Source organism: Micromonospora sp. NPDC005173 (assembly GCF_040608515.1).
GTDB lineage: Bacteria > Actinomycetota > Actinomycetes > Mycobacteriales > Micromonosporaceae > Micromonospora.
In genome coordinates, this window is the sequence record NZ_JBEXIK010000006.1 from 115,049 (window position 1) to 230,391 (window position 115,343).

At 69.8% G+C, this 115,343-nt stretch carries 84 protein-coding genes (1 of these 84 cut by a window edge); 47 read left to right on the forward strand and 37 right to left on the reverse strand.

Annotated elements, in window-relative coordinates:
- Positions 1-4,708 carry the 5' portion of a carboxyl transferase domain-containing protein gene (locus tag ABZV00_RS10475; protein WP_355604014.1) on the reverse strand. The gene continues 752 nt to the left of window position 1, outside the view, so only the first 4,708 of its 5,460 coding nucleotides appear in the window; its start codon is at positions 4,706-4,708; its stop codon lies off the left edge, out of view.
- Positions 4,709-4,917: 209 nt separating this feature from the next.
- Positions 4,918-5,898, reverse strand: coding sequence for a WYL domain-containing protein (locus ABZV00_RS10480; RefSeq protein ID WP_355604017.1), 981 nt, complete (start codon positions 5,896-5,898; stop codon positions 4,918-4,920).
- Between the two features lie 180 nt (positions 5,899-6,078).
- Here ABZV00_RS10480 and ABZV00_RS10485 point away from each other — a divergent pair, with 180 nt between their 5' ends.
- Positions 6,079-7,245: a winged helix DNA-binding domain-containing protein gene (locus ABZV00_RS10485; RefSeq protein WP_355604019.1), complete on the forward strand. Its 1,167-nt coding sequence runs from the start codon at positions 6,079-6,081 to the stop codon at positions 7,243-7,245.
- On the forward strand, positions 7,242-7,871 hold the full coding sequence (locus ABZV00_RS10490) for a TIGR03086 family metal-binding protein (protein ID WP_355604022.1): 630 nt from the start codon (positions 7,242-7,244) through the stop codon (positions 7,869-7,871). The genes ABZV00_RS10485 and ABZV00_RS10490 overlap by 4 nt, the downstream gene beginning before the upstream one ends.
- A 17-nt stretch (positions 7,872-7,888) precedes the next feature.
- On the opposite strand, the gene ABZV00_RS10495 is transcribed toward ABZV00_RS10490, so the two are convergent.
- Complete coding sequence (locus ABZV00_RS10495; RefSeq protein WP_355604024.1) at positions 7,889-8,443, reverse strand: hypothetical protein; 555 nt, start codon at positions 8,441-8,443, stop codon at positions 7,889-7,891.
- A 67-nt stretch (positions 8,444-8,510) separates the two neighbouring features.
- Here ABZV00_RS10495 and ABZV00_RS10500 point away from each other — a divergent pair, with 67 nt between their 5' ends.
- On the forward strand, positions 8,511-8,669 hold the full coding sequence (locus tag ABZV00_RS10500; protein ID WP_355604027.1) for a hypothetical protein: 159 nt from the start codon (positions 8,511-8,513) through the stop codon (positions 8,667-8,669).
- Positions 8,670-8,711: 42 nt separating this feature from the next.
- Here the strand turns inward: ABZV00_RS10500 and ABZV00_RS10505 are convergent, their stop codons facing one another.
- Positions 8,712-8,912, reverse strand: coding sequence for a hypothetical protein (locus ABZV00_RS10505; protein WP_355604030.1), 201 nt, complete (start codon positions 8,910-8,912; stop codon positions 8,712-8,714).
- A gap of 109 nt (positions 8,913-9,021) precedes the next feature.
- Positions 9,022-10,134 (reverse strand): RNA-guided endonuclease TnpB family protein, encoded by a 1,113-nt coding sequence (locus ABZV00_RS10510; RefSeq protein ID WP_355604033.1) that lies wholly within the window; start codon positions 10,132-10,134, stop codon positions 9,022-9,024.
- Positions 10,135-10,654: 520 nt separating this feature from the next.
- On the opposite strand from ABZV00_RS10510, the gene ABZV00_RS10515 reads away from it, so the two are divergent.
- Complete coding sequence (locus ABZV00_RS10515; RefSeq protein WP_355604036.1) at positions 10,655-11,455, forward strand: TIGR02452 family protein; 801 nt, start codon at positions 10,655-10,657, stop codon at positions 11,453-11,455.
- Between the two features lie 89 nt (positions 11,456-11,544).
- Positions 11,545-11,952: a hypothetical protein gene (locus tag ABZV00_RS10520; protein ID WP_328417974.1), complete on the forward strand. Its 408-nt coding sequence runs from the start codon at positions 11,545-11,547 to the stop codon at positions 11,950-11,952.
- Positions 11,953-11,978: 26 nt separating this feature from the next.
- Here the strand turns inward: ABZV00_RS10520 and ABZV00_RS10525 are convergent, their stop codons facing one another.
- The 4 genes from ABZV00_RS10525 to ABZV00_RS10540 all read right to left on the reverse strand — a co-directional run bounded on the left by ABZV00_RS10525 (position 11,979) and on the right by ABZV00_RS10540 (position 13,787).
- A complete protein-coding gene (locus tag ABZV00_RS10525) occupies positions 11,979-12,359 on the reverse strand; it encodes a YccF domain-containing protein (protein ID WP_328426699.1) in 381 nt (126 codons plus the stop codon).
- Between the two features lie 95 nt (positions 12,360-12,454).
- Entirely contained in the window at positions 12,455-12,763 is a 309-nt protein-coding gene (locus tag ABZV00_RS10530) for a BON domain-containing protein (protein WP_355604038.1), read from the reverse strand.
- A 17-nt stretch (positions 12,764-12,780) separates the two neighbouring features.
- Positions 12,781-13,404, reverse strand: a complete 624-nt coding sequence (locus tag ABZV00_RS10535; protein ID WP_355604041.1) for an STAS domain-containing protein — start codon at positions 13,402-13,404, stop codon at positions 12,781-12,783.
- A complete protein-coding gene (locus tag ABZV00_RS10540; protein ID WP_355604044.1) occupies positions 13,401-13,787 on the reverse strand; it encodes an STAS domain-containing protein in 387 nt (128 codons plus the stop codon). Before ABZV00_RS10540 ends, ABZV00_RS10535 begins: the two co-directional genes overlap by 4 nt.
- Before the next feature lie 152 nt (positions 13,788-13,939).
- On the opposite strand from ABZV00_RS10540, the gene ABZV00_RS10545 reads away from it, so the two are divergent.
- From ABZV00_RS10545 to ABZV00_RS10580, 8 genes are all read left to right on the forward strand, one after another.
- Positions 13,940-14,626, forward strand: coding sequence for a response regulator transcription factor (locus ABZV00_RS10545; protein ID WP_328417970.1), 687 nt, complete (start codon positions 13,940-13,942; stop codon positions 14,624-14,626).
- Positions 14,623-15,978 carry a HAMP domain-containing sensor histidine kinase gene (locus ABZV00_RS10550; protein WP_355604047.1) on the forward strand — a complete coding sequence of 452 codons (1,356 nt, stop codon included), beginning with the start codon at positions 14,623-14,625 and terminating at the stop codon, positions 15,976-15,978. Before ABZV00_RS10545 ends, ABZV00_RS10550 begins: the two co-directional genes overlap by 4 nt.
- Positions 15,975-16,538, forward strand: coding sequence for a GerMN domain-containing protein (locus tag ABZV00_RS10555; protein WP_355604049.1), 564 nt, complete (start codon positions 15,975-15,977; stop codon positions 16,536-16,538). Before ABZV00_RS10550 ends, ABZV00_RS10555 begins: the two co-directional genes overlap by 4 nt.
- 155 nt (positions 16,539-16,693) lie before the next feature.
- Entirely contained in the window at positions 16,694-17,128 is a 435-nt protein-coding gene (locus tag ABZV00_RS10560) for a YbaB/EbfC family nucleoid-associated protein (RefSeq protein WP_328417965.1), read from the forward strand.
- The gene (locus ABZV00_RS10565) at positions 17,125-17,454 is read left to right on the forward strand and encodes a type VII secretion target (protein WP_355604053.1); all 330 of its coding nucleotides are present in this window, start codon (positions 17,125-17,127) and stop codon (positions 17,452-17,454) included. The genes ABZV00_RS10560 and ABZV00_RS10565 overlap by 4 nt, the downstream gene beginning before the upstream one ends.
- 10 nt (positions 17,455-17,464) lie before the next feature.
- Positions 17,465-18,166, forward strand: coding sequence for a hypothetical protein (locus tag ABZV00_RS10570; RefSeq protein WP_328417963.1), 702 nt, complete (start codon positions 17,465-17,467; stop codon positions 18,164-18,166).
- A gap of 7 nt (positions 18,167-18,173) precedes the next feature.
- Positions 18,174-18,953, forward strand: a complete 780-nt coding sequence (locus ABZV00_RS10575) for an EndoU domain-containing protein (protein WP_355604056.1) — start codon at positions 18,174-18,176, stop codon at positions 18,951-18,953.
- A complete protein-coding gene (locus tag ABZV00_RS10580; RefSeq protein WP_355604059.1) occupies positions 18,950-19,552 on the forward strand; it encodes a hypothetical protein in 603 nt (200 codons plus the stop codon). The genes ABZV00_RS10575 and ABZV00_RS10580 overlap by 4 nt, the downstream gene beginning before the upstream one ends.
- 112 nt (positions 19,553-19,664) lie before the next feature.
- Here ABZV00_RS10580 and ABZV00_RS10585 read toward each other — a convergent pair whose 3' ends face one another.
- The 3 genes from ABZV00_RS10585 to ABZV00_RS10595 form a co-directional block, all read right to left on the reverse strand.
- Positions 19,665-21,581: a glycerophosphodiester phosphodiesterase family protein gene (locus ABZV00_RS10585; RefSeq protein ID WP_355604061.1), complete on the reverse strand. Its 1,917-nt coding sequence runs from the start codon at positions 21,579-21,581 to the stop codon at positions 19,665-19,667.
- Between the two features lie 193 nt (positions 21,582-21,774).
- The gene (locus ABZV00_RS10590) at positions 21,775-22,323 is read right to left on the reverse strand and encodes a DUF1062 domain-containing protein (protein ID WP_355604064.1); all 549 of its coding nucleotides are present in this window, start codon (positions 22,321-22,323) and stop codon (positions 21,775-21,777) included.
- Positions 22,324-22,596: 273 nt separating this feature from the next.
- The gene (locus tag ABZV00_RS10595; RefSeq protein WP_355604067.1) at positions 22,597-23,703 is read right to left on the reverse strand and encodes an ROK family transcriptional regulator; all 1,107 of its coding nucleotides are present in this window, start codon (positions 23,701-23,703) and stop codon (positions 22,597-22,599) included.
- A gap of 42 nt (positions 23,704-23,745) precedes the next feature.
- Here ABZV00_RS10595 and ABZV00_RS10600 point away from each other — a divergent pair, with 42 nt between their 5' ends.
- Together ABZV00_RS10600 and ABZV00_RS10605 are read left to right on the forward strand one after the other, a co-directional pair.
- Complete coding sequence (locus ABZV00_RS10600) at positions 23,746-24,978, forward strand: MFS transporter (RefSeq protein WP_355604070.1); 1,233 nt, start codon at positions 23,746-23,748, stop codon at positions 24,976-24,978.
- 58 nt (positions 24,979-25,036) lie between these two features.
- Positions 25,037-25,816 carry an ABC transporter permease gene (locus tag ABZV00_RS10605; protein WP_355604073.1) on the forward strand — a complete coding sequence of 260 codons (780 nt, stop codon included), beginning with the start codon at positions 25,037-25,039 and terminating at the stop codon, positions 25,814-25,816.
- Positions 25,817-25,839: 23 nt separating this feature from the next.
- On the opposite strand, the gene katG is transcribed toward ABZV00_RS10605, so the two are convergent.
- Positions 25,840-28,023 carry a catalase/peroxidase HPI gene (katG, locus tag ABZV00_RS10610; protein WP_355604075.1) on the reverse strand — a complete coding sequence of 728 codons (2,184 nt, stop codon included), beginning with the start codon at positions 28,021-28,023 and terminating at the stop codon, positions 25,840-25,842.
- 396 nt (positions 28,024-28,419) lie between these two features.
- Between katG and ABZV00_RS10615 the strand changes: the two genes are divergently transcribed.
- From ABZV00_RS10615 to ABZV00_RS10625, 3 genes are all read left to right on the forward strand, one after another.
- Positions 28,420-32,361, forward strand: coding sequence for a ThuA domain-containing protein (locus ABZV00_RS10615; protein ID WP_355604077.1), 3,942 nt, complete (start codon positions 28,420-28,422; stop codon positions 32,359-32,361).
- Positions 32,362-32,614: 253 nt separating this feature from the next.
- Positions 32,615-32,962, forward strand: coding sequence for a PadR family transcriptional regulator (locus ABZV00_RS10620; protein WP_355604080.1), 348 nt, complete (start codon positions 32,615-32,617; stop codon positions 32,960-32,962).
- Positions 32,959-34,032 carry a hypothetical protein gene (locus ABZV00_RS10625; protein ID WP_355604083.1) on the forward strand — a complete coding sequence of 358 codons (1,074 nt, stop codon included), beginning with the start codon at positions 32,959-32,961 and terminating at the stop codon, positions 34,030-34,032. The genes ABZV00_RS10620 and ABZV00_RS10625 overlap by 4 nt, the downstream gene beginning before the upstream one ends.
- Positions 34,033-34,078: 46 nt before the next feature.
- Here the strand turns inward: ABZV00_RS10625 and ABZV00_RS10630 are convergent, their stop codons facing one another.
- Complete coding sequence (locus ABZV00_RS10630) at positions 34,079-34,543, reverse strand: septum formation initiator (protein WP_355604085.1); 465 nt, start codon at positions 34,541-34,543, stop codon at positions 34,079-34,081.
- 102 nt (positions 34,544-34,645) lie between these two features.
- On the opposite strand from ABZV00_RS10630, the gene ABZV00_RS10635 reads away from it, so the two are divergent.
- The 3 genes from ABZV00_RS10635 (at position 34,646) to ABZV00_RS10645 (ending at position 37,277) form a co-directional block, all read left to right on the forward strand.
- Positions 34,646-35,341: a response regulator transcription factor gene (locus ABZV00_RS10635; RefSeq protein ID WP_355604088.1), complete on the forward strand. Its 696-nt coding sequence runs from the start codon at positions 34,646-34,648 to the stop codon at positions 35,339-35,341.
- Positions 35,338-36,669, forward strand: a complete 1,332-nt coding sequence (locus tag ABZV00_RS10640; protein ID WP_355604090.1) for a HAMP domain-containing sensor histidine kinase — start codon at positions 35,338-35,340, stop codon at positions 36,667-36,669. The genes ABZV00_RS10635 and ABZV00_RS10640 overlap by 4 nt, the downstream gene beginning before the upstream one ends.
- Before the next feature lie 74 nt (positions 36,670-36,743).
- On the forward strand, positions 36,744-37,277 hold the full coding sequence (locus ABZV00_RS10645) for a PepSY domain-containing protein (protein WP_355604093.1): 534 nt from the start codon (positions 36,744-36,746) through the stop codon (positions 37,275-37,277).
- A 61-nt stretch (positions 37,278-37,338) separates the two neighbouring features.
- On the opposite strand, the gene ABZV00_RS10650 is transcribed toward ABZV00_RS10645, so the two are convergent.
- Complete coding sequence (locus tag ABZV00_RS10650) at positions 37,339-39,234, reverse strand: ABC transporter ATP-binding protein (RefSeq protein WP_355604096.1); 1,896 nt, start codon at positions 39,232-39,234, stop codon at positions 37,339-37,341.
- A 98-nt stretch (positions 39,235-39,332) separates the two neighbouring features.
- On the opposite strand from ABZV00_RS10650, the gene ABZV00_RS10655 reads away from it, so the two are divergent.
- Together ABZV00_RS10655 and ABZV00_RS10660 are read left to right on the forward strand one after the other, a co-directional pair.
- Positions 39,333-39,884, forward strand: a complete 552-nt coding sequence (locus ABZV00_RS10655) for a DUF5872 domain-containing protein (RefSeq protein WP_355604099.1) — start codon at positions 39,333-39,335, stop codon at positions 39,882-39,884.
- 121 nt (positions 39,885-40,005) lie between these two features.
- The gene (locus ABZV00_RS10660) at positions 40,006-40,602 is read left to right on the forward strand and encodes a hypothetical protein (RefSeq protein WP_355604102.1); all 597 of its coding nucleotides are present in this window, start codon (positions 40,006-40,008) and stop codon (positions 40,600-40,602) included.
- 45 nt (positions 40,603-40,647) lie between these two features.
- Here the strand turns inward: ABZV00_RS10660 and ABZV00_RS10665 are convergent, their stop codons facing one another.
- The 5 genes from ABZV00_RS10665 to ABZV00_RS10685 form a co-directional block, all read right to left on the reverse strand.
- Positions 40,648-40,968 carry a DapH/DapD/GlmU-related protein gene (locus ABZV00_RS10665; protein ID WP_355604104.1) on the reverse strand — a complete coding sequence of 107 codons (321 nt, stop codon included), beginning with the start codon at positions 40,966-40,968 and terminating at the stop codon, positions 40,648-40,650.
- A gap of 109 nt (positions 40,969-41,077) precedes the next feature.
- Entirely contained in the window at positions 41,078-42,190 is a 1,113-nt protein-coding gene (locus ABZV00_RS10670; protein ID WP_355604107.1) for an RNA-guided endonuclease TnpB family protein, read from the reverse strand.
- Positions 42,191-42,200: 10 nt separating this feature from the next.
- Positions 42,201-42,530 (reverse strand): hypothetical protein, encoded by a 330-nt coding sequence (locus tag ABZV00_RS10675; RefSeq protein WP_355604110.1) that lies wholly within the window; start codon positions 42,528-42,530, stop codon positions 42,201-42,203.
- A gap of 81 nt (positions 42,531-42,611) precedes the next feature.
- Positions 42,612-43,598 (reverse strand): LysR family transcriptional regulator, encoded by a 987-nt coding sequence (locus ABZV00_RS10680; protein ID WP_355604113.1) that lies wholly within the window; start codon positions 43,596-43,598, stop codon positions 42,612-42,614.
- 157 nt (positions 43,599-43,755) lie between these two features.
- A complete protein-coding gene (locus tag ABZV00_RS10685) occupies positions 43,756-44,109 on the reverse strand; it encodes a VOC family protein (protein WP_355604116.1) in 354 nt (117 codons plus the stop codon).
- Between the two features lie 129 nt (positions 44,110-44,238).
- Here ABZV00_RS10685 and ABZV00_RS10690 point away from each other — a divergent pair, with 129 nt between their 5' ends.
- Entirely contained in the window at positions 44,239-44,487 is a 249-nt protein-coding gene (locus ABZV00_RS10690; RefSeq protein WP_355604119.1) for a hypothetical protein, read from the forward strand.
- 73 nt (positions 44,488-44,560) lie between these two features.
- Here the strand turns inward: ABZV00_RS10690 and ABZV00_RS10695 are convergent, their stop codons facing one another.
- Positions 44,561-45,391 (reverse strand): PIG-L family deacetylase, encoded by an 831-nt coding sequence (locus ABZV00_RS10695; protein WP_355604122.1) that lies wholly within the window; start codon positions 45,389-45,391, stop codon positions 44,561-44,563.
- A gap of 245 nt (positions 45,392-45,636) precedes the next feature.
- On the opposite strand from ABZV00_RS10695, the gene ABZV00_RS10700 reads away from it, so the two are divergent.
- A complete protein-coding gene (locus ABZV00_RS10700; RefSeq protein WP_355604125.1) occupies positions 45,637-46,659 on the forward strand; it encodes a LacI family DNA-binding transcriptional regulator in 1,023 nt (340 codons plus the stop codon).
- 34 nt (positions 46,660-46,693) lie between these two features.
- On the opposite strand, the gene ABZV00_RS10705 is transcribed toward ABZV00_RS10700, so the two are convergent.
- A complete protein-coding gene (locus ABZV00_RS10705; protein WP_355604128.1) occupies positions 46,694-47,401 on the reverse strand; it encodes an ElyC/SanA/YdcF family protein in 708 nt (235 codons plus the stop codon).
- A gap of 163 nt (positions 47,402-47,564) precedes the next feature.
- On the opposite strand from ABZV00_RS10705, the gene ABZV00_RS10710 reads away from it, so the two are divergent.
- Both ABZV00_RS10710 and ABZV00_RS10715 read left to right on the forward strand, forming a co-directional pair.
- Positions 47,565-47,750, forward strand: coding sequence for a hypothetical protein (locus ABZV00_RS10710; protein WP_328417910.1), 186 nt, complete (start codon positions 47,565-47,567; stop codon positions 47,748-47,750).
- A 259-nt stretch (positions 47,751-48,009) separates the two neighbouring features.
- A complete protein-coding gene (locus tag ABZV00_RS10715; protein WP_355604131.1) occupies positions 48,010-50,070 on the forward strand; it encodes a cellulose binding domain-containing protein in 2,061 nt (686 codons plus the stop codon).
- 605 nt (positions 50,071-50,675) lie between these two features.
- Here the strand turns inward: ABZV00_RS10715 and ABZV00_RS10720 are convergent.
- Positions 50,676-53,408 carry a M14 family zinc carboxypeptidase gene (locus ABZV00_RS10720; RefSeq protein WP_355604134.1) on the reverse strand — a complete coding sequence of 911 codons (2,733 nt, stop codon included), beginning with the start codon at positions 53,406-53,408 and terminating at the stop codon, positions 50,676-50,678.
- Between the two features lie 256 nt (positions 53,409-53,664).
- Here ABZV00_RS10720 and ABZV00_RS10725 point away from each other — a divergent pair, with 256 nt between their 5' ends.
- Positions 53,665-54,060, forward strand: coding sequence for a hypothetical protein (locus tag ABZV00_RS10725; protein ID WP_355604137.1), 396 nt, complete (start codon positions 53,665-53,667; stop codon positions 54,058-54,060).
- An 83-nt stretch (positions 54,061-54,143) separates the two neighbouring features.
- Here the strand turns inward: ABZV00_RS10725 and ABZV00_RS10730 are convergent, their stop codons facing one another.
- Positions 54,144-55,484: a glycoside hydrolase family 18 protein gene (locus ABZV00_RS10730; RefSeq protein ID WP_355604140.1), complete on the reverse strand. Its 1,341-nt coding sequence runs from the start codon at positions 55,482-55,484 to the stop codon at positions 54,144-54,146.
- A gap of 144 nt (positions 55,485-55,628) precedes the next feature.
- On the opposite strand from ABZV00_RS10730, the gene ABZV00_RS10735 reads away from it, so the two are divergent.
- Positions 55,629-56,513 (forward strand): bile acid:sodium symporter family protein, encoded by an 885-nt coding sequence (locus ABZV00_RS10735; RefSeq protein ID WP_355604143.1) that lies wholly within the window; start codon positions 55,629-55,631, stop codon positions 56,511-56,513.
- Between the two features lie 50 nt (positions 56,514-56,563).
- On the opposite strand, the gene ABZV00_RS10740 is transcribed toward ABZV00_RS10735, so the two are convergent.
- Positions 56,564-56,983 carry a PPOX class F420-dependent oxidoreductase gene (locus ABZV00_RS10740; RefSeq protein ID WP_355604145.1) on the reverse strand — a complete coding sequence of 140 codons (420 nt, stop codon included), beginning with the start codon at positions 56,981-56,983 and terminating at the stop codon, positions 56,564-56,566.
- Between the two features lie 1,065 nt (positions 56,984-58,048).
- Between ABZV00_RS10740 and ABZV00_RS10745 the strand changes: the two genes are divergently transcribed.
- Both ABZV00_RS10745 and ABZV00_RS10750 read left to right on the forward strand, forming a co-directional pair.
- Entirely contained in the window at positions 58,049-62,701 is a 4,653-nt protein-coding gene (locus ABZV00_RS10745) for a RecQ family ATP-dependent DNA helicase (RefSeq protein ID WP_355604147.1), read from the forward strand.
- A 1-nt stretch (position 62,702) separates the two neighbouring features.
- The gene (locus ABZV00_RS10750) at positions 62,703-69,296 is read left to right on the forward strand and encodes an SNF2-related protein (protein WP_355604255.1); all 6,594 of its coding nucleotides are present in this window, start codon (positions 62,703-62,705) and stop codon (positions 69,294-69,296) included.
- 40 nt (positions 69,297-69,336) lie between these two features.
- Here the strand turns inward: ABZV00_RS10750 and ABZV00_RS10755 are convergent, their stop codons facing one another.
- The 8 genes from ABZV00_RS10755 to ABZV00_RS10790 form a co-directional block, all read right to left on the reverse strand.
- The gene (locus ABZV00_RS10755) at positions 69,337-69,735 is read right to left on the reverse strand and encodes a DUF4190 domain-containing protein (protein ID WP_355604150.1); all 399 of its coding nucleotides are present in this window, start codon (positions 69,733-69,735) and stop codon (positions 69,337-69,339) included.
- Positions 69,736-69,765: 30 nt separating this feature from the next.
- Complete coding sequence (locus tag ABZV00_RS10760; protein WP_355604151.1) at positions 69,766-70,155, reverse strand: hypothetical protein; 390 nt, start codon at positions 70,153-70,155, stop codon at positions 69,766-69,768.
- Entirely contained in the window at positions 70,152-72,605 is a 2,454-nt protein-coding gene (locus ABZV00_RS10765) for an AAA family ATPase (protein WP_355604154.1), read from the reverse strand. The genes ABZV00_RS10760 and ABZV00_RS10765 overlap by 4 nt, the downstream gene beginning before the upstream one ends.
- Positions 72,606-72,697: 92 nt before the next feature.
- Complete coding sequence (locus tag ABZV00_RS10770) at positions 72,698-73,516, reverse strand: hypothetical protein (RefSeq protein ID WP_355604155.1); 819 nt, start codon at positions 73,514-73,516, stop codon at positions 72,698-72,700.
- Positions 73,517-73,543: 27 nt separating this feature from the next.
- The gene (locus tag ABZV00_RS10775) at positions 73,544-74,221 is read right to left on the reverse strand and encodes a hypothetical protein (RefSeq protein WP_355604158.1); all 678 of its coding nucleotides are present in this window, start codon (positions 74,219-74,221) and stop codon (positions 73,544-73,546) included.
- A 67-nt stretch (positions 74,222-74,288) separates the two neighbouring features.
- The gene (locus ABZV00_RS10780) at positions 74,289-74,744 is read right to left on the reverse strand and encodes a hypothetical protein (protein WP_355604161.1); all 456 of its coding nucleotides are present in this window, start codon (positions 74,742-74,744) and stop codon (positions 74,289-74,291) included.
- 124 nt (positions 74,745-74,868) lie between these two features.
- A complete protein-coding gene (locus tag ABZV00_RS10785; protein WP_355604163.1) occupies positions 74,869-75,402 on the reverse strand; it encodes a DUF4352 domain-containing protein in 534 nt (177 codons plus the stop codon).
- A 315-nt stretch (positions 75,403-75,717) separates the two neighbouring features.
- Complete coding sequence (locus ABZV00_RS10790) at positions 75,718-75,885, reverse strand: hypothetical protein (protein WP_355604166.1); 168 nt, start codon at positions 75,883-75,885, stop codon at positions 75,718-75,720.
- A 324-nt stretch (positions 75,886-76,209) separates the two neighbouring features.
- On the opposite strand from ABZV00_RS10790, the gene ABZV00_RS10795 reads away from it, so the two are divergent.
- Positions 76,210-77,958: a tetratricopeptide repeat protein gene (locus ABZV00_RS10795; RefSeq protein ID WP_355604167.1), complete on the forward strand. Its 1,749-nt coding sequence runs from the start codon at positions 76,210-76,212 to the stop codon at positions 77,956-77,958.
- 499 nt (positions 77,959-78,457) lie between these two features.
- Here the strand turns inward: ABZV00_RS10795 and ABZV00_RS10800 are convergent, their stop codons facing one another.
- Positions 78,458-80,716 carry a UvrD-helicase domain-containing protein gene (locus tag ABZV00_RS10800; RefSeq protein WP_355604168.1) on the reverse strand — a complete coding sequence of 753 codons (2,259 nt, stop codon included), beginning with the start codon at positions 80,714-80,716 and terminating at the stop codon, positions 78,458-78,460.
- 329 nt (positions 80,717-81,045) lie between these two features.
- Between ABZV00_RS10800 and ABZV00_RS10805 the strand changes: the two genes are divergently transcribed.
- The 13 genes from ABZV00_RS10805 (at position 81,046) to ABZV00_RS10865 (ending at position 112,164) form a co-directional block, all read left to right on the forward strand.
- Complete coding sequence (locus ABZV00_RS10805; RefSeq protein ID WP_355604170.1) at positions 81,046-82,986, forward strand: N-6 DNA methylase; 1,941 nt, start codon at positions 81,046-81,048, stop codon at positions 82,984-82,986.
- 350 nt (positions 82,987-83,336) lie between these two features.
- On the forward strand, positions 83,337-86,489 hold the full coding sequence (gene drmD, locus ABZV00_RS10810) for a DISARM system SNF2-like helicase DrmD (protein WP_355604172.1): 3,153 nt from the start codon (positions 83,337-83,339) through the stop codon (positions 86,487-86,489).
- Complete coding sequence (locus ABZV00_RS10815; protein WP_355604175.1) at positions 86,486-90,496, forward strand: type IIL restriction-modification enzyme MmeI; 4,011 nt, start codon at positions 86,486-86,488, stop codon at positions 90,494-90,496. Before drmD ends, ABZV00_RS10815 begins: the two co-directional genes overlap by 4 nt.
- Positions 90,496-94,335 carry a DISARM system helicase DrmA gene (drmA, locus tag ABZV00_RS10820; RefSeq protein WP_355604177.1) on the forward strand — a complete coding sequence of 1,280 codons (3,840 nt, stop codon included), beginning with the start codon at positions 90,496-90,498 and terminating at the stop codon, positions 94,333-94,335. The genes ABZV00_RS10815 and drmA overlap by 1 nt, the downstream gene beginning before the upstream one ends.
- Positions 94,335-96,230, forward strand: a complete 1,896-nt coding sequence (locus tag ABZV00_RS10825; RefSeq protein ID WP_355604180.1) for a DUF1998 domain-containing protein — start codon at positions 94,335-94,337, stop codon at positions 96,228-96,230. Before drmA ends, ABZV00_RS10825 begins: the two co-directional genes overlap by 1 nt.
- Positions 96,227-97,015 carry a DISARM system phospholipase D-like protein DrmC gene (gene drmC / locus ABZV00_RS10830; protein ID WP_355604183.1) on the forward strand — a complete coding sequence of 263 codons (789 nt, stop codon included), beginning with the start codon at positions 96,227-96,229 and terminating at the stop codon, positions 97,013-97,015. Before ABZV00_RS10825 ends, drmC begins: the two co-directional genes overlap by 4 nt.
- Complete coding sequence (locus ABZV00_RS10835; protein ID WP_355604186.1) at positions 97,012-98,988, forward strand: N-6 DNA methylase; 1,977 nt, start codon at positions 97,012-97,014, stop codon at positions 98,986-98,988. Before drmC ends, ABZV00_RS10835 begins: the two co-directional genes overlap by 4 nt.
- Positions 98,989-99,021: 33 nt before the next feature.
- Complete coding sequence (locus ABZV00_RS10840; protein WP_355604189.1) at positions 99,022-100,602, forward strand: serine/threonine-protein kinase; 1,581 nt, start codon at positions 99,022-99,024, stop codon at positions 100,600-100,602.
- A 69-nt stretch (positions 100,603-100,671) separates the two neighbouring features.
- Positions 100,672-104,397: an AAA family ATPase gene (locus tag ABZV00_RS10845; protein ID WP_355604192.1), complete on the forward strand. Its 3,726-nt coding sequence runs from the start codon at positions 100,672-100,674 to the stop codon at positions 104,395-104,397.
- 35 nt (positions 104,398-104,432) lie between these two features.
- Positions 104,433-105,716 (forward strand): VWA domain-containing protein, encoded by a 1,284-nt coding sequence (locus tag ABZV00_RS10850; RefSeq protein ID WP_355604195.1) that lies wholly within the window; start codon positions 104,433-104,435, stop codon positions 105,714-105,716.
- Between the two features lie 189 nt (positions 105,717-105,905).
- The gene (locus ABZV00_RS10855) at positions 105,906-108,056 is read left to right on the forward strand and encodes a UvrD-helicase domain-containing protein (protein WP_355604197.1); all 2,151 of its coding nucleotides are present in this window, start codon (positions 105,906-105,908) and stop codon (positions 108,054-108,056) included.
- Positions 108,057-108,250: 194 nt separating this feature from the next.
- Positions 108,251-110,395, forward strand: a complete 2,145-nt coding sequence (locus tag ABZV00_RS10860) for a GTPase (protein ID WP_355604199.1) — start codon at positions 108,251-108,253, stop codon at positions 110,393-110,395.
- On the forward strand, positions 110,392-112,164 hold the full coding sequence (locus ABZV00_RS10865) for a GTPase (protein WP_355604202.1): 1,773 nt from the start codon (positions 110,392-110,394) through the stop codon (positions 112,162-112,164). Before ABZV00_RS10860 ends, ABZV00_RS10865 begins: the two co-directional genes overlap by 4 nt.
- A gap of 360 nt (positions 112,165-112,524) precedes the next feature.
- Here the strand turns inward: ABZV00_RS10865 and ABZV00_RS10870 are convergent, their stop codons facing one another.
- Positions 112,525-112,758 carry a hypothetical protein gene (locus ABZV00_RS10870; protein ID WP_355604205.1) on the reverse strand — a complete coding sequence of 78 codons (234 nt, stop codon included), beginning with the start codon at positions 112,756-112,758 and terminating at the stop codon, positions 112,525-112,527.
- A gap of 89 nt (positions 112,759-112,847) precedes the next feature.
- Here ABZV00_RS10870 and ABZV00_RS10875 point away from each other — a divergent pair, with 89 nt between their 5' ends.
- Positions 112,848-113,759, forward strand: coding sequence for a 3'-5' exonuclease (locus tag ABZV00_RS10875; RefSeq protein WP_355604208.1), 912 nt, complete (start codon positions 112,848-112,850; stop codon positions 113,757-113,759).
- Between the two features lie 81 nt (positions 113,760-113,840).
- Here the strand turns inward: ABZV00_RS10875 and ABZV00_RS10880 are convergent, their stop codons facing one another.
- Positions 113,841-114,338 (reverse strand): hypothetical protein, encoded by a 498-nt coding sequence (locus ABZV00_RS10880; protein WP_355604211.1) that lies wholly within the window; start codon positions 114,336-114,338, stop codon positions 113,841-113,843.
- Positions 114,339-114,444: 106 nt separating this feature from the next.
- Here ABZV00_RS10880 and ABZV00_RS10885 point away from each other — a divergent pair, with 106 nt between their 5' ends.
- On the forward strand, positions 114,445-114,597 hold the full coding sequence (locus tag ABZV00_RS10885) for a hypothetical protein (protein WP_355604214.1): 153 nt from the start codon (positions 114,445-114,447) through the stop codon (positions 114,595-114,597).
- A 291-nt stretch (positions 114,598-114,888) separates the two neighbouring features.
- Here the strand turns inward: ABZV00_RS10885 and ABZV00_RS10890 are convergent, their stop codons facing one another.
- Positions 114,889-115,305: a winged helix-turn-helix domain-containing protein gene (locus ABZV00_RS10890; RefSeq protein WP_355604217.1), complete on the reverse strand. Its 417-nt coding sequence runs from the start codon at positions 115,303-115,305 to the stop codon at positions 114,889-114,891.
- Positions 115,306-115,343 lie beyond the last annotated feature (38 nt).

Sequence of the window (115,343 nt, forward strand, 5' to 3'; positions counted from 1 at the left end):
GTTCCAACACCGGGTGGTCCTGGTCGGAGAGCGCCCGCATCACCGTCCGGATGTCGAAGGGCTTCTTGCGGTCCGGGTTGGCCGCCGCGGAGAAGATCTCCCCGACGGTGCTGAAGGTGCTGCCAGCCAGGGTGTGCGGGAAGGCGGAGATGTCGCGGTCCACGGGGTCCGTGCTGGGCGCCCGCCGCGGCGCGTCCTCGCCGGGCGCGACGTACGAGTGGTCGTAGTGCGACATCACCACGTCCCGCGCGGCGGTCAGGTTCGGCGCCCAGTACTGCGCCTGCCCGTTCGGCCCCATCACCCGGTCGTAGCCGCCGATGCCGAAGTTGTCCTCGGCGGACACACCACCGGAGAAGTCGAGCGACTGCTTGCCGGTGAGGACCATCGCCGAGTCCGGCGTCATCACCAGGATGCCCTTGGTGTGCATGAGCATCGTCGCCTCGGCGTTCCAGTACGGCTGCGCGCCGACGTTGATGCCCGCGACCACAATGTTGATCTCACCGCCGGCCTGGGTGAACTCGACGATCCGCTTGAGCGCCGCGGCCACCCAGTCCATGTTCTCCGTGCCCGAGGTCATGGAGATCCGTGCCCCGGCAGACAGCGCCCACCACTCCAGCGGCACCCGCATCTGCTCCGCCAGGTCCAGCGCGGCGATCACGCGGCGGCACTCCGGCTCGGACAGTGCGCCCAGCGACTTCGTCGGGTCACCCAGCAGCACGACCCGGCTGACACCCTGCGGATGCCGCGTGGTCGGCGTGGTGACCACGCCGGCGACGATCGCGGCGCGGTTGCGCCCCTTCGGCCGCTGCACCGGCACCAGCGCGTGGTCGTCGTCGAGGTCGTGCTCCACGAAGTCGCCGAGCAGCCCGGTCAGCTCGTACGGGTACACCGTGTTGCGGCTGCTCGCCCGCAGCACCTTCAGCCGGTAGTCGTCGAGCGGCTCGACCGGCTCGACCGGCGGCTCGCCGACGGTCAACTCGGCGCCGCCGGTGGCCCCGAAGGAGATCCGTACGGCGATCTTGGTCAGCTCGCCGGTCCGGCGGTCGCGCTGCCGCGCGATGAAGAGGATCTCCTCCAGCCCGGCGCCCGCGGTCGTCGGGCGCACCCGCCCGGCGATCATCTCCATCTCCTCGCGGGTGAGCTCGCTCGGCGGCCAGACGTAGACCACGATCCGGTTGGTGTTGAACCGCGTCTTCGACGGTCGCCGCGACTGGGCGCGGCGGATCGAGTCGAGGCACGCGGCGATGGCAGCCTCGGTCGTCGGCAGCGCGACCAGCCGGCCGTCCTGCTCGCGCAGCTCGGTCAGGTCACGCACCTGCGCGAACGCGACGAGGCGCTCGTCGGACGGGTTCTCCCGGGCCACGCACTGGAAGAGGTAGACCTCCTCGTCCGACGACGGCAGCCGGGTCAGGTCGAACTTGTGCAGCCGCTCCAACTGCATCCGCTGCGCGATGTACGGGTGCAGGCCGCGGATCAACCGATCCTCGGTCGTCCCCGAGTCGGACGGGCGGAAGGTGAAGTGGTGGTGCATCACGGCGCCGCCGCGACCCGCGACGGTGGCGGTGAGCCGGCGGACCTGGGGCGGCAGCGGGTGCGCGGTGATGACCTCGAGCAGCGCGGCCGCCATCGCGTCGAAGTCCTCCGGCTGGTTCTCCCAGCCGAGGTAGATGTCGGCGTCGACGGCATCCTCCTCGCTCGCCAGCCCGGCGAGCCCGCGTAGCGCGCCACCCAGCGCGTCGAAGCTCACCGCGGCGGACACCACGCTCGAGTCCGCGCGCTCGGCGACCACGAACGTGCAGTCCGAGACCCCGCGGGTGCGCACGCTGGTGAGCGTCTTGTTGCCGTAGTACCGCCGGGTCAGCACCTCCAACATGACCGCGTTGTCGAGGTGGTCGCGGACGAGCCGCTGGCCGAGCAGCCGTACCAGTGGCTCGGTGCTGCGGACCATCTTCGCGACGCGTTCGGTGCGGTCCGCCGCGTCCGGGTGCGCGTCCAGGTGACGCAGGTGCCCGCGGACCTCGGCGTAGACGCGGGCGCGGTTGCGGCGCAGCAGCGGCTGGGCGAACCAGGCGAACACCACACCACGGGCGAGGTCGGCGACCGCGGGGAAGCGGACCTGCGTCGCGGCCACCAGCCGCTCCAGGGCGAGGCCGGCCGGCTCGCGCAGCGTCTCGTCCGGCGGGGACTCCCGCAGCCACGCGCGCAGCAACGTCGCGACGACCGTGGCATCGGCGGACGCGCGTTGCTGGGCGAGGAAGATCCGGAACACGGCGGCTTCGAGTGCGGGGGAGCGCTCCAGGTCGGTGACGCCGTAGTGTCCGAGCGCCTTGCCGAGCCTGGCCTGGAACGAACTCGGCAGGCCGGCACGCTCGATGTCGAGGCTCTGCAGGTAGGTGTGGAAGTACTCGCGGGCGCTGTAGACGTGGCCGTCGCCGTCCTCGCCCGTCGGGCGGTTGCGGCTCAGCTCGGTGAGGTCGGCGAACACGGTGACCAGGTTGAGTTCCGCGGCCAGCGGCCGGTGGCCTTCCTCGGTGGCCGCCCGCCGCGCGGTGAGGTAGTCGTCGAGCACCCGCCGGTCGTCGTGCGGATCGACGTCGAAGCCGAGCAGCAGGCCGCGCAGGTCCTCCTGGCCGCGTCGGCTGCGCAGGTACGCCGCAATCTCCTCGGTGGCGGCGGGCAGGTCCAGCTCCACGGAGGCGGCGGCCGGATCGTCCACGGTCTCGGCGGCCTCGTCGGCGAGCGGCTCCAACCGCAGCAGCGGCGCACCTGCCTCCACCTGGCTGCCCACCGAGACGGCGCACTCCTTCAGCCGGGCCTTGAACGGCGCCCGCAGCACCGTCTCCATCTTCATGGCTTCCAGCACCAGCACCGGCGCGCCCGCCTCGACCTCGGCGCCGACCTCCAGCGGAGTGGCGACGACCAGCGCGGGCATGGGGGAGCGGACGACGCCGCCCTCGTCGCGGCTGACCCGGTGCGTCACGCCGTCAACCTCGACCAAGTGGGTCGGCCCGTACGTGCCGGTGAGCAGGCGGTACCGCATGCCGTTGACGACGATCTGGCCGGTGTGCCGGTCGAAGCGGTCGAGCTCGACGTCAGCGGTGCGCACCGCGCCGGCCGCTTCGATGCCGACGCGGAACCGGTGCGCGCCGACCCGCGCCACGCGCATGCGGTAGCCGACGCCGCGCAGCTTGAGGTCCAGAGGCCGGCCGCTCTTGTGCTGCACCTGCGGGCGCCCGCCGGACGCCGTTGACAGCAGCCGCTGCCGCTCGACGCGCTCCTCCTCCTCGTACGTCTCGATGGCGGCGGCCGCCAGCGCGACCGCGGAGTGCCGGTGCGCCACGAGCCGGCCTTCGCCACGGACGCGGTCGATCCAGCCGGTGTCCGCGCTGGCGTCGATCACCTCGGGCTGGTCGAGCAGGTCGAGCACGAAGCTCTTGTTCGTCGCACCGCCCTCGATGATCACCGTGGTGTTCGCCATCGCGCGGCGCAGCCTGCCGAGCGCCTCGTCGCGATCACGGCCGTACGCGATGATCTTCGCGATCATCGAGTCGAAGTCGGCCGGGATGGTGTCACCCTCGCTGACACCGGTGTCGACCCGGATGCCCGGGCCGGCGGGCAGGTCCAGCCGGGCGATACGGCCCGGTGACGGCGCGAAGTCGCGGTCGGGGTCCTCGGCGTTCAGCCGGGCCTCGATGGCGTGCCCGCGCTCCGCCGGCGGCGCGCCGTCGAGCCGACCGCCCGAGGCGACGTGCAGTTGCGCCTTGACCAGGTCGAACCCGGTGGTCAACTCGGTGATCGGGTGCTCGACCTGCAGGCGGGTGTTGACCTCGAGGAACGCGAACAGCTGGTCGCCGGGGTGGTAGAGGAACTCGACGGTGGCCGCACCGCGGTAACCGACCGCCACGGCCAACCGTTCGGCCGACGTCTTGAGCTCGGCCGCCTGCGCCGGGCTCAGCACCGGCGATGCCGACTCCTCGATGACCTTCTGGTTGCGTCGCTGCACCGAGCAGTCGCGGACACCGAGCGCCCAGGCGGTGCCCTGCCCGTCGGCGATCACCTGGACCTCGACGTGCCGGGCACCGGTGACCAGGCGCTCCAGGAACACGATGCCGCTGCCGAACGCCCGCGCCGCCTCCTGGCTGGTGCGGTCGTACGCGTCGGTGAGCTCGGCCTCGTTCCTGACCACGCGGATGCCGCGCCCGCCACCGCCCGCGGTCGCCTTCAGCATCAGCGGGTAGCCGATCTCGGCCGCCGCCGTCCGAGCGGCATCCAGGGTCTCGACGGCACCGCGGCTCCACGGCGCGACCGGTACGCCGACCTCCTCGGCGATCAGCTTCGAGCCGATCTTGTCGCCGAGCTGGCGCATGGCCTCCGCGCTCGGACCGACGAACGTGACGCCGATCTTCTCGCACAGCTCCGCGAACGCCGGGTCCTCGGCGACGAAACCCCAGCCGACCCACGCCGCGTCGGCGCCGGTCTCGGTCAGGGCGCGCTCCAGCGCCACCAGATTGAGGTACGGGCGGGCGGACGCCGGACCGAGGTCGTAGGCGATGTCCGCCTCACGCACGAAGGTGGCGGTGCGGTCGACGTCGGTGTACAGGGCGACGGTCTCGATCGGGATGCCGGTTTCCGCAGCCAACTCTCGGACCGCGTGGATGAGCCGCATCGCGGCCTCACCACGGTTGACGATGGCGACACGGTTGAACACCCGAATGACCCCTTTGGTAGATCCATGATCAGCGCACCGCGAGACGACGGCCCCCGGCAGTAAGCACCCTTCCCCCTCCCGGCGGGCAGCGCCATGGTGCAATCACCGAACCAATCGCCCCTCAGTTGTAGGAAACCACCAAAAGTTTTTGGTCGTCGGGTGCCCGGCGGCCCAGACCGTGGTCGAGGGTGGGGGCGGAGGTCGGTGGGTCAGTCGGCTGCGGCGTCGGCGTACCGGCGGGCCAGGTGCGCGAAGGCGTCCTTGAGCTCGGTCGGCCCGACGACCTCGATGTCGGCGTCGAACCTGCCGATGCTGGCGGCCAGGCCGGGCCACGACCACGAGCCCAGGACGAGCCGGCAACGGTCCGGGCCGAGGGCCTCGACGAGCCCGTCGCTGGTGTAGCGGGACACGTCCTCGGCGGGGAGGTCGAGGATCACCTCCCCGCGGCAGGGCCAGCCGCCAGAGCCCTGGAACCTGCTGACGACGAAGGCGGCCACCTCCCCTCCGGGCAGTTCACGCGGGTTGAAGCGGGGGCCCGTCGGGGTGCGCGGCGTGATCCGGTCAGCGCGGAAGGTGCGCCAGTCGTCGCGGTCGAGATCCCAGGCGATGAGGTACCAGCGCCCGCCCCAGGTGACGACGTGGTGAGGCTCCACCCGGCGCGGGGGAGTGTCGGCGCGGTCGTCGCCGGCTCCAACCGGGGAAGCGGGGGCGTAGTCGAAGCGCAGCACTTCGCGGGCTTGGACGGCGGCGCTGAGCGCCACGAGTACGCCGGTGTCGGCGCGGGGGTTCGACCGGATCCCGGGCCGCTCGACGGCGGTGACCTGGAGCGTGTCGATGCGGCGGCGCAGCCGTGCGGGCATGACCTGCCGGACGGTGCTCAGCGCGCGCACCGCGGCTTCCTCGATGCCGGCGCCGGCGGTGGTGGCGATCTGGAGTGCGACGGCGAGGGCGACGGCCTGCTCGTCGTCGAACAGCAGCGGCGGCAGTGCCGTACCTGCGTCGAGCCGATACCCCCCGTCGGGGCCCTTGGTGGCGTGGATGGGATAGCCGAGCTCGCGCAGGCGATCGACATCGCGGCGCACGGTGCGCGGGCTGACGGCCAGCCGCTCGGCCAGCAACGCCCCGGGCCAGTCCCGACGGGCCTGGAGCAGCGAGAGCAGCGAGAGCAGTCGCGCTGAGGTCTTCGGCATGAGCCCGATGTTGCCATGAGAAGCGGTCACACCCTGTCCGCTTCACCTGCGAGTGTTACGTCAACCCGACCGGGAGACGCACGCCCGGCCACGCGATCGATCGCCAACGACCAGCGATGAGGAAACGAGTATGTTCACTACGCCGCCGATCGGCCGGCCAGTTCGCCGCGACCTGACCCGATGACCGTTCTCGGCACCCGGGCGCTCAACCGCGCGACACTCGCCCGGCAGTTCCTGCTCGATCGCGCGGACCTACCGGTCCTCGACGCCGTCGCACACCTCGGCGGCCTGCAGGCGCAGGAACCGCAGGAACCGTTCGTCGGGCTCTGGTCGCGGCTGCGCGCGTTCGACCCGGCGGTGCTCTCGGACCTGCTGACCCAGCGACGCGTGGTGCGGACACACCTCATGCGCCGTACCGTCCACCTCCTCACCGCCGACGACACCGTGGCCTGGCGGGCGCGTCACGACGCCATGCTCCGCCAACGGGTGCTCGGGGCATACCGCGCCGAGCTCGACGGTGTGGACCTCGACGAGCTCGCCGCGGCAGCCCAGGCGGTGATGGCCGACGACGAGCCACGCTCGATGACCGAGATCGCGCGGGCGCTCGCCGAACGCTGGCCGACGCCGGGACCGCGGGCGCTGGGCGAAATGGTGGTCGCCGCCCTCGTCCCGATGGTGCAACTGCCGCCGCGCGGACTGTGGCGCACCCGGGCAGGAGTACGCAACGTCCCGCTCTCCTCCTGGCTGGGCCGGGAAATCGACCCGCCGGCCGCCGAGGGCTCCGACCCGGTCGGCCAGATGCTGGTACGGCGCTACCTGGCCGCGTTCGGCCCCGCAGCCACGGCCGACCTGCGCGCCTGGTGCGGCCTCGCCGGACTGCCGACCGCGGTGGCCGCGATGCGCGAGGAGTTGGTCACCTTCCGTGACGAGCGTGGCCGCCAGTTGATCGACCTCCCCGACGCGCCGCGTCCCGACCCCGACACACCCGCCCCGGTACGGTTCCTGCCGGCATTCGACAACGCGATACTCGGCTACCACGACCGCAGCCGGATCGTCGACGACGCCCACCGCGGCCTGTCGGTCGCCGGCGAACGCGCCGTGCTGGTCGACGGCCGGGTCGCCGCGACCTGGAGCGTCGAGGCCAGCACGGTGATCGTCACTCCGCTGGGCCGCCTCTCCCGCGCCGACCGCACCGAGGTCGCCGAGCAGGGTCGGGCGCTGGCGTCGTTCCTGTCGGACCAGGAGAGCAGCCAGGCACGGGTGGCCCCGCCTCCCGGCGATGCGGCAACTTTGTCGGTCCCCTCGGCTAGCGTGCCGGGCAATCAACCGGACGGAGCAACTGGATGAGCGACCTCAACACCTCCCCAGACCTTGAGCCCGCGTCCCGCGCGTTGACCTCGGTGCTGCTCGGGGTGACCGACCATCAGCTCACCCTCCCTACCCCGTGTGCGGGATGGGTCGTGGGCGACCTGCTCGACCACCTCGTCGGGCTCACCATCGCGTTCCGGATCGCTGCAGAGAAGGCGCCCGACGCCGCACCGGGCGGCCCGGGCAATCCCACCGTGGCCAACCTCGACCCCGAGTGGCGCACGATTCTGCCCGCACAGCTCGATCACCTGGTCGCCGCGTGGCGCGTACCGAGCGCCTGGACGGGCGACACCGCTGCCGGCGGGGTCGTGCTGCCGGCGCAGATCATGGGCGTCGTCGCGCTGAACGAGGTGATGATTCACGCCTGGGATCTCGCACGAGCGACCGGTCAGACGTACGACGTCGACCCGCAGACCGTCGAGTGGGTCCACGGTCTGGTGTCGCAACAAGGGAGCAGCGAGGGCACCCCGGGCCTCTTCGGGCCGTCGATCACCCTGCCAGTCGAGGCCGCGCTGCTCGATCGGGTCATCGGCCTCACCGGCCGCGACCCGGCCTGGACCTCCCCTTCGGCGATCGGAGACGCACGAGGCGGACCAGGTGCCTGAGGGCACCGGGCCGGCGCCTATTCGCGCGTGAGCCCGGGCGGGAGGGCGTCTTCGTCCGGCCCGACCGGGCGGGCGCTGACCAGCGGGTTCCGGTGCAGGGCGGTGATCAAGGCGGTGCTCCCGCCGATGTCGGTCCAGGCGTCATCCCAGAGAGCGGAGACGAGCCAGGAGTGATCCGCGGGGAAGAACAGATCGGGCAGCGGTCCGTCGCCGCGCATGTGCCCGGTCCGCCAGGTGAGAGCTTGTTCGGGGCCGGCTTCGACGAGCACGTACGGCCAGCCCGCGTAGAGGGACACCGTCGGAGCAAAAGGGAAGACGATGTCGTGGGCACCGGTGTCGAGGTAGCCCAGCCACCAGGGCTGCGCTGGGGTGTCCCGGGTCAGCTCGTCGACCACGGCCCGTTCGTGGGCTTCGACGCTGACGCCGTCGGGCGGGTAGAACGTGGCGTAGGCGCGGAACACCGGCGGGATCGCTGTGGTGATCGAGAGGCCGTGGGTGGTCTGGCCAGCGAGCCAGGCGACGTCGTCGGCCGTGCCGATCCGCCAGCTCCGCCCATCTCTGGTGACGTCCATATGCTCAGTCAAGCGTGTCCAGCAAAGCGGGAGACTCCACGTACGGAACGGCCTGTCCGCCCGCGAATTGTTCAGCAATCTGGTCGCCGACGGGTCGATGACCGCGCTCGGGGTGACGGACCCGCGTCGCTGGGGCACTGAGGGCTGGCCCGAGGAAGCCTTACCGTACGTCGCGTATGGCCTGGTCGCTGCCGCGACGCTGGAGCGGCTGGACCGGGGTAGCTGACCCGGCCCGGCGGGCTGTGTGGGCGGCCGATTCGGGCCGTGCTCAGCGGCCGTCGACCGCGGAGGCAATCTTGGCCGGGGCGTTCAGGGGTGGAAGCTGATTCTCGCTCAGTCCGTACCGCTGAGCGAGGTACGCGGGGTCCTGCCAGGTGACCAGCGAGCCCGGCTGGCCGTCGTCCCGCACCATGAGTCGCATTGGCAGGTCGATGGCGATCTCGGGACGGGCCTGCTTGACATCCTCCACCGCCCTGAAGGGCGGGGATTCCCTCGGTCACCCGGGAGGGTTCCTGTTTCACCGGGCCGCGCCTTCACCGCTTGCGCGGGTCGGGTCTTACCGTCCCTCCACAGGCGTTTCACCTCTCCGCCAGCCCGGCGGCGAGAATGTTGCACGCGGCGTTGACGTCCCGGTCGTGCACGGCATCACAGCCGGGACACGTCCAGACACGAACGCCAAGAGTCATCGCGGTGTTGATCCGCCCGCACGCCGAACAGGTCTTCGTGCTCGGATGCCAGCGGTCGATGGCGATAACGGTCCGCCCGTACCAGGCGGCCTTGTACTCGATCATGCTGCGCAGCTGTGTCCACGCCGCGTCGGAAATGGCGCGGGCCAGACTGTGGTTGCGCAGCATGGTGCGCACACTGAGATCCTCGATCACGACCGTTTGGTTCTCGCGGACGAGTCGAGTCGACAGCTTGTGCAGGTGATCGCGGCGCCTGTCGGCGATGCGGGCGTGAATGCCGGCCACCGCGAGCCGGGCTTTGGCCCGGTTCTTGGTGTCCTTGCCCTTACGGGACAGGTCGCGCTGCGCCTTGGCCAACTTACGTCGGTCAGCACGCTCATGACGCGGGTTGGTGACCTTCTCCCCGGTGGACAAGGTGAGCAGGCTCGTGATGCCCGCGTCCACCCCGACCGCCGTGAACAGCGGGGGCAGTGCCTTGACGGTGGGGTCATCGACCAGCAGGGACACGAACCAGCGGCCAGCGGCGTCTCGCGACACGGTGACCGTCGACGGTTCGGCCCCTTCGGGCAGGGGCCGCGACCACACGATGCCCAGCGGCGCGTCCATCTTGGCCAGGGTGAGCTGCCCGTCGCGCCAGCGAAACGCCGAGCGGGTGTACTCCGCCGACGCCCGAGACTTGCGCTTGGACTTGAAACGCGGGTACCGCGACCGCTTGCCCCAAAACGCGGCGAACCCGGCTTGCAGGTGCCGCAGCGCTTGCTGCAACGGCACCGAGCTGACCTCATTGAGGAACAAAAGCTCCTCGGTGCGTTTCCACTCGGTCAGCCACGCCGACGACTGCACATAGGTGCTGCGCTGCCGGTCAACCGCCCACGCACGGGTGCGCGCATCCAAGGCGAGGTTGTAGACCTTTCGCACGCACCCGAAGGTGCGGTTGAGCTGATCGGCCTGCTGCGGGGTCGGATAGAAGCGGTACTTGTATGCCCGCTTCACCACCTCACCCATACCTCGAATTTTACCGGTAGTTCATGTAAGTCTATCCCTGAGGGGAGCTGCGTTTCCTCCCCCGCCTGAAGGCAGGGGTATCCACGCCGCGACACCGATGATTACCTGTGTGTCGGGCATATCCAGCCCGGCCTTGCGAGCGGCCGCCGCATGGTCGACCACCGCCGCCACCGCAGCGCCCACGCGTTCCGCCTCAGCCCGTAGCGCAGAGATTGTCTCTCCGACATCATGGGCGCTCCGCCTGGTCACCAATCCGTCGTTCACGGCCGACCCCCGCTCACCGTGTCGCTGGGCGAATCCATCTCATCTTGCGCGCAACCGACGCCGGTTCGGGCAGGTTTGCAGGTCTGAGCAAGGAAGCCGGCGCTGAGGTCGGGTTCGCGCTGGGTGTGTGCAGGACCAGGCTGCGGTCGCCTCCGGTCGTCGGCGGCAGTAGCGGAAACCAGTTGTTGGTGTGGCGCCCGCTGCTTAACCTGCTGGCTGTGCAGGCCCTCCATTCTTATTCTCGCCGGGCGTACCGGTGAGCAGTCGCCTCCGCGAGATAGCGCGCCAGACCGTGGCGATCGCCGAGTCCGGCCGGTACCGCAACGGCGCCGGCGATGAGGTCGTCATCGACGGGGCGGTGCGCAGTGCGGTCGCCGGCACCCGGCACCACCTGCCGGACGACGTGTTCGAGGTGGGCGGCGTCGATGCCGGGGCCGGCGTCGTCGAGGTGACACACGAGTCGACGTTGCAGGCAGCCCGCCGGCTCGGGCCCGCCGCGGTGTGTCTGGTGTTCGCGTCGGCCAAGAATCCGGGCGGCGGGTTTCTCGGTGGGGCGAAGGCGCAGGAGGAGAGCATCGCGCGCTCGTCGGCGCTGTACCCATGCCTGCTTGCCGCACCTGACTTCTATGCGTTCCACCGCGCGCAGCGGGATCTGCGCTACAGCGACCGGGTCATCTACTCCCCACCCGTGCCGGTCTTCCGGAACGACAAGGGTGACCTGCTCGACCAGTCGCATCTCACCTCGTTTCTGACCGCTGCGGCGCCGAACCTGGGTGCGATCATCCGCAACCAGCCCGAGCATGCCGCCGAGGTGCCGGCGGTGCTGTCCCGGCGCGCACAGCGGGTCCTCGAGGTGGCCGCCGCGCACGGGCATCGAACCATCGTGCTGGGCGCGTGGGGGTGCGGAGTGTTCCGCAACGATCCCGCCACAGTGGCGGGCGCCTTCGCCGACGCGCTGCAAACGGTCGACCGGTTCGACCACGTGGTGTTCGCCATCCACGACACACTGCCGGGCGCACCCGTGTACGACGCCTTCCTCACTCGTTTCGCCGGTTAGCTGCCGCGACCCTCAGCCGGCCGAGGACCATGTCCGGCGTAGCGGTTAGCCTGTGCCTATGCAGGACGCGGTGCCCTGGAGCAACCTCGATGGCTGACGCTGGCGATGTCCGTCACCTGGCACTGGCACTGCCTCACGTGGTCGAGATCGACAGTGCCGGCTTCGACTTCCGGGTCGCCGACAAGGGGTTCATCTGGTCCTACCCCGAGCGGAGACCAGGTGTCCCGCGTGTCATCCGGACCGACATCGCGGTGCTGTACGTCGGTGACGAAGCGGAGAAGCAGGCCCTGCTCCTGGGCGAGCCCGACGTCTTCTTCACCACGCCCGCGTACGACGGGTTGCCCCTGGTGATGCTGCGGTTGGAGCGGGTGGACGTCGATCGCCTGACGGAACTCGTCACCGACGCGTGGCGCATGCGTGTGCCGGATTCGCTCGTCGGCGACCTCGATGACGGAGGCGACTCGTTGAGACCGGATCTGAGCAGCGCCGACCAGTAACCGGGTGACTGTTCGAACAGGACCGTTCAAGGTATGTCGACGACCTCGCGGCCGAGGGGCCAGAACGCGGCCGGAACGAGTTTGAAGTTGGCGATGCCGAACGGAATGCCGATGATCGTGACGCAGAGGGCGATGCCCGCGACGATGTGGGACAGCGCGAGCCACCAACCCGCCAGCACCACCCACAGGATGTTCGCCAGCCCGGAGGCGGCGCCGGCGCCAGGCTTGGGCACCAGAGTGCGGCCGAAGGGCCACAGCGAGTAGACGGCGAGGCGCAGCGACGCGACGCCGAACGGAATGGTGATGACGAGGACGAAGCAGATCAGCGCGGCGAAGCCGTAGCCGACCGCCAGCACGATGCCACCACCGAAGATGAGCCACAGCACGTTCAGTACGAAGCGAATCACTCCTCCAGCATGAGCGATGCTCGCCAACTGTCAGCGCCCGCACCGGGGTCCGCAGCCGTCCGGGCCCACCATCCGTTCCTGATCGGTACCCCGGGTCAGCGGGCCAGTCGCCGTGGGCGCGCCAGCCGCAGTGCGTTGCAGACGTCGAAGACGTCGGTGACCTCCCAGGCGATGTCCCCGGCCACCTGCCGGGTAGCTGGGTCGGTGACGATGCCGGTGAGGATCACCACTCGGTTCTGCACGCTCACGGCGATCTGCTGGCGTCGGGTGGTGCCGTCGCTGCTGATTCGTTGGGCGACCGACGCGGCGATGCGGGTGTCCTCGTCGGCTGGCCCGCCCTGCCCGGGTGGCGGCGGCTGGACCGGCCGGGCGTGTTCGTCGGGGTACGGCCAGGGCGTGACCATGAGGGAGTGTCCTTTCGTTAACGGGCGGATGATCCGGCTGTCTCAGCAGTCGAGGCCGTGGCGGCGGACACCCCGCGAGGGGAGAGGTGAGTGAGGGCGTCGTCGCGGCTCTCGAAGATCAGGAAGGCCCCGTCCAGGCGCATGGTGTGCAGGACGGTGCGGATGAACCGCGACGGTGCGGCGAGGCAGAGCGTGACGCCCCGGTCCCGGGCGTCGCAGTGGGCGCGGACGAGCAGACCGAGACCGGTGGAGTCGATGACGTGCACCCGGGCCAGGTCGACCACGACGTTTCCGCCGACGTCGGCCGCGTGGCGCAGGGCGGTGCGCAGGGTGTCGCCGCTTTCGAGGTCGATGTCGCCGGTGGCGGCGATGACGGTCACATCATCGAGATGGTCGATTCCGAGGATGCCGCCGGGACCGTGGTCTGCGCACGACGCGTGCTCACCGCCGGAGGTTGGCAGGAGGCTGCAGTGCGGGCAGCGGTGTGGCCCGGTGGCGAACGGGGAGCCGCTCCAGCCGTGTTCGGCCACCAGGGTCCAGACGACCTCGGCGTCGGGAAGCACGCAGGCGGTGCCCCGGATGGTGTCGCCGCAGGTGTCGCAGATCAGGGTCATCAGGTGGTCGTCCGGGACGACGGTCATTCTGCTGGTCCTTCCTCGGCGTCCGGTTGGTGCCGGGTGGCTCCCGTGACGCCGGGAGGTACCGGTGCGGAATCGGTGACGATCGACAGAACATGGTCCAGGCGGGCGATCCGCAGGATGCGTCCGACCCGTGGGCTCGGGTTGCGGACGGTGAGGACCGCGTCTGCGCGGGCCAGTCGCCGGTGTACGTCGAGTAGCAGGCCGATGGCGGCGGCGTCGATGTGCCAGCAGCCGGACAGATCGACCACGACCTGCGCGGGGTGCAGGGCCAGGAGTCGGTCGAACACGGCGCCCGCCTCCGGCAGGCAGGCCAGGTCGAGTTCGGTGACGCGGACCTCGACCAGCGGCAGCGTGCACGGCGCGGGCGCCAGCGGCGTCGTCATGGCCGTGCCCCTTCCCTCATGGTCCTGGTCCGCTACCACCGTGCTTGGCAGCTTTGGCGGTCACTGCGCGGATCTATGACAGTTGCGTGACAAAACCGCCAGCCGACGAGCGCGGTTGGCAGCCTGGTGGGCTGCCCGGGGATGATGCCGGCATGACGGCCGTACTGGTGATCGAGGACGACGACCGCATCCGCCTGGCGCTGCTGCTCGCACTCGAGGACGAGGGCTACGACGCTCTCGGCGCGGCCACGGCCGAGGAAGGCCTGCGTGCCCAGCGCCGCCACCCGGCTGACTACGTCCTGGTCGACCTGATGCTGCCCGGCCTCGACGGCTTCGAGTGCATCCGGCAACTGCGCCGTGACGACGATGTGCCGATCGTGGTGGTCAGCGCCCGCGACGACACCCACGACATCGTCGCCGCCCTCGAGGCCGGCGCCGACGACTACGTCGTCAAGCCCGTAGCGATCAAGGAACTGACCGCTCGACTTCGGGCACTGCGCCGCCGAGCCCGCCCGGTGGTGGCGCCGGCGCCGAATCCCGTGCCGGTGGTCGCCTTCGGAGAGTTGGAGATCAGCCCGGAGGCGGGGGAGGTGCGCTGCGCCGGCCAGCCCGTCACGGTCACCCGCACGGAGTTCCGGCTGCTGTGTGAGCTGGCCGAACACGCCGGCCGGGTGCTGTCCCGCCAGCAATTGCTGCAACGGGTCTGGGGGTACGACAGCGGTGACGAGCGACTGGTCGACGTGCATGTCGGCCGGCTGCGGCAGAAGATCGAGCCCGACCCGGCAAACCCCCGGCACCTGGTGACCCTGCGGGGTCTGGGCTACAAGTTGCAGCGATGAGGCGCCTCGGACTGCGTACCCGGGTCACCGCCGCGTTCGCCGTCGGCGCGCTCCTGCTCGCTGCGTCGATGGCCCTGGTCTCCTACGAGTTGACCCGCCGTTCTCTGATCGAGGAGCGGGAACGTACCGCCCTGCGGGCCGCCTACTTCGATGCTGCCGTCGTGCGTGCCGGCCTCGACACCGAGACCCCCGACGTGGTGGCGGTGCTCCGTTCGCTGGACACAGGCGGCGCTCGGCGGCCCGTGCTGCACCTCAACGGCGAGTGGTATGCCCGGACCGCCGATCCGGGCACCACCGCCGCCATACCCGGCGACCTGCGACGGGTCGTCACCGCCGGGGAGCCGGCGGTGCAGCGGGTACGCATCGACGGTCAACCCGCCCTGGTGGTCGGGGTGCCCTTGTCCATGTCGGCGGCGTACTTCGAGGTCAACTCCCTGCGTGAGCTGGAGCATACGTTCCAGGTTCTGGCGCTCGCACTGACCACCGTCGCGGTCGTGATCGCCGGGTCCGGCGCCGCCCTCGGCTGGTATGCCACTCGGCACGGGTTACGCCCGTTGACGGCGGTCGCCGACGCCGCCGAGAAGATCGCGGCCGGTGACTTCACCGCCCGCCTCGACCCGGCCACCGATCCCGACCTGACCCGTCTCTCCTCGTCGTTCAACCAGATGGTCGACCAACTCGCCCGTCGTATCGAGCGGGATCGCCGTTTCGCGGCCGACGTCAGCCACGAACTGCGCTCACCGTTGCAGACCCTTGCCGCGGCGGCCAGCGTCCTGGCACGTCGCCGGGAACACCAGGATGAGCGAACGGTCACCGCCGCCGGGCTCGTCGCTGACGAGATCGACCGTTTTCAACGGTTGGTCAACGACCTGATCGACCTGGCCCGCAGCGACCAGCCCGCCCACCGCGCCCCCGTGGACGTGGTGGCGCTCGCCCGTGAAGCCTGCTCCGCGTACGACCTGCACCCCACCCTTGTCCACCTCGCGCCGGGTGCGCCCCCGACGTGGCGGGTCGAGCGGCGGCGCATCGCACAGGTGCTGGCGAACCTGCTCGAGAACGCCGTCACCTACGGCGGCGGCCTCGTGGCTGTGCGCCTTGGCCGCGATGGCAGCACCGGCGTCATCGAGGTCGACGACGCTGGCCCGGGCGTGCCCGTCGAGGATCGTGAGGCGATCTTCGACCGTTTCGTTCGAGGGCGGGCCGCCCACACTCGTGGCACCGGCGACGGCACCGGACTCGGCCTCGCCCTGGTCGCCCAACACGCTGCCGCCCATGCCGGGCACGCCACCGTTGCCGACCGCCCGGGCGGAGGCGCCCGTTTCCGCGTGGACCTGCCGGGAAGCTTGCCATGAAACGTCGTCATCTCGCCCCGTTGGTGCTCGCCACCTTGCTGGCTGGCTGCGGTGTGCCCGCCGAAGACACCCCCCGGAGGGTCCATCCCCCGCCAGGCCCGTTCCCCGCGCCGGTCCCGGCCGCGACCACCGCACCGGCCGGGCGCTTCGACGAGACGCTCTGCCTTGTCCGTGACAATCACATCGTCCCGGTGGTCCGTCGTGTCGACCGCCCATTCACGCCCGAGGAGCAGTTGCGGCACCTACTCGCCGGGCCAACGGCGGGCGAACGCAACGACGACCTCGCCAGCGCGCTGCCGGGAGCAGTCAACGCGGCGGGTGCGACGGTGATCGGCACGCAAGCCCGCATCGTCGTGGTGGGGCCCGGCGCCGACACCGGCCGCAGCGACGAGGTTCTCGCCTTCGGCCAGATCGTCTGCACTCTCACCAGTCGCGACGACGTCAACACCGTTGCCTTCCTGCGCGACGGCAGGCCTCTGGGAGTACCCCGGGCCGATGGCTCCCTGTCCACCGAACCGCTCACCCGCGCCGACTACACCCCACTCATCAATGCACGTTGACCTCGCTGACCGGTACGCCGCAGGCGGACCCCGGCCCACGGCACCGGCGCGGGATGAGGAGGGGCGAAAGGCGGGGAGCAGGCCGGAGCCGGGGTCCCCGCGACGGCGGATGCTTGTTAAACTCCGCCATCGATGATCATGACAGGGGGGCAGCCATGAGGGCCGGCGATCCAGGCGGTGGTGGTGTGCTGGACCCGGACGGCGCGATGGAGCGGATCGCGGCGTGGAAGGGGCGGATCGGCGAGTTGGCGGCCGACACCAAAGCCATGAGCGACCGCTTCCAGCAACTGCGGATCACTGAGGCCGACAGCAACAGGATGGTCGAGGTCACCATCGATCCCGCCGGTGCGTTGGTGGATCTGCACCTGAGCCGGCAGATTCAGCGGGTCGAGCCCGACGTCGTTGCCAGGACGATCATGAACACGATTCGTGCGGCTCGGGAGAAGCTGGCCGACCGTTCGCAGGAGATCATCGCGGAGACCGTGGGGACCGAGTCGGCGGCGGCGCGCGAGATCGCCGAGCGGGTCGGGCAACAGTTGCGCCCGGCCCCGGTCGCGGAGAGCGGCGACGACGACCGTAGTTGGCGGTGAGTCTGGTGGACGACGGGTTCGCAGTCGAGGCGGAGGAGATCCGCACGCACGCGCACAACATCGAGGCACTGGCGGAGCGCTTCGCGGCGGTGAAGGCCGCCAGCGCGCACATCACCCAGGACGATTCGGCGTACGGGCTGCTGTGCGGCTGGATCTCCGGGGTCCTGGAGGGCAAGCACACTCGGCAGGACGAGCTGTTCGCCGACGTCGAGGAGAATCTGAGGCTGGCCGCTGCGGGCCTGCGCCAGACCGCCGACGGCTACGACGCGGTCGACGACGACAACGCCACCCTGATCAACGGGGTGGGAAGCCAGTTGACCCCGTGAGGACGGCGCGATGACCGACCTGTCGCTGGTTGCCGATGTCACGTCGACTCGGGAGGTCTGGACCGGCGCCTCCCTCGCCGACAGCGTCGAGGGTCTGGTCGACGCGATCAGAAGTGAGGGCTGGGTCGACGACCTGCTGGCGGGTGCCGCGTTCGGGCTCGATGTCGCCGCGAGCGTGATGGATCCGTTCAGTGCGCTGCTGGCCAACGGCCTGGGTTGGGCGATGGAGTACTTCGAGCCGCTGCGGGAGATGCTCGACGAGCTCACCGGAATGCCCGACGTGGTCGCCTCGCACGCCGCTACCTGGAACAACATGGCCGTCGAGCTGCACAGCATGGCCGCCGACCTGCGGTCGCGTCTCGATGCCGACTTGCCCGAGTGGTATGGGCAGGCCGCAATGGCGTACCACGGGTTGATGGACCACAACGTCGAGGCCCTCGGCGGTCTCGGTGCGGTCTCCGCCGCGATGGCGGCGGCGACCGAGGGTGCCGGCAACCTGGTGGCCTTCACCCGCGACATCGTGCGCGACCTCATCGCCGACCTCGTGGCGCGCGTGATCGTCTGGGCGGTCGAGGCCATCTTCGTCGTCACGATCCCCGTGGTCGCCGCGCAGATCGTGACGGCCGTCGTGAAGTGGGCCGGCCGCATTCTCATGTACATCGGCGCACTGATCACCAGCCTGACCAACCTCACCCGCCTCCTGAACGGATAAGGCGTCCATGTCGAAGCCCGGAAATCCCGGCAGTGGCGGTCCGGGTGGTGGTGGCCCCGGAGGTGGCGGTGGTGGCTCCGGAAAGCCCCCGAAGAACTACGGTGGCATCAACGCGGGCAAGGGCATCACCAGCGCGCAGCAGGCCACCGCCCATGCGGCGACGCAGGGACACGCACCCGGCGTCGCCGGCCAGGGTTCCACCAACTCCAATCCGGCGAGGCCCACCCGGCCTCCCGCGCCGACGACGCCGCCGACGGCTGGCGACATCCACCACAGCGACGCCTCGAAGAAACACATCATCGAGGGCGACGGCGGGCGGCAGGGCGGCCATCTCGCGGGCACCGGCTTCTCCAAGAAGACGGAGTTCCCGAAGAGTTGGGACGAGGCGAAGATCCTCGACGCCGCGCACCGGGTGACGCAGCAGGGCCCGCCGGCGAAGGGGCCCTACCCGACCAAGGACGCGGACGGCAACCCGGTGTGGGCCTACGACTACGTCGGCGTCGTCGACGGCGTCGAGGTGAAGACGACCGTGCTCGCCGACGGCGAGATCCGCACCGCCTACCCCCCGGACGCGTCCAACCCGGGTGTCATCAGCAACCCGGCGGCGCCGAACCCCGCCCCGCAGGGAATCCCGAATGCCGTCCCGCCCCGTTACAGTAATCCCGATGTCGGCGGCAACGGCAGTTGGACCTGGGAGGGCCCGAAGGGGAACAGGATCATCAGGGTGGTCCAGGATGCCCAGGGCAACGTCACGACGACCGATCTCGGCGAGTACAAGAAGAAATGAACACGATGGATGCGAAGACCTACGCGACGGTCACCGAGGTGTGCCGGCGGCTCGCGGGCCGGCTGTCCGACGACATCCTCGGCACCGTGCGCGAGAACTATGCCGCGGGTGAGTTCGACCTGGCCGACAACACGCTCCTGCTCAGCCTCGCCTACTACGGGGTCGGCATCACCCTTGAGGAACAGACGCTGATGCGTTCCTTCGTCGGCGACCCCGACGGCTCCGACCTGGCCGACGTGCAGCTCATCGCCGAGGTGCCTGCACCGCCGTACCGGTTCAGCCCGATCGGCCCCGCGGACGCCCCCGACCCGACTCCGGCCGACACCCTCCTGTCCGCCGATGCCCCGCGCCGACGCGGCCGCAGCCTGCACCGCGCCTGGCGGGCCCCGCTCGACGGCGCACCCGACGCGGCGGCGTGGTTGTACGTGTTGCAGGTGGCCGAGGGCACGGATGAGCTTGCGACGTACTCGGGCGTGATGACGCAGCTGTGGGTGGCGCTGAAGCAGAAGTGGCCGGTGGAGGTCCTCGTCGGCAACTCGCCGCGGACGCCCTACCAGGAGGCCGCCCTGGCCGGCGCGTCCGCCGTCTGGCGTGCCTGACCGCTGGTAAACCATCCGCTCGTGACGAGGCCGAGGCGGGGGAGTGGCAGCGGCCCGATGAGGATCCCCGCCGTCGACAACGACGGCGGGGACTCCACAGTGTGGCGACGGGCTACTTCAGGGCGAGGGTCCGAGCGTCGGCGGCGATGACACTGGCCACCTCGGCCGGTACCAGCTTGCCGGCCTGCCGGTCGACGTAGGTGGCCAACTGGGCGTACTGGGCGTGGGCCAGCTTGGTCGTCATCGCGGTGATGGCAGCCGGCTCGGCGCCGGAGGTGAGGATCAGGTAGCCGAGCCCGGCCTGGCTCACCGTCACGGTGAACGTGCTGGTCGCGGTCGCGGTGCCCTCGGGCCCGGTCACCTCGGTGCGGACGGTGTGCCTACCCGCGGTCAGCTTGACCAGGTCGAGCGTGCGCCCGGCGGCCGACTGCCCGCCGTCGACCGTGACGGTGACGGTGTCCGCGTTGGTCGCGGCGACCGCGATGACGGGGGACTGGGCCCGGTCGAGCCGTGCCCCGTTGGCCGGCGACGTGATCTCCACGGTCGGGTCGGCGGAAGGCCGCTGCATGAACGCCGAGTTCCAGCCAACCAGTTCGGATGCGCGGTTGGTGATGACCGCATCGGTGCCGATCCGCTCCAACCGTTGCCACAGGCCGGCGGAGTCCATCGTCCAGGCCATCACTGCCACCCCGGCGGCGTGCAACGGCGCGACGATCTCCGGCTTGGCCAGCAGCGCGTTGCCGTCCGGGTTGTACGCGGTCAGGTGCAGCTCCTTCGAGATCGCCACCGGGTCGGCGTCGAGGCTGCTGCGCAGCAGGCCGAGCGGCAGTTCGGGGGCGAGTTCATAGGTGTACCGGAGCGCGTCGACCTCGAAGCTCTGGATGAAGACCCGGCCCATCATCTGCTCGTCCCGGATCACCTGGATGATCGTCGCGACCTCGTCCTTCGTGTGCTTGCCCTTGATCTCCACGAGCAGGTTGCCGCCCCGGGTACGCAGGTCGGCGAGCTGCTCGGCCAGGGTGGGCACTCGCTCACCAAGGTAGTGCGGGCCGAACCACGAACCGGCGTCGAGCGCCTTGATCTGCGCGGCGGTCAGGTCGCGGATGGCGCCGGTCCCGTCGGTGGTCCGGTCGACCGTCCCGTCGTGCAGGATGAACGGGACGCCATCCTTGCTCGGCTGGACGTCGTTCTCGATCCAGTCGGCGCCGCCCCTGCGCGCGATCTCCTGCGCGACCAGGGTGTTCTCCGGTGCGGCGGCGGACGCGCCGCGGTGCGCGATCACGGTGAACGGGCTGCCCTCGGGGCGGATGTAGCCGTTCGGGGGCAGTTCGGTGACGATGACGTCGTCGTACGAGACGGTGGCGCCGTTGACGAAGAGCGCCTGAACGCCGTCGGTGGAGCGCTGGAGGCTGTTCGTGCGCATCGCCTCTCGCCCGTCGAAGATCCAGCGGGCCTGGTTGCCGTGCACCTCGACGGCGACGCGGACGTCCCGACCGGTGCCGGCGGCGTACGGGGCGGAGGCGGTGTTCGTCACCACCCAGGCGTTGGCCGTGGTCCGCTGGGCGAACTCGAGACCGTTGGCGGCGGTCGTGCCACTGCGCATGGTGGCGATCCACCACGGGGTGGCGCCGTCGGCCGGGACGTCGATGCCGAGCGAGGCCCAGCGGGTGGCGGCGGAGACCGACTCGAAACGCATGGTCGCCTCGAGCCGGAAGTCGTTCAGGTGCCGACCAAAAGTGATCTTGTTGTTCTCGCCCGAGCTGGCGGAGGTTCCGTACAGGCGGCCGTTCTCGACCTTCCAGGCGCCGTCGATCGCCTTCCAACCGGCGGGAAGCGACCCGGAGGTGAAGTTCTCCGAGACGACGACGCTGCCCGGCTCGGCGGTGGCGGGCGAGGAGGTGGCGACGGCCACCGCGACGGCCGCGCCGGTGACGGCGAGCGCGGCGATGACGGCGGCGGCCCGGGTACGTGTCGCGACGAACCTCGTCGCGGCACGGCCGAGCGGCGATGATGCGGGAAGGACAGTCATGCTCGGAACGGTAGGAAGCACACCCGAACTCATGATCGATTGAGCGTGGCCACCGCCGGAACGCTGGGTGTACGGCCCTCCGGCGCGTCCACGAGGGACGGAGCCGCCAGCCACCCGTCGACGCGCGAAGGCCCGCTGCCGCACGGGCCTGTCCGGCGGATATGCCGGACAGGCCCGTGGTCCCGAGGAGGGGTCAGCGCTTGAGCGTGAAGGTGAAGTCGCCGGAGAGCTTGCCGCTCAGCCGGACTGCCGAGACGAGTCTTTCCTCCTTGATCAGTCTCTCGACCTCGGCCCTCGAAAGACCGCACCCTTCAGCGATCAGTCGCACCGGCCGGACAGGGATCCGCGCCGCAAAGCGGACCGAGACGTCGATCACCTCGCGGTCCAGGTGATCCGATCCGCCGGTGTCGAGGCGCCAGGCATTGTCCCAGTCGAGGGCGATGCGATTACGGCGCTGCACGACCGGATCCTGGAGCAGCTCAGCTGCCAGGCCAGGGTCGTTGTCGTGCAGCCGGTCCAGCAGCTCAGGTCGTATGGAGCGCACAGTCGACCGCTCCAGGACCGTGAGCTTTGCCGTTGCTCCGCAACCGGTACAGAGCGCGAGGAGCCAGACGTCGATGAGTTTGTGGTTGGCGTTGACGCGAAATTTACCGCTTGCCCGGAAGAGCTCGGACGCGCACGCGTGGCAGCGGCGGCGAACGAGCGGCAGGCAGGTGGGCACGACCACCCAGTTTTTGAGCACAGAAGTACACCGGTTTCAGTGAGAAGTCCGCAGCAAAAAGGAGCGCGGCGCACATGCGCGACGCGCGACAAATCAGCGCTCGGGAGGTCTCACAGGGTGTACAACGGCACGTCCTTGCCTAGACGGCTTGGTTGCGCAGCACGGTAATGGCGCACAGCGGCGTTGCACCACTGGTATTTCGAGCGCCTCACCGCCAGCTTGCATCCGGCGGAACATAGACGAAGCCAGAGCCAGATCGCGGCGACGGTGACGGTGCCATGGAAGACGTGGGCCCTAGCCGTGCGGCTGGAGCTGGGCGAGACCCGGAATGCCGTAGTGCTCGTCGAGGACCTGCATGGCAGCGCCCGCGGCCATCACGTCCGCGCCCAGGCTCGACAGCGTGACGTCCGTGGTGAGCCAGTCCGCGCGTCGCACGTCCGCATGGACGGCCTTCTCGACCGCGGCGAGGTAGACCTCCGCGTGTCGCAGCAGGTCTGCGCCCGCCAGCACCACGTGGGCGAGGTCGAGTGTCTGGAGCAGGTTGACGACGCCGACGGCCAGGACGCGGGCCGCACGTGGGATGTCGCCAGCCTCGGCGGCGTGGCTGTGGACGATCTCCAGGCATCCGTGCCGTCCGCAGACGCAGAGTGGCCCGTCCAGATCGACGACGGTGTGGCCGAACTCTCCGGCGTTGGTGTGTGCGCCGCGGTGGGCGGCGCCGCCCAGCCAGAAGCCTCCGCCGATGCCTGACTCGATCATGATGAGGGCCGCGTCGCCGAACTTTCCGCCGTGCCGCCATGCCTCCGCCGTGATCCCCGCGGTGACCTCCTTGTCGAGATGCACCGGTAGGCCGAGGTGCGCCTCCGCGATCTCGCGCAGCGGTACGTCGTGCCAGTGCCGCAGGCCGTGCGCGTCCCGGACCAGGCCATTCTCGTGGTCCAGTGGGCCGATCATGCCGATGCCCACGCCGGTCAGCCGGTCACGGAGACCGTCGATGCCGGTGATCGCGTCGATGCCGGACTTCAGGGCGTCCAGAAGCTGCGCCGGGGTGAAGTCGCTGGGCAGCGGTCTGACCGCCGAGTGGTGCACGGTGCCGGCAAGGTCGACCAGGACCAGCCGAAGGGTCCGCCGGGCGACGTGGGCACCGATCGCGTACCGGCTGTCGGGGACCAACTCGTAGACGACCGCGGGCTTGCCGATGCCCGGGCGGCGGACGCCGGCGGAACGGATCAGGCCGTCGGCGACCAGGCGGGCGATGACCTTGGAGACCGCCTGCGGTGTCAGGCCGGTGGCGTTGACGATGGTCGACCGTTCGAACGTGCGCACGGTGCGCCCCACCGCCATGACGAGCGCCTGGTTGTAGCCGCGAAGGAACGTCACGTCGGCAGTGGTGCGAATCATCTCACCACCATATTACGCAACGCTGTTGCTAAATTCTCTCCCATGAACGGATTGAGCAGAGGTCGGCGCCTGGCGGCGGTGGCGGCCCTGGCGCTGGGTGGCGTCGCGGTCGGCTTGACGGAGTTCGTGGCGATGGGCCTGCTGCCCGAGATCGCGCGCGGCCTGCTCCCCGAGCAGTACGCCCAGTCGTCGTCGGGCGCGGTGGCCCGGGGTGGCTGGATGATCACCGCGTACGCGCTCGGCGTGGTCGTGGGCGCTCCCCTGATCGCCGTGCTGAGCGCGCGCGTACCCCGCAAGAAGCTCGTGCTCGGTCTGCTCGTCCTCTTCACCGTCGGCACGATCGCGTCCGCGATCGCCCCGACGTTCGGCCTGGTGCTGGTGGCGCGGTTCGTCGCGGCGCTGCCGCACGGCGCGTACTTCGGAGCGGCCGGCCTGCTCGCGGCGGCCCTGATGGGCCCCGGCAGAGAGGCCCGTGGCTTCGCCACGGTGCTCAGCGGCTTGACCGCGGCCAACGTGGTCGGCGTACCGCTGATCACCCGGCTCGGGCAGGCGGCCGGTTGGCGCACGGCCTATCTGGTGATCGCCGGAGTCTTCCTGCTCACCCTGCTGGCGGTGGTGGCGGTCGTCCCAAAGATCGCCGCCGCGGTGGACGGCTCGCCGGCCGCCGAACTGAGGGCGCTGCGGACCTCGCAGGTCTGGCTGGTAGCGGCCACGGGGGCGGTCGGCTTCGCCGGATTCTTCGCGGTCAACACCTACATCGCCCCGGTCACCACCGACGTTGCCGGCCTCTCGACCACGACGGTGCCGTGGGCGCTGGTGGCGGTGGGTCTCGGCATGACCGTCGGCAACGCCCTGGGCGGCTGGCTCGCCGACCGGGACCTGCGCCGGAGCATGATGGTCGGCTTCATCGCGATGATCGTGAGCATTGCCGCGTTCAGCCTCATGGCATCGACGCAGGTCGGCCTGTTCGTGGGTGCGTTCCTGGTCGGCGCGACCAGTCTCTTCCTCGGCCCGGTCCTGCAGGCGCGCCTGATCACGGTCGCCCCCGGAGCCCAGCTGATGGGTGCGGCGATGAACCAGTCGGCCATGAACATCGCGAACAGCATGGGCGCTGCCCTGGGCAGCGTCGCCATCGCCGCCGGGCTCGGCTACCTCGCGCCGGCCCGGGTGGGCGTGGTCCTGGCGGTCCTCGGGCTGGGCCTGGCCGCCGCCAGCTTCGCGTCAGAGCGACGTTCACGGGACCCGAAGCCGGAGCCGGTCGCCGTCGCGAGCTGAACCATGCAACGGACAGCGCGGCATGGTGATCGCCGATCAACGGCGGAAGACTGAACCCATGTCCTCGACGATGCTGGTGGTCGGCCCGAAGCTTGGCATGGCGCTGGTGGTGTTGACCCTCGTGGCGGCGGTCGTCGTGACGGTGGGGGAGTTGGGTCACGGCCGGCAGATCATGGTCGCCGCCGTCCGTGCCGCGATCCAGTTGGGCGCGGTGTCGCTGCTGATCGCGGCCATCGTGGCGTCACTGTGGGCCACGGCCGCGTTCGTGGCCCTGATGTGCGCGGTGGCCACGGCCACCTCCGGCCGACGTGTCACGGGCGGCCGGCGGGGTTGGTGGGCCGGTGCGCCGATCGTCGTGGGCAGCATGCTGGTGGTGGTGGGGCTGCTGTTGGCGGGTCTGGTGCCGCTGCGCGGTATCGCGATCATTCCGATCGCGGGAATCCTGATCGGCGGGGCGATGACGGCGACCTCGCTGGCTGGCCGTCGGGCGCTGGACGAGCTGACCAGTCGGCGCGGCGAGGTGGAGGCCGGCCTGGCTCTGGGTCTGCTGCCCCGGGACGCGGTGTTGCTGGTGTGCCGTCCGGCGGCCGGCCAGGCACTGGTGCCGGCACTGGACCAGACCCGGACGGTGGGCCTGGTGACCCTGCCCGGCGCGTTCGTCGGGATGCTGCTCGGCGGGGCGAGCCCGCTCGCCGCCGGGGTGACGCAGCTGGTCGTGCTCGTCGGACTGCTCGCCGTGGAGGCCGTCGCCGTCGTCCTCACCGTCGAACTGGTCGCCCGCGGCCTGCTCCGACCCACCGCGCCACGGCAGGGGCGAGGGCCCCGGTCTCGCTCGTAGGAGCCGGGGCCCGGCCCATTCCGTCAGGCGATGTCGTACCGGTCCAGGTTCATGACCTTGGCCCACGCCGCGACGAAGTCCCGGACGAACTTGTCCTGCCCGTCGCCACTGCCGTAGACCTCCGCGATGGCGCGGAGCTGGGAGTTCGCCCCGAAGACGAGGTCGACGGCGGTGGCCGTCCACCTGACCTCGCCCGTTGCGCGATCCCGACCCTCGTAGACGTTCTCGGTCGAGGTGGCTGCCTGCCACTCCGTGCCAATGTCGAGCAGGTTCACGAAGAAGTCGTTCGTCAACGTCTGGGGCCGGTGGGTGAGGACGCCGTGGCCTGTCTGTCCCACGTTGGCGTTCAGGGCCCGCATGCCGCCGATCAGGACCGTCATCTCCGGAGCGGTCAGCGCCAGCAGGTTGGCCCGGTCCAGCAGCAGGGTCTCCGGCGACAGTTTCTGTCCGGCTCGCAGGTAGTTGCGGAAGCCGTCCGCCGTCGGCTCGAGCACGGTGAACGACTCCACGTCGGTCTGCTCCTGGGAGGCGTCCGTGCGCCCCGGTGCGAACGGGACCGTGACGTCGTGCCCGGCGGTCCTGGCTGCCTGCTCGACGGCCGCGCACCCGCCGAGGACGATCAGGTCGGCAAGCGAGACCTTCTTCCCACCGGACTGCGACTTGTTGAATTCCTGCTGGATCCGCTCCAGCGTCTGCAGCACCGTGGCGAGCTGGGCCGGTTCGTTGACCTCCCAGTTCTTCTGCGGCTCCAGGCGGATCCGCGCCCCGTTGGCCCCGCCACGCAGGTCGGTGCCGCGGAAGCTCGCGGCCGACGCCCACGCCGTCTGGGCGAGCTGGGAGATGGTCAGTCCCGATGCGAGGAGCGTGTCCTTGAGGGCCGCGATGTCCCCGTCCCCGATCAGCTCGTGATCGACCGGCGGGACGGGGTCCTGCCACAGTTGCGGCTCCGGGACCCACGGGCCCAGGTAGCGCGAAACCGGCCCCATGTCGCGATGCAACAGCTTGTACCAGGCCCTGGCGAACGCGTCCGCTAGCTGGTCCGGGTTCTCCAGGAAACGCCGGGAGATCTGCTCGTACGTGGGATCGGCGCGCAGCGCGAGGTCCGTCGTCGCCATCATCGGCGCGTACCTGACCGAGGGGTCGTGGGCGGCGGGCACGGCCTGCGCACCGGCACCGTCCTTCGGGCGCCACTGCTTCGCGCCGGCGGGGCTCTCGGTGACGTCCCACTCGAAGCCGAACAGGGTCTCGAAGAAGCTGTTGTCCCAGGTGATCGGGGTGGGTGTCCACGCACCCTCGAGCCCGCTGGTGATGGTGTCCTTGCCCTTGCCGCTGCCGAAGGTGTTCCGCCAGCCGAGGCCGTTGGCCTCGACCGGGCAGCCCTCTGGCTCGGGACCGAGGTACTCGGCGGGGGCGGCGCCGTGGGTCTTGCCGAACGTGTGCCCCCCGGCGATGAGGGCGACGGTCTCCTCGTCGTTCATCGCCATCCGGCGGAAGGTTTCGCGGATGTCACGTGCCGAGGCCCGGGGGTCCGGAGTGCCGTTGGGCCCCTCCGGGTTCACGTAGATCAGCCCCATCTGTACGGCGCCGAGATGACCGGCGAGCTCCCGGTCGCCGCTGTAGCGCTCGTCGCCGAGCCAGGTGTCCTCGGGGCCCCAGAAGATCTCCTCGGGCTCCCAGATGTCGTGGCGCCCGAAGCCGAAGCCGAACGTCTTGAACCCCATCGACTCCAGCGCGCAGTTGCCGGTGAAGACCAGGAGGTCGGCCCAGGAGATCTTCCGGCCGTACTTCTGCTTGACCGGCCAGAGCAGTCTGCGCGCCTTGTCGAGGTTCACGTTGTCGGGCCAGCTGTTCAGCGGGGCGAAGCGTTGAGCGCCGTCGCCACCACCGCCGCGACCGTCCTCGATGCGGTAGGTGCCGGCGGAGTGCCAGCTCATCCGGATGAAGAGCGGCCCGTAGTGGCCGTAGTCGGCCGGCCACCAGTCCTGCGACGTCGTCATCACCTCGATGATGTCCCGCTTCAGTGCGTCGACGTCGAGGGTCTTGAACTCTTCGGCGTAGTTGAAGGACTCGCCCATGGGGTCGGCCCGGGGTGAGTGCTGATGGAGAACCTGCAGGTTCAGCTGATTCGGCCACCAGTCCTGGTTGCTCCTCGGCCGACTCGGCTTCGGAGTCGGGGCGGGGATTGCGGGGTTCTCGCTCTCAGACACGTCGGTCCTTCTCCTGTCGATCTCCGACCTGCAGCACGTCGTACGTGGACGGCCTGGCGGAACGCATGACGGGTAGTATCGCCCATTTTGTTCTTCAACACATGAAGAATCCAATGGCGCGCCGGAGTGAGGTGTCGGGAGTAGATCCGCGAGTGGCGATCGATTCCTGGCGAGGCGTCGGCCCGCGCAGGACGGATCTCGGGCCCGAAAAACGTAATCTGATCATGCCCGCCGCAGTCGGCCCTGAGCTGCGGAGATAACGCTCTCACGGATGGTGGGAGAGTGCTTGACGCGGCCGTGATCCAGCCGCAACTATGCATTGACACGCATCACCCCCTTCCCACCGCCAGGCGTGATCGGCGCACGCCGTCTCCCCGCACCGCGAAAGGACCTACCGTGCGCAGATCCCTGAGATCGTGGCTCGGCGCCGTGCTGAGCACGATCCTCGTGGTGGGCGGCATTGTCGCCGTGCCACCCACGGCCAGCGCCGCACCGTTCACCGTGCTGGTGTTCAGCAAGACCGCCGGATTCCGGCACGGCTCCATCACCCCCGGCATCACCGCCATCCAGCAGCTCGGCGCCGCCAACGGGTTCACCGTCGAGACCACCGAGGACTCGGCCCAGTTCACCGACGCCAACCTGGACCGGTTCGGCGCGGTGATCTGGCTGTCCACCACCGGCGACGTGCTCAACGCCGCCCAGCAGGCCGCGTTCGAGCGCTACATCCAGGGCGGTGGCGGGTACGTGGGCGTGCACGCCGCCTCCGACACCGAGTACGACTGGCCCTGGTACGGCGGGCTGGTCGGGGCGTACTTCGCCTCGCACCCGGCCGACCAGACCGCCACCATCAAGGTCGCCGACCAGGTACACCCGTCCACCGCGACGCTGCCGCAGCGGTGGACCCGGCTGGACGAGTGGTACAACTACCGCGCCAACCCCCGGGGCAACGTGCACGTGCTGGCAACCCTGGACGAGAGCACCTACACCGGCGGGAGCATGGGGTCCGACCACCCGATCTCCTGGTGCCAGAACTACTCCGGCGGCCGGTCCTGGTACACCGGCCTCGGCCACACCGACTCGTCGTACACCGAAGCCAACTTCCGGCAGCACCTGCTCGGCGGCATCATGACCGCGGCCGGCGCGGTCGACGCCGACTGCGGCCCCACCGTCAACAGCAACTTCCAGCAGGTGGAGCTGGCCAAGGGCGCGGCCGAGACCGGCGAGCCGATGAGCCTCACCGTGCTGCCCGACCGGGGCGTGCTGCACACCTCGCGCAACGGCGTGATCCGGCACACCGACGCGGCCGGCAACACCAAGGTCGCCGCCACCCTGCCGGTCTACACCGGGGACGAGGAGGGCCTGCAGGGCATCAAGGTCGACCCGAACTTCGCCACCAACCGCTGGGTGTACGCGTACTACGCGCCACCATTGAGCACTCCCGGTGGCGGTGCCCCGGCCACCGGCACCCCGGCCGACTTCGCCGTCTGGAACGGCGTCAACCGGCTGTCCCGGTTCACCGTGAACGCGGACAACACCATCAACCTGGCCAGCGAGACGCTGGTCCTGGACGTCCCGACCAGCCGGGGCATGTGCTGCCACGTCGGCGGTGACATGGACTTCGACGCGGCCGGCAACCTGTACCTGTCCACCGGCGACGACACCAACCCGTTCGACTCGGCCGGGTTCACCCCGATCGACGAGCGGGCCGGCCGCAACCCGGCCTTCGACGCCCAGCGCACCTCGGCGAACAGCAACGACCTCCGCGGCAAGGTGCTCCGGATCAAGCCGAGCGCGGCGGGCGGCTACACCATCCCGGCCGGCAACATGTTCGCCCCGGGAACCGCGCGGACCCGCCCCGAGGTCTACGCGATGGGCTTCCGGAACCCGTTCCGGATGAGCGTGGACCGGGCCACCGGCATCGTCTACCTCGGTGACTACGGTCCCGACGCGGGCACCGCCGACCCGAACCGGGGACCGGCGGGCAACGTGGAGTTCGCCCGGATCGACCGGCCAGGCTTCTACGGCTGGCCGTACTGCACCGCCCGCAACGACGCCTACAACGACTACACCTTCCCGTCCGGCCCGTCCGGGCCGAAGTTCGACTGCGCGGGCGGGCCGGTGAACAACTCGCCCAACAACACCGGCATCACCCAGCTACCGCCGGCCGTCCCGGCCTGGCTCCCGTATGGCGGTTCCGGCTCCCCGCCGGAGTTCACCGGCGGCGGCCTGTCCCCGATGGGCGGCCCGGTCTACCGGTACGACCCGAACAACACCTCCGACGTGGCGTTCCCCCAGTACTACGACGGGACCTACTTCGCCGGCGAGTTCGGCCGCCGCTGGATCAAGAACATCAAGCTCGACCCGGCCGGCCAACCGTTGAAGATCAACCCGTTCCCATGGACCGGCACCCAGGTCATGGACATGGAGTTCGGCCCGGACGGCGCGCTCTACGTGCTCGACTACGGCACCGGCTGGTTCAACGGCGACGCCAACTCGGCGCTGTACCGCATCGAGTACGCCCGCGAGGGCAGGGCGCCGGTTGCGGTGGTCTCGGCCACCCCGACCAGCGGCACGGCGCCGCTGACGGTGACGTTCTCGTCGGCCGGCACACTCGACCCGGACGGTGACCCGTTCACCTACGCCTGGGACTTCGACAACAACGGCACCACCGACTCGACGGCGGCGAACCCGAGCTTCACGTACACCACCAACGGGACCCGCAGCCCGACGCTGACCGTCCGGGACACCACCGGCAAGACGGCCACCGCGAGCGTGGTCATCACGGTCGGCAACAGTGCCCCGGTGGTCAGAGTGAACACCCCGTTGAACGGGCAGACGTTCACCTTCGGGGACGCGGTGCCGTTCAACGTGACCGTCACCGACGCCCAGGACGGTGCGATCAACTGCGCCCGGGTGAAGGTGAACTACGTCCTCGGTCATGACTCGCACGGCCACCAACTCGGCAGCGTGCAGGGCTGCACCGGCGTCATCCAGACCTCGGCCGACGGCGAGCACGACACCGCGGCGAACATCTTCGGCATCATCGACGCCGAGTACACCGACCTGGGCGGCGGCGGCCAGCCACCGCTGACCACCCACACCCAGGCGGTCCTGCAACCGCGCGTGCGCCAGGCCGAGCACTTCGGCGACTCGTCCGGCATCCAGGTCGTCACCCCGGGCAGCGCGCACGGCGGCGCCGCGATCGGTTACATCGACAACAACGACTGGACCTCGTTCCAGCCGTACAACCTGACCGGCATCCAGTCGTTCAGCGCGCGGGCCGGCGCCCCGGCCGGTGCCGGCGGCACGCTGGAACTGCGGGTCGACTCGCCAACCGGGCCGCTGGTCGGCTCGGCCACCGTGGTACCGACCGGCGGGCACGGCACGTTCGCCACGGTCACCGGCGGGGTCACCGCCCCGACCGGCACCCGCACCCTGTTCCTGGTGTTCAAGGGCGGCGGTGGGATGTACGACCTGGACGAGTTCATCCTCTCCACCAGCCCGGGCGGTCCCGGGCCCGACCCGGACCCGGATCCTGATCCGGGCGCCAACCTGGCCCAGGGCAAGCCGGCTCGGGCCTCCAGTTTCGAGGGTGCCTTCGTCGCGGCCAACGCGTTCGACGGCGTGCTCGGCACCCGCTGGGGCAGCGCCTTCAGCGATCCGCAGTGGATCGACGTGGACCTGGGCGCCACGTACAACATCAACCGGGTCAAGCTGACCTGGGAGGCGGCGTACGGCAGTGGATACCAGATCCAGACCTCGTCGGACGGGGTCAACTTCACCCCGATCCGGACGGTGACCGGCGGCGACGGCGGGGTGGACGACCTGACCGGGCTGAGCGGCTCCGGCCGGTACGTCCGGCTCACCGGCACCACCCGGGGCACCGCCTGGGGCTACTCCCTGTTCGAGTTCGAGGTGTACGGCGGCACCGGCGGCCCGACCGGCCCCGGTACCAATCTGCTGTTGAACAAGCCGACGCTGACCTCCAGCAACGAGGGGGCCGACGTGCCCGGCGCCCAGGCGGTGGACGGCAGCCTCACCACCCGCTGGTCGAGCGCGTTCTCCGACCCGCAATGGATCCGAGTCGACCTCGGCAGCCCCACCGCGATCGGCCGGGTCAAGCTGAGCTGGGAGACGGCGTACAGCAGCTCGTACATCATCCAGACCTCGAACGACGGCACCACCTGGAGCAACGTGAAGACGGTGACCGGGGCCGACGGCGGCGTGGACGAGCACACCGCGCTCGGCGCCAACGGTCGCTACCTGCGGATCTACGGCACCGCCCGGGGCACCCCGTACGGGCACTCGCTCTGGGAGTTGGAGGCGTACGCCAGCTGAACCACCACCGATGACGTGGCCGGCACGGAGCATCCCCGTGCCGGCCACCGTTCAGCTGCTGGGAAGTCGTTGTGCACGCCGCCCCAGTCGTGGAAGGCGGCCCGACCGAGGTCGCGCAGCCGGTACACGCGGTCGGCGGCGCGTAGCGGCTGGTACACCCCACGCTGTGGTTCAGGCCGCAGATCCTCGGGCAGGGTCCTGGAAGCAAGACTTTGACTTTGTATATACCGATAGCCGGTATATTCTCCTCGGTATGACCGAGAGTCCACTCCGGGAGCCGACGTTCCTGGTGCTCACCGCGTTGGCTGAGTCACCCAAGCACGGCTATGCCGTCATCGAGGACGTTCTACGTATCTCCGATGGTCGGGTGCGACTGCGTGCGGGCACCCTCTACGCCGTTCTCGATCGGCTCCGGGCTGACGGCCTCATCGAGGTCGAGCGCGAAGAGGTGGTGCAGTCCCGGTTGCGCCGCTACTACCGGCTCACCGCCCTGGGGGCGCGTCGGCTCGCGGATGAGGTCGCCCGCCTGCGACACAACGCTGACGCCGCCAGCGTGCGGCTGCGCCGTGGCGGCCTGCGGATCGAGGGGGGAACGGCGTGAGCAGCGACGACCTGGAGCGTCGTTACCGGCGGCTGCTGGCCGTCTATCCGTGGGAGCACCGTCGGGCGTACGAGGACGAGATGCTGGCTGTGCTCGTCGCCGGCGCTCGACCGGGCCAGCGGCGGCCCTCCGCCGGTGACGTGCTGAATCTGGTCGGCGCGGGGCTTCGGGCTCGGCTGCGGGTGGGCGCACGGGGGTTCACCGAGTCGGCTTGGGCGGACGCGGCGGCGGTAACGGGCCTGCTGATTGGGCTTGTCCTGCTCGCTCTTGCCGGGAGATCGCTGCTCGACCAGAGCATCCGGGATCCGAATCTGCCGCCGGGGTTCCGGCCGGGCAGCCCCGACCTGGTCGACTGGCTGCAGGTGGTCGGCTGGGCGGGTGTCTGCGTGGCCGCGCTGGTCGGGTTGCGCTGGATTGCCGCCGCTCTGGCCTGGGCTGGCGTGATCGGCTGGGGCGTGCTGGTCGCCCCGCAGGCCGACGGCAGTCCGACGTACGTGGTGGACACCCTGCCGCAGTTCGCGCTCGCCGTGGTGGCGGCCGCCGCGCTGACCGTGCCAGTGCCGCGTTACCGGTTGTTCGCGCTCCTGGGCGTACGCCGGTTGGTGGCACTGCTGCTCGCGCCGGCCGCGATGGTCGCGCTGTTGGAGATCAACCGGGTGACCAGTCCCACGTTCGACCCGGTCGACGGGGCGTCCTACCAGGTCTTCTACGGCATTGAGGCCAGCAGTGAACTGGTCCTCTGGCTCTACGTCGCTGGTCTGGGGGTCGTCGCGCTGGCCATGCTTGTCGCGCTGGCCACGCTCGCCCCCGGGGTACGCCGACGGATCGTCGTCATGCTCCTGCCGGTGGCGGCACTCGCCCTGGTGATCGACGGCGCTCTCGCCGGCTGGGCCACCTCCACGATGCACATGGGACACGTCATCCCCCTGGTGCCAGCGCAGTGGGCGATGCTGGTTCTCGTCCCACCGGCGACCTTCCTGGCCGGGGCACTGCTCGTCCGCCGTCGAGAGGAGACGCTGCGCATGGTCGCCCTGGGCAGGGCCGTAGATCGTGAGTGGCCAGCGGGTTAGTAGGCGCGGTGGCCCCAACCTTTCAGGGCGCCGACCCGCGGCGACGTCAGTCGTCGGCGACGGCCACCGGCTCCGAGCCGATGCAGCGCACCTTCAGCTCGTACTCGCCGGCCGACCCCTCGAACTTGACCTCGACGTCGTCGTCCGGGCCCCGATCCACGTCGCGGACCCGGTAGCCCTGCGCGGGAGCCCAGGAGACGAGGCGTACCCCGCCGGCGCCGCACTCGGCCACGGCCGTGCCGCCCGCGGTGGCGAACCCCCGGCGGACCCCGGAGCTGGCGGTCGGCGCGGCGCTCGCCGTGCCCGGCGTGGACGGTGCGGCGTCTGTCGTGCTGGCGGGCGCCGGCTCCGGCGAGGCGAGTGCCCGTTCGATCTCCGCCTCGCTGCGCACCCCGCCCGGGGTTCCGGTGAGGCTCTCACCCACCAGCCGGATCGCGCCCAACCCGATCAGGGTGGCCACGGCGGCGGTGGCCACCCACCCGGTGGCGACGAGGATCGAACGACGGCCCATCCCCTGACTATCCCCGATCCATGGTTGTGGCCGGCACATCCGGAGGCTAAGGCAGGGTTAACGCGCGTCCCGGCCCCGGCCGCAGCGGCTAGCCTGCCACCTGTGGCCCGCCTGCTGCTCATCGAGGACGACCTGACGATCCGTACGCCGCTGATCCGGGCATTACGAGAACGCGGGCATGCGGTGGCCGCCGCCTCGACCGCGATGGCCGGGCTCCGCGACGCGCTGGACGACCGGCCCGACCTCGTCGTGCTTGACCTGGGCCTGCCCGATCTGGACGGGCGGGAGCTGCTGCGGATGCTGCGCGCGGTCAGCTCGGTGCCGGTCATCGTGGCCACGGCCCGCGACGACGAGACCGAGATCGTTCGGGTCCTCGACGCGGGCGCCGATGACTACGTGGTCAAGCCGTTCACCGCGGCACAGCTCGACGCCCGCGTCCGGGCGGTGCTCCGGCGGGGCCCTTCCGGAGCCGACGCGACGGACCCGTCGCTCGTCGTGGGAGGGCTGCGGATCGACCCACGCGCCCGGCAGGTCACCCTGGAGGGGGCGGCGGTGGAGTTGACGCCGCGCGAATTCGACCTGCTGCACCATCTCGCCGGTCGGCCGGGTCAGGTGGTCACCAAGCGTGAACTTCTCACCGAGGTGTGGCAGATCCCGTACGGCGGCGCCGACAAGACCGTCGACGTGCATCTGTCCTGGCTGCGCCGCAAGCTGGGCGAGAGCGCCGTGCAGCCCCGCTACCTGCACACCGTACGCGGCGTCGGGGTGCGGCTGGAGGCACCGGGGGAGCAGCGGTGAGGGCGCGCCTCGCGCTGCTGGTCGCCGCGGTCAGCGTGCTCACCCTGATCGCGTTCCTGGTGCCGCTGGCACTGCTGGTCCGCACCGTCGCCGAGGACCGCGCCACGGTCCGGGCCACCGCCGACGCGCAGAGCCTGGTGCCGGTGGTCGGCACCGCCGACGCGGCGACCATCCGGCTCACCGTCGAGCAGCTCGCCGCGGAGTCCGGCCGACCGGTGAGCGTCTTCCTGCCGGACGGCACGGTGCTCGGCGCCCAGACACCGCGTACGCCCGCCGTGGCGCTCGCCGAGCGAGGGCAGAGCCTCACCGGCGAGTCGGCGGCCGGACGGGAGGTGGTCATCGCGGTGCAGGGCAGGGCCGACGGCACCGGGGTGATCCGGACCGTGGTTCCGCGGGACGAGCTGACCAGCGGGGTGACCCGGTCCTGGCTGGTGCTGGCCCTGCTCGGAGTGGTCCTGGTGCTGATCGGGCTGGCCGTCGCCGACCGGCTGGCGCGCACCCTGGTCCGGCCGATCAGCGAACTCTCCGCGGTGTCGAACCGTCTGGCGAACGCCGAGCTGGACGCCCGGGTCGTGCCGGCCGGCCCGGCGGAGCTGCGCGAGGTGGCCGGTGCGCTCAACCACCTGGCCGGTCGGATCCAGGTGCTCCTGCTACAGGAACGTGAGCAGGTCGCCGACCTGTCGCACCGGCTGCGTACACCGTTGACGGCGCTGCGGCTGGAGGCGGAGTCGCTGCGCGACCCGGATGACGCGGCCCGGATCACCGCCGCCGCCGACGGGCTCGAACGGGCGGTCACCGGACTGATCCGGCAGGCCCGGTGGCGCCGCCCACCGGCGGGAGTGGTCACCGCGGACGCCGCGACGATCGTGGGTGACCGGGTGGCGTTCTGGTCGGTGCTGGCCGAGGACACCGGCCGTGCCGTCACCCTCGACCTGGCGCCCGGCCCGCTTCCCGTCGGTGTGCCCCCCGACGACCTGGCAGCGGCCGTGGACGCCCTGCTCGGCAACGTCTTCGCGCACACCCCCGACGGCACGTCCTTCGCCGTCCGGCTGGCCCAGGAGGCCGGGCAGGTGCTGCTCACCATCACCGACGAAGGCCCGGGTATGCCGGCCGGGGCGGTCCGACGGGGCGCCAGCGCTGCCGGGTCGACCGGCCTCGGCCTGGACATCGCCCGACGCGCCGCGCAGGCCGGCGGCGGACGGCTGGAGCTGCGTACCGGGCCGGGAGGCGGGGCTCAGGTACTGCTCCGGCTCGGACCGCCGCTGCCGCAGCAGCGGCCGACAGACGGCGGGACCGGGCCGGACGAGAACGGCTTAACCCGGCCTTAGCCTCCGGACAGCGCGGCACTATCCCGATCCAGCCGATCCTCAATGTCGACAACCGAGGAAAGGTGGACACCACGATGAAGCGCAACTCTCTGCTCCTGGCGTCGGTCGGCGGGGCGGCGGTGCTCGCTGTGGCCGGGGTCGCGCTCGGCGTCAGCGCCGCAGACGAATCCCGGCCGTTCGGTGGCACGGCACTCGCCGCCGCCACCGCCGACCCGACGGCCACCGACGCACCGGACGACAGCGCCACCAGCGGTACGCCCGCCGCACCGGGGGCCAGCGGTACGCCGTCGAGCGGTACGCCGACCGGCGCCCCGTCGGGCGGCAGTTCGCCGGCGGGCGGGGCGGTCAACGAGCAGCGCGCCGGCGAGATCGCGCTCGCCAGGGCCGGCGGCGGCCGAATCGTCGAGATCGAGGCCGAGCAGGAGCACGGCCGCCCGGTCTGGAGCGTCGAGATCGTCGCCGGTGACACCGAGCACGAGGTGGACGTCGACCGGGACAACGGCACGGTGGTCAAGGCCGAGCAGGAGCCGGTCGACGACGACCATGACGACGACGATGACGACCAGTCCGACGACGACGATGACGACAGGTCCGGCGACGACGACTGACGCCGCGTCGCCGCCGCCCACCACGGGCTCACCGTGGCGGGCGGCGGTACGAAGGCGTTTCTCAGACGGCCGCGACGGGCTCCTCCTGGGCCGCCGGCTCGTCCTGGTCGAACTGGGTGCGGTACAACTCCTGGTACCGGCCACCGGCGGCGAGTAGCTCGCTGTGTCGCCCGCGTTCGACGATGCGTCCGTCCTCGACGACGAGGATCTGGTCGGCCGCGCGGATGGTGGACAGCCGGTGCGCGATGACCACACTGGTCCGGCCGGTCAGGGCCTCGGCGAGGGCTTCCTGTACGGCGGCTTCCGACGTGGAGTCCAGATGCGCCGTGGCCTCGTCGAGGATGACCACCCGGGGGCGGGCCAGCAGTAGCCGCGCGATGGTGAGCCGCTGCCGTTCGCCGCCCGACAGGCGGTACCCGCGCTCACCGACGACGGTGTCGAGCCCATCCGGAAGTGAGCGGATCAGGGCGTCGAGCCGGGCCCGTCGCAGTACCTCCCACATCTCCTCCTCGGTCGCGTCCGGCCGGGCGAACACCAGGTTGGCGCGGATGCTCTCGTGAAACAGATGCCCGTCCTGGGTCACCACGCCGAGTGCCGTTCGGACCGACTCAGCCGACAGGTCGCGTACGTCGACGTCGGCGAGCTTCACCGCGCCATCCTCGACGTCGTACAGGCGCGGCACGAGTTGGGCGATCGTCGACTTGCCCGCTCCGGAGGAGCCGACGAGGGCGACCATCTGCCCCGCTTCGGCGCGGAACGACACGCCGTGCAGCACCTCCTCGCCGCCGCGCGTATCGAGCTTCGTCACATCCTCAAGGGACGCCAGCGACACCTTGTCAGCCGACGGGTAGCCGAACCGTACCGCGTCGAACTCCACCGCGACCGGTCCGTCAGGGAGCGGCCGGGCATCGGACCTGTCGAGGATCAGCGGCTTGAGGTCGAGGATCTCGAACACCCGCTCGAAGCTCACCAGCGCGCTCATCACCTCGACCCGGGCGCTGGCCAGCGACGTCAACGGCGCGTAGAGGCGCGACAGCAGCAGCGCGAGCGCGACCACGGTGCCGGCGTCGAGGCTGCCCCGGAGGGCGTAGAGACCGCCCAACCCGTAGACCAGGGCCAGCGCCAGCGAGCCGACGACGGTGAGCGCGGTGATGAAGACCCACTGGAGCATGGCGGCGCGGATGCCGATGTCGCGCACCCGTCGCGCCCGCGCCGCGAACTCGGCCGACTCCTCGGCCGGACGCCCGTACAGCTTGACCAGTGTCGCGCCGGGTGCCGAGAAGCGTTCGGTCATCCGGGTGCTCATGGCCGCGTTGTGCTCGGCGGCCTCGCGCTGCAACTGGGCGAGCCGCGAACCCATCCGGCGGGCCGGAAGGACGAAGATGGGCAGCAGTACGAGCGCCAGCAGCGTGATCTGCCAGGAGAAGCTGAGCATCACCGCCAGCGTCAGGAGCAGTGTGACGGCGTTGCCGACCACACCCGACAGAGTGTCGCTGAAGGCCCGCTGCGCGCCGATCACATCGTTGTTCAAACGGCTGACCAGCGCACCGGTACGGGTCCGGGTGAAGAACGCCACCGGCATGCGCTGGACGTGATCGAAGACGGCTGTCCGCAGCTGGACGATCAGCCCCTCACCGATGCTGGCGGACAGGAACCGCGTCACCAGACCCAGGCCGGCTTCGGCCAGGGCGATCACGGCGATCAGCACCGCCAACCGGATCACGATGCTGCTGTCGGCGCCGTCGACGATCGCGTCCACCACCCGACCGGCGAGGACCGGTGCCGCCACAGTGAGGACCGCCGTCACCACGCTCAACAGCAGGAACCTGATGATCAGGGAACGGTGCGGCCGCGCGAACCGCGCGATGCGCTTCAGGGTGGCCCGGGACAGTGGTCGTTCGTCCTGCGCGTTCATTGCGTGGTGCAGGGACGTCCACGCGGTAACTTCCATGCTCATGCCATACCTCCGCGAGCAGGCTAGAACCTCGTGTGAGGTTGAGGTCAAGCCCGGCGCGCGGGAGGCATAGGCGGTGCGGTCCCGGGTAGCTGCCGTTCATGGCGCGCTACACGAAGCCCGAACTCAGAGAGCAGATCAAGGAAGAGATCAAGGCTTCCGACAAGGGCGGCAGGCAGGGACAGTGGTCGGCACGTAAGTCGCAGCTGCTCACGCAGGAGTACAAGAGGCGCGGCGGGGGATTCGAGGGCCCCAAGGACGAGCGGCAGAAGTCCCTGCAGCGGTGGGGCAACGAGAACTGGCAGACCAGACAGGGCGACACCCGAGCACGTCGCGGCAGTACGACGAGTCGGTACCTGCCCAAGCGTGCCTGGGAGCAACTGTCGGATGACCAGAAGCGCGCGACCGACACCAAGAAGCGCGAGGCGTCGCGATCCGGCAAGCAGTACGTCGCGAACACCGCGCCGGCCAAGCGGGCGCGCAGGGATGCCACGTCGACCGGACGGCTGTCGGAGCTACCAGTCGTCGAGGCGGCCAAACTCGTCCACGGCCTCGACACTCGACAGCTCAAAGCTGCCCTGCGCAACGAGCACGCCGGCAAGGCTCGCAAGACGCTCATCCAGCGGCTTCACGCGGAACTCAACCGGCGCTGACCGCCGCTTGTCCGGGTCCCTGTTCAGGGTCGCTCGGTGAAAGACCTGAGACAGAATCAAGGGCCGTACCGGGGCTCTGCCCGGAGGCTGGTGCGGCCTCGGCGGGCAGATGATTCCCGGCATGAGACGCGCTGCATTCTTTGTGATCGCTGGCCCCGTGTGTATCGCCGCCTACGGACTGGTACGACTGTGGGGAAAGTCCGACGAGGTGTACGGCCCGGGGTTCGACTGGCAGGCCGCACATCTGCTCGGCCTCGCGGGCATGGTGTTCTTCGTCCCGGCTGTCCTCGCACTCTCCCGCCTGCTGCCGCGTACCCCGTGGCGAGTCGGGGTGGTCGTCCTGACGCTGGTCGGGCTCGCCGCCACGATGGTGCAGTTCGGCGCCGACATCGTGGAAGGGCTGATGGCCGCGGACCGGGCGGAGATGTCGGCGCTCGCCGCGGACTTCAAGGACATTCCCGGGGTCGAGGTTGCCTTCTACGACGTCGTACCCCAGTTCTTCTTCCTCGGCCTGGTCATCCTCGCGGGCATGCTGGCCGCCAAGCGGCAGCTGCGGTGGTGGAGTGCGCCACTGCTGTTCGTCGGGATCGTCCTGCCGGTAGCCACCCTTGACCTCCTCCCGCTCAGTGGTCTGTGCATGCTCGTGGCGTTGGCGCCGGCCCTACCGACCCTGCGGCAGCAGGTCGAGCAGGCCACGGCGCCCGCCGTCGTCCACTGAGCAGCCCTGGCGGACCCTAGCCGTTGTGTGGCCCCGGAGAGGTCGTCACCACCGTCGGTGCACGGTTGCCTTGTTGCCGGTCACCAGGCTTGCCGGCGGAACGTCATCGGTCACGACCGCGCCAGCGGCGACCACGGCATCACGGCCAATGCTGACGCCAGGAAGGATCGTGGCCCCGGCGCCGATCCACACGTTCTCTGCCACATCGATGGGCGCGCCGCTCAGCCACCCCCGTCGCTCCTCAGGATCGACCGGGTGACCGACGGTGATGAATGTGGCCTTCGGCCCGACCATCACGCGCTCGCCGAGCCTGATGCCGGCGTAGTCCAGGAAGAACGTGCAGTTCTGGTTTTTGACATCCTCCACCGCCGTGAAGGGCGGGGATTCCCTCGGTCGCCCGAGGGGGTTCCTGTTTCACCGGGCCGTGCCTTCACCGCTTTCGCGGGTCGGGTCTTACCGTCCCTCCACAGGCGTTTTACCTCTCCGCCAGCCCGGCGGCGAGAATGTTGCGGGCGGCGTTGACGTCCCGGTCGTGCACGGCATCACAGCCGGGACACGTCCAGGCGCGAACGCCGAGAGTCATCGCGGTGTTGATCCGCCCGCACGCCGAGCAGGTCTTCGTGCTCGGATACCAGCGGTCGACGGCGATCACGGTCCGCCCGTACCAGGCGGCCTTGTACTCGATCATGCTGCGCAGGTGTGTCCACGCCGCGTCGGAGATGGCGCGGGCCAGGCTGTGGTTGCGCAGCATGGTGCGCACGCTGAGGTCTTCGATCACGACCGTTTGGTTCTCGCGGACGAGTCGAGTCGACAGCTTGTGCAGGTGATCCCGCCGCCGATCGGCGATGCGGGCATGAATTCGGGCCACCGAAAGGCGAGCCTTGGCCCGATTCGCGGAGTCCTTGGCCTTGCGGGCCATGGCGCGTTGCGCCCTGGCCAACTTGCGCCGGTCAGCGCGCTCATGACGCGGGTTGGCGATCTTCTCCCCGGTGGACAAGGTGAGCAGACTGGTGATGCCCGCGTCCAACCCCACCGTCGTGCTGAGCGGAGGAAGGGGTTCGACGGTGGGGTCTTCCACCAGCAGGGACACGAACCACCGACCGGCCGCGTCACGGGACACCGTGACCGTGGACGGCTCGGCGCCGTCGGGCAGGGCCCGGGACCACACGATGGTCAGCGGGGTCTCCATCTTGGCCAGGGTGAGCTGCCCGTCGCGCCAGCGGAACGCCGAGCGGGTGTACTCCGCCGACGCCCGAGACTTGCGCTTGGACTTGAAACGCGGGTACCGCGACCGCTTGCCCCAGAACGCCGCGAACCCGGCTTGCAGGTGCCGCAGCGCCTGCTGCAACGGCACGGAACTGACCTCATTGAGAAACGCCAACTCCTCGGTGCGCTTCCACTCGGTCAGCCACGCCGACGACTGCACGTAGGTGCTGCGCTGCCGGTCGACCGTCCACGCACGGGTGCGCGCATCCAGGGCGAGGTTGTAGACCTTGCGCACGCACCCGAAGGTGCGGTTGAGCTGTTCAACCTGCTCAGGGGTCGGATAGAAACGGTACTTGTACGCCCGCTTCACCACCTCACCCACGCCTCACATTCTATCCGCCCATCACGCAAGAAGAGCATCGAGGGGAGGGAGCGGCGTTACCTCCCGGCCCTAAACGGCCGGGTTTCCACGCCGCGATCCTGATGAACACGCGCTCCGCGAGGTCCAAGTGAAGGCCGTGGTCCGTGTAGAAGGGCGGATAGATCGTGACTCTCGTCGACAGCGGCCTGCCGAGGATCTGTTCGAACAGTTCCGCCTTGCCCGCTTCGTCCTCGAAGGGCAGGACGTTCAGGCGGGAGGTGAGCTCGGTGACCCGCAGGACCCTCTCGGCCATGGCCTGGAACCCGGCACTGTGGATGCGCATGAGACGGTCGCTGGACATGCCACGATCCTTTCTGGTGTACCCGTGACTGGATAAGACTCGCTAGGCGCTGATGGAGGCTGCTATCGGCAGCCGGTCGAGTCACCCTTGTCGGGGCTGGGACCCGCGAGCATTTGCGATGTCGCGGTCGCCGCGCCGTGGCGTCGTTGCCCAGGACGGGAGCCAGACCGTCTCAGGGAGCCTTGGCAGGCTTCCGAGGTGGGTGATGATTGCTCGGAGTCCTGGATGTGGGTTCGTTTTGGGCAGGACGAGAGAGAGTGGGTATGCGAGGGTCGGATTCACGATAGGGATGCGGCGTAGGTCGTGGTTCGTCGGCCAGATGTACCGGTCGCGTGCCCCAACGAGGGTGGCCACGTCCGCGGAGTCCGCGAGGGTGTCCAGGAGTACTTCGTCTCCAAAGTGCGGGCCTGCCGGATCGATGCGTAGGTCGAATTCGGTGGCGAGCTGATCGTAGAAATCTGCCCATTCGCTTCGGGGCGCGATACCCGGCACCCATATCCGGTGCTTACGCAACTGCAGTGGCGTCAGTCTGCGCGCGGAGGCGAGCGGATGTCTCGGGCCGACGAGAAGCTCCAGCGGAGAGTCGAACGCGTGAATCATTTGCACGTCGGGCGGCAGTGTGTTCGGGGCAGTGACGGTACGGAACGAGGCGTCGATATCGCCGGCTTCGACGGCGGCGACGGCCACGCGTGGGTCGTTGACCCGGAGGGTCACCACGTCGAGGTTGGTTTCGGGATGCGACCGCCAATAGTCGTGCAGAACAACGGCCTGCGCGCTTCGCAGGCCGAGAACGTCGATCCGAAGGGCCCGGAAGCCCGGCCTGACCGCGGTGATGGCGCGCTCGACACCCGCGACGATGCTCCGTGCGTGGGGGAGAAATGCCTGACCATCGAGCGTCAGCTCAACTCCTCGGGCCGTACGTTTGAACAGACGGACTTCCAGCTCGCGTTCCAGGGCGGCGATCCGCTTGGAGACTGCCTGCTGCGTCACGCCCAGCTCATCGGCCGCATGTTGCAACTGTCCGAGCTCGGCCGCCCGGACGAACGATCGCAATGCCTCGGTGTCCACTGGTTCACCTTAGGCGCGCACAACTGATCGTTGTGGCTCGCCGTGGATCGGTTGTTTGATCACACTCCGGCGTGGCTGATGTGATTCGCGCATCCAACCGTCGGTTGTCGGGAGGAGCCACGTGCGCGTTAACAGATAGCAGCACGTCTATTCGGTGTCAAACGGTGGCGGCGGTCGGTCCGCCGCCGAAGCCGATCTCATTGCCGTCCGGGTCGCGGAAGGTGGCCTTGCGAACGCCGTTGCCGTAGGTCTCGCGCTCGGCCGGCTCCAGGCCGCGTTCGGCGATCTGGGCGAGGCGGGCGTCGAAGTCACTGACGAAGACGGTGTGCATGGCGTGCCCGGCATGCTCGGGCCGTACCTCGATGAACACGTACCGATGGTCGGCCAGTTCCCATACCGCCTCGGTGTCGTTGGGCAGGAACGACGGCGGGGCGCCGAGGAGTTGCTCGTACCAGGCCGCTGCCGTCGTGTAGTCGTGGACGGGTATGCCCGCGAAGAGATCTATCGTCATGCGGTCATGCTAAAGCCACGGTCTTCTCGTTCGCGCCGTCGCTGAGGCACGCAGCTCCGGGCCGGGTCGGTCGTGGTGACGGCCGGCCGCTTCCTTGACAGGCTGGCGCTAGATGTGGAGGTGGGCATGGTGAGGTCTGGCGCTTCGTGGGGCAAGCTGTTCGTCGCGGGTCTGATGGTCCTCTGTTCCGGCATCCGTACCCCCGACATCCTGGCCGAGGGTAGCTGGCGCTCATGGACGGTCGTCCCGGTCCTCGTCGGCGTGCTGTGGTTCTTCCTTCGAGCGTTGGGTGACGTGCTCCGTAGGCGTGACCTACGCGGCGAGACGGCAAACGGCGTGGTGGCCACCGAGGTGGGTCATCGAGCGGGCGACGAGTAGCACCTGCCCGGTCATGAGGCGGGCGAGTGTTGGACGATGCCCTTCCGGACGACCCTGGCCGGCGCCGCTCCAGTCAGCGCAGTCCGGCGAAGAGGTCGTCCTCGGGTAGCGGTGCGCCAGTGGTGTCCTGGACGCGGACGAAGGTCTCGACGCCCATCAGTTCGGTGAACCGCTCCCGGCCCAGTTGCAGGAAGAAGATGTTCTCGGTCTGGCTGGCGTGCGCGGCCAACGCGTCGAACTTCTGCGGGCCGTATTTGCTCGTGTCCACCCAGGTGTTGATCTCGTCGTCGGGTAGGCCGAGCTGCGGCCCCGGCTCGTCCGCTGCGTCCGGATCGGCCCACTCGACGCCGAGTTCCTGCATGATCCGGCCGAACTCCGCGAACATCGTGCGCGGCACGGTGGTCCAGTAAACCTTCGCGGGGATGTCCGTCTTCGCGACAGCGGCCATGGTGATCCGGTGGGCCTGGATGTGGTCCGGGTGGCCGTAGAAGCCGTTCTCGTCATAGGTGACGACGACGTCCGGTCGGTACTGCCGGATCAGGTCCGCCAGCCGGTCCGCCGCCTCGTCCACGGGCGTCGTCCAGAATGAGCCCGGCTGGTCGTTGTTCGGCCAGCCCATCATCCCGGAATCGGCATAGCCGAGCGTTTCCAGGTGGGTGACCTTCAGCGCCGCGCAGCTCACCTCCAGCTCGGCCGTGCGCATCGCCACGACGGCGGCCGGATCGTGCCCCGGGTCGCCGGGCTTGACCCCGCCGGGGCCGTCGCCGCATCGCCCGTCGGTGCAGGTCACGAGCACTGTCGTGATCCCCTCCGCCGCGTAGCGGGCAAGGATGCCACCGGTGCTCGTCGCCTCGTCGTCGGGGTGGGCGTGTACCGCCATCAGGGTCAGAGATCGCTCAGCCATGCCCTCACCCTACGAGGGTCGTCGTAGTCGCCGTCCGGCGGCTGGAACTTCCGGAAACCTGGGTTCCCGCACCGTCGCCAGCCCTGCGTACGTCGGCCGGTCTTTCGCAAGAGGGCCCGAGACCTTGACCAGCGTGCAAACGGCTCGTAGCGTCCGGCCATCGATCGGTATTTCCGGCAGGAAACCGAAAGTTCCGGGAACGACCGAGCCGACCACAGGCTGCCAACCAGACGAAGGGACGGACCGTGGCCTCCGACAACGCCCGAAACGTCACCATCGCGATGATCGCGCGGCTGGCCGGCGTCCCCGTGCCCACGGTCTCCCGGGTCGTCAACGGCCGCTCCGACGTCAGCCCGCAGACCCGGGAACGGGTCGAAGAACTGCTCAACCGGTACGGCTACCGCCGCCGTTCGGCGGGCCGCCGTAATGCCGCCGCCCTCATCGACCTGGTCTTCAACGACCTGGACAGCCCGTGGGCTGTGGAGATCATCCGTGGGGTGGAGGACGTCGCGCTGAGCAGCGGCGTCGGCACCGTCGTTTCGGCCATCCACTGGCGCATCTCCTCGGCCAAACAGTGGCTCGACAACATGCGTACCCGCACCTCGTCGGGTGTCATCTTCGTGACCTCGATGGTGAACCCGCCCCTCCAGGCAGAGCTGCGCCGGCTCCGCCTCCCGGTGGTCATCATCGACCCCGCCGGGGTCGATCCGCAGGAGTCACCCACGATCGGCGCCACCAACTGGGCGGGCAGCCTGAGCGCCAACCAGTACCTGCTCGGCCTCGGCCACCGCCGCATCGGTTTCATCGCCGGGCCACCGCACCTGACGTGCAGCCGGGCGCGGCTGGACGGCTACCGGGCCGCCCTCGGCGCAGCCGGAATCCCGGTGGACGACTCCCTCATCCGCGCCGGCAACTTCTACCACGAGGCCGGCTACACGGCCGGTGCGCAGTTGCTGGCCCTGCCCGAGCCGCCCACCGCCATCTTCGCCTCCAGCGACCAGATGGCACTCGGCGTCTACGAGGCCGTCCGCAAGCGCGGCCTCCGGGTGCCCGACGACATCAGCGTGGTCGGCTTCGACGACCTGCCGGAGGTCCGGTGGTGCTCCCCGCCGCTGACCACCGTCCGCCAACCGCTGGCCGAGATGGGCATGCTGGCCGCACGCACCGTGCTGCAGCTCGCCGGCAGCGAGAGGAGCGAGATCCAGCGCCTCGAACTCGCCACCGAACTCGTCCTCCGCGACAGCGCCGCACCACCCCGGCACCCCTGATGGAAGGACTCTCCGCGCGGTTCGGCGTTCGTTCTCAGCCGCTCCGGAGGGCGTCGTCGATGCCGGTCTCGCGTTGGCCGAGGTGGGCCGGGTCCCGACCCGAGACCAGGTCCAGCGCGGCCTTGAGGCAGGCGCCGTGCTCGCGGGAGGAGCTGACCCGCCACGTCTGGGCGTACCGCTTCGCGGTCTCGTCGCCCACGCCGTTGGCGTCGATGCCGAGGCGCCTGCACAGCGCCACGGCGCGGGGGAGGTGGAAGGACTGGGTCACGACCGTCGCATGCGTCACTCCGAAGATCTGCTCCGCCCGTGCGCAGGAGTCGTACGTGTCGAAGCCAGCGTGGTCGAGCACCACCTTCCGCGCCGGCACGCCCCGGTCGACCAGCCAGCGCCGCATCGCGGCGGGTTCGTTGTAGTCGGCGTTCATGTTGTCGCCGGACACCAGGATCGCCCGGACCTTGCCGCCGTCGAACAGCCGCCGCGCGATCTCCAAGCGGGCTGCGAGGAACGGAGACGGCGTGCCATCCGCGTCCACCTTGGTGCCCAATACCAGGGCGACCGGCGCGTCCGGCACGTCGACCTCGCTGTAGAGGTGGCCCTCGGCGTCACCGCGGATCCACGCCACGCTGGCCACTGTTCCGCCGGTCAGCAGGATCGCACCAACCACCAGCGCGAGGAGCATGTAGCGGACGAACCGCCGACGCTTTCCGTACCACCGCTTGACCGCACCGAATCGTCCCCGCATGCCGCCGGATTATTCCGGTTCCGGTCGCGACGACCGGGACCGGGCGGTGTGGCGGCCCGCGGTCCACGCCTTCCGCCTGGATGCGGGAGGGTGCCACAATGACGGCGGCGCTCAAGCGGTTGTCCGCTGGGCCCGGGGGAGGGCCTTCCGCAGGAAGCGGACGGTGGGCACGAACCCGGAGGCCGCCATGGACTTTGTTCCCGACGCTACCGCCATCTCCAGCCTGGTCGATCTGCTTGGCGGCGTGCTGCAGTTGACGGCAGCGGTCGTCACTCTGCTGGCCGCCGTTAGTGTCCGCGGGCGTCGCTCAGGTCATGGTGGGCGGGACGATGACGACGCTCGTCCTTGAGACGCAGCGGCGCCGGTGTACGAGGCCGGCGCTACTCCCTTGAGGTCGGTGAGCCGAGCATGAGATTCTTGTGCGTCGATGACATGCCGCGCGCGCGGGGCTGACGTCCGTCCAATGGGCAGCCGGGATCCAGCACGGATTCCGGGGGACGGGTGAAACGAGCGATGGACCAAAGAGCGCCATCCGTCCACGAGTCTGCCCACCGCCGCGCTGCACCCTGACCGGCTGGGCGACCCACCTCCGCGAAGGAACCCAGCCCATGCAGAACCCGAAAGCCCGCGCGGCCCTCCTGGCGAGCCTGCTGCTCGCCGCGACTGCGCTCTCCGGTATCAACCCCCCGACCGCCAGCGCGGCACCCGACCCGGTCGCCGTGACCGTGAACGCCCGCGCGGGGCTGGCGACAGTGCCCGACACCGCACTGGGCGTCAACCACGCCATCTGGGATCAGCACCTCGGCAGCGCCGAGACGTCGGACCTGCTGCGCGACGCCGGTGTGCAGATGATGCGCTACCCAGGCGGCTCGTATGCCGACATCTATCACTGGAAGGATCACACCGCGCCCGGTGGGTACGTCGCACCGGGGACTGACTTCGACACCTTCATGGCGGCGGTCCGGCGGGTCGGCGCGCAACCGATGATCATCGCGAACTACGGCACTGGCTCGCCGGCAGAGGCCGCCGACTGGGTGCGGTACGCCAACGTGACCAAGGGCTACGGCGCGAGGTACTGGACGGTCGGCAACGAGAACTACGGCAACGGCCACTATGGAGCGGCTTGGGAAGCGGATGACCACCCGGACAAGAGCGCGACCCAGTACGCGAGGCTGGTCGTCGAGTACGCCGACGCGATGAAGGCCGTCGACCCGGGCATCAAGGTCGGCGCGGTGCTGACGATGCCGGGCAACTGGCCGGACGGGATCACCGCCGGCAGCGACCCCGGCTCCTGGAACCAGACCGTGCTCTCCCTCGCCGGCCCGAAGATCGACTTTGTGGACGTGCACTGGTACCCGGGTGGCACCGCCGCGGAGTCGCTGGCCCGGATCAGCCACATCCCCGACGCGACCCACCTGCTCCGGGAGCAGCTCACCCGGTACGCCGGCCCGAACGCCGCACGCATCGGCATCAGCTTCACCGAGCTGAACGTCGACGCCGGCCGGACAACCCAGCCGGCGGCGCTCTTCCTGGCCGACGCCTACAGCGCGCTGCTGGAGAACGGGGTCTTCACCGCCCACTGGTGGAACGTGCACAACGGCATCGGCACCGTGTCGGAGGTGGCGGGCCAGACCGACTACGGCGACTTCGGCATGCTCTCCAGCGGCGCCTGCACCGAGGACGGCTCGGTCTGCGAGCCGCCGCTGAACACGCCGTTCGCGCCGTACCACGGGCTGACCATGATGAAGCGCTTCGCCCAGCCCGGCGACCAGTTCGTCCGCGCCGGCACCGACCAGCCGCTGGTCACCGCGCACGCCGTCCGCCGGGGCAACGGTGACCTCGCGGTGCTGCTGGTCAACAAGGACCCGGACACGGCGCATCCGGTCACCATCGGCTACGCGGGGTTCATCCCGTCCGCCGGCGCGCCAACGGTGTCCACCCTCGCCAACGGCGTCACCGGCATCGCCACCGGCCAGTCCGGCTCCGCGACCAGCCGGACGTTGCCGCCGTACTCGCTGACCACGCTGGTGCTCCGCCCAGCCGGCTCGACCGGCGGGCGGCCCTCGGCGCCGGGTCAGCCCACCGCCAGCGGCGTCACCGACCGGACCGCGACGATCTCCTGGCCGGCGGCCGCACCGGGCGGCAGCCCGATCGCGAAGTACGAGGTGTACCGGCAGAACGGTGCGATCGGCGAGCAACTCGGCGAGACGGCGGCCACCTCGTTCACGGTCGGCAACCTGGTGCCGGGCACCAGGTACACGGTCAACGTGCTGGCTCGCGACACCGCCGGCCGGGTGTCCTGGTCCTCACCGCCGCTTACCTTCGCCACCGGCAGCCCGTCCGCGAGCGCGTGCACCGTCCGCTTCACCACCAGCGGCGACTGGGGCAACGGCTACATCGGCGGCATCGAGATCACCAACAACGGGACGAGCCCGATCAACGGGTGGACGCTCACCTGGACCTGGCCCACCGGCTGGCAGCAGGTGAGCAGCGGCTGGAGCGCCACCTGGGAACAGGTCGGTGCGGCCGTGCGGGTCACTCCGACTGACGACAACCGGCAGATCGCCGCCGGTGGCAGCGTGAGCGCCGGTTTCGTCGGCGCGTACAGCGGCCCGAACGTGTTGCCGACGGCGTTCACCCTCAACGGCACCGTCTGCACCACCGGCTGACGCCGCCGGCGTGGTCCGGCCGGCCCATTCCTAGGGCCGGCCGGACCGTCGTGTTGTGTCGCGGCGTCCACGATGCAGGTACGTCGGCTCGGCGAGCGTCGGCCGGACCGCAGCCCCGACGAGACGCCGAACCGCCGGCCACCGAGGGCCCCGGACGTCGGCTCTCGTGGCGTTTCGCACTCCTGGCGGGCCCCTCCTATCGCGCGGTGGACTGCTGGACCAGATACCCCGCCTCCGACCGAAGATCTTGGACAGTTTCCGTTACCTGCGAACTGTTCAGTCCCATGGCCTCTGTCGCAGTTCATGTCCCGGTTCCCGTGTCACAAGATCAGCATTCTGGCTGGGGGCGCGCTGCCAGGCTTGACTGCGAGGCGTGGCGAATCGACGGCGCAGCTACGTCGAGGTGGTGTTTACGTGGAGTGGTCGACTATCGGCCGGTCGCCCAGGGCCGCGCGTCCCGCAGCGCCACGTCGGGCTGGTCTTTGGGCCGGTGTCGTGGCGGGCGTTCGTCGCCCAGGTCGCCGGGCGGCCGTAGCCGATCTCGGAACGCACGAAAGCGCCCGTCCCCAACGCGGGGACGGGCGCTTCGCTGTACCGGTCCCGCGTCAGCCCACCACGGACCGCAGCGGCACCTGGGCGGCGCGCAGGGCGCGTACCAGATCACCCAGGAACGGGTGCTCGTCGGCCTGGCGTCCCTCCGGGTTCGGAATCACCAGATAGGCCGACCCGCCCGCCTCGGACGCCTGCGCGTCCGTGGTGAAACGCTCGACGATCGCCCGGGTACGCGCCAGGTCCGTGGCCGCCACCTCGATGGTGGTCGGCCGCCACCCGCCGCCCAGCTCCGGCGTCACCGGCGCGGCTGCGGCGCTCGCGCGTGCCGCGTCGACCCCGGGCGAGCGCCGGGCGTCCGGCGCGGTGGTCGCGCCCACGCCCGCCGGGTAGAGCAGCGCGTTGGCCACCAGGTGCAGACCATTCTCGTTGTACGCCCGGAAGAGCGGGTTGAACGCGAACAGCACCGCCCGACCCGCTCCGGTGGGCTCGTCGACCAGTGCCGCCGTCCCCTTCAGGGTGTCGCCGCCGACGGTGTAGCCGTTGGCCCAGAAGGTGTCACCCGTCGGGTAGCTGAGCACGTTGGTCCCGGTCGTGGTCGGGTTGAGGATCGGGTCGCTGTTGTTGAACTCGAAGTCCTCCGCCGGGCGACCCAGCGCCACCGGGCTGTCGTGGTCGACGTCGACTCGCAGGTGTGAGCCGAGCACCTGGTAACCGGCCGGTTTGGGCTTCTCGGTGGTGGAGGTGAGCCCGGCGGCCCGGGCCACCCGGGTGCCCTCGTTGCGCAGCCCGATGTAGGTGTGGCCCTGGGCGATCCAGTCGCGCAGGTTGGCCTGCCCGTTTGCGGTCAGACCGCCGGTGGGGCTGCTGCCGTCCGGCACCAGCAGCACGGTACGTCCGGTGAACGCCTCGGTGTTGTCGTTGATGTCGGCCGTGGTCACCGGCTTCAGGTCGAGCCCCCACCGCTTGCCAAGCATGTACCGGGCCTCGCCGTGCGAGCCCGACGTGGTGGAGATGCCGGTGCCCTGGAACAGCCCCACGTCCGGCAGGGCGAGCCGTGTCCCGGTGGCCCGCCCGCCCGGGGTGAGGGTCACCCCGAGTGATTCGGCCAGCTCGTCGACCTCGCGGCTCAGCTTGCTCGCCGGTAGGGCGACCGCGCTGGTGTTCAAGTCACGCACGAGCGGCACACCACGGCCGAGCAGGGTGAAGGTGAACTCCGCGGCAGCCGCCGAGTCCAGCGGGTACGTGTACGAGCCCCACGGCCACGCCGGCGCGGTCCGGCCGCCGGAGATTTTCCGGACCAGCTGGGCCTTCGGCTTGACGTTGTCGCCGGTGTAGATCGTGGACACGCCCATGAGCAGCGGGTTGCTCCAGGACGAGACGTCGTAGAAGTAGGGGAAGGGGGTGTACGGATCCTCGCCCATGATCGCCTGGATCCAGTGCTTCTGCGGCTGGTCCATCGGGATCCAGTACGCGCCCTTGGGCACGGTCACGTTGCTGGCCGACCGGCCGCCGAAGATCCGGGCGGTCGGCACTCGGGTCGGCTTCTGCACCTCGTAGACCTCGACGTCCATCCGGCGCAGCCGCTCGACGAGCTGGCGTACGTCGGCGAGCTGCCGGTCGGGCAGCAGGAAGTACGAGCGGATCTTGATGTCGGGTACCGGGAACTGGACCTCGTTGGTGGGCTCGACCACCTCGTTCGGCTCCAGCGTGCCCGCCCTGCCCTGGGCGAGAGCGTCGGTCCAGATGTCGAAGTAGTCGGTCAGCACCTCGTGCTTGTTCGCGGCGGCCCAACCGAGCGTCGCCCACTGGGTGTTGAACTGCTGCTGGACCCGGTCGGCCACCGCCGACGCGCTGCCCTTCTCGTACGTCATGCCGGCCGCACCGAAGCCGGTGGTCGGCACGGTGTCGCCGTAGCCCATGAAGAACATGTCGTAGGTCGAGTAGTTGAAGTAGCACTCGGTGGCGTCGTCGTCGGCGCAGGCGCCGTTGTAGCCGAAGCCGGCCTTGTTGGCCTCGCCGATCCGGTTGATCCAGTCCACCGCCTCGCCGGCGATCTCGTGGTGGATCGGGTCGGCGTTGGGCGGGAAGAAGTACTGGCGGCCACCCATTTCGTGGGCGTCGATGAAGACCTGCGGCGGGTACCGGCGCAGGAGTTCGAGCTTGCCGTCGGTTTCCTGCTGGGTGCGGGCGAACCAGTCCCGGTTCATGTCGAAGCCGAACTCGTTCTGCCGCCGGGTGGCGTCGCGGCCGTCCGGGTTCTGGGTTGGCACGATGATGGTGACCAGGTTGTCGTTGCGCTGGGCGACCGCGCAGGACAGTCCGGCGGCCAGCTCGTACAGCGTCTTGAGCGCGGCGTCGGTGCCGCTCTTCTCGCCGCCGTGTACGTTCGCGGTGACCCAGACGATGGCCGGGCTGTCCTTCGCCGTCCGGGCGGCCGTCCTCGCGCTGGTCCGGCGCGGGTCCCGCAGGTCGCGGACGTCGTCGGCGATCCGGCGCAGCTCCGACGGTCGCACGTTGCGCTCGTTGGACACCACCGCGTACGGCAGCGGCTGGCCGAGCACGCTGGTGGCCATCACGCCGGTGACGACCCGGTCGGAGGCTCCGTCCACGGCCCCGAGGTATCCGCGCACCTCGTCGTTGGTGACGACCCGCTCCTGGCCGGCCCCGAGCGGGAAACCGAGCACGGCCTCCGGAGTGGGCACGGTGCTCAGCCGGGCGGTCGGGTCGTTGCTGCAGGGGGAGGGCCGCGCGGCGCTCGCGGCCGTGCCGCTGAGCAGGGGAGTCATGCCGAGTAGGAGCGTGATCGCGGCGGCACTCGCCAGCCGCCTCGGGGGAACCGTCCAGAACGGACTTTTCGATCGGGCCATGTCTCGTGCTTCCCTTCTCGGGAGATGCCTCACAGTGGCCGGAGCCTATGAACCGTCGATACCCCGGTCAAGGTCTGATCGACTTCGGTGACTGCGTGGGATGCCGACACCGGAGCCGGCTGGCAGGATGACGGGGGAACCCGTACTCGTTGTCCTCGCCCGGAAGGAGGAGACAATGCCGGCGTTTCTGGAGACGATCACGCTCTCGGTCCATCCGGATCTTCCGTCCGCCGACTCTCGGCGTTCTCTCGCGTCCTGGTTGCGGTCCGAGGACCGGCTGCGCGAAAAGGTGACGGCGCCGCGCGCCGCAGGTGCCACGACGCCGTCCGACGAGAGGTCGGCGGATGGCACGGACGCGCTGCTGGTGGCCGTCGACAGCGGCGGCGTCGTCATGGTGCTGGTCCAGGCCGTCGCCGGCTGGTTGACCCACCGCCGCGACGACGTGACGGTGAAGCTCACCGGCCCGGACGGATGGTCGGCCGAGTTGGATGTGCGCCGGGCTCGTGACATGGACGAGGTGACCGGGCTGATCGAGGCCGCGGTACACGCGGTGGCACCCGCCCAGCGGTAGGCCGTCGCATGGACCACCGGCCCGCCGCCGGCCGAGGAATCGGTCGGCGACGGGCCGGGGGGACTGCCGCAAGCGGGGTACGGCTACCAGGTGGTCAGCCCGAGGCCGATCGTCTTGGTCAACGTGGCGTTGTCGTCGTCGCCGTCTAGGGACCAGATCATGGCGCCGCCCAGTCCGGCCCGCCGGATGTACAGCGTCTTCTGCAGCACGATTGCCGGGTCGTCGTACGTCCAGAGCGTCGTACCGTCGAACAACCAGGCGTGCCCGGCGCGGAGGTCGCGGTGCACGGTGAAGCCGTTGCCGGCCAGGGTCTTGAGCTTCTTGTAGTCCTCGTACCCGGCCTCGAAGGTGGCCGGCGCGGGCGCGGTGGCCGGCTGGAACAGGCCATTGCCGCCGGTGATGCCGGTCCAGCCCCGGCCGTAGTACGGGATGCCCAGGACCAGCTTGTCGCGGGGCGCACCACGGGCGATCCAGCCGTCGATCGCGACCTCGACGGAGAAGTCCGGGTTGTCCGGCGAACCCGCCGGAACGCGCAGCGCCGACTGCTGGTTGGCCACCGCCTCCCAGCCGCCGTGGAAGTCGTACCCCTGCACCGTGGCGAAGTCCAGGTACTTGAAGATCTTGCGACCCTCGTACCCGGCGTCCATGGTCGCCGGGTTGGCCGGCAGGAACGCGGTCAGCGGGTGGTGCGCGTGGGTCTTGCGGCCGTACGCGTCGAGTTGCCGGCGGAACTCGGCGAGCAGCTTGGTGAAGTTCTCCCGGTCCTCCGGGCGGATGACGTTGCCCGGTTCACCGGCCCAGTTCGGCCACTCCCAGTCGAGGTCGATGCCGTCGAAGACGCCGGCGGCGGCACCGGGGCCACCCGCGCTCCCGTCCCCACCCGGCAGGTTGCCCTTGAGGTAGAGATCGATGCAGGAGGCGACGAAGGCCTTGCGGGAGGCGTCGGTGCGGGCGGCGTTCGAGAAGTACGTCGACCAGCTCCAGCCACCCAGCGAGATCAGTACCTTCAGGTCGCGGTGCTTGGCCTTCAGCTTGGCCAACTGGCCGAAGTTGCCGTTGAGCGCCTGACCAGGGGCGTCGGCGACGCCGTCGACGCTCTCCTCGGCTGGCACCGGACGCTGGTAGTCGGCCCAGGCGTCGCCCTCGCCCGGCCCGCCGTCCACATAGCAGCGGCCGTCCTCGCTGACGTTGCCGAAGGCGTAGTTGACGTGGGTGAGCCGGCTGGCGGCCCCGGAGGTGTCGAGCTTCTTGACCGGGAAGGCCCGGCCGTAGATGCCCCACTGGGTGAAGTAGCCGACCCGGTGGTAACCGGCCCGGCGGTCGGTCTTGTCACCTGCGCTTGCGGCGGCTGGCGGGGCGGCGGTGACCAGCATGGTCGCCAGGGCGACGACGGCGGTCAGGCGGCGGTGGCGGAATGGTCGCATCGGCACTCCCACGAGGAATGGAGCGGAATTAGTAAAGAGTCTTGTCTGATTGATGAAGTTAAGCCGATCACGGTCGAGGGTCAAGAGCCGTCCGGCCACATGGGGGATGGCGGAGTCGTTACCGGGTGGTAACGATGTTGTGTCATGGACTCAGCCCTGACTCTGATCGGCCTGCCCATCGCCCTCGGGATCATCATGCTCGGCCTGGGTCTCGGACTGACCATTGCGGACTTCCGCCGGGTGGCCCAGCATCCGAAGGCCGCCGTCATCGCCCTGGTGTGCCAGGTGCTGGTGCTGCCGGCGCTCTGCTTCGGCCTGGTCGTCGTCTTCGACCTGGCGCCGGAGCTGGCCGTCGGGATGATGCTGCTGGCCGCTTCCCCCGGTGGCACGACGGCCAATCTCTACAGCCACCTGTTCGGCGGGCACGTGGCCTTGAACATCACCCTGACCGCCATCAACTCGGTGCTCGCGGTGTTCACCCTGCCGATCCTGGTCAACCTGTCGGCGGCGTACTTCCTGCCCGACGGCAGGAGCATCGGCCTGCAGTTTGACAAGGTGCTGCAGGTGTTCGCCATCGTGCTCGTCCCGGTGGCGATCGGCATGCTGATCCGGGCCCGGGTACCTCGCGTCGCCGAGCGCCTGAACCGCCCGGTCCGGATTCTGTCCGTCGTCGTGCTCGTCGCGGTGATCGCCGGCGCCGTGCTCGGCGAGCGCGAGAACATCGCCGACTACTTCGTCTCGGTCGGCTTGGCCGTGCTCGCGTTCAACCTGCTGAGCCTCGCCATCGGGTACGGCGTGCCCCGGTTGACCGGGGTCGACCGGAGCGCCGCCACCGCGGCCGGGTTCGAGATCGGCATCCACAACAGCACCCTGGCCATCACGATCGCGCTCAGCCCGGCGCTGCTCGACAGCACGCAGATGGCGATCCCCGGGGCCGTCTACGGCATCGTCATGTTCTTCACGGCGGCGGCCTTCGGCTACCTGGTGACCCGCGTCGGCGCCCCGTCCGTCACCACCGTGCAGCCCTGACCGTGGGGTCGCTGGCCCGGCCGCCGGTGCCGCCGGCCGGGCCGCGTTGGTCAGCCGATCTGGTTGTTGTCTTTGAGCGCGCCCCAGCCGTGCCAGCGGTCGATCTCGATCAGGGCGCTGACCCGAGCGCGCTCCCGCCGTGGGTACGCATTTCCCGTGTAGTGCTGGGACAACCGGTCGATGTCCGCGAGGTCCTCGTCGGGCCGCAGTTCGGCGACGTGCCCGATGATGCTGACGTGGGTGTACCAGCCGGCCTCATCCAGGACGGTGAGCGAGACCCGGGGGTCGTTTCGGACGTGGTCCAGCCGGCGCCGGCTCTCGTCCATGTTCACCAGGATCCGGCCGTCCTCCCACAGGTACCAGGTGGCGGCGGACACCGGCTGACCACCGTTGCGAAGCGTGGTCATGACGGCGGGGTTCGGCTTCTGCAGCATGGCGACCGCGGCCTCGGGAAGCGGTGGCTTGGACATGAAGTCTCCTCTTCGCGTCAGGGGGTTACCCCTGCACGTTACGCACCTGCCGGTCCGCTCCTGTCCGAATGGGGCGCATAGCGGGCTGAGGTCGTCGGCGATTGTCGATGTACCTCGCGGCGAGCTGTGCGCGACGGGGGACCGGGTAGTCGCACGAAACGATCATGACGGGCGCTGGTGGGTTGGATTGTCTGGGCCGGCAGGAGCCTTCCCAGGTCGACTCGGGGCAGCTCGGTGGCAGCTCGGTTGGTCGAACCCGTCCATCTGGAGGATCCCGACCGCCTGAATCGCTGCATACGTTGAGTCAGCCGGTGATCTTGCTGGCGGGTGCTGACCAGCCTCTGCCAACGTTGTCATCGGTCGCCGGCTCGAAAGCGGGTCGGATGTGCGGCAGTGCCCGGCAGGGCGGGCCATGTCGCGGCTCTGACCCTTTGCTGCCGCAGCTTTCGGGGGCAGCAACGGGGGAGTGAAGCTATGGGAACGCGGGCGCTACCCCCGAATGTCGCCGCAGCATCTGACGTGATCGCACAACGAGGGCCGCTCACGCCCGACGAAATCGCCGACGTCCTTCGGGAGAGTGGCATTGTGCTGACCGCGGCCCGACTGGCGAAATTGCCGGAGCGCTTTCCCTCGGCGTTCGTCATCGACGACCACGATCGCCTCAGCCTTCCACCTCGCCCGTCCGGCGCCCCCGACCCGGACACGGCATCTGCAACTGCGAAAGTCGTGGACGAGGCCGCACTTGCGTGGAACAGGGTTGACCCACCAGCAGCGATGCCGCTGGAGGATCTCGTCGTCGTGGTGCCGGGGCCGTCGGTGCATCAGAAGGTGGAACTGGCCGTCGTGCGGATGCGTGACGGCGAGGCGCGGATCTTCAGCGCGAGTCCGAACCGGTCCGATGAGGTACGTGAGTTCATCCTGGGGGCTGCTGGCCTGGTCGGATACTGCCTGAGCGGTGACCGCTGGTCTCACCTGCCAGACGACATCGCCGGCTGCCTTCCTGATCTCCGAGTTGACTTGCGGATACTGGCGCTGCTTCATGAGCCCGCCCGACCGAGCAGTCGAATGAGCGAGATGTGCGCGGTCTTCGGTGTCGAACAGGGGGACGACGATCCGCTGAGCGACGCGCTCGCCCTCGCCGCGTGTCTGCGTGTTCTTGTCGGCCGGGTCGACGGCTCTGATCCGTCGTGGCAGGTTGCCCGGGCCTGTCTCGTCGCGGGCGGATCAGACCTTGCTCGACTGTTGCCCGAGGCTCCAATGCCGGTGAACATCCGGGACCTACTGTCCTGCGCCCCGGACCCCCTGCTCGAACCGGTAGGAGGGGCTCAACCCGGTACGGCCGCGGACGCTGTACGTCAGGTGTTCAGCCAGTTGGGTGAGCGGGGCTACGCAGCCCGGCCGTCGCAGCGGGAGATGGCCGGGGCGGTGGCTGAGGTGCTCGACGCGGGTGGCCTACTCGCGATCGAGGCGCCAACCGGCACGGGCAAGTCCCTGGCTTACCTGACGCCGGCCGTACGACAAGCCGGTCCCGGTCGGCCTGTCGTGGTCGCCACCGCAACGAAGGTCCTCCAGCAGCAACTGCGGCGCGATGTGACCCGGCTTCGAGGCGAAGGGCTGTTTCGTGCCCCGTTCCGTCAGCTCTTCGGGGTGTCCAACTACCTCTGCTCTCGGGAGATCGCCTCGGCGTTGGAGTCGTCCGATGAGAGCGCGGGCACTGACCACTGGCTGGCGTTGGCTGTCGCCGTCCGAGCGCTCGCCGTCGGTGAGACGGGGGTGTGGGATGACGTCGCGGACGCGGACGTCGCAGGCGCACGCCCCGACTATCGGGGCTTGCGGGACACCCTGCGAACCGACGCCGGGTCCTGCGAACGATATGACTGTGCCTGGGCCGACCGGTGCCCGTTGTTCACACGACTTGCCGGGATGCGGGACCGGCCTGGCGTCGTCGCGGTCAATCATGCCCTGATCGCGACCTGGGCGAAGCTCGCTCAGCAAGGTCAGCGGAGCCCGGGCGATGTGCTCGCCGAGGGCCATGGTGACCTGGTCTTCGACGAGGCACATGAGCTGGAAGACTCGTTGACGGCCGCGTGGACGGAGGTCGTCGGCCGGCGCGAGCTTCTCGGCATGGCGGCGAGGCTCGACGGCAGGAGCGGACTCGACCGGCATCTGCGCCGGCTCGCCGCTGCCGGCGTTGACCTGCGCCGAGGGCGGACCTTGCCGGTCATGGCTCGACAGCTGCGGCAGGACTGCGACCGGTTGACCGACGCTGTGCAGCGGTATCTGCACGAGTACGGCGGCGTGAACCGCTCCGCGGTCCCGCAGTCGGGGGTGGTACACGGCCGACCGGAGTACCGGCAGCTCATCGAGGAGGTACGGCAGACCACCCGCGGTTTGCGGGAACTGGTTGCCGAGCTGACGGTGCTGGAGACGGGCGCCCGCGCGCAGGTGCCCGAGGTGAGCGGCCGCGCACGGCTGCTGCTCAAGGGCGTGCTGGTTCGCGTCGCCGGCCTGGCTCGCGCCGTCCGGGACGCCAGCGGGGTGCTCGGGCGGCTCCGGGACCTGCCCGACGAGCATCTCTGGGTCTACCGACTCTCCGGACAACCAGGTACCGACACGGATCATGCAACAGGCGCCGAGGCTGCTCCTGTCACCGTGTCTGCGGATCAGACCACCCGCAGCGAATGGACCTTCGAGTGCATTCCGGTCGACGTCGGTCCGGTGTTCGCGGATGGCATTGTCCGGCCGGCGCGCAGCGTCACCCTGACCAGCGCGACCCTGACCACCGGTGACAGCTTCGACTACCTGAGTGACCGGCTGGGGATTCGGGTGGAGCGGGGTAGCGGCGAGCCGGGCGTCTTCGACGGGCGACAGCTGCGCAGTCCTTTCGACTACGCGACCCAGTCCGCGGTGGTCCTCACCAACCACCTGCCCGTGCCGGTGCCCGGCCAGGAACGGGAGTTCGTCGAGGAGTTCGCCCGCGACCAGGTCGGTCTGCTGTCGTTGACCGGTGGCCGCTCGATGACGCTGTTCGCCGCGCGTCGCCGGATGGAGGCCGTGGCCAGCCTCGTCCGGCAGCGGTCGGAGCCGCTGGCCGAGCGGGGTGTGCACCTGCTTGTGCAGGGCGAGGCCGGCCGGGCCGAGATCGCCGACCGGTTCCGGTCCGAGCCGGGGAGCGTCGTGTACGGGCTGCGGTCGTACTGGCAGGGCTTCGACGCCCCCGGTGAAACGCTCAGCTACCTGATCATCGAGAAACCGCCGTACCCGCATCCGGATGACGCCGTGGTCAGTGCCCGGGCCCGCGCGGTCGCCGACCGGGGTGGCGATCCATTCCTGGATTACCTCGTACCCAAGACCGCAGTGCAGCTGGCGCAAGGCTTCGGTCGGCTGATTCGCAGCGAGACCGACCGGGGTGTGGCGCTGATCTGCGACCGGCGGATGCAGTCGCCCGGCAGCGCCAATCGGATACTCCTCTCCTCCCTGCCCGGGCCTGCGATTCACCATGCGATCGACCGCGACGACGCCTGGCGCTTCGCCGTGCAGTTCGTCACGGGTGATCAGCCAGACCTCACAGCCGCGTTGTCTCTCGCCCGCAGTGACGTGGACGCCACGCTGGAACGACTGCGTCTGGTGCCTGGAGAGGATCCGGAACCGAAACTGCGCGAGGGCGCACGGCTGCTCTTCGGCGTGCATGAGCTGCGCGAACCGCAGTTGCAGTTGATGCGGGCTCACCTGGCAGGCGACGACACCGTCGGTGTCCTGCCGACCGGCACTGGAAAGTCGCTCTGCTTCCAGCTTCCGGCCCTGTTACGCCCGGAGGACCGGGCGACAGTGGTGGTCAGTCCGCTCGTCGCGCTGATCAAGGACCAACTGGATGACCTTCGGGGCCGCCGTGGACTTCGGGGCGTCCAGGGCATCACCGGCAATACCCCCGCCGCCGTTCGTAACGAGATCTTGCGGGACCTGGCGACGGGAAAGGTACGGCTGCTGTATGTCTCGCCGGAGCGGCTCGTGCGGGATCCGGTGCTCAGGGTGGCGTTGGAGCGGCAGGACCTGGCCGCCCTCGTGGTCGACGAGGCGCACTGCGTGAGTGACTGGGGGCACGACTTCCGGCCCGAGTTCCGACGGGTGTCCCGGGCGGTGGCGCACCTGGGCCGGGCCCCACGGATGGCGTTGACAGCCACGGCCACCGAGCCGGTGTTGCAGGACATCATCGGCACCCTGGAACTCACCGACCCGGTGGCCGTCACCCGACCTGCCGATCGCCCGAACCTCCGCTTCCAGGTGACCAAGGTGGGTGGTGAACGAGAGCGGGCCCGCGAACTGCTGCGGATCGCGACGGCGATGGGATCGTCACCGGGCATCGTGTACGCCTCGCGGCGTGCGGTCACTGAGGAGGTGGCGGCGCTGCTGCGGCGCGCGGGCATACGGGCCCGGCACTATCACGCGGGAATGGTGCCGGAACAGCGCGAAGCCGTCCAGGACGACTTCCTCGCCGGCACCACCCAGGTCATCGTCGCCACCAAAGCGTTCGGCATGGGCGTCAACAAACCCGACGTCGGCTGGGTGGCGCACTACGACCTACCCGAGTCGCTCGACGCGTACGTGCAGGAGGCAGGCCGCGCCGCTCGCTCGGCCGACCTGCGCGGCCAGTGCGTGCTGTTGTACGGCCAGGGCGACATCGCCCGCCGCCGCGCGCAGGTGGCCGACACGACCGAGGGGCATCGGTTGGGGCAGGCCCGACGCGCCTTGAACCTGTTACTGACCCAACGTCGCCGTGGCGGTGACGTCGTGTTCGACCCGGAGGAGTTGGCCGAAGCGGTCGCGGTCGAGCCGGACGAGCTGAACGTGCTGCTGGGCTGGCTGGAACGTGCCGGCGCGGTGGAACAGCTGCCGGACTGCTCTGCCCGGGGTACGGTCCACGTCGGTGTCCGGGAACCGGCGGACCAGGGGGAGCGACGGCGGTTCCGCGAGTTGTCCGTGCTGCTGAAGCTGCGACCGCAGGTGGGCAGCCGGATCGACTTCGACCGGCTTGAGGCGGACCACGGTGTCGACCCCGACGCGTTGGAACGCGATCTCGTGGCGTGGTCGCTGGACCGCCTCATCACCTTCTCGTCGTCGCAGCGGTACCGCAGGCTGCGGGTGCGCAGCCGGCAGCTGGATACCGACGTGTTGCAGCGGGAGGTCCGGCGGTGGAACGTCTGGCAGCGTCGGCAGCTCGACGCGATGCTGTCGTACCTCGGTGGCGGGTGCCGCCGTGCGGCCATGGTCGCCTACTTCGGTTTTCCGTCGTACTCGTGCGGTGCTGAGCACGAGGCCTGTGACAGCTGCGGGGGGACATCCCCGTGGCACGACCTTCCCGCGTCGGCGGTGCCCGATCCCGAGCAGTTGGTCAACGTCGAGCTGACGGTGCTGCAGGCCGTCGGATGGGCCTCAACCCTGCGCACCGGCCGCTACGGCGCGGTCGGGCTCAAAGCCGCGGTCCTCGGCGCGGAGGTCCTGGCCGGTGGGCAGCCCATCGGGGCTGGCCTGCGCCGGTGCCCCCAGTTCGGTGCGCTGCGTCACGTGCGGGGCGCAGACCGCCGCTGGGACGAGGCGGCTGACCGGCTGGTCGATGCTGGCTTGCTCATCCGCGATCAGGTCGAGCGGGACAGCAGGAGTTACATGAGTCTGGCTGTTACCGATGCCGGGCGGGAACGGTTGGGAGGCCGGCGTGGGTGAGATGGCAAGTGTCGAGAAGGTCATCAACGCCGAGATGTTGGAGAGCGGCGAAGTTTCTCTTGGCCCGGTCGAGAGCGCCCGTTTGGGCCTGGCGAACCACTCGCTGGGCCTGACCCTGGTGGTGGAGGAGGAGTCCCTGCCGGTGGCCTGGGTCGCGGGTCGTCGTCGGCTCCTCGGCGAGACGCTGGCCGAGTACCTGCAGGACACCGGCCGGATCGGTGGCCTGCTGAGGCTTGAGCGCCGGGGAAGTGAGGCCATCCGGCTCGTCGTGGTCGCGCCGGGGGCCCGGCTGTCCGTGGCCCCACGCCTGCCTGGAACGGCCGCGACACCTGGTGCGACGGCGGTCGCCCTGGGCGCCGCCGCCGCGCGCAGTGGCACCCGCAGGGAGCGGCGCGGAAGCACCGGGGGCCGCTACCGGTTGCGCCAGCGCGAGGAGTACGCCTGGCAGGGCGACATCGGCTTCCTGCGCAGCGCTCGCACGCACATGACCGGCGCCCTGCACAACCGGGGGTGGGATCCCGCCGACGCGGTGCGGATGCGGCTTGAGGGAGAGCGCCTGGCCACTCTCGACCAGTTCGACGAGCTGCTCGCCATCGACGCCGCACACATCGAACACATGCCGCACCAGGAAGCCGCGGCCCGCACCGTGCTGACCCGGATGGGTGGTCGCGGCATCCTCGCTGACGAGGTGGGCCTCGGCAAGACCGTCGAGGCCGGTCTCGTTCTCAAGGAGTTGATGCTGCGTGGCCTCGCGCAGCGGGTGCTGATCATCTGCCCGGCACCGCTGCGGGATCAGTGGCGCGACGAGCTGCGGGAGAAGTTCGACGAGGACTTCACGGTGGTCGCCAGCGGGCAGGACGCCCGGGCCTTCACGCAGGACCGGATCATCATGACCCTGCAACTGGTGCTGCGGAACGTTGAGCGTCTGGGCGAGGGCTTCGACCTGGTGATCGTGGACGAGGCGCACCGTCTCTCCGGCGCCGGTGCCCGCAAGACCCGGGAGATCATCGGAGACCTGGTCGCCAAGGCTCCCCGGGTCCTGTTCCTGTCCGCCACTCCGGTGCAGAACAACCTGCTTGAGCTCTACCGCCTCGTGGAGCTGCTCCGACCGGGCACCTTCGACTCCGAACGCGACTTCGCCCGCCGGTTCGTTGACGGCCACGACCCGCGCAAGCCGGTCAACGCCGCGGAGCTGCGCAAGCTGATCAGCAGCGTGGTCGTCCGCACCACCCGTCAGCAGGCCGGCGTCGACCGGGTGCACCGGATGCCCCCTCAGGATCACGGGGTGCAGTTGACCCTCCCCGAACGCCAGCTCTACGACCTGCTGCTGCACACCCTGCGGCACCGGATGACGGGCCCGGGCGACACCATGCGGCGACGGCAACTCGCCCTGCGGCTCACCGCCTCGCCCCAGGCGGTCTCCCGCAGCGCCCTGCGGATGGCCGAGCGTGAGGGGGACCGCGGGCTCAAGCAGACCCTGACCGAGATCGGTCATCTCGCCGGCGACATCCGGCACACCTCCCGCGAACAGGTCGCTTTGAACGTCGTCCGCCAGTGGCTTGACGAACATGGCCGCGTCCTGGTCTTCACCCAGCACACCGACACGCTTGGCGGCATCCTCCGACTGCTCGACGCCGACGGCATCACCGCGGCGCCGTTCCACGGCGGCATGAGCCACGCGGCTCGCAGCGCCTCGGTCGCCGAATTCAAGTCGGGACGCGCGCAGGTCCTGGTCTCCACCGACGCTGGAGCCGAGGGACAGAACCTGCAGGTCAGCAACTGCGTACTCAACTACGATCTGCCATGGAATCCGATGCGCGTCGAGCAGCGCATCGGCCGGGTCCACCGGCTGACGCAGACCCGCGATGTCCATATCGCCAACCTTTTCGCCCGCAACACCCTCGACGAGTCCGTCTACCGGCTCCTGCACGACAAACTCGCCATGTTCGAGCTGCTCTTCGGGCAGGTCGTGACCGTCCTCGGCGAGTTGGAGGGCACGCAGGACTCCAGCATGGAGCACAGGGTGCTGCAGGCGTTGTACGCCAACAGCGACGCCACCATGCAGCGCCGGCTGGATGAGCTGGGCAGCCAGCTCGAAGACGCCCGCAGCCGAGCCATGACCATGATGGCCGCGGACGCGGGGCTCAGCGACTGGCTTGCCCAACGTCAGGAGGAACGTCGTAAGCGTGAGGCTCAGCCGCAGGCCCGTGAACTGCTGCCGCAAGCCGCGGAGCGTCCGCGCCGCCGGCAGAAGGACCTCGAACAGTTCGTCCGGCGGTTCCTGGAGCTGGCGGGGGCGACCCTGACCCACCCCTCGGAGGGGTTCACCGTCGCCTCGCTGCCGCCGGACCTCGCCGCCGCTTTCGGCGGCCGTACCGAACTCTTCCTCGCCTTCACCAACGCCGCGCTGGACCATCACCCCGAGGCGCAGCTCTGCGTCGTCGGTTCGGAGCTCTTCGACGAGCTGCTGGAGGTTCTGCGGGATCGGGGTGACCTCGCCGGGACCGTGGCGGTGCTGCCGGACCTGCACCAACGCGCGGTGATTCGACACACCGCGGACGTACAGCTGGTCAAGCGGCGGGTGGAGCCCGACGAGGGCTGGTCGGCCCGGGCCACCTACCGGGTGCAGGAGGGCGCCATCAGCGGCAATCAGCAGCTCATCACCGTCGAGGTCGGGGCCCAGGTACGCGTCGACGAGGACCGCTCGCCCCTGCCCGACGGGGCGCCGATGCCTGCCGCCCTGCCCGAGCGGGCCGTGTTGGACGCTGTCGATCAGCAGGCCGCCGTGCACCTGCGGCAGCACCTGCGGGAGGTACGTCAGGCCGAGGACCGGAGCCGCAAAGAGGCTCAGGAGACCTTGGTCGCGAACCTGGAGAGGCAACTCGGGACGGCGCAGAAGTCCTGGCGCAAGCGCAAGGACACGCAGACGTACCTCCAGCTGATGGAGTGGGAACGGCAGCTCGAACGCGCCATCGAGGCCGCCCGTCGGCCGGCTGCTCCGGTGGCCGACACCGAGCTGCGAGCGGAGCTGCTCACCCTGGAAATGCATGGCTCCGACCGGCTCGTGGTGGTGGAGAGCTGGCAGCACGACAGCGGCATCACCCGGGAGATCAGGTATGCGTGGACCGGCAACCTCACCGACCACACTCCGGTCTGCGAGGCGACCGGCGCCGCGCTGAACACGCTCGCCCTGTGCGGTGGTGCGCACGTCGTCGACGGCGAGGCGTTGCACGGCTGCCAGGTGTGCGCGACCGACTGGTGCGGTGCCTGCGGACCGACCCGCGTCGTCCAGGCGTGCGCCGGCTGCGGCCGCGCAGCCTGCGCCACCTGCCGGCACAGCGGAGCGCTGTGCACCGGCTGCGCTCGGCCGCACCGCGCCACGGAACTGGACACCGACTACGAGCATGGCTGGCGACTGGGCGGTCAGGCGTACCTGCTCGTCGGTGACCGGCACGCCGTCGTCGTCGACGAGCACGGCAACCGCAGCACCGTGGTGCCCGACCGGGACGTTCTCGACCCGGTCCGGACCCGGCTGCGCGGCCTCGCCGCCCGGCTGCAGCTGCCGGTCGGGACGGGTCTGGTGGCCGCGACGCCGCCGGTGGCCGCCGCCGACCTGACGGTCGGAAGCGCGTGGGCCGACGTGCAACCGTCGGTCTGGTGGACGTGGCAGGAGCACGCCCGTGCCGACGTCGACACCAGCGTGGCCGACCTGCTGCCCGACCTGCCCGGCCCCCAGGTCACCGGCGAGGGCGCTGCCGGTCTCAGTGCCCTGCTCGCCGACCTCCGCCGGCGTGGCTCGGCACCGGTACCGCCCGCGGTGGCAGCGGTTCCCTTCGCTGTGGTGCGACGTGTCGACCTCGTGGACGGGCAGTTCCACTACCGGGAGCTGTGGCACGAGGGCGACCGTCCGCCACTGCTCGCCGACTCTGACACCGCGGCACCGAGCCCCAGCCGCCACGACGTCGAACCCCACTGCCGACCGATCGCCGGCACCACCGTCGGGCCGGTGGGCGTGGAGATCGACGGGCTGCACCGTTCGTACGTGTGCCTGCTGACCGATGGCAGCCACAGCAGCACCCTGTTCGTCCCTGGCGTACCCGGCGCCACCCTCGCCGCCGAGGAGCAACTGGCCCGTCTGGTCTCGGCCGCGGGCCTGCCGCCCGCGCGGGCCGTGGTGCGGCACCCGTGGGAGCCACCGTCCGCAGCCGAGCTGCGATACAGCACGCCGGCCGACGGGGTGGAGGTGGTGCGCCGCCCCGTCACGTCCCGGACCCTGCTCACCGAGGGGGAGGGCGAGCCTGAGATCACCGCGGTTTCCACTCAGGCGATCTCCACGGCGTTCGCCGGAGCCGCACGGGCCGAGGACGCGCAGCTGTGCGCCGTCCTGGCCGGGATGGATGAGCCGCTGACTCCTGTGCCGATCGGGCAGTACGTGACCGTGGAGGAGCACTGGCGCTCTCCCTACGGAACAGCGACCCGGCGCTACCTGGTCGCGCCGGCAGCCCCGCTGGACTCCCGACTGCCAACAGGACACATCCTCGTCCAGCCCGATGAGGTGCTCGCCGCCACGCTGACTGACGGCACCGTCACCGACGGCGAGGTTTCGGTCGACAGCCGTGGCCACCTCTTCGCCCATGAGCGGAGCGCCACCTGCCCGGTGTGCGACCACCTCTACGGGCCCTGCTGCGGAGACGACGGCACCGTCATTGACTGCTCGTCGTGTGAACGACCGGCATGCGGCGTATGCCGATCCAACGACCCGTCTTTGGTTGCGCAGACCCGGTGTGAACGGTGCGGCGATCGATCCTGTGGTGACTGCGCGCGGCATGTGCCGGTCCGTCCGTGCGAGCTCTGCGACAGGACGGTCTGCGCTGCGTGCCGGCCGGGTCCGCTCTGTCTGACCTGCGCCCAACTGAAGCCCGCCACTGTCGAGCAGCGCTCGCAACTGCCCGCGGAGTTGCACGCGGACGGGCTGACTGTCCTCATCGGACGTGATCCACACGGCACGGTTGCGGTGCTGCGCGGCGTACACCGCAGCGAGGTGGCGGTCATCGGACCATCGGGGCTTGAACACTGGGAAACCGCGACTGCCGACGACCCGGAAGTGCTGCGGCTTCGGCTGAGGGCGGCGGAGCTCGGGGGCAGCGGGGATGTCGCTTTCCGCACGGTGGCCGGCCGGATGACGCCGGTTCCTCCGGATTGGCTGGTGCTCAGCCACGATGCGGGCACGACGTTCCAATGGCTTGTGCAGACCGATGGTCAGCGTCGTGCCGGCAACGCGCCCTCGTTGGCCACAATGCCCTCTGCCAGTGGGCTGGATCTGGAGCTTCGCGCCGACCTTGCCGACGCCTTCGGCGAGAAGGAACCGTCGACACCTATTCCGGCGTCCGCACCGGCGGCCCGACGGAAGCCGATCCGCCAAGCCGCGGCCGACATCGCAACGCCGCCGGCGCGGACGGTAGGTGTCGCCTGCCGCCAGCACACCGCCGTGACGCTGGCCGTCACCGCACGCGGCCTCGTCCGGCGGCGGGCGCTCGGTAGTCACATCATCGAGGAGACGGCCGACTGGCAGTTTCCTGATGCGGTCGCGCCGTGGGTGCATGCCGGTTGGCGTCCGGCACCCGAGGTGATCGTCACCGCCGACCTCGACGGCTGGACGGTGGTGATCGCGGCCGTCGGACACCACACGTCACTTGGCGTCCGCCATCGCGGTGACCAGCCCACCTGGTATCAGGTGACCGAGGACAGCGAGCTTGACCTGCTGCGTGGTGCGCTCGGCGTCGAGCTGCTCGGGGAGCACACGTTGGTGTCGCTCGCCGCGCACACGTCGGTACGGGACCTGCGCGGGCCGACCCTCCTGGGCGCCACCCCGCTTGCTCGGCGTGCCAGGCGGCAGGTCACCCGACTGCCCTTCGGTCAGCCCCGCCGGGCCACGATGTCCCCGGCCGCCGCCGTCGCGGCCGTCATGCCGGACACCACACCCACAGCGCCCGCCGCCGGTGCACAGATACCGGCCGCGTTGCTGACCGAACTTCGTCAGCAGGCAATGAGCCGCCGGGTCAGCGAGGTGGACCTGACCGTGGGCCTGGACGTGGAGGAGGAGTGGCGCCTCGCCAACGGCGACACCATGGCCGTCGCGTACCAGCTCGTGGCCGGGGAGACCGTCGGGTACCTCCGCGACGCCGTGACCGGCGAGCCGCTGCACCAGGCGAGTGTCTGTCGGCTGCACCACCTGGTGCGGCAGGTGGAGGTGTGCGCCACCTGCCTCACCGCCACCTGCCCCGCCTGCCCCGACCCCGTCAAGCCGTGTGTCCTCTGCGGTGGTCGGCTCTGCGGCCGGTGCGTGGCCTCGACCGACGGCCGCTGCCCCGCCTGTGTTCAGCTGCGCAAGGTGAAGTTGCTGGATCGTGGCCGATTCGGAGTGTCGCTGCGCGGTGCGGCATGGCACGGGGTGGGGCCGCATGCCCAGGTGACGCTGCGGCGGGACAAGGGCCGATGGTCGTTGGAGCGGTGGGACAACGCTGGCCGGATCACGGCGTCTCTCGACGGCGACCGTCTGCTCATCATCCGCCAGATGATCGGCGACGGCGAGTGAGGTGGCGGGCGCGAGGTCGCGCTGGGCGTGCGGCCTCGGTTCACGGGCTGGGCGTGGTCGAGGGCGTCGCCGCGCCGATCAGTCCGCCGAAGAAGACCATCATCGTGAGCATGATCATGGGGGCGACGAAGACGTACCCGAGGACCAGGCCGGCGACCGCCATGCCGCGCCCGGACTTCATGTCGTTGCGGGTGTCGTGCAGGCCGACGTGGCCGAGGACGACGGCGAGCAGGCACGGCACCCCGAACAGGCACCACCCGCCGACCACGCCGAGGATCCCCAACACCAGCGACGCCACGGCCAGGCCGGAGGTGGGTGGGGCGTGCACGACGATGTGCGCCGGCGGATAAGCGATCGGCGGGTATGGGCCGGGGCTGGCCGGCGGGGCCGATGCCGGCAACGCGGGCCGGTGCGGGTCATAGCCGGGGTGGTAGCTCATGGTCACTCCTGTACAGGTGGGTAGGTCCGGTCATCGCTGGTCGAGTCGGGTGAGCAGCGCGTTCACCTCGGTGTGCAGCCGGCGCAGCTCCGCGGCCGTCGGTGCCAGCTCGTAGCAGTGGTGGTGCGCGGCGGTCGAGAGCGCGGCCCACGCGTACGTCACCCGCCGGGCGATCTCCGTGCCCGGCCCGAGCCGTCCGCGCAGCATCAGCTGCTTGGCTCGGCCCTGCCGGCAGGCCGCGACGGTCGGCTTGACCCGCCGCCAGTAGGCGTCGATGCCGCCTTCCAGGGCGAGCCGGATCAGGCAGGCGCAGGCCCGAGGCCACCAGCCGCCGGTGACGGCGACGGCCCCGAGCAGGCCGGAGCCGCGCAGCAACTGGTCGGCCGCCGCCAGGCAGCGCTGCGGCGTCGGCGCGGTCACCGCAGCGCCCCCGCCAGGAAGCGGGCGTCCGCGACCAGGCCCGGCAGGTCCGCCAGGTACGCACCGTGCACGCCTTCCCGGGACGCCTCGTACGCGTCCACCGCCCGTCGTCCGTGCCGACGGCCCAGCTGGTTGCGCACGTCACCGCCCCGATCGGCGTCGTCGAACAGCGCCAACGCGACGATGGTGGCCAGCCGACGCGACGCGACCTCGATGGCCCTCTCGATATCGTCGTGCGGGACACCCCGGGCGACCCGTACCCGCCAGGCCACCCGGTGGCAGGCCGCCTCCAGCCCCGCGCGGCACAGCTCCGCCACCACCGGCCCACGCACCTCGGCGGGGATGTCCTCGTTGCGCGACAGCGCGTACGCGTCGTCCAGGTAGCGGCTCACCGGATCCGAGCCGGGCCGCAGCGTCACCACCGACTTCTCCGCCCGGTGCACCTCGACGATGCGGGCGTCACCGAGGCCGAGCCGGGTGACCGCGTCGGGCAGGCGGGTGTCGTGGGTGAACACCACCACCTGCCGCTGCTCGGCCAGCTCGGCGAGCACCCGCGCGAGACCGTCCACCTTCGACGGGTCCATGCTCTGCACGGGGTCGTCGACCACGATGAACCGGAACGGGCTCTCCGGGGCGCAGCTGCGCGGCAGGAAGGTGGCCAGCCCGAGCGCCTGCATCTCACCCTGGCTCATCACCCCCAGCGCGGTGCCGTTGTCGGCGCCGTCGACGCTGACCGGGAAGACCACCCGCCGCCGGGTGTTCGCGCCTTCGAGCGTCATCGCCCCCAATTCGACGTTGCTCTCCTGCCGCAGCTGAGCCCAGATCCGCTGGGAGTGCCCGGCGAACGGCGCGACCCGCTCGTTGCGGATCTCCGTACCGGCGTCCTTCAGCCAGCCGCGCGCGGCCTTCAACCGGGCCAGGGTGGCCTCCCGCGCCGGCAACCCGCCGGCCGCGGCCACCCACGCGCGCACCTCGGCCGCGGCCGCCCGCCAGCCGGTGTCGCGCTGCCGCAGAAACCCCTCGGCGTACGAGCGGGCCGCGTCCGCCGCCGCCACCACCGCCGGGTACCGCGTGGCCAGGTGGTCGGCCAGGTCGGCCGGCTTCCCGGGTACGCGCCGCAGCGCGGCCACGGCATCGCGCAGCGCCCCGACCGGCGGCTCCGACCCGGAAACCTCCGGCACCGCGAGGTCGTCGATCAGGTGGTGCGTCTGACGCAGCAGAGCCGTCAGCCGGGTCCCCGCCGTCTGGGCGGCTACGCTGCGCTGCCGGAGTTCGGTCAGCGCCTCCGCAGCGGCGGTACGCCACCCACCGTCGAGGGTGCCGGTGGCGCAGACCGGGCACGACCCGTCGCCCTGGTCCTCGTGATGTTCCAGGGCGAGGCGGAGCAGCTCGGCGCTGCGCAGCGCGGCCCGGGACCGGCCGCCGTCGTACCGCAGGGCCTCGACCGCCGCCTCCCGCAGTTGACCGGCCAGCCGGGTCACCTCGTCGATCGGCGGCGGGGCGAGGGCGGCGAGTTCCCGGCAGAGCAGCACCGCCCCGTCGGTTGTCGGCTCGTCGGGCTCGTCGAGGATCGCCGTCACCGCCGCGAGGTCGACCGCGCCCCGGCCGCGTAGCAGCGCGGCGGTTCGCCGGGCCCGGTCGTCGGTGATCCCGGCGAGCGCGTCGGCCAGGGCGGTGCGCTGTGCGCGTACCTCCTTGATGGTGGTGTCGTGCGGCCGGGCGGCGCGCAGCAGACGCTGGTCGGCGTCGGTGAGCGCGTCCAGGCCGAGGATCGCGAAGAGCGCGTCGAAGAGCTGGCTCTGCGTGCCGGCGGCGAGCTTGCCCAGTTCGGCGGCGGTGAGGAACGGCCGGTACAACTCCAGCGGGCGAGCCAGACCCAGATCGGAGAGGCGGGTGTGCCGGCCCCGGGCGCTGGTCACGGTCACCTCGGCGTCGGCCAGCTCGGCCCCTACCGGCCAGGAGCGGTTCACCCGGGTGGGCGTGGCCACCCCGTCGACCCGCAGCTCCACGTCGACCCAGCACGGATCGGGGTTGTGGATGTTGCGCCACCCCGTACGCCAGACGCTGGTCTTGTCGGCCCACCGGGCGCTGTCGCCGGTAAGGGCGAGTTCGACGGCCTCGGCGAAGCTGGACTTGCCGGAGCCGTTGCGGCCGACGACCAGGGTGAGGCCCGGACCGGGGTCGACCTGGAGGGTCCGTTCCGGGCCGACGCCGCGGAAGCCGGCGACGGTCACCGACTTCAGCCAGATCCGGTCCGCTGGCCCGTCGCCGGTGGGGGAGCGGGGGTCGAGTCGGGTGGGGGTGCCGGCGAGCGCGGCGGTCAGGTCGTCTTCGCTGGTCAGCGCGGCGAGGACCAGCTCGGCGGTCTCGGTCGGTACGTCGTCATCGGCGGCGAGTCGGTCGAAGATCAGCTCGATCAGCGGTGCGGTTGGCTGGGGAGGTTGGGTCATGGTCGTCTCCAGGCGTGTGGTGTCCGCGGGCCGACGAGTCGTTGGCCCGCCCGGGTGAGCGGTGGAAGTGGGGGTGGTGACGGTCGCGCGGGTCAGACCGGGGCGTTCACGTGCCAATCGCGCAGGAACGCGTCGACCAGGGCGTGCGCCCGAGGGCGCAGGTCGAAGGACTCCTCTCGCCGGCGGCGGGCCATGTGCGACAGGCCGTCGGCGGCCTCGTTGAGGGCGTGGCCGCTGTGCCCCTTGACGTGCGCGAACGTCAGGTCGGGGCGGCGGGCCACCTGCTCGGCGAGCCGGACCAGGGTGGGCTGGTCCGACCAGCGGCGCTCCCGCAGGCTGTAGCCGGCGGGCATCGCGCCGGTTTTGCCGGCCTGCCAGCGGTGCAGGTAGCGCAGAGCTGTCAGGTTGTCCAGCAGCACCGTCATGCCCACCGGCGCCTCGTCGTACCCGGTCAGCAGGTAGTCGACCGCGCGCAGCTCGTTGATCAGTACCCGGGAGACGCCGGTCGGGTCGAGCCGGCCGGTGCCCCGGCCGAGCAGGCCGTAATGGCCGTCGCTGACGACGTACCCGACGCCACCGGCGCGGCCCTTCCAGCTGGCGTCGGTCGCAGCCACCAGCGGCGCGGACGTTTCCGCCCAGCGGATCACCCGGCCGCGCCCGCGCTGCTGGTCCAGGCGCGGCGGGACGTGCTCGGTGTGCTCGACAGCGAGGCGCTCGGCGGAATCGAGCAGTTCGCCGGCGGAGGTCAGCTCCTCGTAGTGGGCGGCGGTGAGAGCGAGGCGGACGGCGTCACCGATCCGCTGGCAGTCGTCGCAGCGGGTGGAGCGGGCGTAGGGACGGAGGGTGACTGCCCGGCCGTGCAATGGTGGGGGGAGTTCGGCCAGGGCACGGAGGAATTCATCGGGCCGCACGACGCCTCCTGACGTCTCAGGGGAGTTTCAGAGGACCTTGATGGAGTCAACCTGGAGCAGCGGAACGGTGGTCTCGCCGCCGATCTGGGTGTCGTAGCTGTAGGAGCCGAGCACCGTGACGTTGGCGCGGAAGATGTCGTCCTCGACGAGGTTGTCGAGGTCCGACTGGGACCCGTTGAAGATGGTGTTGGTCTCGTAGTCGTACTCCTCAGCCATGCGGCGGTGAGCGACGTCCGCCCGGAAGCTGTCGACGCCAGTGGCCGCGTCGAACTGGGTGACCCGTCCGTAGACCACGTAGGTCTTCCCCAGGTAACCGTCCGGGTCCTTCGCGATCAGCTTCCACTGCCGCGCACCCAACGTCTTGTACGACGGCGGCTTCGGCTTCGGCGGCGGAATGGTCCTCGTCGGCGACGGCGCGGCGCTGGTCGGAGCCGCCGTCGTGGGAGCGGCTGTGGTCGGCGCGACCGTGCTCGGGCTGGCGGACGCCATGGCGCCGGCGGCAGGCTTCGCGTCGTCGCTCGATGCACCGATAAAGGCACCACCAACGCCGAGGGCGACGACGAGGGCGATGCCACCCATCGCCCAGGCGCGGGCGTTGGAGTGCTTGGCGGGCATGGTCGGTTCGGGCGCGGTGTCGGGGGAGGTGGTCGGCTCTTGCGGTACGGCGGGCTGCTCGGGCGTCATCGGACTCGTCGCGTCGGTCATGAAATTCTCCTGCTGTTCGAGGGCTCCTGGTCGGGCTTGTTGGGGGAGCTTGCTGTCTGCGGTCTGGTCAGGGGATGGAGAGCGTGAAGGGGCCCTTGTCCGTCGTGTCGTTAAAGCCGAAGGCATCGACCTTGTAGAGGCTCTTCTCAGGCACCTCGAACGTCAGGGCCGCCGTACAGCTGTAATCCCCGGTGTCTGCGCCGCCAGAGATCTCGCCCTCCAAGGGCAGCGACTTGGCGGCGAGGATCTCTCCATCCGGATCGGAGACGGTGAGGCTCTGGCTCGGGAACGACTTGAAGCTGTCCGAGAAGACGCAGCTGGAGCCGTCGATGTTGGCGCAGTACAACCCGTTGGTGCAGTGGACGTTCACGCTCACGCTGACCAAGGGGAAAGGCGTCGGACTGGCGGGAGCGGAGGGGGCCGTGGGTGAGATGGCGGCAGTTGGGCTGTCGTTCGTCGCCTTGCTGCAAGCCGTCAGCCAAAAGGCCGTGACGAGCAGGATGGCGCTGATCGCCTTTCTCACGAAGAGCAACCTTTCGGTGGGTTAAGACAGAGGCTCGAAGGCGGACGAATCCGGACTGCGCTGTGGCAGCAGCGCTGGAACCAGCGGGGCGGGCGGTGGCGCCCGCCCCGGGTCGAGCGGTGGATCAGGCGAGGGAGACGGTCACGCCGCCGGAGAACATCGAGTCGTGGAGCTCGAGCTTGGTGAGCTTCACGTTCTTCGGGATGTCGAAGACGAACACGCCGGTCACCTGGTTGCCGGGGTTGATCTCCTCGAAGAAGGTGCTCGCCTCCTTGTTGGCGTAGAGGCCGGCCTCGGTGTCGGACGAGTACTCGGTGCCGTCGGCGGTGTAGGCCTTCTGGCTGCTGCCGTCGAGGGTCTGCGGCTCCTTGCCGATGTTCTTGACGTTGATCGTGATCAGGCAGAACTGGCCCTGGGCCTTGTCGCCGAGCATCGAGCTGCCGACCTTCGCGACGCCGCACTTCGACGACTTGACCGTGAACTCGAACTTCCCGTCCCGGGCCGCCTGGCCGATCTTCGCGGTCTTCGCCGGCTTGTCCTCGCCCTTGGCGCCCCCGGCGTCGGCCTTACTGCTGGTGGCGTCGTCGGTGGCGCCGGAGCCGCAGCCCAGGGCGACGAGGCCGGTGGCGATCAGGGCGAGAGTGGTGGTCTTGCGCATCGTTGTCCTCCTGTTGTGAACGTTGCGGCGTCAATAACATCACAAGCTGTGAACGGTGTCAACAGGCATCGTGCCCGACAGGCATGCCACACTGCGAAGGTGCACGAAATCCTGAGTGTCGGCGGCAGAGATCGCCCGGCTCGCGGGGGGTTGGCCGCGCCGCGGCGAGCAGCTGACGCAAGCCGTACGCGCAGGTCATGCCTGAGCCCGGAAGGGCAACGCGCCACGCACCATGTCGATCGCCGAACCGCCCCCAACGCGGCGCTGAAACTGATCGGGCCGGTCCGCGTCCCCCGTGGTGCCGGCCACAAGCCCTCAGCGGGGAAGACCGGTGGGCCGGCAGTGCTGACCGTGCCGGACGCGCTCAAAGGTGCCGACCCATCGGGGCAGGCCGACGAGCGGCGCGGCCAGGAGATCCGGCTCGCCGCCCTGGGACGACGTCGTGCCGACGATCGTCCGGCAGCTCAGCGCCCGGGTCGTCATTGCCGGCATGGGGCTACGCCGGGGATACCCACGCTGACCGCCCGCAGGTCAATGCAACAGCGACAGCAGTAGGCGGGTCGCCAAGTGACGGGCAACTGACAGTCTCCGCTCGGGTGCGGATGGGAGATTGGATGGCAGGAACTCCCTGAGGGAGGCGTCCATGCCAGTAGATTCATGGCACTTTCACCTGACGTTCGCGAAACGGTGCGCTCCGCGTATCGAGCAGCCTTGGCGGAACCCTGACGCGTTGCTGGTGCTCGGCGTGCAGACTCTGCCCACCAGGGATCGTTGTGCGGACAGCGTGTCCGGGCCCACGTGGTGACCATGCGGTTCCCAACTCAGCAGGCGATACAGGCGGCCTACGCCCTGTTGGCGGCCTGTCGGCGCCCCCAGGTGAGCCGGTCTCCAGAAATGTGGACGCCGCGGCTCGCGCAGGCGGTAGAGCTGGCGCGAAGCGTCGGCGCGCAGCAGCATGAGAAAGAGGCACTGACGCTGCTGCTCAGCATTCTGGCGACCCGGAGATCGATGTCCGGCCCGCCGGGACAACGCGACGCGACGGCACCCTGTTTGTTCACGCTCATCGAGCTGCTGGGCGATCAGGACGTACCAAGCACACTGGACGCCGCGGTGGCGGCCGAACTCACGGCGACGCTTCGCCACCTGGGGGATAGCGCCCTCACCGGCGTCGACCCGGCCTACGTGAGCACGATGGGTTTCATCGCCCTCAAGCTCAGCGGCGTGAATGGGGCGCCCCTGGTTACGCAGTTGGTTCACATCGTTCGGCGCTGGGACCAGATGCGGCGCGACGAGCATTGGGCAATGTGTGCCACCCTCCTCTCCCTGCACGGCCGGACGTTGGCGGCCTCCGGGCGACACGACGAGGCCATCCCGGTGCTGGAGGAAGTCGTCGGAGCGCTACGGCCGCGAGTGCGGGCGTGGAGCGAGGACCCCGGTGACCTGCTCATCCTCGCAATCAGAGAGCTGGCAGAAGCCTACCGACTGGTTGGGCGGGACTCAGCGGCGGAGAATCTACTGTCCGGACCGGGTTCAGAGGGTCTGCCGGAGGCGATGAAGGCCCTCGGGCCGAGGACGCCAGAGGAGCTTGGGAACCGGGCAGATGATCTGATGGCCCGTGCCGAAGACGCACGTCGGCGAGGCGACGCGTCCCAGGCCGCTGAGCTGGCCGGTCGCGCATTGCGCGCCTGCTACCAGTCAGGGGATGCGCGGCGCATACAGCAGGGCCACTGCTGGTATGCGGACGTCCTCGTTCGGCACGAGCCGTTCGCTCCAGCCGTACTCGCACACCTGGCCGCATCGTGTGTCCTCGCCGGACTGCTGGACGAACCGGCCAGGATCCCCGCCGTCGGCGTGGCATTGAAGTCGCAGGCAGGGTGGCACGACATCGGCACGGTGAAGCGCCTGGGCGAACGGGTCGACCTCCTCGCCGGCGTACGGTTCGGCGGGATCATGGCAATTGCCGGAGTCGAGCTGAGTCAGCAGGCCCTGGATCAGGTACTTCGGATGGCGGTGCAGTCTGAACGGGACGCGCTCGAGGAGTTCGCGGCATATCGGGTGATGTGGGACCCGGTGTTGGCGGCGATCGTGCTGGCCCGGGAGGGGGACGAGGACATGGCACCGCGCGTGCGGGCCTATCTCAAACGATACGAGGAAACCGTCAACTGGCACGCCCTGGCGCTGGGTCTTGCCCTCGTGCTCGACGATCGGGAAGGCGACGCGTGGGGCTGCGGACTCGACGGAATCGACAAGGTCTTGCTGGGGCGGTGTGTGAACGTGGTACATCGCCGGATCCACATCCCGTCTCAGCTGGCAGTCGCCATGCCGATCGCCGGCGTGTTCGGGCTGGTCTTCCGGGCGATCAAGGGTTCGCTGGAGCGGCCGGACGACCTCGGTCCACGTCTCGCGCAGATCGAGATGTCCGGCCAGTGGGAGGGTCTGGTTCCCCTGCTGCTGCGCCTTGTGGCCGGTGAACGGGACCGTCAAATGGCCGCGTCCACGCCGTCACACGTCCGATTGGTCATCGACATGCTGCTCGATGCCGCAGCATTGTCGTAGCCGCTGTTCAGCGTACGCAGTGCCGCCGGGGTCTCTCCTTGCTTTGTCTGCTCGGTCGCTCTCCTGCTAACTGCTGGGCCGTCCGGTTCGACCGTGCCGTATCGCCGCCGCCTTGCTGCGCCACGCGCTGGAGCGAAGCAGAACCTGCGCGGCCGCAAGCTTGCGCCGTTGCGGTTCGCAGGTCCCGTACGGTAGGCGGGCGATCAGGGCGCGCGCTTCCCGTACCAGCTCCCACGCGGACGACTCGCGGCCAGCATGCATCGCCTCCACGAGTTTCGCCAGGTCGGCGTCCAGGCGGGTCCGAATCTCGCTCTCTTTGGTGGGTAGCGGCCTACGCGCGGCCGGGTTGCCCAGCGGACTGCGGGTCGGGCGTAGGTCCCACGTCAGTCCGCCGGACGTCAGGCGAACACGCCGCGCTCTCATGGCACTCCTTGGGCGAAGTCGTAGGTAGCGGATCAGGTCGTACGTTGATCGCCCGATGCGGCGAAGCCGCGCTCGGTCAGCGTGCCTCAGGTGCTGCAGGGGCGTGGCCGAGCAACTCGGCGACCCTGGTCAGGACGGGATCCCACAGCTTCTCCGGACAGGCGTCACGGATCTGGCCTGCGATTTCCTTCGCCAGCATCTCGGTGACCATTTCGGAGAGCGGATTCGAGCCGCCGGTACGGGTCTGAGCCGGAACCGTGACCGCCGGCCGAGCCGCGGGCCGCTGCTCCTCTCCGGTATCGCCACCGTCGTCGCCGAACAGGCCGGCCACGGGATTACCGGAGTACACGATGTCGAGGTGGGTGGTGGTCCGGGTCAGCGCGACGTAGAGCATCCGATGGCCCCGCGGGTCGCCACTGACGATCTCCTCCGGCTCGACCACGATCACCGCGTCGAATTCCAGGCCCTTCGCCTCCGTCGGGCTGGTCAAGTTGATCGACTGCCCGAGTTGCCCGTCCCGGCCGTCGCTCCACTTGACTTCATCGCCATCCAGACGCTGCAGGATCGCCTCACGGCAGGTATCCGGGCAGACGATGCCCACGAAGCGGCCCTTGCCGGCGTGCCGGGTCGCCACCTCCACGACCCGCTCCGCGCGCTCGTCAACCTCCGTCCGGTGAACCTCCGGGGCGGGCCCGTCCCTGACGACCTGGGGCGGCTCCACGAATGGCGCGGCCTGGGGGAGGAGCCGGGCCGCCAGCTCGAACACCTGGCGGGGTACGCGGTAGCCGAAGCGGAGGTCGCGGATCTGGTGGGGAAGTGTGGCGGGAAGATGCTCCAGCACCTCGTCCCAGCCGTCCCGGGACCAGAGCCCCGTCGACTGCGCGATATCCCCCACGACGGTCATCGAGCCGGTCGCCGAGCGTCGCGCGATCGAGCGAAGCTGCATGGGGGAGAGGTCCTGCGCCTCGTCGACGACGATGTGCCCGTAGCTGGCGGGCGCACCGTTGATCAGGGCGTCCGCCTCGTCCAGCAGCGCCACGTCGGCGCGACTCCACCGCTCCTCGGAGATCCGGTCGGTGGGCCGTCGCTGCAGCATCGCCACCTCTGCCGCGGTGAACTCGTCACCAGCGGCGGCGATCAGCCGGGCTCCCGAGCCGAAGAGCTCCCGTAGGAACGAGGCCGCCGTCAGCGGCGGCCAGAGCCGGTCGAGCAGGCCCTCCGGCTGGCTCTGCCTCGCCGATCCGAAGCCACCCCTGATCTCGTCGCGGATGACCTCCAGCAGCCTTTCCCGCAGAATCTGCCGCCGCTCGTTGTAGCTGCCGTTCATGGCCCGCACCTGCTCGACCACGTGAGTAACGGTGTCGCGACTCAGCGCGACCGGCCGCTTGTTGACCTGGACCTGCAAGGCGTTGCCGCTGTCCGGCACCCCGATCCGATGGTCGAGCGCACGGGCGAGCAGCCCCGCCATTCGCGCCTGGCCCTTCAGTCGGGTCAGGTCGACGGGCTCGACGCGGTCGGCCCTGATCGCCGGAGCCAACTTGCCGATGTCGCGCTGGTCGACGTTGACGTCGCCCAGACTGGGCAGGACGCTGCGGATGTACCGGGTGAACGTCGGGCTCGGGCCGACGACGAGGACTCGCTCCGGTGTGAGCCGTTCGTGCTCGTTGTAGAGCAGCCAGGACACCCGGTGCAGCGCCACGGCGGTCTTGCCGGTACCGGGGCCACCCTGGATGATCAGCACCTGGTTGGCATCGGCGCGGATCAGCTCGAACTGGGCAGCCTGGATCGTCTCGACGATCTCGCGCATCTCGCCCGTACGCACCTGCTCAAGGTCGCGCAGCAGCGCGTCGGAGAGGTCGACCGGCGGCGTACCCGTCTCCAGCGACTCGACGGCGGCGGCGAGCTGGGCGAAGACCAGGTCGCTGAAGCTGTCGATGGTGTTGCCGGTGCACTGGAAGCTGCGCTTGCGGGTCAGCCCCAGCGGGTCGGTGTAGCTGGCTTCGTAGTACGGGATGGCGGCCTTGGCCTGCCAGTTCACCACCAGCACCTTGGACTGATCGTCGAAGATGGTGTGGCGGCCGATGTACAGCGGCTCGCCCGACTCGTCGTCGATGCGCCCGAACGCGACCTGATCGTCGGAGGACCCGAGCTGTTCCAGCCGGGCCTGGGCGTAGCGGCGCATGTGGGCTGCCGCCCCGCTGTTGGCGGCGGCCTGGGGGATCGAGCTCGCCGTATCCCGCATCTCTTCGCGATGCAACCAGGCGCTGTCGAAGTGGAGCTGCTCGCGCGCCAGCTCAGCCGCGTCCGGCACTTCCTCGATCGACTCCGCAACCATGCGTCGCTCCCGTGATGATCATTTCTTGCGCAAACCTTAAGGGTGGGGTACGGACAAGACGCATGGACCGGATGACCAGGCGAACATCAACCGTTGCGGCATCTGCCCTGGCCGGCGACATCAGTCCCTCCTGGCGCCGGCGCCAGGTGGACGTTGGCCTTGCCGTCAGAGCGCGCTGGCCAGCCCCGGAGCGACGGCGTTGTAGCCGGGCTGCTGGTAGATCACCTTCACGACGGGAGCCGGGTGAGCGGCTCCCGGTGATAATGAGAGCATCACCCGTGAACGCTGTCAACACGCACTAGTCTTGACAGGTGTGACACGCTCCGAACGTGCAGGAGACACCGACCATCACCGCAGCGGAGATCGCCCGGCTCGCCGGTGTCGGCCGTGCCGCAGTTAGCAACTGGCGCAAGAGGCACGCCGACTTCCCCGACCCGGCGGGCGGCACGGCGGCCAGCCCCGAGTTTGACCTGTTCCAGGTCGAGGAGTGGCTCCGGGGCCAGGGCAAGCTCTCCGAGGTGTCCCGAGCCGACCGGCTCTGGCGGCACCTCGCCATGGCCAAGGAGAGTCCCGCCACAGCGTTGGCCGGCGTCGGCGGCTACCTGCTGGCCCGACAACGAGGCGAGCAACCGACCCGCAAGCAGCTCGACAAGCGGCTGGTCGGCCTGCTGCCCGAGGTTGACGCTCTCGCCGACGAGCTCGGCCCGCAGGGCGCCTTCGATCAGCTGTGGCAGCGCTTCTCCGCACCCGGCCCGGGGCGCCCCTTCGCCACCCCGGACGAGCTGGCCGACCTGATGGTCGGAATCGCCGGGGTCGACGCTGGCTCGGTGCTCGATCCGGCCACTGGCACCGGCGCCATTCTCCGGGCCGCCGTCCGCGCCGGCTGCACGTCCGCCTACGGGCAGGAACTCGACGAGGACCTGGCCAAGCTCGCCGGACTCTGGCTGGCTCTCCGCGATGTCCAGGGAGAGGTTTGCACCGGCGACTCGCTCCGCGCGGACGCGTTTCCCGGCCGTACCGTCGACGCCGTCGTCTGCCATCCGCCGTTCGGCGTCACAAACTGGGGCCTCGAGGAGTTGGGTTACGACCCGCGCTGGGAGTACGGCGTCCCGCCGCGTACCGAACCAGAGCTCGCCTGGGTCCAGCATTCGCTGGCCCACCTACGCCCGGGCGGGCACGCCGTCCTCCTGATGCCACCGACCGTTGCCGGTCGTCGCGGCGCACGGCGGATCCGCGGCCACCTGCTGCGGGGCGGCGCGCTGCGCGCCGTCATCGCGCTCCCCAGCGGGGTCGCCGCGCCGCACGGCGTACCCCTGCACCTGTGGGTAGTGCGACGACCGGCGGCGGACGAGACCGCACCCGCGCGGGCGCTGCTGATCGACGCCGCCGAGGGCGACCACGCCGAGTTGTACTCGCGGGTGCTGACCACCTGGCGGACCTTCGCCGCGGCGCCGGAGGACGACATCGAGGAAGCCGGCTTCGCCCGCGCCGTATCGGTGATCGAGCTGCTGGACGAAGAGGTCGATCTCACGCCCACCCGCCGGCAAACCGCCGTCGGGGGCGAGGCAAGCGAAGAACATCTGGTACGCACCAGAGAGCGGCTGGCCACCATCGTCGGCGACCTGCCGGCGCTGATGCCACAGGTCACGCCCGAGCCCGACGGTGTGACTCCGCCGCCGACCGTGCCCATCGCCGAGCTGGCCCGCACCGGCGCCCTACAACTGATCGGCCCGGTCCGCTCCACTGGCTCGTCCGACGACGAGTCAGCCGGGGCGACGGAGGGCACACTGGTGCTCACCGGCCGAGACGTCGCCACCGGGGTAGAGGCGTCCGGGCGGGACGACGGCAAGCTCGGGCAGCAGATCCCGCTGGCCGTCGGGGACGTGGTGGTGCCGACGGTCGCCCCGCAGCTCATGGCCCGGGTCATCACGTCGGAAGGTGCGCTGCTGGGGCGCAACCTCTACCTGCTGCGACCGAATCCGGCGGCGCTGGACTCCTGGTTCCTCGCCGGGCAGCTGCGAACCAGCACCAACGAAAAGCAGACGTCGAGCCTCTCCGGCACGCTACGTTACGACATCCGTCGAGCCCTGGTCCGACGGCTGCCGCTGGAGGAGCAGCGTGCGCACGGCGAGGCGTTCCGGCGACTGGACGCCTTCGAGTCAGCTGTCCGAGAGGCAGCATCACTCGGCCCGGAGCTGGTGCGGCTCACCGCCGACGGACTCGCCGGCGGCACCCTGCGCCCCAGCCGCTCCTCAGCCCCTCGTTCATAGAAGAAGGCCTGACGTGCACCTTGCCGAGGATGCCTCGGAGTATCGGGTCTATCGGGCTTTCCTGGGCCGTGCTGCTGCTCAACTGTCCGAGGCGGGGGAGCGGTGGACGCCGGACCTGGTGGAGCTGTTGCTGTTTCGGTGGGGCCCGTGTGAGGCCGACTGACATGTCAGGCATCTGACTGATCGGTTCCGTTGACGGGACGAGACGCTGAGTGGTCTTCTGGTCGCTCCGTCACGAGCCTGTGAACTGAAGAAACAAGCCTTTCGGAGGACCCGCCGCCCGTCAGCGGCTGCGTACGGTTCTCTTGATCAAGTGGGGGCGAAGTGAACATGGGGGCACGATGCCGAGCGTGACGACGGCAGAGAAGCCGACGATCGGCGACCTGGTCGCGGTACGCGGCCAGCGGTGGGTGGTCAGCGATGTCCAGGACGGCGAGCACAGCAGCCTGGTCAGCCTGCAGAGCGTCGAGGACGGCCGCTACGGCCACACCCTCGACGTGATCTGGGAGGTGGAACCGGGCCGGCAGGTGCTGCCCAGCGGCTCGCTGCCGAACGTCGCCGAAGGCAAGTTCGACTCGCCGCAACGGCTGGCCGCCTTCCTCGACGCCGTCCGCTGGTCCGCGGTCACCTCGGCCGACGTGAAGACGCTGCAGGCGCCTTTCCGTTCCGGTGTCGCGATCGAGGACTACCAGCTCGAACCGGTCGCCCGCGCGGTCGACGCACCCCGCGTCAACCTGCTGCTCGCCGACGACGTGGGCCTCGGCAAGACCATCGAGGCCGGCCTCGTCGCCCAGGAACTGCTGCTGCGCCACCGCGCCCGCCGCATCATGATCGTCTGCCCGGCGGGTCTGACGTTGAAGTGGCAGGACGAGATGGCCGAGAAGTTCGGCCTCGACTTCACCATCATCGACTCGGAGCGCTGCGCGGCTGTCCGCCGCAGCCACGGCTCGGCGGCGAACCCGTTCGAGGTCTACCCGCTGAGCATCGTCAGCCTGCCCTGGCTGCGCGGCCAAAAGGCGCAGCGGCTGCTCGACGAGGTCCTGCCCGCCGACGGGCCGACCTATCCGCGCACGTTCGACCTGCTCATCCTGGACGAGGCGCACCACGTCGCCCCGGCCGCGCCGAAGCAGGTCTACGCCGTCGACTCCCAGCAGACCAAGCTGATCCGCCGGCTCGCCCCGCACTTCACCCACCGGCTGTTCCTGTCGGCCACCCCGCACAACGGCTACCAGGCCTCCTTCACCGCCCTGCTGGAGGTCCTCGACAACCAGCGGTTCGCCCGCGGCGTCAAGCCGGACCAGGCCGCGGTCAAGGAGACCGTCGTACGCCGGTTGAAGCGCGACATCGAGAACCCGGACGGCACCGCGCGCTTCGTGGAGCGGAAGGCCTCGGCGATCCCGGTCGCGTACCCGGACGACGAGCGGCAGATCCACGCCCTGCTCACCGAGTTTGCCGAGCTGCGCCGCAAGCGGCTCAACTCGCAGCGCGGCCGCAAGGCCACCGACCTGGTGACCCTGCTGTTGAAGAAGCGGCTCTTTTCCAGCCCGGCGGCGTTCGCCCACACCGTCCGCGTCTACCTGGAAACCCTGTCCACCAGGAAGGGCTCGCCCAGTCTGGCCGCCGGTGACGACGTGCCGGAGTGGATGGACGAGTTCCTGGACGACCTCGCCACCTACGACGACGAACAGCTCGCCGAGGCCGAGGACGACGCCCTCAACCGGGTCCGGCCGATGCAGCCGGACCCGACCTCCGACGAGACCGCCCTGCTGCAGAAGATGCTCGACTGGGCCGAGGCCAAGGAGGCGCAGCCCGACGCCAAGGCCCGCGAGCTGATCAACTATCTGGCCGCGGTCTGCAAGCCCGACGGCCGGCACTGGACCAACGAGCGCGTAGTGGTGTTCACCGAATACCGCGACACCCAGTCGTGGCTCGCGGACCTGCTCCGGCAGGAGGGCCTCGGCGGCGAAGGCCTCGCGCTGCTGCACGGCGGCACCCCGACCGACGAGCGGGAACAGATTCGCCTCGCCTTCCAGGCCGACCCCACCGACCGGCCGGTGCGCATCCTGCTGGCAACGGACGCCGCCAGCGAGGGCATCGACCTGCAGAACCACTGCCACCGGCTGGTCAACTACGACATCCCGTTCAACCCCAACAAGCTGGAGCAGCGGATCGGCCGGGTCGACCGGTACGGCCAGAAGATCGCCCCGGAGATCCAGCACTTCGTCGGCACTGGTTTCGGCAAACCCGTCGACTCCTTCGAGGCGGACCTGGAGTTCCTGTCCCGGGTCGCCACGAAGGTCGCCCGGATGGAGGAGGACCTCGGCTCCGTCAACGCCGTGCTCTCCGACGCCGTCCAGCGCCGCATGCTCGGTGAGCAGGTCGGAGTCGACATCGACAAGGCCGGCAAGGGCAAGACCGGCGGCAGCCTCCCGACCGAATCCAACCTGCGCGAGCAGGTCCGCCGGCTCCGCGCCGACCTGGACAAGACCGTCGAGGAGCTCGGCATCACCCCGCCGGCGGTCAAGCGGGTCGTCGACACCGCCCTGGAACTGGCCCGTCAGCAGCCGCTCGCCAAGCACACCGACGATAAGCATCTGTTCGACGGTCTCTACAGCGTGCCACCGTTGACCGGCTCCTGGCAGCGCGCCAGCGCCGGCCTCACCGCCAAGCTGCAGGACGACGACGAGCCACCCCGCCAACTGCCGGTCACCTTCGACCCGCAGGTGGCCAAGGGGGACCGCGACGGCATCGTCCTCGCCCACCTCAACCACCCCCTGGTCGCCATGTCGACCCGGCTGCTGCGCGCCGCCGTCTCCAACCCCGACATCGGCCTGCACCGGATCACCGCCGTCGTCAGCGACGACCCGACGCTGGAGGACGTGCTGGTCGGGGCCTACTCCCGGTTCGTGCTGGTCGGCGCGGACGGCGTCCGGCTGCACGAGGAGGTCCTCTATGCCGGCGGCTGGGCACCCGAGCAGGGCCGCTTCCGCCGGCTGGAGAACCTCGGCACCCTCGGCGGCATCCTCGACCGGGCGCTCACCACCGGGACGCCCGCGTCGCAGATCGTGCGGGACCGGCTCGCCGAGCGCTGGCCCCGGATCGCCGATGGTGTGCTCGCCGCGATCGACTGGCGGGCCAACACCCGGCGGGAGGCGCTGGAGCGCAAGCTGGCGCAGCGGCAGGAGGCCGAGGAGCAGCGGATCAGGCACAACCTCGACCAGTTCGCCGAGACCCTGCGTGGTGCCCTCGGCACGCCCGAGGAGGGCATCGGCGGGCAGGACTCCCTGTTCACGTCGGAGCAGCTCGTCGCGATGAGCAAGAGCAAGGAAGAACTCGCCCAGTACCGCAAGGACCGCCAATCCTGGGAGGAACGCTTGTCGGCCCTGCAAGCCGAGCGCGACCGCGAACTCGACGCGGTCGCCGCCCGCTACCGCGACCCGAAGCCCCACCGGTTCCCGGTCGCCGTGGTCTTCGTCGTACCGAAGCGGGAGGCCACCCGATGAGCCGCACCTTCCGCCGTCCCGCCCCCGACGGCGCCGAGCAGCACCGCAACTGGCTCAGCCTGGTCGAGGTCAACGGTCCGTTCCTCAGTCTGCCGGTGCTGCGCCGCACCTGGCCCACCCTCGACGCCCTCGACAAGAAGGCCCGGGAGCGGCTTCGCCAGGAGCACACCAGCTGGCAGGCCGACGCCGCCGAGGGCCAGCAGGCCTGGGTCGGGTACGTGCTGGGCGAGCTGCTCGGCTGGGGCGACACGCTGCACGAGAACGGCCTCGACTCGCTCGCCTACACCGTCGCCGAGCATGACACCGAGCTGCGGCCGTCGTTCGTGCTGGTCGAGCCGGGGGAGGAGGTCAAGCCGGACAGCGTACGGCTGCTCGGCCTCGTCTGCCCGGCCGGCCAGCAGCCGACCGCGCGCATCAAGGACTCCACCTGGGCCGCGACCCCGGCCGACCGGCTGGCTCACCTGTGCCGGCACCACAACATCGAGCTGGGCCTTGCCACCGACGGCCGCTGGTGGACGCTGGTCTGGGCGCCCCGCGGCGGCGTCACCTCCACCGCCACCTTCGACACCGTCTCCTGGCCAGAGGCGGCCGAGCGGGACGTCGTGCGGGCGTTCGTCTCGTTGCTGTCTCGGCGCCGGTTCTTCGGCGTGCCCGACGGCGAGCGGCTGGTGCCGCTGCTGCGGGACAGCCTGGGTAGCCAGGAGGAGATCACCGAAGCGCTCGGCGTCCAGGTCCGCCAAGCCGTCGAGCTGCTTGTTGCCGCGATCGGCCGGATCGACGTCCGCGAGCGGGAGCAGGGCGGGCGCGGCCTCGCGGACGTCGAGGCGCACGAGGTCTACCGCGGAGCGGTCGCGGTGATGATGCGAATTGTCTTCCTGCTCTTCGCCGAGGAACGCAAGCTGCTCCCCGCCGACAACGAGCTTTATGCGACGGCGTACTCAGCCGGGCGGCTCTGCGCCGAGCTGGAACAGCGGGCCACCGAGGGCAGCGAGGAGGACCTGGAGCACAGTTCCGCCGCTTGGCACCGGCTGCTCGCCCTGTTCAGCGCCGTCTACCAGGGCATCGACCACCCGCGCCTCAAGCTGCACGGCCACGACGGCTCGCTCTTCGACCCGGACAAGTACTCCTGGCTGCCGCTGACCATCGACGACCGCACCGTGCTCCACATGCTGCGCTCGGTGCAGTACGTCGAGGTCGGCACCGGCCGGTCGCGGGAGCGCCGCACGGTCAGCTTCCGCACTCTCGACGTCGAGCAGATCGGGTACGTCTACGAGGGCCTGCTCTCCTTCGAGGGCTTCCGCGCCGAGGACGTGACGGTCGGGCTGATCGGCAAGGAAGGGATGGAGGAGGAGGTCGCGCTCGCCGACCTGGAGGCGCTGCGCGACCGGCACCCCGACGTGCCGGCGCTGGCCAAGGCGCTCGCGGAGAAGTACAAGGACTCGAAGATCGGGTCGGTAGCGGCGCTGACCAAAAAGCTGGCGCCGCTGGACGGAGTGGAGCGCGAGGAGGCCCGCAAGAAGCTGCTCGCCGTCACCGGCGGCGACTACCAGCTCTCCGAGCGGCTCCTGCCGTTCTTCGGCCTCCTCCGTGAGGACCTGCGGGGCCTGCCCGTGGTGATCCTCCCCGGCGCGCTCTTCGTCACCGAGTCGGCGCTGCGCCGCAATACCGGCACCCATTACACGCCGCGCTTCCTCGCCGAGGAGGTGGTCGAGGGAGCGCTGGAGCCGCTGGTCTACCAACCCGGCCCATTGCAGACCGCGGACAAGTCGCAGTGGAAGCCGAAGTCCAGCAAGGAGATCCTGGCCCTCAAGGTTGCCGACATCGCCGTGGGCTCGGCGGCGTTCCTGGTCGCGGCGGCCCGCTACCTGGCCGGGCACCTGATCGAGGCGTGGTCGCGGGAGGGCGACGAGCGGGCGCTCGCCTACCAGCAGCGCGGCGTCGAACGGGCCGTGGACGCGGACGACGACCCGCTGGCCATCGAGGCGCGGCGACAGATCATCGAGCACTGTCTGTACGGGGTGGACATCAACCCGATGGCCGTGGAGATGGCGAAGCTGTCGCTATGGCTGGTGTCGATGGACCCGCAGCGACCCTTCACCTTCCTCGACGACCGCCTGGTCGCGGGCGACTCGCTGCTCGGTCTCGGCAACCGGTCGGTGCTCGCCGAGAGCGGCGGGCGTGACCTACGGCTGGACCGGGAACTGTCCGTGGCCTTAGACCTGCGGCGGCGGCTCGCCGCGCTGCCGGACAACCCAGAGAACCTGACGGAGAAGCGACGCCTCCTCGACGAGTCGCGCGCGATGCGGCGGCGGGCCGACGCCTACGCCGACCTGGTCGTCGGTGCGTCACTCGCCTCGGTGAAGCGTGGCCAGGACTCAATCATCATCGCCGAGCGGGTCGGCACGCTGGCCCAGCAACTGGCCCGCGGCGGCGACGTGGACCCCCTGGTCGAGCAGGCGCGGTCGTGGTTGGCTCTCGACCAGCCGGCGGGCGCGTTCGACCGGGACCCGTTGCACTGGCCCCTGGAGTTTCCTGAGGTCTTCGAGCAGGGTGGCTTCGACGCCATCGTGGGCAACCCACCCTTCCTCGGTGGAAAGAAGATCAGCGGCCCGTTGGGTGCGACCTACCGGGAATACCTTGTGAGGGTGCTCGGGCGCGGCGTGAAGGGAAACGCCGACCTGGTCGCCTACTTTCTGCTTCGGGCACACGACCTCCTCAATCCGTCGGGACAGAGCGGCTTGATTGCCACGAACACCCTGGCGCAGGGCGATACCCGCGAGGTGGGCCTCGATCAACTTGTCGCTGGCAAGGTCGCAATCCGCCAGGCGATCAAGAGCCGGCCCTGGCCGTCGCGGTCGGCAGTGCTGGAGTTTTGCGCCGTCTGGACCAGCCGGGCGGGTCTCGGCGCCAGCGCCAAGCAGTGCGTCGACGGGACGGTGGTCGCCGGCATCACACCGTCGCTGGACGCCGAATCGCGGGTAACCGGCAATCCGCACCGCCTGCAGAGCAACGCCGGCATCTCCTTCCAGGGCTCCATCGTGCTTGGGCTCGGCTTCATAATGGAGCCGGATGAGGCTGCCGCCCATATTGCACAAAACAGTCGGAACCAGGAGGTGTTGTTCCCCTACCTGAACGGCCAGGATCTCAATTCTCGGCCTGACTGCTCGGCTACCCGTTGGGTAATTAACTTCTTCGACTGGCCGGTGGAGAAGGCTCAGCAGTTCCAAGAGACCTTCGGGATTGTGGAGCGCAAAGTCAGGCCGGAGCGACAGCGGCGCAAACCCGACGGCAATTACGTGCTTCGGAAGCCCCTTCCAGACCGGTACTGGCACTTCGCCGATAAACGCCCTGCCCTTTACAGGTCAATCTCTGGGTTGGAGCGGGTCATCGTGATCGCACAAACCAGCCGGACTGTAATGCCGGCAATGGTTCCCAACGGACAAGTCTTCTCTCACGCGCTAGTCGTCTTCGCAACCGACGAACCAGCAATGCTGGCGTTGTTGTCCAGCGCGGTGCACTACTGCTGGGTCGTAAAGTATGCATCGAAGATTAAGGCTGATCAGCGGTACATTCCGTCAGATTCCTTCGAGACACTGCCGTTGCCGGAATTGACGTCGAACATGCGGCAACTCGGTAGCCGGCTCGACAAGAATCGGCGTGAGATCATGCTGGCTCGACAGGCGGGGCTAACGGCGACCTATAACCTGGTGTTCGATCCCGGTTGTAACGATGAGGACATTGTGGAGTTGCGGCGTATTCACCGGGCGATCGACGAGGCGACGTGCCGTTCCTACGGCTGGGACGACCTGGTGGAACAGGGCCTGGACCACGGCTTCCACAAGGCAGGCGCATACACCCGCTACACCATCGGGCCGGCCGTCCAGCGCGAAATCCTCGATCGCCTGCTGGAGTTGAACCATCAGCGCTATGGCGAGGAAGAGACACGAGGGCTGCACGACAAAAAGTCCGGCCGCAAGGCGAAGACCACCGCGGACGGGCTGTGGTGATGGTCGACGTACAGGGAGGGCTCTTCCCGCACCCCCGTGGCGAGCAGCAGGCGCTGTCACTGTCCGGCGTGGACGAGGCCGGCAAGCCCGCTCTGATCCCGCCGCTCGACGTGCCGCAGACGTTCCCCGAGGCCACCTCCTATCAGGTCCGCGATGAGTTGGAGGAGCTGATCGGGCGGGACCTGCTCGGCCCGTGGGACGGCGAGCACGAGGAGTTCCGCCCCGGCGCCATGGGTCCGCGCGAGCGCTACCTCGTCGGCATGCTGGGCCCGAAGCAGCGGCCGCGTGCGGAGCGGCGCGACTCGTCCGAGGTGCACGACGTGGACGCCGCCGTCCAGGGCGACGGCAGTGAGGCCGAGCTGCCCGAGGTGGTGACCCCGCAGAACCTCGGCAAGATGTGGGCCTCCTCGATGGGACTGTCGTTCGCGGTCGCCGGGGACACCGACGTGCTGGCGGTGACCGCCGAGTGGGGGCGCTACGACCTGCGTGAGTCCGAGGACGAGAGGGGCAAGAAGCGCCGCGTCTGGTACCGCGAGCCGGTCTCTTACGCTAAGGAGGCCCGGCTCGACGGCGACACCTCGTACCGGATTCCGCTCACCGTCCCCAACCAGGACGACCCGGGGGTGCACCTTTCCGTCGAGGTCCGGCCGCGCGACGGCCGGCGGGTCGTGCAGCTCGTGCTGATCAACACGCAGCTTGAGCCGGAGAGCAACGCCGACACCGCCTGGCTCTTCCAGTCCGCGCTGACGGTGACCGCGCTGAACGGCCACGCGGCCGTCTTCCTGCCGATCGACGACCCGCTCGACGGGGTCAAGGACATCGGCGACGGCCTGGAGGAGACGCACCTGCGGCTGCTCTACCGGTCGCAGCGCCGCTACGCCTCCGGCCGCAACGTCGCCGTCCACCCCTGGGTGCGCGACGGCGAGCGGTGCGCCCACAAGCTCTTCACCACCTGGCTGCCCACCTACAACGTGCCCGCCACGGTCGCCCCGGTGGGTAAGGGCACGCCGCTGGCCGGTGTCGAGCTGTCCATGGACGCCCTGGCCGCCGCCGACATCGACCGGCTCCGGACCGGGTTGGCGCCGCTCGCCGACGGGTACGAAGCGTGGCTCGACGAGGAGTCCGCGAAGATTCCCGACCTGCCCGATGCGCTCCGTGACGCCGCCGAGACCGCCGTCATCAACGGCGGCAAGGCGGCGAAGCGGATCCGTGCCGGGATCGCGCTGCTCACGAACCCAGAGGAAGAGAAGCACGCCGACGCGCTCGCCGCGTTCCGGTTCGCCAACGAGGCCATGGCGCTGCAGCGCCGGCACAGCGAGGTCGCCCGCCTCCGGGAGGAGCAGGGCCTGACGTACCCGGAGGCCAAGGCCGCCATCGACGCGCGCGGTGCCGCAGCCGCCTCCTGGCGGCCTTTCCAGCTCGCGTTCGTGCTGCTCAACTTGCCGTCGCTTACCGACCCGGCGCACTCCGACCGGGCCGCCAGTCGGGACGCGACAGTCGACCTGCTCTTCTTTCCGACCGGTGGTGGCAAGACCGAGGCCTACCTGGGCCTGACCGCGTTCACCTTCGCCATCCGCCGGCTTCAGGGCGTGGTCGGCTCTGGCGCGGACGCCCGCAGCGGCGAGGCAGGTGTCGCGGTGCTCATGCGCTACACGCTGCGGCTGCTCACCGCGCAGCAGTTCCAGCGGGCCGCGGCGCTGATCTGCGCCGCCGAGGTGCTGCGCCAGCGTGACGAGAGCACCTGGGGCAAGGAGCCGTTCCGCATCGGGCTTTGGGTCGGCGGTGGCGTCTCGCCGAACTGGTTCGACGAGGCGGCCGAGCAGATCGCCGAGGCGCGCGAGGCCGGTCATGGCAAATTCACCAACGTCCTGCAGACGCTGAGCTGCCCGTGGTGCGGGTCGAAGCTGCGCGCCGAGCGGGACCTGGAGCCGAAGGAGGATCTGCGCCGCGTCCTGCTGTTCTGCGCCGAGGCCGAGGGCGTCGACGCCTGCCCGTTCTCCCGCACCCGCAGCAGCGAGGGCCTGCCGATCCTCACGGTTGACGAGGAGATCTACCGGTACGCCCCCAGCCTGGTCATCGCCACCGTCGACAAGCTCGCCCAGCTGCCGTGGCGTGGGTTCGCCGGCCTGCTCTTCGGGCGAGTGCGCGAGCGCTGCCCCCGGCACGGCTACCGACACGACGACCTCGACCAGCGCACCAACTGCAGCAACCGACACAACAAGAAGGGCAGCCTGGAGGCAGTCACCAGCCAGCCGGTGATCCGGCTGCGTCCGCCGGACCTGATCATCCAGGACGAGCTGCACCTCATCTCCGGGGCGCTCGGCACCGTGGTCGGCCTCTTCGAGGCAGCGGTCGACCAGCTCTGCACCTGGCCGCTGCCGGACGGCGGCGAGGCCGGGCCGAAGATCGTTGCCTCCACGGCCACGACCAAGCGGGCCCGGGAGCAGGTGCTCGGCGTATTCGGGCGGGACCTGGCGGTGTTCCCGCCGCCGGTCATCGACATCACCGACACGTTCTTCAGCGAGCAGGTGCCGGTCACCGTCGCGAACCCGGGCCGCCGGTACCTCGGTGTCTGCGCCCACGGCGTACGCATGAAGTCCGCCGAGATCCGGGTCGCGGAGATCCTGCTGCTCGCCGGACAGACCCTGTTCGACAGGTACGGCAAGCCCGCCGACCCGTACATGACGACGGTCGGCTACTTCAGCGCCACCCGGGAGTTGGCCGGCATGCGCCGCCTGCTGGACGACGACGTGACCACGCGTGTCCGCACCCACGGCCGGCGTAAGGACCTCTCCGATCGGCTCGTCGGCCCGAGCATGCTCAACGTGCAGGAGCTGACGTCCCGGATCTCGTCCGGCGACATCAGCGAGGTGCTCAAGCGGCTGGAGATCGGCTTTGACCCAGAGATCGACACGACCGCCCGGCGGAAGGCCATCTTCGAGGACATGCGGGAGGCCATGAAGGCCAAGACCGCCTCCAACCCGCGACTCAACCTGCACCCGGTGACCGACCGCTTCTACAAGCGGCAGAACGAGGGCCAGCTTCCGGTCGACGCGGTGCTGGCCACGTCGATGCTCCAGGTCGGGGTGGACGTGTCCCGGTTCGGCCTCATGGTGGTCACCGGCCAGCCGAAGAACACCGCCGAGTACATCCAGGCGTCCTCCCGGGTCGGTCGGGACGCCCGCCGGCCCGGGCTGGTGGTCACGCTCTACAACTGGACCCGGCCCCGGGACCTCGCCCACTACGAGGACTTCGAGTACTACCACGCCACCTTCTACCGCCAGGTGGAGGCGCTGTCCGTCACCCCGTACACCCGTCGGGCGCTGGACCGGCAGACCACCGCGACCCTGGTCGCGGCCGTGCGCAACGCAGAGGAGAGCTTCTCCCGCAACACCGACGCGCAGGACGTGCCGCTCGACGGCCCCGAGGTGCAGCGCGTCGTCGACCGGTTCCTCCAGCGGGCCGAGGACATTGCCGGCAACCGCGGCCGGGACTACCTCTCCGAGCGCATCAACCGGCTGCGGGACCTGTGGAACGAGCGGAAGACCGGCTCGGTGCGGCTCGGCTACGCCGACGGGACCTTCAAGCAGCAGAAGCTGGCCGGCCTGCTCACCGTTGCCGGCGGCGAGCGGTGGACCGACCTGACGGTCGGGCAGTCCATGCGGGAGACCGAGAACGAGATCAACCTGGTGCTGCCGGCTGGCGACAAAATCTTCGACCCGCAGTACGGGGCACCGGAGTGGTCATTCGGGCCGCCGCCGCGTGACGACGTGCGGGATGAGGACCTGCCGGACGGGGACGAGCTGGGCGAGTCAACCCTCGCGGGGAAGGGGAACTGATGGCGGGCAAGCACTTCCGGCGGGTCGGCTCGGTCCGCCCCAGCCACCTGATGTTCACCACCGGTGTCGGCGCGATCGTCGACCTGCCGAACTTCTCCGTACTCGTGCGTGGCCTCGACGACTGGAACCACACCGCGGTGCCCGACTGGGAGCCGATCGCCGAGCCCCGGCTCCTCGCCGCCGTGCGCAAGCTGCTCAAGCAGAAGTCCGTGAAGGAGCTGCGGCCGGCGCCGTGGATGGACGGCGCCGACCAGCAGCCCAACGGCCCAGCGGCCAAGGTCGGCGTGCCGGTCACGCCCTTCCCCGGCTGGCTGCGCTGCACCGCCTGCGACGAACTGGCCCCGATCGACGGAGGGGTCTTCGGGTTCGAGAACGCCAAGGCCCGCAAGCCGCACGAGGCGCGGTTCTTCCACACGGTGTGCGGGCGCAAGAAGTCGGGCCGGCGGCCCATGGCGGTGGCGGCCCGGTTCGTGCTGGCCTGCACCGCCGGTCACCTCGACGACTTCCCGTACGCCCAGTACGTGCACCAGGGTGGCAACTGTCCCAACGCCAGCCACCCGAAGCTGCGGATGGACGACCGGGGCGGCAACCTCGGCGCCAACGTCGAGATCAGGTGCGTGCCGTGCGGCGCCCGCCGCAACATGAAGGAGGTGCTCGGCCAGCGCGGCGCGGAGAAGCTGCCCCGCTGCCGGGGCCGCCGGGCCCACCTGGGCGACTTCGGGCCGGGAGAGTGCACCGGCGAGCTGAAGCTGCTGGTGGTCGGTGCGTCCAACCAATGGTTCGCGCAGACGCTCTCCGCGCTCGCCGTGCCGCGCACCGGTGCCAGCGAGCTGCAGACCAAGGTCGAACAGCACTGGTCGACCTTCGAAAAGATGGAGAGCGTCGCGTTCCTGCCCTTCGCCCGCTCCGCCGTGCCGGCGCTGCGTGAGTTCGAGCGGTGGACCGACCAGCAACTCTGGGCGGCCATCGAGCGGCACCGCAGCGGACCGAAGGGTGACGAGGACGAGAAGGGCTACCCGGATCTGCACACACCGGAGTGGGAGATCTTCTCCGCCGGGGAGCTGCCGCCCGCCACTCCTGACTTCACGTTGCGGCGGGACCCGAACGGCGTGCCGGGCGAGCTGAAGGAAATCTACGCCGACGTCATCCAGGCCGAGCGGCTGCGCGAGGTGCGGGCGCTGGTCGGCTTCACCCGCCTCGACGCCCCCGACCCGATGGACCCCGACCTCGTCTGGCGAGCACCGCTGTCCAAGGCCACGGCGACCTGGGTGCCGGCCAGCGAGGTACGCGGCGAGGGCATCTTCCTCCGGCTTCCCGAGGACCTGCTGGTCGACTGGGAGCGGCGGGTCACCGCCACCGAAGCCATGGAAACGCACCGGGAGGCGTACGGGCGGTTCCGGGAGAGCCGCTACTCCGGTCGTGTCCGGGGCGGCTTCGAGCGGATGAAGCACTGGCCGGGGGAGCGGTACCTCGCCCTGCACACCCTGTCGCACCTGCTGATCCGCACCATCGCCCTGGAATGCGGCTACAGCTCGGCCAGCTTGTCGGAGCGGATCTACACGAGCACCCCGGACGACCCGCGCTCCGGGATTCTCATCTACACGGCGGTGCCGGACGCGGAGGGAACACTCGGTGGTCTGGTGTCGCTCGCCGAGCACGACGCGCTGGTCCGGTTGACCCGGCGGGCACTGTCCGACGCGATGCACTGCTCGTCGGATCCGCTCTGCGCCGAGCGGCTCCCGCACTACCCGGAGGACTTCCTGCACGGGGCCGCCTGCCACGTCTGCCTGTTCGTCTCCGAGACGACCTGCGAGCGCGGCAACCGATTCCTGGACCGGCGATTCGTCGTACCGATCGACAAGCCGGACCTGGCGCTCTTCCCCGAGCTGCCATGACCTGGCGCCCGGCGTTCGAGGCGGCGGCCGAGGCCGCGGTGCACCGGCTTGGGCCGGCGCACCTGCGGGTGCTGGCCGACCGGCTCGGCGACGGCTGGCCGGAGCAGGCACTGCGGCATGCCGTCCCGGTGCCCGGCTTCGCCGAGACGGCCGGGGCGGTGCTCGCCGCCCAGCGGACATCGGGGGTGCCGGGAGTGGAGGCGGCGGCCTACCTGCGCGGGCTGGCGGCCGGCCACGCGCAGCGGTCGGCGGCGGTGCGGATCGAGTCGGTGTGGAGCGGGCCGAGCACCCACCCGGTGCCGGTCCGCGCCACCGCCCAGGTGCTCATCGACCTGGTTACCGAGGCCCGCACCGAGCTGCTGTTGATGACCTACTCGGCCACGAAATACCCGCCGCTGATGGCGGCGCTGGCGTCGGCGGTCGATCGGGGCGTGGCCGTCACCGTCCTCGTCGAGACGCTGGACGGCGCTCGTGGGGCGCTCAACGGTGCCGAACCAGCGGCGGCATTTGCCGACGTGCCGGGCGTGCAGGTGTGGCACTGGCCGGTCGAGCAGCGGGTCGAGGACCGGGCGAAGATGCACGCCAAGATCGCGGTCGCCGACCGGCGGCTTCTGCTTGTCTCAAGCGCCAACCTGACCCAGTCGGGTGTCAACAAGAACATCGAGGCCGGCTTGCTGGTGCATGGCGGGACGGCGCCGCAACGCGCGGCCGAACACATCGCCGAACTCCAGAGCCGAGGGGTGCTGACCCGGTTTCCGGTGACGAGTCGGGGAGGTGGCCGGTGACCGGGCGGGACGGCGCGACCGTTGCCAGCGGCGATATCGCCCGGCTGGCAGGTGTCGGCCGTGCGGCGGTCAGCAACTGGCGACGTCGTTTCGCGGACTTTCCCCAGCCGGTGGGCGGCAGTTCGGCGAGCCCGCTGTACGCGTTGCCGGACGTGGAGGGGTGGCTCACCCGGCACGGCAAGCCGTACGACGTCAGGCCGGTGGACCGGTTGTGGCAGTCGCTGCGTGGCGCCGCGGCCGACCGCGAGCTGGGTGATCGGATCGGGAATGTCGGCGGATTTCTGGTCGCCGTTGAGCGGGAACCCGAGCGGTGGAAGGCCCTGGCCGACCAGCCGAACCCGGTCGTCATGGCGAACCTCGTCGACCTGCTCCGCAGCGTCGTCCCGGAGTTCGACACCCTCCTCACGGACATGCCGGACGAGGACTCGCTCACCATCGTCCGGCTCGCCGGCGAAGCCGCCGAGCGGGACAGTGGTGCCGCGGTCTTCGACTTCCTCTGTGAGCGATACCTCGAGGTCCACTCCCGCCGACACACGGTCACCCCGTCGTGGGTGGCCAACCTCATGATCACGTTGACCGGCGCGGCCGGCGGACGGCTGCTCGACCCGGCCTGCGGAATCGGCACCCTGCTGGTAGCCGGACGGGCCGCTGGCGCCACCGAACTGTCCGGGCAGGAGATCAACCTGACCGCCGCCCGGCTGAGCGTCGCCCGCCTGCTCCTGCAGGGTGCTGGCGCGCGGCTCGCCGTCGGTGACTCCCTGCGGCGCGACGCCTTCGCGAACGAGATGTTCGACGCCGTGGTGTGCAACCCGCCGTTCGCGGAGCGCTCCTGGGGCCACGACGAGCTCACCAACGACCCCCGCTGGACGTATGGGATGCCGCCCCGGGGCGAGCCGGAACTGGCCTGGCTTCAGCACTGCCTCGCCCACCTGAGGCCTGGCGGAGGCGCGGCGATCCTGATGCCGGCCGCCGCGGCGAGCCGTCGGTCCGGCCGTCGCATCCGGGCGAACCTGCTCCGCTCCGGCGCGCTCCGGGCGGTCATCAGCCTGCCCGGATCGGGTACGACCGCGCCCGGCGGCCCGGACCTGTGGGTGCTGCGCCGCCCCGACGGCACGGACCACGCGCACGTGCTGCTGCTCGACGCCACGGCCGACCGCGACAGGATCGAGGACGGGTGGCGGTCGTTCCTCGCCGACCCGGAGGCCCGCCAGGCGGGCCCGGGCGCCTCGGTCCGCATCCTCGATCTGCTCGACGAGCACGTCGACCTCACCCCCTCCCGGCACCTCGTCGGGAGCGCCGCAGCCCCTGTCACGCTGGCGTTTGGGCCGACCCGGACCCGGCTGTACGCGGCGGCCAGGACCGTCGCCGACACCCTGCCCGACCTGACCACCCGGGACGCCCCCGAGCCGCCGCCGACGACCACCATCGGCGAACTGGCCAGGGCCGGTGCGGTGTCCATCCGTCAGGCACCGATGGGGATGGCCACGGACCGGGGCGACCTGCCGGTTCTCACGGTCAAGGACGTTCGCCTCGGTCGCCCACCCTCCGGGACCGGCAGTGCCGGCCTCGGCTCAATCGAGCTACGGCGTGGCGACGTGGTCGCACTGCCCCCCAGCCGGCACGCGGCGGTCCGAGTGCTCACCGAGGACGGGAACCTGCTCGGCCCGCAACTCCTTCTGTTCCGGGTCGATCCGGAGCGGCTCGACCCTCAGTTCCTGGCCGGGTTCCTCCGCATCGCACAGTCGGCAACAACTCGCACCTCCTCGGGCTCCGCCCGCACCGATTTCCACCGGGCATCGCTGCTCCGGCTGCCGATCGACGCGCAACGCGAGTATGGCGAGGCGTTCCAGATGCTGTCGGCCTTCCAACAGACGGTGCGGGAAACGGCGGAACTCGCGGAGTCCTTCGTGGCACTAGGATTCGCAGGTCTCGCTGACGGCAGGCTACGACCGGGCGGAGCAGCGGGTGAATAGCGTGCCCATGGCTGTGGGGGCAGGGGAGAGGCTGTGTCGGGGCGAACGCTGAGCAACGGGCGATACGAGCTGGAAAAGTTCCCTCTCGCCCGCGGCGGCATGGGTGAGGTCTGGCTGGGGCGGGACACGAAGCTCGACCGGGAGATCGCGGTCAAGTTCATCCGGTTCCCTGACGGCGCCCGGGACGACGAGCACATCCGTCGCTTCGTCCGGGAGTCCCGCATCACCGCCCGGCTGGAACATCCTGGCGTGCCGGCCGTCTACGACGTGGGGGTCGACCACGACGGTCGCCCCTTCCTGGTGATGCAGCGCATCCGCGGGATCAGCATCGCCGACCTCGTCGCCGAGCAGGGTGCCTTGCCCATCGGCTGGGCGGCGGCGATCGCGGCCCAGGTCTGCGCGGTGCTCGCCGCCGCCCACCGCGCGTCGCTGGTGCACCGTGATCTCAAGCCGAGCAATCTCATGCTCGAGCCGGACGGACGGGTGAAGGTCCTCGACTTCGGGCTCGCGGTGGCGCCGACCCTCGCCGACTTCTCCAGGATCACCCACACCGGGCAGCCCCTGGGCACCCCCGCCTACATGGCTCCGGAACAGGTCGAGGCAAACGTCAGCAGCCCCGCGACCGACCTCTACGCGCTCGGCTGCACCCTGCACGAGATGCTTTCCGGCGGGCACCTCTTCACCGGCTCGACGTCCTACTCGGTGATGAGCAAGCAGGTCAAGGAGCAGCCACCGGCACTCCGCTCACTCCGCGCCGACGTGCCGCCGGGTCTGGAACGGTTGGTGCTCGACCTGCTGGAAAAGAAGCCCCAGTCCCGTCCCTCGAGCGCCGAGGCTGTCTACGACCGGCTGCTGCCCTTCGCCGCCGACCTCGGCCCGCTACCGGGCGCGCTCGGCTCGCCGTCGGCCGCGAGCCCGGTCCGGATGTACGCGCGTGTTCTCAGCCGGGTCTTCGCCGAGGTGACCGGCACACCACCCGCGCCGTCCCCCACGCCCCCAGAGTCCGCTACGCCGGCCCTCCCGGAAGAAACTGAATCGCGTCCGGACCGGCTCAACCGGAGCGACCTGGACCGGGCCCGCAGCGAAGCCCACGAACTGGTCCGGCAGTCCCGTTACAGCCAGGCCGCGGAGGTGCTGGCCGAGGTGGCCGGGCCGGCCAGCCGTACGTTCGGCGGCACCGACCGTGACGTGGTGAGCCTGCGCTTCGAGCTGGCCAACGTGCTGTTCGAGGGCGGGGACTACCACCGCGCAGCGCCCGCGTACCACGAGCTCGCCGTCGACCTCGCCGCCGCCGACGGTACGCAGACCGACCTGCTGTTGCGCTGCCGCCTGCAGGAGGCGACCTGCCAGGCGTTGACCGGCCAGACGAGTCAGGCGCTTCGGCAGCTCAACGACCTGCTGCAGGACGAGCGCCAGGTGTACGGCGACGACGACCGGCGAACCCTCGAACTGCGCCGCCAGATCGGCCTGCTGCAACTTGGCGCCGGGCAGCGACAGGCCGCTGAGAAGACCCTGTCGGCGCTGCTCGCCGACCTCAAGCGCCTGGGCAACGCCGCGAACCCGAGCACCACCGAGATTGCCGACCTGCTCGCCTCGCTGCGCCGGTCGCAATAACGCCGCAGGCACCCCGCCACACGACCACAGCCCGCCGTCGTCACCGACGGCACGGAACGAGGAGGCGCCATGAACGAGCCGGCCCGGGCGATCGAACACATCTCCATCCGGGTGCCATGGCACGACGCCGGCTGGAACGGCACCGTCTGCGCCGACCCGCACGGCAACGGCACCTGTGTGCTGCTGAAGAACATCGGCCAGCGCCGGCACGACGACCACGAGCAGCACCTGGCCGGCAGCGACATCGCCGACCTGCCCCTCGCGGACGCGCCGCCGTGCGTCGCGGAACGGGCCACCTTCATGTCCCCGCGGGTCATCCCGTTCCAGCGCCAGCACCCCTTCACGCAGAAGTCGCCGGCGTTCGCCACCTTCCAGCTCACCCAGCAGCCGATAGCGGCGTACACCGCCCAAGCGGTGCCGTTCCGCTGGATGTCCCGGGAAGGCGCGAAGAAGATCAACGAACAGCGCAAACTCGGGCTGCGCCCAGAGCTTGAGGAGCAGGTGGACGAGATCACCGGCTGGGACAACTCCACCTGGATGATGCACGGCGACAACCAGCGCACCATTCTCGAAGGCTTCTTCGGCACCGTGCGGCCCGAGTCGAGTCTCGTCTTCTTCTACGCCAAGCACAGCCCGCTGAGCGACGACCCCCGTCGGCTCCTGGTCGGCGCTGCCCTCGTCACCGACGTCACCCCCACCGGCGCCTACCGCAGCAGCGGCGGCGAGCGGTTCCCGGCACAGATGTGGGAAACCAACGTCTCGCACTCGCTGCGCCCGGACCAGCAGCGGGGATTCCTCATGCCGTACCAGGCGCTGCTCGCCGCCCGGGACGACCGGGGCATCGACATCACGGATGCCCTGGCCTTCGCGCCGGAAGGGGGCTGGGAGGCATTCTCGTACGTGACCGAGCACGTCAGCCACGACCTGGCCATCGACGCGCTGCTCGCCCTGATGGCGGCGGGCCGCACCGCGCAGCGGCTGCTCGGAACCGCGGCGGGACCCCTGGGCTTCGACTGGCTGGAGGGGCAGCTCAACCGGCTATGGAAGCTGCGGGGGCCCCGGCCCGGGCTGGCCAGCGTGCTGGCCGCCTTCGGCGTTCCGCAGTCGGTGACCTTCGCCCACACGGTTGCCGCCGCAGGCGGTCCCGACGCGGACCCATGGCTGACTCTCGAGCAGGCGATGGCAGACCCCGACCGGCTCGGGATCGCCGCGAAGAGCCACCTGACGTCCACCGTCCGCGCCACCTGGAAGGCGCTCAGGCCGGAGCGGCGGAAGCTGCTTGAGCTGCTGAGCCGCTTCTCGTTGACCCGAGAGCAGGCCGAACGGTTCTTTGTCGTCGAGGAACGCGATCCCGCATTGACCGACGAGCAGATCACCGCCAACCCGTACCGGCTGTTCGAGGCCGACCGCCACCAACCCGACGCCGTACCCTTCACCATCATCGACCGGGGCTGCTTCCCGGACGCCTCCGTCGCCTCCGAGCACCCACTCCCCACCCCCAGCGCCATGTCGGACCCCCTCGACGCCCGCCGGGTGAGCGCCCTCATCGTCGACGAACTGCAGCGAGCGAAGGCAGCGGGGCACACGCTCCAGCCCCAGGCCGATGTCGTCACCAGCATCAGGGCCCGAACGCTCAGCGTGCCCTGCCCAGTGACGGGCGATGTCCTCGACGCCCACCAGCTCTCCGCCGACACTTTGCCGCCGCAGGGTCCGCTCGCCGGCGTGATGCTGTCCAACGGAATGCCGGCCTTGCAGCTCACCGAATTGGCCGAGGTCGGCGCCGTCATTCGCAAGGAGGTCGAGCGGCGGCTCAAGGCACCGTCGATCGCCGACCTGCCGGACTTCGTGCGGCGACTCGATGACCTGCTCGGCCCGATCCGCGTCGACCTGTCCGCAGAGGAGCGAGACGCCGAGACGCGGGCACGGGCGGAGAAGGTGGCCGCTCTCAACACCCTGTACTCCTCACGGGTCAGCGTGCTGATCGGCTCAGCCGGAACCGGCAAGACCACGCTGCTCCAGGTGCTGCGGCACATGGAGACCGTCGCCGCGGGCGGCGTCCTTCTGGTCGCCCCGACCGGGAAAGCTCGGGTGCAACTGGCGCAGCGCGTGGAGGCGGAGGCCGTCACCCTCGCGCAGTTCCTCATCGCCACCAAGCGGTACAACCCATGGACCGAGCGCTACCTGGTGACTGGGGACGTCCAGACCCGCGCCAAGAACTACAAGACGATCGTGGTCGACGAAGCGTCCATGCTCACCGAGGAGCAACTCGCGGCGCTGTTCGACGCGGTCACCGGTGTGCAACGCCTGATCCTCGTCGGCGACCCCCGACAACTCCCGCCGATCGGCGCCGGCCGCCCGTTCGTCGACATCGTTCGGCGTCTCGCACCCGAGGACATCGCCACCCGGAGCCCTCGCTGCGCCCCCGGCTATGCGGAACTCACGATTCCTCGGCGGCAGGTCGGACAGGACCGCGACGACCTGGTGCTCGCGAGCTGGTTCGCCGACGGTGAGCTGTCACCGGCCGCCGACCTCGTCTGGGAACGGCTGCGAGCCGGCGAGCAGTTGCCGACCCTGCGGGCGGTGCGCTATGACCGGGCTGAGCTTTTCGTCACCCTGCTCGCGGTGCTGCGGGAAGAGATCCCGGAGCTGCGGGAGGCCTCCGACGAGCAGCTGGCAGCCGCCTTCGGCGGCAGCTACGGCGGCGTCATCTCCGCCAGGGGCAATCTTTATTTCCCCGGTGGCGCGGCGAAGAAGGCCGATGCCTGGCAGATCCTCTCCCCGGTCCGCGGCCGGGGGTGGGGCACCACGGAGATCAACCGGGCGCTCAAGGACGCGTTCGGGACGTGGGCACTCGACCAGGCAACCGGCCCGAGGCGCTGGAACGCCAAGCCGATCGGTCCCGAGCGGATCGTGGTCGGTGACAAGGTGATCAACATCCGCAACCACCAGTTCAAGCAGTCACGGATCTACCCGAGGGACGCGGAGCGCTTCGTCGCCAACGGTGAGCTCGGCGTGGTGGTCGGCCAGACCCGCTCCAAGTGGGTCACCTGGCCGCCGAACAAGACCGAGATCGAATTCAGCGGGCGCAGCGGCGTCAAGTACGACTACTACGACTGGTCCGACGATGGTGACGCTCCCATGCTGGAACTGGCCTGGGCCATCACCATCCACAAGGCGCAGGGCAGCGAATTCGACATGACGGTCGTGGTGCTGCCCGCGGACCGCGGCGGCCTGAGCCGCGAGTTGCTCTACACCGCCCTGACCCGTCAGCGGGGAAAAGTGATCCTGCTGCACGAGGAGGACCTCGACGAGGTCGCCAAGCTGGGCTCCGCCGTCTATTCCGACACCGCCAGCCGGCTGACCAACCTCTTCGTCGCCTCCGAGCCGATTCAGGTCGGCGATGCTGTCATCGACCGCGGTCTCGTGCACCGAACCGCCCGCGGGGAGCTGGTCCGGAGCAAGAGTGAGCTGCTCATCGCCAATCTCCTGGACGAGCTGGGGTTGGCCTACGACTACGAATCGCCCTTCACCGGCGAAGACGGCCGGACGGTCCGACCGGACTTCACCATCCTGACCGACCTGGGCGAGACCGTCATCTGGGAGCACCTCGGCATGCTCTCCGACCCGCGCTACGCCTCGAAGTGGGCGCTGAAGAAGGAGTGGTACGCCGCGAACGGGATCCTCCCCGATCAGGACGGCGGCGGCAGCAGAGGCAAGCTCGTGACCACCGATGACATCCGCGGGGTTGACTACCCCGCTTGGCGCAGCCTGGCGCAGAAAGTGTTCGGTCTCTGATCGCTCGCTCCGCTCATTCCCTCAAGGAGACCACCATGCACATCGCGGCTCATCTCGATCTTGACTTGCTGGCGCTCGAGACGGACAACCAACTCGCTGTCCTCATCGAGTTGACCGCCCCGTCCGCACCGGCTTCCACTACCGCTCGGCCCGCGTCCACCCTCCAGGTAGTGCTCGACCGCAGCGGCTCGATGGCCGGTGACCGGATCGACGGCGCGAAGGCGGCACTCATCGGTCTGATCGACAAGCTCAATCCCAGCGACAACTTCGGCCTGGTCGCATTCGACGACCGGGTAGAGGTGACGGTTGCGGCAGGGCCGCTCACTGACAAGGAGGCGGTGAAACGCGCGATCGCCCAGCTCAGCGCGCGCGGCAGCACAGACCTGTCCGCCGGTTACCTGCGTGGGCTACAGGAGGCCGGGCGGGTCACCGGCGCGGCCGGGGCGACCGTGCTGCTCATCTCCGACGGGCACGCCAACGCCGGCGTCACCGACCCCGACAGGTTGGGCGGCATCGCCGCCAAGGCCCACGCCGAGAACATCACCACGTCGACGCTCGGCTACGGACTCGGTTACGACGAGCGGCTCATGTCGGCGATCGCCCGGGGCGGGTCCGGCAACGAACTGTTCGCCGAGGAACCCGACAGCGCCGGCGCGCTCATAGCTGGCGAGGTCGACGGCCTGCTCTCCCAGGCCGCCCAGGCGGCTTCGTTGCTGGTCAAGACCTCACCTCAGGTACGCGCGGTCCAGGTCGTCAACGACATGCCGGTGACGGTGACCGACGACGGACTTCTCGTCGAGCTGGGCAGCTTCTACGCGGATGAGGCCCGCAAACTGCTGCTGACCTTCGACGTTCCCGCCATCGCCGGGCTCGGCCTGGCTCAGGTCGCCACGTGCCAGTTCACGTGGGTTGAGTTGCCCGACCTCGCTCAGCACACTCTCACCGTGCCGCTGCACGTCAACGTCGTCCCCGGCGACCAAGCCGCAGGGCGGATCCCCGATCCGACCGTGCGTACGGAGTTGGTCTATCTCCAACTGCAGCAGGCGAAGCGCCGCGCGTCCGGCCACCTCAGCGCCGGTGCCCCCACCGCTGCCCTCACCGAGATCCGTCAGGCACAGGCTGCCCTGTCCGAGGCCTTGCCCGCCGCCCCGCCTCAGCTGCACGACGATCTGGCCGAAGAGGCGGCCGCTCTCGCCTACCTTGCCGATCAGACGGAGAACGGCATGATCGCGAGGGCTGCAAAGTACTCATCCATGGATGCTGCCTACAAGTCGGGCAAGCGCGGCCGAAGCCGGCCGCCGTCGAGTGAGGCGAACTGACCATGGCGTCGGAAGGACGATGGGCGGACAACGATGTGTGCGTCGTGGTGGAACTGGAGGGCGAGGCACTGCAGGCAGCTGCGCGGATGCTGGGCGAGAGCGACAAGCTCCAGCAGTCGCGGGCGGGATCTTGATCCTGCTGCTGCCCGGTAGTCTCGCGTCCCCCGCCATCCCGACAGGAGGAACACCTTGCCTCAGCTTGCCTTGGCCAAGAGCTTCTGGGAGAGCTACGACGTCCTGGAGAAGCCGATCAAAGCCGGCGTGCGCAAGGCGATGGAGAAATTCCAGCAGCTCACCGTCGCCGAGCTGTATGCCGACAAGGGCCTGCACCTGGAGTCGGTGAACAACGCCAGAGACCCGCGCATGCGGACCATCCGCATCACTGACTTCTGGCGCGGAGTGGTGCTGGCACCCGACGACGGCAGCGACACCTTCCTGCTGCTCAACGTCGTGCCGCACGACGACGCCTACACCTGGGCGGCGAAGCGGCTGTACACAGTCAACACCGCGACCCGCGCCCTGGAGGTCCGCGACGTCGTCGCCATCGAACAGATCACTCATGCGATGGAGAAGGCGGCGGCGCACGCACCGACGTCGCTGTTCGCGCGGCACTCGGACGCGGTGCTGCGCGACCTCGGCGTTGATGATCAGGTGCTGCGGGCGGTCCGGACGATCACCGACAAGCCGCAGCTCGAAGCGTTCGGCGCGTTGCTGCCCGAGGACCAGTTCGAGGTTCTGCAGTACCTCGCCGAGGGCTTTACGCCCGAAGAGGTCTACCGCGACGTTGTGGCCGAGCGTAGGCCGGTCGAAGCCTCGCCGGAGCCGAGCGAGAACCTGGCGGCGGCGATCGCCAACACCAAGACGCGCATCATGCTGGTGACTCGACCCGATGAGCTGGCCGAGATCCTCGAAAAGCCCTTCGCCGCCTGGCGGGTCTTCCTCCACCCGTCACAGCGGCGCATTGCATACCGGACGTCGTACCGGGGGGCGGCGCAGGTGACGGGCGGACCGGGGACGGGGAAGACGGTGGTGGCCTTGCACCGGGTCAAGCACCTGCTGTCCCGCTCGGCAGACAGTCGGGTGCTGCTCACCACGTATACCAACGCTCTGGCTGCAGCCCTGCGCGAGAACCTGGCACTGCTTCTCGCCGACGAGGAGCAGGTGGCGCGGGTCGAGGTGACCACGGTGAACGCCTTCGCCAATCGGGTGGTACGGACCCTCGCCGGTCGGGCGCCGACCCCGGTGGGGGATGCCGACGAGCGGCAAGTCTGGCGGCGGGTGTGCCGGCGACTGACCCTGCCCTGGACCGAGCAGTTCCTCGCCCAGGAATACCGGCACGTCATCCTCGCCCAGGACGTCCGAAGCCGTGACGAATACCGCGAGGTCAGCCGGCGGGGGCGAGGCTCGGCGCTGGGCCTGCGGCAGCGTGACCGGGTGTGGGACGCGGTGGAGCTGTTTTCGGCCGAGCTGAAGGCGGCCGGCACAGTCACTCACCTGCAGGTGTGCGCACGGGCTGCGCAACTGCTGCGGGAGGCTGACCTCGGCGTGCACGGCTTCGACCACGTGGTGGTCGACGAGGCGCAGGACCTGCACCCGGCCCAGTGGCGCGTGCTACGCGCCGCCGTAGCACCTGGCCCCGACGACCTGTTCATCACCGGCGACCCACACCAGCGGATCTACGACTCCCGGGTGTCCCTCAACGCCCTCGGCATCCCCGTCGCCGGTCGCAGTAGCCGCCTGCGCATCAACTACCGCAGCACTGAGGAGATCCTCGCATGGTCCACCGGCGTACTCGTCGGGTCACGGGTCGAGGATCTCGCCGGTGAGGGTGAGGACAGCCTCGCCGGATACCGCTCACTGCTGCATGGCAAGCGGCCGCATGCGCAGTGGCATCCAACGTCCCACGCCGAGGTCACGGCGCTTGTCAAGCGGGTGGCGGAGTGGCTGGAGCAAGGCGTGGCGCCGAGCGAGATCGCCGTCTGCGCGCGGTTCAACACGATGCTCAGCAGCGTGTATGACGAGCTGATCGGGGCCGGGATTCGGGCCGTCCGGGTGCGAGACCAGCCTGGCGCAGACGTCGACGGGGTACGACTGGCCACCATGCACGCGATGAAGGGCCTGGAGTTCCGCTGTGTCGCCGTGATCGGTGCCACCGAGCGGGCTGTGCCGTTCGCAAAGGAGGTAACACCGCCGGAGGTGGATCCGCTGCAACACGACTGCGACATGCTCAGGGAGCGCTGTCTGCTCTTCGTTGCGAGCACCAGAGCTCGGGAGGCCCTCTACGTCTCATGGAGTGGGTCGCCCAGCCCATTCCTCGCATTTGTGGCTGACTCCCGCTGACCGCCAGCACATCATGCGCGAAACCTAGATGTCATCCGAGGCCGGACCTGTGGAAACAGTCGTGGCTACAGGCCGCCTGAGCCGACCGGGCGCGTCGTCGGCACGCATGTCGTAGCACCACTCCTGCACCGCCTTCGACAGCGCGACACTCCCTGCCACGATTCAACGTCGGACCCCTTTGAGATGATCGGAATGTGACTGTGCGCGACGTCCCTTCCCGCCACAAGTGGCTACCGTCGGCACTCCCTGCGTTCTTCGGTGAAGAGCCGATGTTGTCAGACCCGTGGCCGCAGATCCGAGACGTCGTGGCAACCTTCGCCGCTCAAGCTGGAGCCATCCGTGACCAGGCACTGCACGACGCGTCCGAGCTCGATGGCATCGACTCCGAACTACTCAGTGCCGACAACGGGTCATGGGTGGCCTGGCAAGAAGCAACCGACGACTTCCACGCACCGATGCGCGTTGTCCTGATGGGGCGGACGATGGCCGGCAAGTCATCGCTCCTGTCTGCGCTGTCTGGCTCACACTTCGACAGGATCGGAGACGGCAGTCAACGATTCTCACGCGATGTCTTCACTGCGATCCCGACGGCGTCCAGCCGCATCGAGGTCGTCGACACTCCCGGCGTCGGTGCACGCGATGGAGCCGAAGACTTCGAGCTCGCGTTCAACGCCGCACACCATGCGGATCTCATCTTGTGGGTCGCGAGCAGCGACTCAATCCAAGAGGAGACTGCGCGTGCCCTCCGTCTGATCGGAGTCATCGGCAAGCCGATCATCGTCGCGCTTAACTGTCGCCAGTCCCTCAAGGGCGTCGGGAGGTTGAACCTGCTGAGGTTCCCTGAGCGCGTCTTCTGTAACCGGGACGGGCTGGTCGATGAGATCAGGCGCCACATGGCAGCAGTCGGCGTCGAGCCTCTCGACGTGGTTTACGTGCACGCGCTCGCTGCCACCGAAGCGTTGGCGCACGGCGAGGTGGATGCTGAACTCCACGCTGCCAGCCGGATCGACGACCTCACCCAGGCGCTGATGCGGGAGCACGCCACGCACAGCGAGAGCCGCCGAGCGCTGAGGGTGGTCGACGGCCAGCGCCGACAGGCTGACAGCCTCATGCACTCGTGGGCGCAGGGATCCACGATGCTCCGTGTGCAGGCCGAACACGACAGGAAGCAGAACGAGGACGTCCATGCCCGTCTCGACCGTGTCACCCGATCCGCAGCTGAAGCCATAGCGTCCGACATCGCAATCGCAGTCGACCGTCGCCGCGACTGGCATCTCTCGGCGACCGACTTTGGCAAGTCCCTCCAGCTAGCCTGGGAGAAGGAACTCGATGCGTTGCAGGCGGAGTTGCGCAAGACGCTAGAGGACAGCTTCTCGCGGTTGAGGGATGCTGTGGACTCGACGATCGCGGACGCAGACGCCGAGTGGGCCAGCGTCTCGCCCGACAGGTTCGCTTTGCGGGACCTAACCGGATTCGACTCGGTGCTCGGGAACCGGTTGGGGCGGGCGGGCATCGCGGTGGTCAGTGTCGGTGGATCCCTAGCAGGAATGTGGGCGGGTGCTCAACTGGGCGCCGCGATCGGTGGAACCGCGGGCGGTCCTGCAGCACCCATCACGGCCGCCGTCGGCGCCATCATAGGAGTCGGCGTCAGCGTGGCACTGAGCCTACTTACAGGACCTCTCAAAGGATTTGTCGATCGCGTGTTCCTAGGTGAAGACGGTGTGTTGCGGAAACGACGTGACGAGGTGGCGAAGCAGGTTGGGCCACTTCTCGACGAGCTCAAGGGCGAGTACGAACGGGCCGTCGACGAGCAACTCGACGTGCTCCGTGGCAGTCTTGCCAGCGCGCGCAGTCAGAGCGAAGGCCGCTCCGCAGCACTCGCCCTACTGGCGAACCGATGGACTCAACACAGCGAGGCGCTCGGAGCGCTGATCCGAGAGTTGGACAAGGAGACAACCGAAGCCTTGCTTCGAATCGCGGGCCGCGAACGATTGGCTCGTTCCGTCAAGCGGGCAACCCGGGCGCCCGGGGTCTGCATCCTCGCCGAACTCGAGGACGCCGCGTTCTCGGAGGCATGGTTGTATCCCCCAGACATCGCGGAGAGGTTGGCCTGCGGAAGGGCCCGCGACGCCGGCGGCGAGGCGGCGGGTGCGCTCTCCTACGCACTCGGCCTTATCGACGCACCAGCGCGACTGGTGAGGGCAGACTCAGCCTCCGCCACCATTTGTGTGGACGCTGATCTACCCGCCGAGATCGCGGAGACATGGTCGGACGCACTGACGTCCCACATCGGCAAGCGCATCTGCATCGACAACGCCAGAAGGACTTCAGCATCGTGAGCGTCAACCTTTTCAAAGAAGCCTCCGCCGTTGCCAGAGATCTTGGCGAGGAGTTCCGCGGAATCCTCCGCGAGCTCGAACCGGTGGTCGCGCGACCCCTGCTCGACCGTCTCACGGTCGACGCCCACCTCACTCCGCTGCTGGTGTTCACCGGGCAATACAGCAGCGGCAAGTCGACTCTCATCAGTGCACTCACCAACGGGGCCGCCAACGTCGTCATCGGGTCTGGTGTGACTACCGACGCCGTGAAGGAGTTCGACTGGGACGGCGACGTTCGCCTTGTCGATACCCCAGGCGTTCATGCGGGCCGCCCCCACCACGACGACCTCGCCGAGAAGGCGCTTCAGTCAGCCGATCTCGTGCTGTTCGCAGTCACGGTTGAGCTCTTCGACGACGTCCTCGTCGCCCATCTTCGAGACGTACTCGGTCGACTCGGCAAGTCCCGACAGACACTCATCGTCGTCACCAAGGCAGGGACGATGGAAGCAGACCCAGGTGTGCGGGATCAAGCGATCAAAAATGCTCTCGGCCCGTTCGACCAGATCCCATGGGTGGAATGCGACGCCCAATTTCACCTCGACGGCCTTGACCTTGCGGCCTCCGATTCCGCTGCCTCGAACGCTTTCATCGAGGCCTCCGGCTTGGACAAGGTCACGGCGCTCATCAACCGCTTCGCCAGCCAACAGGGAGAGTTGGGCAGGCTGAAACAGCCGCTGCAACTCATCATCGCGCTTTCCTTCGAAGCATCTGCCGTCCTTGCGGACAACCCCGACGAGCAGGCGGCACTCACCGTCCTTGCAAGGCAGCGTTCGGCGCTCTCCAAGAGGCGGATCCATCTGGACAATCTGCTTGAAGCCCGCGCAGCCCAATTCCGTGCGGACGCGATCCGCGCCGCCACACAGTTCGCGGATCGCATCGAGCGCGACGAGGAGAACGGGGCCGAGGCTCCCCACGAAGAGGCACTGGACGCGCACATGGCAGCGCTCAACGAGGACCTCCGCGCTGCCTTGGGTCGGTTTGAGGGTGCCGTACGTCAGGTACTCGAAGTCCAGTTCGACGACCTCGCATCCGAAGTACTGGAGATCGAAGCCACTCCATACGGGCGTATCTCAGTCCAGCTCGGTGACCCAGAAGCCAGCGACTTCGAAGCGCGACACGTGGAGATTCGGCCGGGACACGTGGAGGTCCGACCAGGCGGTTCTCCGCTGCAGCCTCCGCCGAGCTGGGCAGGTGACCTGTCGAAGTACCTCAATCACTTTCGCGAGTTCTGGGGCGCTGGTAACGGTGTGAAGGCTGCCTCGGGCAGTACTGGGCACAGCGTTGTACTGAAGGTCGGTCATGCTTTCGGCAAGAAGTTCAAGCCTTGGGAGGCTGTGCGGGTCGCCAACAAGGTCGGAAAGGTCGCGAGCATTGCCGGGAAGGTCGCAAAGGTCGGCGGTGTCGTAGTCACAATTGGTCTGGAGGCGTACGGCGTGGTTGCCGACGAGCGTGCAGCTGTCAAGGCCGAGCAAGCCAGGACAGAACGTCGCCGCAGCATTACCCAGGAGATCCTGGCTCAGGCTGACAGCATCGTGGTTGATGCGCTCCGCACGGTCCGATCCGTCTTGCAGGACACCTTTGGGCCGGAGTTCGAGCGCATCGACGCGATGGCTGACGAGATTCATGAGGCAGGTGTTGCGCGGTCCGGTCTGCGCGATCGGCTTGTCTCCGTCAGACGGCAGGCGGAGTCCGCGTTGGCCGAGCTGTCCATCTCGAACGGTGCCCAGTGAGCGGGTCGGGCGGATGCTGAGGTCGCCCAGCTCCTGCTCGCTGACCCGTCCAGGGCGATGCCGGCCATCCGTGCGTTGACCGGCGTCGCTGACAGCCAGCAGGCTGGCTCGCCTACGGAGCTGGCGGCGGTCAGACGGGGTCGTCGTCAACCTGAGTGCCTCCGACCTCGCCGGTCTGGCGGGTCACCGAGGCCCTGCAGAAGCCCGACCGGAGCACCCCGACGGCAGCGTGCGGACCGTGTCCGGCGGCCTTCCTCAGCATGAACAGGTGCCGCCGGTGAGCCTGGGCCACGAGAGACGCCGGCCGGGCATGCTGGCGGAGCCGGTCGTCGGAAGCGACGCCGGCGTCTCCGTTGTTCCTCAGGCGGTCACCGAGCCGAGGCCGAGGCCGTCGAGCAGGTTGATGAGTTCGTCGTCGCGGGTCACCTCGAAGCCACGCTCGCGCAGCTCCGCGACCAGTTCAGCCTCGCCGTCGAGCGGAACCTCGAGGTACTCACCGTCGTGAACCGTGAGCACGATTTCGCCGTACCGGTCCTGCAAATCCTGCGGCAGAACGCTTAACGCCCGCGCCGTGACCATCTCGGGCCAGCTCACTCGCCCAGGACGTTCGCAACCGTGAGGAGTACCGCGAGGTCAGCCGGCGTGGGAGAGGGTCGGCGCTGGGTCTGCGACAGCGTGACCGGGTGTGGGACGCAGTGGAGATGTTCTCGGCCGAGCTGGCGGCGGCCGGCACCATCACCCACCTCCAGGTCTGCGCGCGAGCTGCGCAACTGCTTGAGGAAGCCGACCTTGGCGTCCACGGCTTCCACCATGTGGTGGTGGACGAGGCGCAGGACCTGCACCCGGCTCAATGGCGGGTGCTGCGCGCCGCGGTGGGGGTCGGCCCCGACGACCTGTTCATTACCGGGGACCCGCACCAGCGGATCTACGACTCCCGGGTGTCCCTTAGCTCCCTCGGCATCTCCGTTGCGGGGCGCAGCAGCCGGCTGCGCATCAACTACCGCAGCACCGAGGAGATTCTGTCCTGGTCCACTGGAGTGCTGGTCGGGTCGCGGGTCGAGGACCTCGCCGGTGAGGGGGAAGACAACCTCACCGGCTACCGCTCACTGCTGCACGGCAAGCGACCGCAGGCGAAGGGCTATCCGACAAGTCAGGCCGAGGTCGCCGGGCTCGTGGCTCGAGTGCGGGAGTGGCTGGCGCAGGACGTGCAGCCGAGCGAGATCGCCGTGTGTGCGCGCTTCAACACGACCCTGGGCGCGGTGCGCGACGAGTTGGCGGCGGCTGGGATTCCGTCGGTGTGGGTGCGGGACCATCCCGGGGCGGAGGTCGACGGGGTGCGGCTGGCCACCATGCACGCGATGAAGGGCCTCGAGTTTCGTTGCGTGGCGGTGGTCGGGGCCACGGCGCGGGCGGTGCCGTTCGCAAAGGAGATCACGCCACCGGAGGTGGACCAGCTGCAGCACGAGAGCGACATGCTCAGAGAGCGCTGCTTGCTCTTCGTCGCCAGCACCCGGGCCCGTGAGGCCCTGTGCGTTTCGTGGAGCGGAGCGCCCAGCCCGTTCCTGGACTTCGTCGCCGGCAGTCCGGCCGAATGAGCGCCGGAGACTCGACGCGTTGCGCGGCATGACGCGCCCGGTGGTGACACCGGGCGCGTTCCGCGTTCATGGCCGGCGCCGTCAGCCGACCAGCGGGCTGAATCCGCGTCCGTCGAGCACGTTGATCAGCTCGTCATCGCGGGTCACCTCGTACCCGCGCTCGCGCAGTTCCGCCACCAGTTCCGCCTCGCGGTCGAACGGGATCTCGAGGACGTCGCCGTTGAGAACGGTGGCCGAGGAGGCTCCGAAGCGATCCCGAATATCCTGCGGCAGCAGGCGGAACGCCCGAGTGGCGACCATCGGGGGCCAGTCACCGTCCTGCACCGACCCCACCTCGTTGATGTCGAACACGGCGTCGTCGGCGGGGCCATCTTCGGGATCGTGGTATTCGGGGCCGACCGGGTTCCAGACGTGCTCGGTGCGCAGCGTGCGGGCCTCACCCCACGTGCGGGCGGCGGCGATCGACGTGATCTCCGCGGCCTCGCCGGCCGCAGTCTCAGCGTCGGCGAAGGCCAGGCAGTCATTCATGCGGGCGTGGCCGTAGACCAGGCGGCGGGTGCTGGAGCGGTGCGTCGTCATGGCGCACATCGTGCACTACAGGTCCGACACCCAAGATCAACGGGGGTGTGACCAGGGGTACGGTGGCTGCTAGGAACGGCGGGACATCACCGGCGGGAGGACGAGGATGGACGGGATCGAGGATCAGGCGGCGCGGCGGCTGTCGCGCTTTTCCGACTGGGGGCCGGATTACGGGCCTGAACTCATCGTCGGCTACGAGGAACCGGCCTACGACGAGCCAGAGCCGACACCGGACCCTGACGCACCGAACGCCGAGTAGCAGGAAATCTACCCCTGCGTGGGTCACTGGCCTGTGCGGACTGAGCGGCGGGCAGCGTCAAAGAGTGGACCTCTCCCAGGTGCGGGAAGGCCGACCGGGCGGACCTCCGGGCACGAAGTCGGCGTCCACGCCGGGCCCGGTGGCGGCCGCCCGTGGGTACGAACCGAGGGCGTCGGCGCGGGGAGCGATGTCGGGTCCCAGTCCTTCGAGAAGGATGTCCGCGTCATCCTCGGAGAGGTGCAGCAGCGCCCGCCGCAGGTAGATGCTCCACGCCTGCGGCTTCGCATAGGCTTAACTATCGGTTGGGCGTATTAGCTCGACCTGGTCGCCGGGCTTGACCTCTACCTCGCCCTTGCCGTGGCGGATCTCTAGCACTGGGACGCCCTCGTCCAGGTGCAGATCGTTCCGTTCTCGGCCGGTCGGCATTCGAGCGACGACCGACGCGCCAGCCGGCAGTTCTACCCGTTGCCGCTCGGGCGAGCTTCGCACCCGCGTTCCGTGACCGCGAACGGTGCTGACCAGTCCCTCGGACCGCAGGATCGACATCGCCATCCGGACGGCTTCGCGGCCGATGCCGTACTCCTGGGTCAGCCGGGCTTCGCTCGGGAGCGATACCCCGGGCGCCAGCTCACCGGATTCGATCCGCCGCCGCAGTATGTCGGCGACCTGCACATAGACGGGTGTGTGCGAGCGCGGATCGACGGTCATACCTGGTAAGCCTTGTCCCCCCGTGGGCCGCACTGGTT

Bases quoted from the DNA above. Each gene is read 5' to 3' on its own strand.
- ABZV00_RS10480 (WP_355604017.1), bottom strand. From the start codon at position 5,898: ATGCCGAAGACCTCAGCGCGACTGCTCTCGCTGCTCTCGCTGCTCCAG.
- ABZV00_RS10485 (WP_355604019.1), top strand. From the start codon at position 6,079: ATGACCGTTCTCGGCACCCGGGCGCTCAACCGCGCGACACTCGCCCGG.
- ABZV00_RS10490 (WP_355604022.1), top strand. From the start codon at position 7,242: ATGAGCGACCTCAACACCTCCCCAGACCTTGAGCCCGCGTCCCGCGCG.
- ABZV00_RS10495 (WP_355604024.1), bottom strand. From the start codon at position 8,443: ATGGACGTCACCAGAGATGGGCGGAGCTGGCGGATCGGCACGGCCGAC.
- ABZV00_RS10510 (WP_355604033.1), bottom strand. From the start codon at position 10,134: ATGGGTGAGGTGGTGAAGCGGGCATACAAGTACCGCTTCTATCCGACC.
- ABZV00_RS10520 (WP_328417974.1), top strand. From the start codon at position 11,545: ATGGCTGACGCTGGCGATGTCCGTCACCTGGCACTGGCACTGCCTCAC.
- ABZV00_RS10530 (WP_355604038.1), bottom strand. From the start codon at position 12,763: ATGGTCACGCCCTGGCCGTACCCCGACGAACACGCCCGGCCGGTCCAG.
- ABZV00_RS10535 (WP_355604041.1), bottom strand. From the start codon at position 13,404: ATGACCGTCGTCCCGGACGACCACCTGATGACCCTGATCTGCGACACC.
- ABZV00_RS10540 (WP_355604044.1), bottom strand. From the start codon at position 13,787: ATGACGACGCCGCTGGCGCCCGCGCCGTGCACGCTGCCGCTGGTCGAG.
- ABZV00_RS10545 (WP_328417970.1), top strand. From the start codon at position 13,940: ATGACGGCCGTACTGGTGATCGAGGACGACGACCGCATCCGCCTGGCG.
- ABZV00_RS10550 (WP_355604047.1), top strand. From the start codon at position 14,623: ATGAGGCGCCTCGGACTGCGTACCCGGGTCACCGCCGCGTTCGCCGTC.
- ABZV00_RS10555 (WP_355604049.1), top strand. From the start codon at position 15,975: ATGAAACGTCGTCATCTCGCCCCGTTGGTGCTCGCCACCTTGCTGGCT.
- ABZV00_RS10560 (WP_328417965.1), top strand. From the start codon at position 16,694: ATGAGGGCCGGCGATCCAGGCGGTGGTGGTGTGCTGGACCCGGACGGC.
- ABZV00_RS10570 (WP_328417963.1), top strand. From the start codon at position 17,465: ATGACCGACCTGTCGCTGGTTGCCGATGTCACGTCGACTCGGGAGGTC.
- ABZV00_RS10575 (WP_355604056.1), top strand. From the start codon at position 18,174: ATGTCGAAGCCCGGAAATCCCGGCAGTGGCGGTCCGGGTGGTGGTGGC.
- ABZV00_RS10580 (WP_355604059.1), top strand. From the start codon at position 18,950: ATGAACACGATGGATGCGAAGACCTACGCGACGGTCACCGAGGTGTGC.
- ABZV00_RS10585 (WP_355604061.1), bottom strand. From the start codon at position 21,581: ATGACTGTCCTTCCCGCATCATCGCCGCTCGGCCGTGCCGCGACGAGG.
- ABZV00_RS10595 (WP_355604067.1), bottom strand. From the start codon at position 23,703: ATGATTCGCACCACTGCCGACGTGACGTTCCTTCGCGGCTACAACCAG.
- ABZV00_RS10600 (WP_355604070.1), top strand. From the start codon at position 23,746: ATGAACGGATTGAGCAGAGGTCGGCGCCTGGCGGCGGTGGCGGCCCTG.
- ABZV00_RS10605 (WP_355604073.1), top strand. From the start codon at position 25,037: ATGTCCTCGACGATGCTGGTGGTCGGCCCGAAGCTTGGCATGGCGCTG.
- ABZV00_RS10620 (WP_355604080.1), top strand. From the start codon at position 32,615: ATGACCGAGAGTCCACTCCGGGAGCCGACGTTCCTGGTGCTCACCGCG.
- ABZV00_RS10630 (WP_355604085.1), bottom strand. From the start codon at position 34,543: ATGGGCCGTCGTTCGATCCTCGTCGCCACCGGGTGGGTGGCCACCGCC.
- ABZV00_RS10645 (WP_355604093.1), top strand. From the start codon at position 36,744: ATGAAGCGCAACTCTCTGCTCCTGGCGTCGGTCGGCGGGGCGGCGGTG.
- ABZV00_RS10650 (WP_355604096.1), bottom strand. From the start codon at position 39,234: ATGAGCATGGAAGTTACCGCGTGGACGTCCCTGCACCACGCAATGAAC.
- ABZV00_RS10655 (WP_355604099.1), top strand. From the start codon at position 39,333: ATGGCGCGCTACACGAAGCCCGAACTCAGAGAGCAGATCAAGGAAGAG.
- ABZV00_RS10660 (WP_355604102.1), top strand. From the start codon at position 40,006: ATGAGACGCGCTGCATTCTTTGTGATCGCTGGCCCCGTGTGTATCGCC.
- ABZV00_RS10675 (WP_355604110.1), bottom strand. From the start codon at position 42,530: ATGTCCAGCGACCGTCTCATGCGCATCCACAGTGCCGGGTTCCAGGCC.
- ABZV00_RS10685 (WP_355604116.1), bottom strand. From the start codon at position 44,109: ATGACGATAGATCTCTTCGCGGGCATACCCGTCCACGACTACACGACG.
- ABZV00_RS10695 (WP_355604122.1), bottom strand. From the start codon at position 45,391: ATGGCTGAGCGATCTCTGACCCTGATGGCGGTACACGCCCACCCCGAC.
- ABZV00_RS10705 (WP_355604128.1), bottom strand. From the start codon at position 47,401: ATGCGGGGACGATTCGGTGCGGTCAAGCGGTGGTACGGAAAGCGTCGG.
- ABZV00_RS10715 (WP_355604131.1), top strand. From the start codon at position 48,010: ATGCAGAACCCGAAAGCCCGCGCGGCCCTCCTGGCGAGCCTGCTGCTC.
- ABZV00_RS10720 (WP_355604134.1), bottom strand. From the start codon at position 53,408: ATGACTCCCCTGCTCAGCGGCACGGCCGCGAGCGCCGCGCGGCCCTCC.
- ABZV00_RS10725 (WP_355604137.1), top strand. From the start codon at position 53,665: ATGCCGGCGTTTCTGGAGACGATCACGCTCTCGGTCCATCCGGATCTT.
- ABZV00_RS10730 (WP_355604140.1), bottom strand. From the start codon at position 55,484: ATGCGACCATTCCGCCACCGCCGCCTGACCGCCGTCGTCGCCCTGGCG.
- ABZV00_RS10735 (WP_355604143.1), top strand. From the start codon at position 55,629: ATGGACTCAGCCCTGACTCTGATCGGCCTGCCCATCGCCCTCGGGATC.
- ABZV00_RS10740 (WP_355604145.1), bottom strand. From the start codon at position 56,983: ATGTCCAAGCCACCGCTTCCCGAGGCCGCGGTCGCCATGCTGCAGAAG.
- ABZV00_RS10745 (WP_355604147.1), top strand. From the start codon at position 58,049: ATGAGCGAGATGTGCGCGGTCTTCGGTGTCGAACAGGGGGACGACGAT.
- ABZV00_RS10750 (WP_355604255.1), top strand. From the start codon at position 62,703: ATGGCAAGTGTCGAGAAGGTCATCAACGCCGAGATGTTGGAGAGCGGC.
- ABZV00_RS10755 (WP_355604150.1), bottom strand. From the start codon at position 69,735: ATGAGCTACCACCCCGGCTATGACCCGCACCGGCCCGCGTTGCCGGCA.
- ABZV00_RS10765 (WP_355604154.1), bottom strand. From the start codon at position 72,605: ATGACCCAACCTCCCCAGCCAACCGCACCGCTGATCGAGCTGATCTTC.
- ABZV00_RS10775 (WP_355604158.1), bottom strand. From the start codon at position 74,221: ATGACCGACGCGACGAGTCCGATGACGCCCGAGCAGCCCGCCGTACCG.
- ABZV00_RS10785 (WP_355604163.1), bottom strand. From the start codon at position 75,402: ATGCGCAAGACCACCACTCTCGCCCTGATCGCCACCGGCCTCGTCGCC.
- ABZV00_RS10790 (WP_355604166.1), bottom strand. From the start codon at position 75,885: ATGACGACCCGGGCGCTGAGCTGCCGGACGATCGTCGGCACGACGTCG.
- ABZV00_RS10795 (WP_355604167.1), top strand. From the start codon at position 76,210: ATGCGGTTCCCAACTCAGCAGGCGATACAGGCGGCCTACGCCCTGTTG.
- ABZV00_RS10800 (WP_355604168.1), bottom strand. From the start codon at position 80,716: ATGGTTGCGGAGTCGATCGAGGAAGTGCCGGACGCGGCTGAGCTGGCG.
- ABZV00_RS10815 (WP_355604175.1), top strand. From the start codon at position 86,486: ATGAGCCGCACCTTCCGCCGTCCCGCCCCCGACGGCGCCGAGCAGCAC.
- drmA (WP_355604177.1), top strand. From the start codon at position 90,496: ATGGTCGACGTACAGGGAGGGCTCTTCCCGCACCCCCGTGGCGAGCAG.
- ABZV00_RS10825 (WP_355604180.1), top strand. From the start codon at position 94,335: ATGGCGGGCAAGCACTTCCGGCGGGTCGGCTCGGTCCGCCCCAGCCAC.
- drmC (WP_355604183.1), top strand. From the start codon at position 96,227: ATGACCTGGCGCCCGGCGTTCGAGGCGGCGGCCGAGGCCGCGGTGCAC.
- ABZV00_RS10845 (WP_355604192.1), top strand. From the start codon at position 100,672: ATGAACGAGCCGGCCCGGGCGATCGAACACATCTCCATCCGGGTGCCA.
- ABZV00_RS10850 (WP_355604195.1), top strand. From the start codon at position 104,433: ATGCACATCGCGGCTCATCTCGATCTTGACTTGCTGGCGCTCGAGACG.
- ABZV00_RS10880 (WP_355604211.1), bottom strand. From the start codon at position 114,338: ATGACGACGCACCGCTCCAGCACCCGCCGCCTGGTCTACGGCCACGCC.
- ABZV00_RS10885 (WP_355604214.1), top strand. From the start codon at position 114,445: ATGGACGGGATCGAGGATCAGGCGGCGCGGCGGCTGTCGCGCTTTTCC.
- ABZV00_RS10890 (WP_355604217.1), bottom strand. From the start codon at position 115,305: ATGACCGTCGATCCGCGCTCGCACACACCCGTCTATGTGCAGGTCGCC.